Below are 115,343 nucleotides of genomic sequence, written 5' to 3' on the forward strand. Positions count from 1 at the left end.
ATACACCAGCTATCCGCTCCTACAAAACAGCGGTATTTTAGCTGTTTTAGCCATGTTGAAAAACTTTTTATTTATGTGTAAAATTTTGGCGAAAAACTCTTAGCTTTGCAGACCGAAATATAAGCGTTTAAAAACGCCTTTAACATTTTGATTTTTATAATTTTACCAAAAACAATATATGCCTAACATTGGAAAAATAGCGCAGATCATCGGACCGGTAGTTGACGTAAGTTTCGCTAACGATGCCCATTTACCTAAAATTTTCTCTGCATTAGAGATTACTAAAGAAAACGGACAAAAGATCGTTCTCGAAGTGCAACAACACCTTGGCGAAGACCGTGTACGTGCCATCGCAATGGACTCAACCGACGGTTTGGTTCGTGGCATGGAAGCACTAGACACTGGTTCTCCTATCAAAATGCCAGTTGGCGATGAGATCAAAGGCCGTTTGTTCAACGTAGTTGGAGAAGCTATCGACGGTATCAACACAGTTGATAAAACCGGTGGCAGACCAATCCACAACGCTCCTCCTAAATTCGACGAGCTTTCTACCGAAACCGAAGTACTTTATACTGGTATCAAGGTTATCGACTTGTTAGAGCCTTATGCAAAAGGTGGTAAAATTGGTTTGTTCGGTGGTGCCGGTGTAGGTAAAACCGTATTGATCATGGAATTGGTAAACAACATCGCCAAAGCTTATGCAGGTCTTTCTGTATTTGCGGGTGTAGGTGAGCGTACTCGTGAGGGTAACGACTTATTGCGCGAGTTTATCGAATCGGGCGTAATCAACTATGGCGACGAATTCTTGCACTCGATGGAAAAAGGCGGATGGGATTTGAGCAAGGTTGATACCGACAAATTAAAAGAATCAAAAGCAACATTGGTATTCGGTCAGATGAACGAGCCTCCTGGTGCACGTGCTCGTGTAGCCTTGTCGGGTTTAACCGTAGCTGAGTACTTCCGTGATGGCGATGGCGAAGGCGCTGGAAAAGACATCCTTTTCTTCGTTGACAACATCTTCCGTTTTACACAGGCAGGTTCTGAGGTATCGGCACTATTGGGCCGTATGCCATCGGCGGTAGGTTACCAACCAACTTTGGCCACAGAGATGGGTTTGATGCAAGAGCGTATTACTTCAACCAAACGTGGTTCGATCACTTCGGTACAGGCCGTTTACGTACCTGCGGATGACTTGACTGACCCTGCTCCGGCTACAACTTTTGCCCACTTGGATGCCACAACCGTACTTTCACGTAAAATTGCCGAGCTAGGTATCTATCCTGCGGTGGATCCATTGGATTCAACTTCACGTATCCTTTCGCCAGCAGTTTTGGGCGACGAGCACTACAACACCGCTCAACGCGTAAAAGAAACCTTGCAACGTTACAAAGAATTGCAAGACATCATCGCCATCTTAGGTATGGACGAGTTGTCTGAGGAAGATAAATTGGTTGTATCTCGCGCACGTCGTGTTCAACGTTTCTTGTCGCAGCCTTTCCACGTAGCCGAGCAGTTCACAGGCTTAAAAGGTGTATTGGTTGACATTAAAGATACCATCAAAGGTTTCAACATGATCATGGATGGCGAAGTTGACGAATATCCAGAAGCTGCATTTAACTTGGTAGGTAGCATCGAAGACGCTATCGAAAAAGGTAAAAAACTATTAGCAGAAGCAAACTAGAATTGAGATAAGCGTATAGCGTATAGCGATTAGCGCCATACGCCCTACGCATTACGCTATACATCATGAATTTAGAAATATTAACTCCAGACAAGAAAGTTTTCGAAGGCGAAGTAACTGCGGTTACCGTTCCGGGAACTTTGGGTTCTTTTCAAATTTTAAAAGACCACGCGCCGATCATCTCTACTTTAGAAGACGGACCGGTAATTATTAAAGGTGTTTCTGGCAAAGAAGAGAATACTTTTAACATTAAAGGAGGCGTAGTAGAAGTTCTGGATAATAAAATTGTAGTATTGGCCGAAGCTGTAGTGGCTTAGTTCATCATACAAGCCTGTTCGCAGGCACAAAAACCTAAAAGCCCTTTGATTATTTCAAGGGGCTTTTTATTTTTAGCAAAATCCCTAATCAACATGAGTGCGCCCAAGCAAGAAATTACCAAAGAAGAAATCAAGAAAGAATTCCAGCTTGAGAGAATGATCCTTTTTAGCGATGCCGTATTTGCCATCGTCATCACCCTCATGGCCATCGAAATACATCTGCCGGAGCTCAAAGAACACGAACATTACACTACAACCACTTTTTTAACGGCATTAAAACATATTTTGCCTACCGTATTTGCTTATGCACTGAGCTTTTTCTTTATCGGCATGATGTGGTACAAGCATTTAAAAATGTTTAGCCTTTTAAAGGATTACGATCTTGGGCTCATCATCAGAAACCTGGTCTTTCTCTTCTTTATCGGCCTTTTCCCTTTCGGCTCTTCGCTGGTTGTTTTAAAGCAGGAGATTCTTTTGCCTACGCTCATCTATTCGCTCATTATCCTGCTTTGCATGGCGGCCCAACTGGTCTTGCACAGCTATATCCTAAATAGCGGCAAAAATCTTATCGTTAAGGTAGACGTTGCCGAACAGCGTATCGAGCTTAAAAAGCGAATTCAAATCCTTATTACCATGCTGGTTATCGCCACGCTCGCCTATTTCACCTATTTAATGATACCGGCGGAAGCTGACAAATCCTATGCTTCGTTATGGGTATTTGTATTTGCCATTATTGCCCAGCTGATCAACAAAAAGAAAGGCAAAAAAACACCTGTTGCAGCTGCCAAAAAATAGGGCTTGTTTTCTCCATTTTTTTTAATCTTCCATGACAGTTTTTCAATTTCAGGAAGAAAATCGCAAAATTTACAATGCACGCATAACAAGTATACCGAATACCGAAATCATATTTAGTCTACACCACACCAATATTCAACCTTTAAAAAGGTATTTTACAGAAATTATATTCTGATTAATAATAAAAATCAGAATATAATTTTTTTTCATTTATTTTTTATTTGCTATTGATAGTTTCTAGACCAAAAACTAAATTGGTTTTCATAAAACAATGGCAATGAACCGTCTGCAAAACTGGAACTTAACTTCAACAAACCAACTGGCTTTTTTGCCGATGGCTTTGCTGTTGCTTCCTGTTGTGCTGCTCATTCTTAAGCAGCAGGAGACGTCGTGCATGAATTTTTAATTAACCTAAAAATAACTGAAGCGTCTCCACAAAAAGGGACGCTTTTTTAATAGCAAAACAAGATGAACCACCAAGCTTTGCCGACCAAGCAAAGCGACCACAAGAAATAGCAACAGCAACAAAACAATACCTATGAAATATTACAATTCGAGCACACTGATTTATTTGAACGGAAAGTTCGTGAAAGCTGCAGAAGCCAAAACCGATTTGTACGGACAGTCGCTACACTACGGCCTGGCTGCTTTCGAAGGCATCAGGGCCTACAAAACCCACAATGCCACCCGAGTATTCAAAATCAAGGAGCACTACAAACGCCTGCAACGTTCTTGCGAGCTGCTGAACATTCCTTTCCCTTGGGATATTAACGAACTTATTAAACAAACCTATCGCCTGCTTGAGTTGAACAACCTCAAAGACGCCTACATCCGTCCTTTGGTATACAGCGAGCCCAACATGTCGCTGGTTGCCCCGCAAGCCGTATCGATTATGATCTGTGCCTGGGAATGGGCTTCGTACCTTGGCGACAAGCAGCTGAAGGTATGCGTCTCTCCTTTTCAGCGCCCCAATCCAAAATCGACTTTTGTAGAAGCCAAAATCAGTGGTCATTACGTTAATTCAATCCTGGCCTCTACCGATGCCAAGCAAAAAGGTTTTGACGAAGCCCTGTTGCTAGACATGGACGAAAACGTAGCCGAAGCACCTGGCGCCAATATCTTTATCGAGAAAAACGGCAAGCTTTATACGCCATCGTTGGGCAATATCCTAGCCGGCATTACGCGTGCCACCGTTATCGAGCTTTGCCATGTATTGGATATTGAGGTAATCGAAAAACCAATCAGCGTAGCCGAACTTAAGAGTGCCGATGGTGCCTTCTTCTGCGGTACCGCTGCCGAAATTGTAGGCATCCACACCATCGATGATGTCGTTTACCGCCAAAGATGGAGCGACAGCATTGGTGCCACCATGCAACGGGCCTATAAAAACCTCGTGCTCGAAAAAGTAAACTACGAAGTTATTATCTAGACAAATCCTTGTCCTGGGGCGTACAAGGCAAGTAAGAGATGTTAATAAATGGTCTGTGAGCCACAGACCAGGGAAATAGAAATAAAAACCTCTCCTTGTCCTGTGGCGCACAGGATAATTAAGATATACCTAGCAAGGTCTGTGGGCCACAGACCAAGGAAGTTAAAAGTAAATTACGAAGTCATTATCTAAACAAATCCTTGTCCTGTGGCCCACAGGACAATTAAAATATACCTAACAAGGTCTGTGAGCCACAGACCAAGGAAGTAGAAGTAAAAGGAAGTTAAATTAAAAATAATGATTCACACTCCTTGTCCTGTGGCGCACAGGACAAGTAACTGATACCAACAAACGGTCTGTGGCTCACAGACCAAGGAATTAAAAAAATTAAATAGTTCTTTGTTTTTTTCAATTTGTTAGTATGTTTGTGTTCAACGTCCAAAACGACATGAACCAGATCACAAACATTATTAGCAACATTATTATTGTCATTTCTTCAACAAGAGGTGGAATACGTTGCGTATAATCTAAAAATATACATAAACCGAAACCGCCTTCACAAGAGGCGGTTTTTTTTTGCCTCAAAAAACAGAAAACACTAACGATATACTACAAAAATGGAATTAAATAAATACAGCAAGACCTTTACACAAGACCCTACACAACCTGCCGCACAAGCCATGCTTTATGGCATAGGCCTTACAGATGCCGATATGGAAAAAGCACAAGTAGGTATTGCCAGCATGGGCTATGACGGCAATACCTGCAACATGCACCTGAACGACCTTGCCCAAATTGTGAAAAAGGGCGTATGGGAAAACGACTTGGTAGGCTTGATTTTTAACACCATTGGCGTAAGCGATGGCATGAGCAACGGCACCGAAGGCATGCGCTACTCGCTGGTGAGCCGCGACGTGATTGCCGATTCGATCGAAACCGTTTGTGGCGGCCAATACTACGATGGCTTGATCACCATTCCGGGTTGCGACAAAAACATGCCGGGTTCTTTAATGGCAATGGGCCGATTGAACCGTCCATCAATCATGGTTTACGGCGGTACCATTAAACCAGGCCATTACAAAGGCGAAGACTTGAACATTGTTTCGGCATTCGAGGCTTTGGGCAAGAAAATAGCCGGACAAATCAACGATTTTGATTTCAAGGAAGTGATTAAACATGCTTGTCCGGGCGCTGGCGCCTGTGGCGGTATCTACACGGCCAACACCATGGCCGCCGCAGTTGAGGCCTTGGGCATGAGCCTTCCCTACTCGTCGTCCAATCCGGCTTTAAGCGAGGAGAAAAAAGCCGAGTGTATCGCAGCAGGCAAAGCCATCAGAGTTTTGTTGGAAAAAGACATCAAGCCAAGCGACATCATGACCCGCAAGGCTTTTGAGAACGCCATTGTAACCATCATGGTTTTGGGCGGTTCTACCAACGCGGTATTGCACTTGATCGCCATGGCTAAAAGCGTAGATGTGAAATTATCGCAGGACGATTTTCAGGAAATCAGCAACCGCATTCCGGTATTAGCCGATATGAAGCCAAGCGGTCGTTACATGATGGAAGACCTGCACAAAATTGGCGGTGTTCCGGCCGTAATGAAATATTTGTTGAACAAAGGCTGGTTGCACGGCGATTGTTTAACCGTAACCGGAAAAACATTGGCCGAGAATTTAGCAGAAATCCCAGATTTGAATTTCGACGAACAAAAGATCATTTTCCCTGCCCAAAATCCAATCAAAGCTACCGGACACCTCCAGATTTTATACGGCAATTTGGCCGAGGGTGGTAGCGTAGCCAAGATCAGTGGCAAAGAGGGCGAGTTTTTTGAAGGCCCTGCACGTGTATTCAATGGAGAATTTGATTTAATCAACGGCATTTCGAGTGGCCGTGTAAAACCTGGCGATGTCGTCGTTATTCGCGATGTTGGTCCGAAAGGCGCACCGGGCATGCCAGAAATGCTCAAGCCAACATCCGCGATTTATGGCGCCGGACTGGGAAGCAGCGTTGCCTTGATTACCGATGGCCGCTTTAGTGGCGGTACCCACGGTTTTGTGGTGGGCCACATTACACCAGAGTATTTTGATGGAGGCTTGATTGCCTTTGTGGAAGACGACGACAGAATTGAAATCAGTGCCATCAAAAACACCATCACGCTCAAAGTACCTGACGAGGTTATTGCCCAGCGCAAGGCCAACTGGCAGCAACCCGAATTGAAAATCAAAAAAGGCGTATTGTATAAATATGCCCGAACCGTAACTACCGCAGCCGAAGGTTGCGTTACCGATGAAGCTTAAACTTATGGAAACAGCACAAAAAGAACTCACCAGCGAAACATCCACCAAAACCTTTGCAGAGGTAAGTGGCTCTGTTGCCTTGTTAGAAGGATTAATTGCCGAAGGAACCGATGTTATTTTCGGCTATCCGGGTGGCGCTATCATGCCCATCTACGATGCTTTGTACGATTATAAAGAGAAATTACAACATATTTTGGTCCGCCATGAGCAAGGCGGCATCCACATGGGCCAAGGCTATGCCCGCAGCTCGGGCAAGGTTGGTGTGGTATTCGCCACCAGCGGACCAGGCGCCACCAATTTGGTAACGGGTTTGGCCGATGCGCAAATAGACAGCACGCCTTTGGTTTGCATTACCGGACAGGTTTTTGCACATCTTTTGGGCACCGATGCCTTTCAGGAAACAGATGTGATTAACATTACCACCCCTGTAACCAAGTGGAACTATCAGGTAACTGATGCTACCGAAATTCCAAGCGTATTGGCCAAGGCATTTTACATTGCCCGTAGCGGTCGCCCAGGGCCGGTATTGATCGATATTACCAAAAACGCACAATTGCAGCTGTTCAACTACGAGGGCTATATCCCTTGCAACCACATCCGTAGCTACAGACCAAAACCAATCGTGCGTAAAGAATATATTGCGCAAGCTGCTGATCTGATCAACCAGGCTAAAAAACCATTTATCCTATTCGGACAAGGCGTGTTGTTAGGCAAAGCCGAAAAAGAATTCAAGGCTTTTGTAGAAAAGAGTGGTATTCCGGCTGCATGGACCATCATGGGCGCTGGCGCCATCCCAACCGACCACGAGTTGAACGTGGGTATGTTAGGCATGCACGGCAATTACGGTCCAAATGTATTAACCAACGAGGCTGATGTATTGATTGCCATCGGCATGCGTTTCGACGACCGGGTGACTGGCCGCCTAGACAAATACGCCAAGCAGGCCAAGGTTGTCCACCTTGATATCGACCCGGCAGAAATCGATAAAAACGTAAAGGCTACCGTACCGGTTTGGGGCGATTGCAAAGATACTTTACCCCTACTTACCGAATTAATTAACGAACAAAAGCATACCGAATGGTTAGAACGCTTCAAGGCTTATAGCCAAGAAGAAGTGGAGGCCGTTATCCAAAGCGAACTGAACCCAACTACTGCAGAAATGACCATGGGCGAGGTTATCAATCAATTGAATGCCTTAACCAATGGTGATGCCATTATCGTAACCGATGTAGGTCAGCACCAAATGGTAGCCTGCCGTTATGCCAAATTCAACAACACCCGCAGCAACATTACCAGTGGTGGTTTGGGTACCATGGGCTTCGGACTACCGGCCGCGATTGGGGCTAAGTTTGGCGCACAAGACAAAACCGTGGTTGCCGTAATCGGCGATGGAGGTTTCCAAATGACCTTGCAGGAATTGGGCACCATTATGCAAAGTGGCATCGATGTAAAAATCATGATCCTGAACAACCGTTTCTTGGGCATGGTTCGCCAATGGCAAGAATTGTTCAACGATAAACGCTATTCGTCGGTCGACATTACCAGTCCAGATTTTATCAAATTGGCAGATTCTTATTACATCGCAGGCAAACGCATTTCAGACCGCAAAGATTTGGTAAGCTCGTTAGACGAGATGCTGAACCACAAAGGCTCTTACCTTTTAGAGGTGATGGTAACCAAAGAAAACAACGTCTTCCCGATGGTTCCGCAGGGATGCAGTGTAAGTGAAATCAGATTAAAATAACCGATTATGAGCACAGAAAGCAACAAACAAGACTTTACCATCACGGTTTATGCCGAAAATCAAATCGGATTATTGAACCGTATCGCCATCATATTTTCGCGCCGCAAAATCAATATCGAGAGCTTAAACACCTCTCCTTCAGAGATCGAGCACATCCACCGCTTCAACATCCTGATTCAGGAAACCGAGGAAGTGGTCCGCAAATTGGCCAAACAAATCGAAAAACAAATCGAAGTACTTAAGGTTTACTACAACACCAACGAAGACATCATCTGGCAAGAAATGGCGCTTTACAAAGTTCCAACCGATGAAATTGCCGAGAAGGTATTGGTAGAACGCCTCCTGCGCGAGTATGGTGCCCGTGTGGTTGTGATTAGAAAAGACTATACCGTTTTCGAAACCACCGGACACCGCGAAGAAACCGATAAGCTGATCGAGGTTTTGCAACCTCACGGCCTCATCGAATTTGTGCGCAGCGCGCGTGTGGCCATCATCAAGGCCAGCGAAGGCTTCCATAGCAAACTGCGCGAGTTCGAACGCATCGAACCAGGCCAGGATGTGATAGAAAACGAGTATTTGGATAAAGGCGATAAGGTATTTACGATGTAGAACCAGACTTGCGAAGTTTTAAAAACTTCGCAAGTCTTTACAGCATAAAAGGCACAGGGTAAAATAGAAATGACAGTTAACGAATAAGCTAATCCTCCAATCAGCCAGTGACACCAGTGAACTAATGAACCAAAAGATGAAATGCACTAAAGTAGTACCGATTTTAAGGATGTTCGATTACGCAAAAGCGGTCGAGTTTTATGTAGACTGGCTGGGCTTCAAAATAGACTGGGAACACCAGTTTGAAGACAATACGCCTATTTACATGCAAATTTCGCTGGGTGGCATCGAACTGCATTTGAGCGAGCATCATGGCGATTGTTCGCCTGGCGCACACATCCACATCGATTGTACCGGACTAAAGGAGTTTCATCGTTCCCTTATCGATAAAAAATACAAATACAACAGGCCCGGGCTCGAAAAAACTTTTTACGGCACCTGGTGCGTAACGGTAAACGACCCGTTTTTCAACAAGATCTCGTTTAACGAAGAACTGCCTGAAAACGAAAAGACAGACTTATAAAAAACAAAAGAAATCAACCAAAAATCAACAAATAAAACAATGGCTAATTATTTTAACACATTACCACTTAGAGAAAAATTAAACCAGTTGGGCGTATGCGACTTTATGGAGAATTCAGAATTTCTGGATGGCGTAAATGCACTGAAAGGAAAGAAACTGGTTATCGTAGGCTGTGGCGCCCAAGGCTTAAACCAAGGTTTAAACTTAAGAGATAGTGGGTTAGATGTTGCTTATGCCCTACGTGCGGCAGCAATTGAAGGCAAACGCGATTCGTGGAAAAACGCCACCGAAAACAATTTTAAGGTAGGCACTTACGAAGAGTTGATCCCAACTGCCGATGTAGTGATCAACCTTACGCCAGATAAGCAACATACATCGGTTGTAAATGCCGTAATGCCTTTGATGAAAGAAGGTGCAACCTTATCTTATTCGCACGGTTTCAACATCGTTGAAGAAGGCATGCAGATCCGTAAAGACCTCACCGTAATTATGGTAGCTCCAAAATGCCCAGGCAGCGAGGTTAGAGCCGAATTTGTAAGAGGCTTCGGTGTACCAACCCTCATTGCCGTGCATCCAGAAAACGATCCACAAGGCAAGGGTTTGGCACAGGCTAAAGCTTATTGCGTAGGTACTGGCGGACACAAAGCCGGTGTTTTAAAATCTTCTTTCGTGGCCGAAGTAAAATCGGATTTGATGGGCGAGCAAACCATTCTTTGTGGTTTGTTGCAAACTGGCGCTATTCTTTCATTCGATAAAATGGTGGAGAAAGGAATCGACAAAGGTTATGCCTCTAAATTGGTTCAGTATGGTATCGAGGTAGTTACCGAAGCCTTAAAACATGGTGGCATTACAGCCATGATGGACAGGTTAAGCAACCAAGCCAAAATCAAGGCCTTCGAAATTTCGGAAGAATTGAAAACCATCATGCGTCCTTTGTTCCAAAAACATCAAGATGACATCATGAGTGGTGAATTTAGTCGTGTAATGATGGAAGATTGGGCCAATGGCGATAAAAATCTTTTGGCTTGGCGCGCCGCTACCGGCGAAACCGCATTCGAAAAAACTCCAGCTGGCGATGTTAAAATCAGCGAGCAAGAATACTTCGACAATGCCTTGCTTTTGGTAGCTTTTGTAAGAGCCGGTGTAGAATTGGCTTTCGAAACCATGGTTGATGCAGGCATCAAAGCCGAATCGGCTTACTACGAGTCGTTGCACGAAACACCGCTGATTGCCAACACCATTGCCCGTAAAAAATTGTTCGAAATGAACCGCGTAATTTCCGATACGGCAGAATATGGCTGTTACTTGTTCGACCACGCTTGTAAACCTTTATTGGCCGATTTCATGACCAGAGTTGATGCCAGCCTAATCGGCAAGAACTACAACGAGGGCAAAGACGGTGGCGTAGACAACAGAGCATTGATCAGTGTAAACGAAGTAATTCGCACCCACCCGGTTGAAATTGTAGGCGCCAAATTGAGAAAGGCGATGACGGCAATGAAATCGATTAAAACAGCATAAATACTACCCCAACACCTTATAGGTTTCGAAATCTATAAGGTGTTGGGTGAAGAACAACAAAACAAAACAATATGTCTAAAACACTAGTAGAAAAAATTTGGGATGCACACGTCGTAAAGAGCGAAACCGGTTTCCCCGATATTTTATACATCGATACCCATTTTATCCATGAGGTAACCAGTCCGCAGGCTTTCGACGGATTGCGCAAACGTGGCTTGCCTGTATTTAGGCCAAAGCAAACCATTGCTACTGCCGATCATAACGTGCCTACCTTAAACCAGCATTTGCCGATTAAGGAAGAACTTTCGCGTTACCAGGTAGATATGCTGACCAAAAACTGCGCAGAATTTGGCATCGAATTATATGGCTTGGGACATCCTTTCCAAGGCATTGTACACGTCATTGGACCAGAATTGGGCATTACCCAGCCCGGTGCTACCATTGTTTGTGGCGACAGCCATACTTCTACCCACGGTGCATTTGGAAGCATTGCCTTTGGTATCGGCACCTCGCAAGTTGAACAGGTTATGGCTACTCAATGCTTATTGCAACAAAAGCCAAAAACCATGAAGATTGAGGTGAACGGTCAATTAGGCTTGGGCGTAACTTCAAAAGACATCATCTTGTACATTATCTCGCAAATTTCGGCAGCAGGTGGCACTGGCTATTTCATCGAGTATGCGGGCTCGGCCATCACTTCATTGAGCATGGAGGCCCGTATGACCATCTGCAACATGAGTATCGAAATGGGTGCCCGTGGTGGCTTAATTGCGCCAGACCAAATCACGTTCGATTACTTGAAAGGCAGAGAGTTTAGTCCAAAAGGCGAAGACTGGAACAAAGCCGTAGCCAAATGGCAGACCTTGTACAGCGATGCCGATGCCCAATTTGATCGGGTATTGAAATTCAACGCCGAAGATATCGAGCCAATGATTACCTACGGCACCAATCCGGGTATGGGCATGGGCATTTCGGCACACATTCCAGCCACCCAGGCACAGCCAGAAAGCGAACAGTTGTCGTACCAAAAAGCCTTGGATTACATGGGCTTTGAAGATGATGCCTTGCTAATCGGCAAACCTGTTGATTATGTTTTCATCGGTTCTTGCACCAACTCGCGCATCGAAGATTTACGCGAAGTGGCCGAATTTGTAAAAGACAAACGCAAAGCCGAAAACGTTGAAGTTTGGATTGTACCAGGCAGCAAACAGGTAGAAAAACAGGCTAAGGAAGAAGGCTTGGATAAAGTTTTCGAACAAGCTGGCTTCCAACTGCGCGAACCCGGTTGCAGCGCTTGCTTGGGCATGAACGAAGATAAAATTCCGGCAGGAAAGTACTGCGTATCCACTTCGAACCGAAATTTCGAAGGCAGGCAAGGACCAAATGCCAGAACCCTATTGGTAAGCCCCTTAACTGCCGCTGCAGCAGCCGTTACAGGTAAAATTACAGACGTTAGAGAATTACTTGAAAAGATAGAAAGTTAAAAAAACGACAGTAGCAGTCGCCAGTTTTCAGTTCTCAATGAACTAATGACTAATGAACCATGACACTAATGAACTAAAATATGCCAGAAATTACTTGGGATAGTAAATTATACGACAAACAGCATCACTTTGTGTCTGACTATGGTGCAGATGTGTTGCAATGGTTGGCACCAAAACGTGGCGAATCCATTTTAGATGTAGGCTGTGGCACCGGTCAGTTGGCTAACGAGATTGCCAAAAGTGGCGCCAACGTGGTAGGTACCGATGCATCGGCCAGTATGATTGCCACGGCCAAAGAAAATTATCCCGATTTGGCCTTTGATGTAGTCGATGCCACCCAATTACCTTATAATGGGGTATTCGATGCCATCTTCAGCAACGCCACTTTCCACTGGATCGAAAACCAGGAAGGCCTAACCCAAGGCCTTTACCAAAGTTTAAAAAAAGGTGGCCGCTTAGTCGCAGAGTTTGGTGGTCAAGGCAATGTACAAAGCATTACCGAAGCTATTGCTACGGCAGCCAAAAATTTGGGGCTGGCCAATCAGGTGGTTACCAATTTTTGGTACTTCCCTTCTATTGGCACTTATACCAATTTGCTCGAAAAGCATGGTTTTGAGGTAGAGCAAGCTTGGCTGTTTGATCGGCCTACCCGCTTAAATGGCGAGAAAGGTATGCATACCTGGATGCAACAGTTTGCACAGCATGCTTTTAAAAACCTGAGCAGCGAACAAGCCGAAGCCATCAAAGATTTAGCCGTAGAAATTTTAAAGCCAAACTATTTCATTAAAGGCGAATGGTTTACAGACTATAGAAGATTGAGGGTTAAAGCAGTTAAAAAATAGATAGAAGAGATCGCTATACGCGCATCTCTACACGCAATACGAGTAAAATGAAAAAATTTGAAAAATTAACATCGGCAGTAGTTCCCTTAAACATAGAGAACATTGATACCGATCAGATTATACCCGCAAGGTTTTTGAAAGCCACCACCAGAGAGGGCTTTGGCGAAAACCTGTTCTGCGATTGGCGCTACGATGGAAACCGCAACCCAAAACCAGATTTTGTACTAAACGACAAAACCTACAGTGGCAAAATTTTGGTAGCAGGCAAAAACTTCGGCTGTGGCAGCAGTCGCGAACATGCCGCCTGGGCCATTCAGGATGCCGGTTTTGATGCCGTAGTGAGCAGTTTCTTTGCCGATATTTTTAAAGGCAATGCGCTCAACAACGGTTTGTTGCCGGTGCAGGTAAGCGACGGTTTTCTGCATCAGCTATTTACAGCCGTTGCCAAAGATCCGAAAACTGAAATAGAAATCGACTTGGAAAAACAAACCATCACTTTGTTAAGCACTGGTCAACAAGAAAGTTTTGAAATCAACCCTTACAAAAAATCTTGCCTCATTAACGGCTACGATGATATTGATTTCATCTTGAACCAAAAACCCTTAATCGAAGCATTTGAAAGAAAGGTGAAAGCTTAAAGACCAATCTCGCATCTCAATACGCAAATCGCAATACGCTATACCCAAACCACAACATGTTCAAACCCTTCGTCCACATTCAAAACCTTAACCTCAGTTACCACAACAAAGTGGTGCTAAAGGATTTGTATTGGGAAATGCAAGTTGGCGAAAACTTGGTCATTGGTGGCGAAAGTGGCAACGGAAAAACCTCATTAGCCAAGGCCATTGCTGGTTTAACTCCTGCACAGGGAAGCATTGAGATCGATTTTGATGCCTTGAGCAACTTGCCCAAACAGGTACTTTATGTAGAAAGCTGGTATCAGTTCAAAAACTTGGAAGGTGTTGCCAATTTCTACTATCAGCAGCGCTATACCAGTCAGCAGGCGAAGGAAACCTTAACCGTGCATGCCGAACTGCTGGCCTATGGCAAGGAAAACAAGCTTCATTTCGATAAAGTAGAACCGATTTTAGAAGCTTTGGGCTTTGCGACTTTTGCCAGTTCGCAACTCATAGAACTTTCTAGCGGCGAACATAAAAAATTGCAACTGGTTAAAGCTTTATGGCTACAGCCCCAATTGCTCATTATCGACCAGCCCTATACCGGTTTGGATGTAGCCTCGCGCCAAAACCTGAACGTTTTATTAGATCAATTGGCTGAAGCCGGTGCTCAACTCATTTTAATCAGCAACGACACCAAACTGCCTAACTGTATCAATCGCTTTGCTACCCTTCAAGATGGCCAACTGGTACAAGTTGATGCTTTTGAAACCAGCAATTCAGCTCCAACAAAGTATTTGAGAAATATTCCGGATTTCTTGAAAGAATCGCCAGTTTATTCTTCGAGCGACATCGTTAAAATGGTGAATGTCAACATCAGCTATGGCGACAAGCAAGTCTTGAAAAACATCAACTGGGAGGTAAAAGCTGGCGAGAAATGGCTGTTGCAGGGCCATAATGGTTCGGGTAAATCAACCCTGCTCAGCTTGGTTAATGGCGATCACCCCCAATCTTACGCCAACGAACTGTATTTGTTCGGCAACAGGAGAGGCAGTGGCGAAAGCATTTGGGACATCAAGCAACATATTGGCCTGATTTCTCCAGAATTTCATTGGTATTTCGATGCTACAGCGACCGTTTTTGCCAGCATCGCCTCCGGCTTTTACGATAGCGTTGGACTTTTCCAGCAGCTACCCTACTCCAAAACCTGTCAGGTAGACGAATTGATCGAATATTTTGGACTAACTGCATCGCGCAACGAATTGTTCAGCACTTTGCCTTTGGGCAAGCAACGCCTGGTGCTGTTGGCGCGAACCATTATCAAAAATCCCGAATTGCTCATTTTAGATGAGCCTTGCCAAGGTTTAGACCAACAGCAAACACAACATTTTAATCAACTGGTAGACGCACTTTGCGCCAACGGCATGACCCTCATTTATGTAGGCCATTTCGAATCGCAATTGCCCAACTGCCTAACCCATAAGCTTCTGCTCAACAAGGGCGAAGTCGTCAAAAACACAAAAACTTACGAAACACAAAAAGAATTAGCATAATGGAGAAACATATTTTAGTTATTCCGGGTGATGGAATTGGACCAGAAGTAACCCAATGGGGAAAAGCGGTTTTGCAGTATATTGCAAGCACCTACGGCCACAATTTTACCTTCGATGAAGCATTAATGGGCCACGTTGCCATCGAAGCAACAGGAAACCCGCTGCCAGACGAAACCCTCGAAAAAGCTAAAAAGAGCGATGCTATCCTCTTTGGTGCGGTTGGGCATGCCAAGTACGACAACGATCCTTCGTTAAAAGTACGTCCGGAACAAGGATTGCTCAAAATCAGGAAAGAACTCGGCCTGTATGCCAACCTGCGTCCAATTTTATTGTTCGATGAGTTGCTGCACGCCTCGAGCATTAAACCGGCTATCTTAAAAGGAACCGATATTCTGTTCTTCAGAGAACTGACCGGCGATGTGTACTTCGGCGAAAAAACACGCTCTGAAGACAGGCAAACGGCTTCAGACCTGATGATCTACCACAAATACGAGGTAGAGCGCATTGCACACAAAGCCTACGAAGCCGCCCGATTGCGCAACAAGAAACTCTGCTCGGTCGATAAAGCCAACGTGCTCGAAAGCTCACGTTTGTGGCGCGAAACCGTTCAGGAAATAGCCAAACAATACCCTGACGTACAAACCGAGCACATGTTTATCGACAATGCGGCCATGCAGCTGATCAAAGACCCTAAACAGTTTGATGTGGTATTAACCGCGAACTTATTTGGCGATATTTTAACCGACGAGGCTTCGCAAATTGCCGGATCAATGGGCATGCTCGCTTCGGCTTCGGTAGGCGACGGCACCGGTTTCTTCGAACCTATCCACGGCTCGGCACACGACATTACCGGCAAAGATTTGGCCAATCCGTTGGCTTCTATCCTGTCGACGGCCTTGATGCTCGAAATCAGCTTCGGATTAAAGGAAGAAGCCAAAAAGATTGTCGACACGGTTGACAAAGTGCTGAAAGAAGGCTTCAGAACCAACGACATTGCCGATGCCGCCACGAACAGATACAAAGTACTAGGCACCCAGGAAATGGGCAAACTGGTCTTGAAATTTTTATCCAATCATTAACCTAAAACCCTAAGACGATGCTACACGACCCTAACAAAGTTTATATTTTTGACACTACCCTACGCGATGGTGAACAGGTTCCTGGATGCCAGCTAGATACCAACCAGAAGATTGATATCGCCAAATCGCTGGAGCGCTTAGGAGTAGACGTGATTGAAGCCGGCTTCCCCGTGTCAAGCCCCGGCGATTTTAACAGCGTAATCGAATTGTCGAAAGCGGTAAACGATCCTATTATCTGTGCTTTAACCAGAGCCAACAAAAACGATATTGATGTAGCAGCCGATGCTTTGCGCTATGCCAAAAGACCACGTATCCACACGGGTATCGGAGCTTCTGATATGCACATCAAAACCAAGTTTAACAGTACCCGCGAAGAAATTTTGGCCCGTGGTGTTGAAGCCGTAAAATATGCCAAAAAATATGTAGAAGACGTAGAGTTTTATGCAGAAGATGCAGGCAGGGCCGATATCCAGTTCTTGGCCAAGATGGTCGAATCGGTAATTGCTGCTGGTGCAACGGTCGTCAACATTCCAGATACCAACGGCTACTGCTTGCCAGATCAATATGGCTCTAAAATTCTTTACCTCAAAGAAAACGTAAAAAACATCGATAAAGCCATTATTTCGGTTCACTGCCACAACGATTTGGGCCTCGCAACCGCTAACTCCATTGCCGGTTTGCAAAATGGTGCACGTCAGGTAGAATGTACCATAAACGGTATTGGCGAACGTGCTGGAAATACTTCTATGGAAGAAGTGGTGATGATTTTGAAGACCCACAAAAGCCTCAATCTGCATACACAAATCAATACCCAAGGTTTTTACGACATCAGCAGGCACGTGAGCCAGCAAATGCACATGCCGGTACAGCCCAACAAAGCCATTGTGGGTGGCAATGCCTTCTCGCACAGCTCGGGCATCCACCAAGACGGCTTCCTGAAAAACCGCGAAAACTACGAAATCATTAAACCAGAAGATGTAGGTTTCCCTTCGGCAGCTATTGTTTTAACGGCAAGAAGTGGCAGGCATGCCTTGAAGCATCACTTAGACCGCTTAGGCCACAACCTGGAAAAAGCGCATTTAGATATCGTTTACCAACAGTTTTTAATCTTGGCCGACAGCAAACAAGGCATAGACGACCACGATTTGAACCAATTGGTGGCTTTACACTTGGCGTAGGGTATTCTACACTTGCGAAGTTTTAAAAACTTCGCAAGTGTCTTCGCTAATCAGCGAATGGCCAATGAACCAATGACTAATGAACGATTGAACTAATGAACCTAACAACAACACCACATACATTTGATTTTCTAGCGGCAGCCGAAAGGCTCGAAGGCACTGTGTTGCGTACGCCCTTAGAATACAATGCCCGCCTATCGGAAAGATATGGCGCCGAAATCTACCTCAAGCGCGAAGACAAGCAAGTGGTGCGCTCGTACAAATTGCGTGGCGCCTATAACATGATGAGCCAAATCCCGGCCGAGCTGATGCAAAACGGCGTGGTTTGCGCCAGTGCGGGCAACCATGCACAAGGCGTAGCCTATTCCTGCAAGAAACTCAAAATCAAGGGCACTATTTTTATGCCCGAGATTACGCCCAAGCAAAAAGTAAGTCAGACGGAATTGTTTGGCAACGGCTGGATTGATATTGTGCTGGTTGGCGACACTTTCGACGATTGTTTGGCAGAAGCCTTGCGTTTTACCGAAGCCAACCTCATGACTTTCGTACCTCCTTTCGATCACTATCACGTGATTGAAGGACAAGGAACCGTTGGCGTAGAAATATTGGAAGACCTTCCAGGTGCAGAAGTGGTGATTATGCCTATTGGTGGCGGAGGTTTGGCTTCTGGCACGGGCATGTACCTCAAAAATACCAAGCCCAACATTAAACTGATTGGTGTAGAACCCGAAGGTGCACCTTCTATGGATGCTGCTTTTAAAGCCGGTAAGCCGGTAAAGCTGGAACAAATCAACCGTTTTGTTGATGGCGCTGCCGTTAAATCGGTGGGACTACTCACCTACCCAATCTGTAGGGAAGTTTTGGATGAAGTGCTGCTCATTCCCGAAGGAAAAGTTTGTACCAGCATCTTAAAACTGTACAACGAAGATGCTATTGTTGCCGAACCCGCCGGAGCATTGGCCGTGGCCTCACTCGATTACTGCGCTTCAAAAATCAAAGGCAAAAAAGTAGTTTGTGTAGTAAGCGGTGGCAACAACGATATCGAACGCATGCAGGAAATCAAGGAAAAATCTTTGCTTTTTGAAGGCCTCAAACACTATTTTATTGTGCGTTTTCCGCAACGTCCGGGGGCATTGAAATTGTTCGTAACTGAAGTTTTGGGTCCGCATGACGATATTACCCGTTTCGAGTTCATCAAAAAGACCGAACGCGAAAATGGCCCAGCCTTGGTAGGTATCGAACTAAGAGATCGGGAAGATTATTCAAGCCTGCTTGAGCGCATGAAAGCCTTTAAATTCGACATCATCGAGCTGAACCAAGACCAAACCTTATTCGAATATTTGGTTTAACTGTTCTTGTTGGTATAATGGATTAAATCGTTGGTGAAGAACACCAACGATGGCAGCTGGCAAGATAATATTTACAATTCCCCTCCCTTGGAGGGGTGCCCAAAGGGCGGGGTGGTTAAATATAATTGGTCTATTAAACACCCCGGTCTGTGACCCAAAGAGGGGAAGTTTGATTGATCAAAATCTTTGGCTACTTCATCAAATCATTAACGAAGCACCGCTCCTGTTGGCAGAATGGATTAAATCATTGTAAAGAACACCAACGATGGCAACTGGCAAGATAATACTTACAATTCCCCTCCCTTGGAGGGGTGCCCAAAGGGCTGGGTGGCTAGCTATAATTGGTCTATTAAACACCCCGGTCTGCGACCACCCCTCTAAAAGAGGGGAATTTTGATTGATCAAAATCTTTGGCTACTTCATCAAATCATTAACGAAGCACCGCTCCTGTTGGTATAATGGATTAAATCATTGTAAAGAACACCAACGATGGCAACCGGCAAGATAATACTTACAATTCCCCTCCCTTGGAGGGGTGCCCAAAGGGCGGGGTGGTTAAATATAATTGGTCTATTAAACACCCCGGTCTGCGCCCCCTAAAAGAGGGGAAGTTTGATCGATCAAAACCTTTGGCTACGACATCAAATCATCAACAAAGTATCCTGGCTCTTGTTGGTGTTCCTCACCAACAAGATTTCTACATATCTTACCTTTTGCCTTCCACCCTCAACCTTCCTTCCTTGGTCCCACAACCCATTAGGTCCTTGTTGGTATTCTTCACCAACAAGACTGCTACATATTTTTCCTCTTACCTTCCACCCTCAAGCTTCTTTCCTTGGCCAGACAACCATTAGGCACTATTTTTCGTAACTTAAGGTATGCGAAGCCTGATGCTTTTTTTATGTTGGCTCTGTTTGATGCCAAAGACTTATGCTTTAGAATATCCCGACCAGGCTAGTTACCTCCTTGCCAATCCTTTGGGCAAGCATGATGGCAGCGATGGGCATTGGCTCAAAGCAGACCGAAAACATCATAACGCTATTTGGAATATGGCCAACACCGTAAACCTGCTCAAAGCAGATGGCTTTAACCAGTATCGGGATATTGCAGAGCGATCTGATTTTTACAAATGGTTTCAACATCAAACCGATTCGCTGGGCTTCGAAACCAAATGGGCAGGCATCGCCGCCATTACCACCAGCAAGCTTAGCAAACTGCTTAGCGAGGTGCCCAAACTTACCGGCAACTCTAATCAGGAAATCCAGCATTTTGTGCAATATGGCAACCAGCTCATTTTTGAGGATATCTGGCCTGATCTTCAAAGACTGCGTGCAGGCGATTGTTTAAAAGGAACCGTGGCCGAAAAGTGGGATGGCGAACTATTGCTTAGGGAACAGCAACTTATCGACCCTTCGTACCAAAAACTATCAAAGCATTCCTTACGTATTTTAGCAAAATCGTTGCGGAAAGAGAACCTTCTTTCTAAATTTATACCCGGACTAGAATTTGAAGGCAACCTGCTCAACATCCACGACAGATGGATTTATGGCATGAAGATGATGGGATATAAACACCTGAACTAAGCATGAAAAAAGCAAGACTGATAGGCATTGCTCCACAACTGGTGGTCAACGATGTGGTTAAAACAGCAGCATACTATGGCGATGTACTCGGTTTTAACCTGATTGGCTATTTTTTAGATCCGCCAGTGTATGCCATGGTAGAAAGAGATGGCTTTCAGCTGCATTTTGCCAAAGCCGATGACACTAATTTCCCTATCTAGAAAAGCCAGTGCCGGCCTCATCATTTAGGTGCCCAAAATCGACCTGTTTTACGAAGAAGTGAAATCTAAAAAGGCCGACATTGTAGAAGGAATAGTGCAACGGGTGTATGGCAGCCGAGAATTTAGGATTAAGGATTGTGATGGCCATCAAATTTTGGTAGGCGATTAATTTACAGGCAAATCCGTTTTCAAATAAAAGATTAAAGTTTTATGCTTCGCACAAACAAAATATTACAATGTCTGTTTTCTATTCAATAATATTTGGCAGCAGATTTGCATGGCTTCTTGCAAAACACACACAACATGAAAAAGATAACCTTACTCCTACTTTGCATGGCCACACTAGGTCTGGCGTCTTGCAAAAAAGACACTATCATTAACCAAACCACGCCTAACCGTACGATTATTTTCGACAGGTCGCCGAATAGCTGGAAACTGTTGTCGGGAACCACCAATACCTATTATGTAGATTTAGATGCGAGCGAAATAGACAACATCAATGTACGTCAAGAAGGTGTATTGGTTTATATCTCAACCGACGGAACGACAACAACTGGTTACTTCCAAATCCCAAACTCGGCGCAACGCTATGATTACGACATTTATACTGGTTATATCAGGATTTATTCTTACGGATTGCCTCCAACCACAACAACCAGAATAAAAGTAGTGTTGATTGCAGCTGATAATATTACTTAAGAATTAAAGGTTTTAAAACCTCAAAAAAGGCCGATATCTTGATGGATATCGGCCTTTTTTATAAATATAGCAAGTCCATAAAGACAGTTGCAGCGCTATCTCAAATAGGTTGCTTAAAACTCTAAAAACCGGCCAATGTTTGCCTGAATATGATCGTTTTTTTGATGCTCGCCACTGTTCAGTTGCAGGGCTCTGATCTGTACGCCATTCCTTTCGAGCAGCAGTTCGTCGAAAAAGCCCTTGTAGTACACTTCTTTTACTTCAAAGCGTCTGCTGTTCCATGTATTTTTGAGTTCTACCCATTCCGGATAAAAAGCAATTTGCGCCTTATCGGTTTTTAACCCAAGCTGCAGGGCTTCTTCCCTGTTCAAGATTACGGCATTGCCCAATATGCGGGCGGTATACAAGGCTGTAGGGTGCTGGTAAACCTGCTCGGGACTGTCGTTCTGCAAGAGTTCCCCTTGCCTTAAAATCAACAGCCTATCGGCCAGGAACAACCCATCTGTCGGGTCGTGCGAAACCAAAACTACGGTAATGCCCATTTCTTTGGCCAGCCGTTTAATATCCGCACGCAATTGGTTTTTAAGCAAGGAATCGACTTGGCTAAACGGCTCATCCAGCAACAACACTTGGGTATCGCTAACCAAGGCTTTAGCTATGGCCACACGCTGTTGCTCGCCCCCGCTTAGTTCGGTAATCTTTTTGTTTTTAAGGTGACTAATATGCAAATGCTCCATCATTTGAAGCGTTTTGGCTTCTTTAGCGGCCACGTTGGTGTTGGGCAACATAGCGGCAATGTTGTCGTAAACCTTTGCATAGATATTGAGCGAAAAATCCTGGGTCACCATCTTCATCTCGGCATGGCCCGGTATCAGTTGCTCGTCTGGCCCCTTTACCCTTTTGCCATTAAATACCACTTCGCCTGAATCGGGCTTGAGCAAACCATACATACATTTAAGCAAGGTCGATTTTCCGGAACCGCTTTCACCAATAATGGCTACGATTTCGCCTTTGTTGATTGCAAAGCTAATGTTGTTCACACCAGAGGCCTGGCTTTCCTGATATTGTTTATGGAGCTGCTTTACCGCTATGATTTCTTCGTTCACAGCGTAAAGATAGGAAAAAGAGGCAGAAGGTGGAGGGGCTGGAGGCGGAAGACCATAGGTGAAAGACTAAAGCATAAAGACTAAAGACCAAAGCATAAAGACTAAAGTTCAAGAACTATGGACTATTGACCATAAACCATCGACTATAAGCTATCGACTATAAACCACCAGCCACCAACAAAAAACCCTCGCGAAGTTTTAAAAACATCGCGAGGGTAATCAGGGTTTATTTGTGTGTGGTGTGTGTGTCTATTAGTTCAGTCCGAAGGTTAAACCAAAGGCCATGTTTTTAAGTCCTTTTTGTGGCGCACTGTCGAACATATCGTTGGCATAATACTTTACAAAGGCACCTAAACCATTGTAACCGAAGCGCAATGTGCCACCATAACGGAATGGCGCAAAATTGTAATCGTCTTTAAATTTCTCCTTGCCACGCTCGTCGCTGATTTGTTTCACCTTGCCATTAAGCAGGAAGCTGATTTCTGGACCGATAACAAAGTAGAAACGTTTGCCATTATCATTTTCCTTGGTGCGGAACTCGAAGTTTAGCGGAATATGCAGGTAGCTGCTCGAGAAACGGTTCTTGCTAAAGATAATCGGTTCTTCGACATAGGTTAGCTGCGACATGTTCTTTTGCATGGTGATGTTCTTTTTCAATCGGATCAGGGTCCAGTCGAAACCACCGGCCACATAAATTTTAAAGTTGGGGTTAAACCTGTAGCCAAATTGGATTACATCAAATGAAACAGTACTGGTTTTTCCTGCCTTGTAGTCCAAAAAATCGTTGGTTGGCGATAAAGAAAAGCTGCCATTATCAATCAGTTTAGAAAAGCCGATGTCTAAACGGGTAAAGGTAATCCCTCCTACAAAACGACCGTTTTTTGCCATTTTGCCTGTACTGTCTCTTTTGCCAATGGTAATGCCCAGTCCGTAGTTGATATCGAATTTTTTGCGTTTAATGCTATCTTGTTCTCTTCCGTTATCTTCTTGTGCCTTTGCACCTAAGCCTGCCAGCATGGTAAGTCCGCCTACCAAAACTGCTGTTAATACTAAACGTTTCATTGTGTCGGTTTATTTGTGTTCTTTTAATTCCTGTTTTTGTTTTTTGGGTTTAATCTTACAAATCCCAAGTTTATTCCTATAATCGATGAGTTGTCATCATCATCGGTGTTGAACCTGATGAGTTTTTTATCTCTTTTGTCAATTTTCTCTACCACGAAGTTGACCAAGTCTCCCACGTTTCTGATCCCTTTTTTCTCGCTTGCTACCTCTGTTTCGCTGATGGTGTTTACATTTTCCAATCGCTGTGGTACTTCGGCGCTGGCCATCATCGTTTGACTGTTATCTGCGACGGCTACCGTTGCTTCTTTGGGTACTACGTTCATCGGTTCGATTTCGATCTTCTTAATAGGTAGATGTGCAATCGTTGCATTTGGTTGCAAGTCACTCTCTTTTTTCTCCAAATTATTTTCAGGAAGCACATTTTCGGCCGTACGCACTTGCATGTTTTTTACAGGCGCATTGGCGAAGCTTTTGTTGCTGGCTGTATTTGTCATGGTTTCTTCGGCAATTACAGTACCCGAAGTTGTAATCGGCTCTTCTGTTTGGCCAGTTGTGGCTACGGCTGTTGCGCCGTGCAGCCTGATTTTTTCAGTTTTCTGGAAAACCAGCAGTGCGGTAATCGCTACGGCAACGCTGGCAGCGGCCATCCAGTAAATCGGGAAGCTGCGTTTGCGTTTAGGCGTAAGCTGCTGTTCAATATTGGCCCATAAATTGGCCGATGGCGCAATCTCTGCATCCATAAATTTGTCTTTAAACAAATTATCAAATTCTTTATCCGGCATGTGTTGCATAACCAAAGCCCTCCATTTTAATAATTTCTTGTTGCAATATTGCTCTGGCCCTCGACAGCTGCGACTTGCTTGCGCCTTCGGTAATGCCCAACGTTTGGGCAATTTCCTTGTGCGAATAGCCCTCTATGGCGTACATGTTAAATACCACACGGTAGCCGTCGGCCAGTTTTTGTATCACTTTTAATAAATCCTGCATGCCCAAGCTGCTAAAATCAAAGCCTTGCGAAGGCTGTTCATAAGCATCTTCAATAGGCACCACATTCATCATGCGCAGGTTTTTTCTGTAACTTTCAATGGCGGTGTTTACCATAATACGCCTCATCCAGCCTTCAAACGAGCCATCGCCACGGTAATCTGTTACCTTTTGGAAAATCTTTACATAGCCCATCTGCAGTACGTCTTCGGCTTCCATACGATCTTTGGCATAGCGCATGCAAACCGCCAGCATTTTTGATGCAGTTTGCTTATACAGCATTTCCTGCATTTGCCGGTTGCCTGCTTTGCAGCCCTCCATTAAATCATCAATCGTATATGTTTTGGTCACCTTCATGTGTTGTTTGTATAGGGTAGATGAGCCCTAGCGGTAAAAGGTTGCAAGCAACCTCAAAAAAAATATTTTTCTGTTAAATTATTCGGGTAGATACTGTGATTGTTCAATTGTTATATTGTTGGATTGCTTTATGGCTAAATTGTTGGATTGTTACGCCAAACGCTTATCGCCAAACGCCAAACAAAATAACCAAGCTAACAATTTCTATATTTTTTTGAAAACGAATGTCAGTATTTCATCGGTGCTGCAGTCCCGTCATCCGCTTCGCTACTACCGGGTTTAATTAACAAGGGGCTGTTTCCACCCCCCTTACCCTCAACGCCAAACGCTTATCGCCTATCGCTTCACCTTAAACAACCTAAAATCCTCTTTATAGGTTAAAAACAGCGAGTGGTTAAATTGCAACTGCGAATCGGAATGGTCTAAATCCAAGTGGGGTTCGAAACGAACATCGAGGTATAAATGTGGCACCAGCTCTTTTTGATAGGCATACCGCAGGGCAATGATATTCCTGCCACTTTGCTTAAAGCCTTTGTCGTACAAATTATCGGAAACCGATTGGTACAGTGGCATGCCTTTAATGGTAATAAAGTTATTGCCTTTCCAGTAAGAAGCTAACAGGCTGCCCCACTTGGTATCGACGCCTGCATTGAGCCAAAGACCAAAACCGCCTTGGTAGGCACGTACCTTCGTTGGCGAAAAATCCTTATAAACGGCAATATAGTTATCGGTGTAAATCTCTTTTACATTGCCACCTATAGCCTTGTGCAACTTTAAACCAGTTGCACCGTTAAACAAAGTGCTGATAGGAATTTCTTTCAGCAAATCGATCTGTCCGCCCTGGTGATAGGCCAAAAACTGCGCCGGAAAACTGAGTTTCCAGCCACCACCCCATTGCGCCAAAGTAGTTTCGGTATTAAGGCCTCCGATGATTTCCTCTTTTTCTGGCGATCCTTTGTAGATCATTTTTTGCCAGGCAATCCAGCTGTCGAGCTTGAATTTTTCCCTATCGATCAACAATTGCGTACCATATTCGATGGGTGTAGTAATCTTACGTTCAAAATCGTAAATCGGCTCAATGTAGCCATGTTGGATATTGCCCTCCAAACTTCCAAACACCAAGGTCAGGTTGCGCTTGTGGTATTTTACATTGAACAAGGGCTTGGCATCGTAAATACCTTCTCGTCCAAAGTCTTTGCGCAAATAGGCACCTGCGGTAATGGCCAGGTTCGGATTGGCAAAATAAACCAATTGCGGTTCGAGCTGCGTACCGTACAGCGTATAGCCATCGTGAAATTTATTGGAGTATTCGTAATTTCTGACGTAGTTGAAATTGTAGAAATTAAAATGGAGTTCTTTGTCTAAGCTATCAGCCGGACGAATGCGATTAAATATAGCTTCGTTGTTAAATTGGGCTTGTGCTAAAACAGCAGTACAAAGAACAAGGATTAAAAGTAGAGTTTTTTTCATTTCACGATTTTAGGTTTACCACCATTTCTGGGGTACAATACACGTATATTTTGGGTATTTGTTAATCCGGCCCAAACATAGTGTTCTTTATTGTATTGTTCGGTCAGCTTGAGGTCGATTTTACAGCCATCTGCTAAACTATAGACAAAATAAGGCCGATAGCTGCCAATATTTGCATCAAGACTATCTACCACACTTTCCATTTCGCCCCAATTTGTTCCTATAAAATCTACAACTCCATCCTTGTTCAGGTCAAAAATCCTTATCGGAATTTCAACCTCTTTTGGCACATTTACGTTGATGGTATTTTTAGTTATCGAAATGAGTGTTGGACCATCATAACCACCGTCTCTAACAGGGGTAAAAAGCATAACTATACTTTTTTCACCCTTCTTATAAACAAAAACCCGCTTAGATTTAATGCTATTGCTGTTATTTTTCAAAAATATGGTATCAATATCGGCATAGCCATCTTCTTTTTCGAAAGACTTAGTTGCTAAGCCCTCTATTTTAATGTCTACCTTATCAAATCCAGTTGTATCACTAGTCCATACCAAAATCTCATCCATTTTCCCGTCATGGTTAAGGTCGTCGGTGATTGTTTCAACAAGAGTTGTCGGTAGTTTTTTAGAGGTATCGGTAGTTTTTGAGGCTTTATCCGCCTGCGAAAGAGGTGGCAGCACGACCGATTTTTGTCGGCATGAAAGTAAAAAGACCAGGCACAGGAGCAATATTTGGTTCTTTAATTTCATGGCTTGACAAAAGCTTAATGATTGTTTTTCTCTCTAACCTTTTTGTAGAATTTTACGCCCATCATAATCACCGTGGCGAGGCCCATAATACCAACGAGGCCATAAATCCAGTCTACGGCATTTTTCAGGATGACAATAAACACGATAGCCACCATAAAAATAGTAGCCAATTCGCGCCAAAGCCTTAGTCTGAAGCTGTTGAGTGTATAATTGCCAGCACGCAATTGTTTCATCATCCTTTGGCAGATGAAATGATAGACAAGCAGTCCGGCTACAAAACCGAGCTTAACCAGCATCCAACCGAACTGGAACAAGTAAGGATGGGTATACAGCATCAGCGAGCCCGCCAAAACAGAAATGATCATAGCCGGGGTGGCAATAATCTTCCATACCGTGGCTTCCATCTTGGTAAACTGGGCTACCAAAATGCTACGCGCAGGCTCTTCCTTGGTATTGGCTTCGGTATGGTAAATAAACAGGCTTAGGATATAGAAAAGTCCCGCCATCCAACTGATCACGAACACCACATGCACCGCTAAAAAAAAACTGTAATAATCTTCCATATCCGTTGTGCCCTCGCTGTCGAATTTTGTTAATACCTAAACTCCTTTACCACTTCGATGGCATATTTTACATTGTCGAAAGGAATATCCGGCATAATGCCATGGCCCAAGTTAAAGATAAAGCCGTTCTCGCCACGCATGCGCTCAAACAGTTGCAAAATGTGTTTCTTGATGACCGGTTTATCGGCATACAAAATATGCGGATCTAAATTGCCCTGCACCGCGATATTGGCCGGCAGTGCTTTTTTGATGTTCAGCAAATCGGCATTCCAATCGATTGAAACCACATCGGGCTGTGCCGTTGCCATAATTGGGGCAAATACCGAACTGCCTTTGCAGAAAGAAATAACTGGAATATTGGCCCTGTTTAATCCCGCAATAATCTGTTGGTTGTATTGGTGAGAAAACTCCTGATAATCGTTCCACGACAAAGCCAGGGCCCAGCTGTCAAAAAGCTGCAGGGCATTTACGCCAGCCTCAATTTGCAGGTTCAGATAATCGGTGGTTACCTTGGCGATTTTAGCCAATAGCCTATGCGCCAATTCGGGATGGTTGTGAATTAAAAGCTTGGTGGTTTTGAAGTCTTTCGACGAACCGCCCTCTACCAGATAGCTCATTACGGTAAAAGGAGCACCGGCAAAACCAATTAACGGAATACTGCCGTTTAAGCGTTGTTGAATAACCTTAATGGCATCGGCCACATACTGCAAACGATCCAGAACATCGGTTTCTAAACGCTCAATATCTTCGGCGCTACGTACCGGATTGGCAAATTTGGGGCCTACACCTTGGGTAAAGCTCAAATCGCCTCCCATGGCCTCGCCGGTTACCAAAATATCAGAAAACAAAATCGCCGCATCAATACCCAGCAAATCAACCGGCAACATGGTTACATCGGCCGCAATTTCTGGGGTTTTGCACATCTCTAAAAAGGTGTACTTGTTCTTGATTTCCCAATACTGGGGCATAAAACGTCCAGCTTGGCGCATCATCCATACGGGTGGGCGTTCTGTTGGTTTTGAAAAGGCGGCGTCTAAAAACAGGTTATTCTTCATTTGGGGTATTAGGCCAAGTTATTGGCTTCTTTCTCTATAATTTTAATAATTTCTTGTGCTCTTGAGGTAGTAGCCAGTTCTTTGGCTTTGGCGATATAGGCTTTGGCCCTTTCGCCGTCTTTTTTGCGCAAGGCCAAATTGGCCAGGTGGATCAATACAAAGGCCTTGTCGTTTTTACCTCCCAACGGAAATCGGCTGGCAATCTGAAAATGGCGCTCGGCGGTATCGAAATCTTCGCGCTGCAGGGCGATATTGGCCCGCATAAACTCGTAATAGCCACGGCGGTTTTTGGCCAGGCGATCTGGATTGCCAACTTCGTTCAGTATCTCTGCGGCCTTGTCGTAATCGGCATTCTTAAAGTGTTTAGAGGCCAGCAATACCGAACTGTGCTTAAAGTGGGTCCACAGTACAAATAAGCATAAAAAGCCGGCTATGGCAGCCAGCTGGTATTGGTTGTAGTATAAACTTACGAGCGCCGAGACACCAAAAATGGCCATCAGCGCATATCTGCTCTTGGTATTATACATTAATGTGCTACATCTGTGAATTTATAGCCAACTCCCCTGATCGAGTGGAAATACACCGGATTTTTTTGGTCTGGCTCAAAATATTTACGGAACGTCAGGATAAAGTTGTCGATGGTACGGGTTGACGGGTAAACGTCGTAGTTCCAAACGGTTTCCAAAATCTGCTCGCGCGAAACGGCTTCGTTCTTACGTTCGATGAGCAGTTTGAGCAGCATGGTTTCCTTTTTGGTTAAAGGCACCACTACCCCATCGTCTTGCTTCAATTCGAACGAGTTGAAATAGATGGTTTTGTCGCCAATTTTATAAGAGTTCAGTTCTTTCAGGTCGTCCGATTTCAGGCTGCGTTTAACCAAAATGCCCACGCGCAAAATCAGTTCTTCCAAGTTAAACGGTTTCACCAAATAATCGTCGGCACCTTTTTTAAGACCCATTACCCTGTCTTCACTGGTATTTTTGGCGGTTAGGAACAAGATAGGCACTTCGGTATTTTCCAAGCGAATGGTTTCGCAAACCTGGAAGCCGTCCATTTCAGGAAGCATCACGTCCAAGATAATCAGGTTGAAACGTTCTTCCTTAAACACTTTCAATGCGGTTTTGCCGTCTTTTACGGCATGTACTTTATAGCCTTCTAATTCGAGGTTTAATTTAATGGCGTCTAACAAATGGTCTTCGTCTTCTACCAACAGTATTCTTAATTTTTGTGGCATATCAATTAAATGTTACTTCAAAAATTGCGCCTTGTGGCACGTTATCTTTCACGCTGATGTCAGCGTCGTGGTTTTGTAATACTTCTTTAACAATAAACAAGCCAAGTCCGGTACCTTTCGATTTCCGGACATTTTCATCTCCCACACGGTAAAATTTATCAAAAATATGCATTTTTTCGTTGTCTGGAATGCCCGGACCTTTGTCTGAAACGGTTAAAAAGGCCTTTCCGTCATTTTGACAGAGCGCCACTGCAATTTCGGCACAGGGACCCGAATATTTAACCGCATTCTCGACCAGGTTGGTTACCACAGACGAAAGCGCAAACTTGTCGCCAACTACCTTAATGCCAGGTTTTATCTCCGTATTGATCAGTTGCTGGTTGCCACAAGAATGGACCTGCAAACGATCGGTAATTTTATTAACGAGTTCCGAAAAATCGAATTCCTCTTTCGGAAAAGAATAGGTACGGCTCTCGATCTTGGTGGCCAGCAACATGTTCTCTACCAAATCGTCCAAACGCTCAATATCCTTTAACGAGTTGCGCAACAAGGTGGTGCGTTGCTCTTTGTCCAGATCTCTTTTTTTGATGGTTTCTAGCGACAGCTTAATGGCCGCCAAAGGCGATTTGAGTTCGTGCGTTACCGACAGCAGGAAATTCTGTTGCTGCTCATGCAGTTTGTCTTCTTTTTTGATGGAAGCATGGATAAAATAGGCACCCACACACAACAAAAACAAGAAAACCGAGCCTTCGCCCATCACCATGGCCATGCGTTGCGGCTGCAGGCGGATGACCACCGTTCCCCACCAAAACATCTCTAACAAAGCGTAGAGCAACAAAAAGTAGAATATCAGGATCGATTTTTTCATGCTGCTTTTTTACGATTTTCTGAATACTAAATCCAATGCATCAAAAATAGCTCTTTTTGCTTTCTCTAGTTCAATTTTTGTATGTGCGGCCGAAACAAATCCTACTTCATAGCCTGACGGACCCAAGTAAATGCCCCTGTTGAGCAATTCGCGGTGCATCATTTTGAATTTCTCCATGCTGGCCGGATCGATATCCTCGGCAGTTTGGATCTTCTCCGCATCGGTAAAGGCAAACCAGAAAATTGAACCAATGGTAAATACTTTTAATTTATAGTTTCTGGCGGTTGCAAAACGCTGGATGCTTTCGGCAAATTCTTGCGCTTTGGCATTAAGCTCTTTGTAAAATCCAGATTTCAGGAGTTCGGTTAGGGTAGCGATACCTGCGGCCATGGCTACCGGATTGCCCGATAAGGTTCCAGCCTGGTACACGCCGCCATCGGGCGAAATATGGCCCATGATCTCTGCCGAAGCACCATACATGCCTACCGGCAAGCCGCCACCTATAATTTTGCCATAGGTAACAATATCAGGCTTGATGCCATAATGGGCCGCTGCGCCTTCGAAACCTAGCCTGAAACCAGTGATGACCTCGTCGAAAATCAACAAGGCTTGATTGGCCGTACAAGCTTCTCTTAAAAATTCGATGTATTCTTTATCTTGGATCAACAAACCGTTATTGGCCGGAATACCTTCGATAATCACCGCCGCTACCTGATCTTTAAACTGTGTAAAGGCTTCGGTAATGGCATTTTTATCATTGAGCGGAATAACAATGGTTTCGGCCGCGAACGACTGTGGCACACCTGCCGAAGAAGTTTCGCCAAAAGTAACCAAGCCCGAGCCGGCTTTAACCAATAGCGAATCGCTGTGGCCATGGTAGCAACCTTCAAACTTGATGATCTTGTCTTTACCGGTATAGCCCCTGGCCAGCCTAATGGCCGACATTACAGCTTCGGTGCCCGAACTGGTAAAACGGATTTTCTCTACAAAACGATTGTTTTTGATAATCAGTTCGGCCAATTCGTTTTCTAAGGCCGTAGGTGCGCCGAAGCTCATGCCGTTTTGCATTACCTCGATTACCTTTTCCCTGATTTTGGCATTGTTATGGCCTAAAATAAGCGGGCCCCAGCTGGCGCAGAAATCGATAAACTGATTGCCATCGGCATCCCAAATCATGCAGCCATCGCCTTTTTGAATAAACAGCGGTGTTCCATAAACCGATTTGAAAGCCCTTACCGGCGAGTTTACCCCACCTGGGAAATAGGTTTTCGATTTGGCATAAAGCGCTGCCGATTTTTCGCGACTAATGTCTGGTTTGCTGCTCGTGTTTACCGGCATTTCGGCCTCATTGCCCGAGAAGATTTTTTTTAACGATTCTAACATTTCTTTTTAAGGTAAAAGCGAAAAGACCAAAGCCGAAAGCCAACTAAACTACACGAATATAGCCTTAGTCTTTTTGCTTTAAGCTTTCCGCTTTCTTACATCCATTTTTGCTCTACAATATCTCTAATGTGGTAAGTGGTAATTACGCTGGCTCCTGCCCTGGCAAAAGCGTGCATGGTTTCCATTACTACTTTTTGTTCGTCTATCCAACCTCTTTGTGCGGCCGCTTTGATCATCGAGTATTCTCCCGATACATTGTAGCAGGCAATAGGCAAGTCGGTATGCTGTTTCAGTTTGCTGATGATATCCAAATAGGCCAAAGCCGGCTTTACCATCAGGATATCGGCGCCTTCGCCTTCGTCAAGCAGGGCCTCTCTCAAGGCTTCGGTGCCATTTCTGAAGTCCATTTGGTAGGCTTTTCTGTCGCCTTTGTTTGGCGCACAGTCTGCGGCTTCCCTAAACGGGCCATAATAAGAGGAGGCAAATTTGGTGGCATGCGACATGATGGCCACATTTTCGAAACCGTTGCCATCCAGTTTGTGTCTGATGGCAGCTACACGGCCATCCATCATATCAGAGGGGGCCAGCATATCGGCTCCAGCTTCGGCATGGTTAAGCGCCATCTTGGCAATCAGCTCAACCGTAGCATCGTTGTGTACGTAATCGTCTTTTAAAATGCCGCAATGGCCATGCGTGGTATAAGAGCATACGCAAACATCGGTTACCACATATAAATCGTCGCCAAAGTTTTTCTTCAGTTCTTTTACGGCTACCGGCACCAGGGAATGCGGATCGTAGGCCGAATGTGCATCTTCGCTTTTTTCGTCGCCTACCCCAAAAAGCATGATTTTATTCACGCCCAAGGCCAATCCTTTTTCAACATCCTTTAACAAGGTATCGGTAGAGAAATGGTTTACGCCCGGCATGGCATCAATCGCTTTCGTTACGCCGTTGCCCGGCACTACAAAATAAGGATAAATGAACATGTCTTTTGATAGGCGCGTTTCGGCAACCAACTCTCTTACAACAGGATTTTTTCTTAGCCTACGGGGTCTTTGCAACATTTCTTTTGGTTTTGAATATCAAAATATTAGTATCGTTTATCAAGATATTAATATTTCTAAAATTAATTATCGCTTCAAAGGTCGGTATCTGTTTTGATAAGCATTTTAGACTTTTGTCATATCTAAAGACTTTACCTTAATCTAACACTTGCGGAATTTTTCTTGCTAGTTGTACAATTGTTAAATTGCCTAATTGTTAACCATCTCGCCCTTTAGAAACCCTTCCAGCGGTGGGAAATCGAAAGCCTTCAGCCTTCCCTCCTTCAACCTTTTACCTCTCTTTGGTCTTTCAGCTTTGGTCCTAACGCACGTCTATTCCAAAAACGGCTTCGGCCAAGCCAATTTCGTCTGGCGAATAAGGCAAAATATATTTCACGCCCATTTCTTCAAACTTCTTGCCCGTAGAATTGCCAATGGCGATTACCTGCTGTTCTGGCTCTAACAAATTGTCTACAAAATAGGCTTCTACATTAGATGGGCTGGTAAAAATCAGCACTTCGGCTGCTGTACCATCAATATTGTCTTCGGTTACGGTTTCGTAAATCGGCAAATCGACCACCTTGGTATCTTCGCCCAACGATTTCTGGATAGACTGCAGCGAATCCTGAGCCCTCGGAAACATGACGGTTTGGCCATCTACCAGTTTAGCAAACTCTTCGGCTACTTCTGTAATATCGCCACTTTCGCCAACAAAATCAGCCAAATGGCCAAACTTGCGCAGGGTATCTTCCGAACCACGGCCTACCACGCCAAATTTTACCTTTTTAGAAAGCACCGGATTAAGTTTAAAGAAATACTCTACTCCGTTGCGGCTGCTGAAGAAAATCCAATCTACATTTTTCAAAAAGAACGGATCTAAAATATTAACAATCGGAAAAGTACGGATCAACGAACGTCCGTCTATTTCGATCTCATGTTTGGCTAATGCTTTTCTGAAATAGCTGTGCTCGCCAATTTCTCTCGAGATGAAAACCTTGCTCGGAAATTTACGGTCGGCACTGAATTTCGACACGATTTTTTCGGCCAAGCCTTCGGTGCTTGCGGTACGCAAAAACAAACGGTCTGGAAAATCCTCATCGGTTTCGGCTTTCGAAGTCCACACTTCAAAAAGACCGTTCTCTTTTTTGCAGTAGCAACCCAAAGGCATGTGGCAGCCACCTTCAAAGAGATTCAGCACCTTACGTTCCACCGAAATTTCTTCGGCGGTGGCCTGGTCGTTTATCTGTTGTAATGCGCTAAACAATTCGCTGTCGTTTTCGCGGATTTGGATGGCCAAGGCACCTTGTGCAGGTGCTGGCACCAATTCGGTGGTATCAACTACTTCGACATGGAACTCGCTCAAATCGATATTCAGGCGGTTAACGCCCGCTTTGGCCAACAAAATGGCATCGTAATCTTCGTCACGCAGTTTTTGGATGCGCGTTGGCACGTTGCCACGCAAATCTTCTACATTCAAATCGGGGCGCAAGGCCAACAATTGGGCTTTGCGACGATTAGAGGAAGTACCTACCATGGCGCCTTTTTTAAGCGACAGTTTTTGGGTTACATCCACGCAGTCTTTAAGAATGAGCAACAATTCTGAAGGGTCTTCGCGCTCGGTTACCGCAGCGATGGTGAGTCCAGGCGGATTGGTGGTTGGCAAGTCTTTGTGCGAGTGTACCGCAACATCAATGGTGCCGTTTAATAGCTCTTCCTCCAGTTCTTTGGTAAAAAAGCCTTTGCCTTCCAGCTTGTCCAATCGCAGGTTCAGGATTTTATCGCCCTGTGTTTTGATGATTTTCAGTTCTGCATCAATGCCGATGCTGGCCAGCCTATCTTTGGTATAGTTTGCCTGCCATAATGCCAAATCGCTTCCACGCGTACCGATAATAATTGTCTTCACCTTATAATTTTAGTTTTTCGCAAATTTAATTAAAAATTCGAAAGAGGGGGATTCTAAGAAAATGATTAACTCCTAGTTAGAGTTAACTATTTTTAACCAAAATTTCTTTGGCCATAACCATGGGAACGCTGATGCATTTTTTCTCCATGTAATCCATGATGCGTCCTAAAACAGCTTTCGAGTTGTCGTCCATGGTATTGATCTCGTCGGCAAAAATAGCATTCATGGCGGTGTGCTTAATTTCCTTGATTTTTTTAGGCACATCGCTCATGGCGATTTCTATTTTGCGTTGGCGCAATACCGATTCGAACTCTTTGATGTTGTCGTCTATGATATGTTCGGCATGAACCAGTTCGTCATAGCGCTCCTGGATATTTTTGCGGGCAATTTCCTTAAGCGATTCGACTTCGATAAAATGCAAAGGAAAGTTTTGAACCACTTCGGGCGCGGTATCGTTTGGCACAGCCAAATCGACGATTACTTTTTTAGCCGTATCGCCATTCAGCAATTTGGTATAAAGCTCTTGGGTCAAAATAGGCTCTGTAGCACCGGTGCAGGTAATGATCACATCAAAACCTTCTTTGTAGTCGGCCAGTGCCGAAAGCGGATAAGCCGTTCCGTTGAGCGCCTTGGCCAGGTTTTCTGCCTTTGCTATGGTTCTGTTAAAAACAGAGAAATTAGAATATTTATGCTTTTTGAGATATTGCGCAATATTCATATTGGTTTCGCCAGCGCCAATAATGAGCAACCGTACGTTGCCGCACATGTTCAGCTCGCGCAATTTGCGGTAGGCCAAAGAAACCACTGAAACCGGATTTCTCGAAATATTGGTGTGGGTATACACTTCTTTGGCGGTTTTAACCACGCGGTCCATGATCATGCGCATGTAATCGCCGGTAAAGCCAGCCACACGACAAGCTTCATAGGCTTTGCGCACCTGGGCCAGGATTTCTTTTTCGCCCACCACCAAACTCTCTAGCGAACAAGAGGTACGCAACAAATGGTTGAAGGCTTCTACCTGCTCATATACCACAACATTTTTGATGAACTGCTCCATGTACTCTTCGGGAAGCCCCATGTCGAGTACCTGCATAAAACGCGTAATAAAGGCTTTGTCTACTGTAGCCGCGGCAGTAAATACAAATTCGACACGGTTACAGGTGCCAACATAAAATATTTCTTTGATGTCAAGCTCTGATTGGATATTCCTCAACCTATCATCCAGCGTCTGCTCACATATAACTAACTTTCCTAAAGCTTTTAGGTCAATCTGCTGATGTGTAAATGCAATAATCTTTAAATATTCCAAAATGGGTACAGCCTATTAATTTAGCGACAACAAAAGTAATAAACCCAAACCCGCTTATCTGTCATTATGCTGTAATTTAGGCTAATTTAGAAAGGTTTTAAATTAACTTAACGTAAACAAACCGAGTGTTTTTAAATTTGCTATTATTGTTAACTATTAGTTTTTGACCCACCATGATACATCAGGAAGAGTTTTCATTGCTAGGCGCCAACGGAAAAACCATTTTGGGCGACCTTACTTATGACGTTAAACATACAAATGCGCCATTGGTTATTTTTGTACACGGCTTTAAAGGATTTAAAGATTGGGGTGCGCACAACCTGGTGGCTCGCTATTTTGCGCAAAACGGCTATCGCTACCTCAAATTTAACCTCTCGCATAGTGGCGTGAGGCCCGAAAAGCCAACTGATGTAAGCGATTTGGAAACTTTTGCCTCCAATACGGTTTCGAAAGAAATGACGGATGTAGATTTGGTAATCGATTATGCGGCGCAACAGCTAAAGGCTAAGCCGCTTTACCTGATCGGGCATAGCCGTGGTGGCGGACTAAGCATTTTACAGGCCAGCAACAACCCTACGGTAAAAGCCTTGATTACTTGGAGCGCTATTGCCGATTTCAGCAGCCTCTGGGGCAAATCGCGGGAGGAAGAATGGCGCAAAACGGGTAAAATATATGTAATCAATGCCCGAACCAAAGAACAAATGCCTTTAAACGTAAGCCTGCTCGATGATTTTGAAGCCAATCAAGAAAAACTGCATATTTTAGAAGCGGCCAAGAAAATCAACATTCCCTGGCTCATTGTGCAAGGCGATGAAGATGTAAACGTACCTTTCGAAACCGCTCAGCAACTGGCTAGTGCCAACCCGGCCAGCAGACTTGTCAAAATTGAAGGGGCCAATCATGTTTATGGGGCTTCGCATCCTTTTACGGGCCACTCTTTGCCTCCGCAGCTTTTGCAGGTCTGCGAGAAATGTCTTACTTTTTTAAACGGATTAGGTTAAATTGGTGCCTCAACAAAACCTGATAAAGCAACAGATAAATCGTATCTTAGCAAGATGAATATTCGTCGATATCACTTGATGGCATGGCTTGTGCTTTTGCTGCTTGCCTGTAGGGAAACACCCAAAGTAGCAAAGGTGGCCGTGGCCGACACGACCAAAACCCTAGCGAGCATGCCAATCGAAAAAGAAGAATTGACCGATAGCATTGCCGACGATTCGCTCAACTATGCCAACTATTATATCGTTGTGGCCGATACCGGCTTGAGCTATCCGAAACTAAACCTCAAAATGAAGGGATTGGCCAAATCGCTCCATATGCAAATCGACATGTTAGGCCGTTCCTATAACGAAAAAGAAAACCTCATTTCGTTGCCTAAAAACAATGAAGATGAAATTTACGCCGGCGAATATTTCCCCAGAAGGATACCCTCCGAAAGCCTGAGCCTGGAGTACCTGAATTACTACTCGGCTGAGGCCCGACAAAAAACCATCGCACTCGTTACCGGCATGTATGCCGAGCTAAAGCAAGCCGACAGCGCCCTAACTGCCGTGAAGCGCATTAATCCACAAGCATTTAAGTTCTATTCGAAAGTGTACATCGGTTGCATGCATTAATGTTGCAGAATTTGGACATTTTGTATACAGACAGATAGCAAACGATGGAATGCTTCCCAAATGTTTTTTCCTTAACTTTAGGCCATGAATGAAATTTTTCGCGAATTTGCCGATATCGAAGTCAAGGAAATGACCCCAGGTTTCTTTTCCAAACTTATCCATACCGAACACAACACCATCAATTTTATCGACATCAAAGCGGGTAGCGATTCGCCCATACATAGCCATCCGCACCACCAGTGCGCCTTTGTGCTGAAAGGCCAGTTCGAAATGACCGTGGGCAACGAAACCCAAATTTTAGATACGGGCAAATTTGTATTGATTCCGGGTGGTGTACCTCATGGAGGCAAGGCTTTAACCGACTGTACCTTATTGGATATTTTCAGTCCGGTTAGGGAAGATTTCAAATACTAAACCCATGCAGTTGTTTCAATATGTCCTTAGTTTAAGGCCTCGCAAAAGGGGTTTTCACCTCATTACCGACGAGGTTTTACAGGCAATTCCTGAAATCGGGAATTTAAAGGTGGGAATGTTGCAGGTTTTTATACAACACACTTCCGCTTCGTTAACCATTAACGAAAATGCCGATCCAACAGTAAGGGCTGATTTTGAAATGTGGTTTAACAAGGTCGTACCCGAAAACGACCCCGATTACGAACACGACTACGAAGGTGCCGATGATATGCCTGCCCACCTCAAAGCGACTTTATTGGGCGCATCGGTTTTAATTCCAATTAGCAATGGCAAACCAGCGCTTGGCATTTGGCAAGGCATTTACCTTTGCGAGCACCGCAATTATGGAGGGAGCAGAAAAGTAGTGGTTACCGCTTGGGGAAATTAACTATCGGGTGCTTGTTTAGCCCTCAACTTCTATCCAGTTGCCGTCTTCTCTAATAATTTCGATCAATTCGTCGAGTGCCGATGGCGTATTTACGTTTTTCTTAACCACTTCCTTGCCACGGTAAAGCGTAATTTTCCCTGGTCCAGTGCCCACATAACCATAATCGGCATCAGCCATTTCGCCTGGGCCGTTTACAATGCAGCCCATAATGGCAATTTTGATGCCTTTGAGGTGGTCTGTTTTCGAACGGATATATTGAGTGGTTTCCTGCAAGTCGAACAAGGTACGCCCGCAGCTCGGGCAAGAAATATATTCGGTTTTAGAAATACGGGTACGGGTGGCCTGCAAAATGCCAAAACTTACCGAATTGATCAGTTTTAATTCATTTTGAGGTGCATCTATCCAAATGCCATCGCCAAAGCCATCGGTTAGCAAGGCACCCATATCGCTGGCCGCATAAAGCATCAGCTGATCGGCATCTACCTCGGCATAGGTTCTTTTAATGATGACGGGTACTTGGCAGTTTTGGGCTTGCAAAGCCGTAAAAAATGTGCGTTGTTCCTGCATGCCCATCGGTTGCGTAGTTTCGAGCAAAATGATGGTTGCGGGTTGTAAAAGCGACAGATCGGCTGGCGAAAAATTGGCAGCATTGATGCGCACTAAATTAAGGGTTTCGTCTTTGGTTTCGGCCTGCAGGTATTCTTCCCAGCTGAACAGCGGATGGCAATTGTATTTATCTTTTAATTGTAGCCAGGTTTGATAGTTGTATACTTGCTTCAGCCCTCCGGGGAAAGAAAACGAAGGCAATTCGTCGCCCAAGTAAACCAAATCGCAGGCCAGATCAGAAATGTTGTACTTGTCTAAACCTGCGCTGTAATTATAGCCCAATTGGCCCAAGCAATACGGGTCTTTCAGGTTCTGCTGCGTGATATCGACCATCACAACGGGATGAAAATGCCCGCCTATTTGTCCAACCGGAGCAGTTACGCGACGTGCATATTCGAAAGGACTGTAGGTTAAGTGCTGGGTGTTTGGCGTTACGGGATTAGCGTTAAGCGTTTCGCGTTTGGCGTTCAACTCTTCCGACTGCTGACTATCGACTGCTGACTGTTGACTTCTCTTTTCAAAACGATCGGCCAATGCCCTGGCTACAGGCGCTTCAAACTCGGGATCTTCGGTAAGCGAAACCCTGATGGTATCGCCCAAACCATCGGCCAGCAAAGTGCCAATACCCACTGCCGATTTGATGCGCCCATCTTCGCCGTCGCCGGCTTCGGTAACGCCCAGGTGCAAAGGATAGTTCATCCCCTCTTTTACCATCGTTTCGACCAACAAGCGATAGGCCTGCACCATTACCTGCGTATTGCTGGCTTTCATCGAAATGACCAGGTTGTAGTAGTTGAGGTCTTCGCACATGCGGATAAATTCCATCGCTGATTCGACCATTCCCCTCGGGGTATCGCCATAATGGCTCATGATGCGGTCTGACAGCGAACCGTGGTTGGTTCCAATGCGCATAGCCGTGCCATATTCCTTGCAGATTTTAACCAGAGGCGCAAACTTTTTATAAATGCGTTCCAACTCTGCCTGATAGGCATCGGCGGTATATTCTATGTTTTCAAAACGTTTCTTGTCGGCATAGTTACCCGGATTGATCCGTACCTTTTCTACAATCCTAGCGGCCGATTCGGCGGCATTGGGCGTAAAGTGGATATCGGCCACCAAAGGCACGTCATAGCCTCGGGCACGCAACTCTTTCTTGATATTGGCCAGGTTTTCGGCCTCCTTGATACTCGGCGCCGTAATGCGCACATATTCGCAACCCGACTCGACCATGCGAATGGTCTGTTCTACCGTAGCCAAGGTATCCATGGTATCGGTTGTAGTCATGGATTGGATACGGATCGGGTTCAGTCCGCCCATAGGAATATTACCAATAGACACTTCTCGGGTTAAAAAACGAGAATAGCGGGTTAAACTATTGCAATAAACACCGGCTAATTGATCGATAGGAGCTACTTTTTGCATGCGGTACAAAGATAGGCTTTCTGTTGGATTGTTATATTGACCTATTGTTATATTATTGGATTGTTAAATTGTTGCTATTGTTGCATATCGATGCAAACTAAAAACTGCCAACCGTTACTATTGTTCAATTGCTATATGGCCAAATTGTTGCATAGCTTGTAATTGGCTTTAAGCTTTGGTCTTTCTGCTTTAGTCTTAAACGGATTGCTAAATTGCTGTGATTGTTGAATTGTGTGCTTTCTGTCATAGTTGAATTGTTGCCTAGTAGGTAACCAGCTTTAGGCTTTGGTCTTTCTGCTTTAGTCTTAAACGGATTGCTAAATTGTTGAATCACCAATTGCTAACTGAAAACTGAAAACTGCCGCTACAACAACCTTTGCTTAATCACCAATGTATTAGCCATGGTATCGTGCAGACATTGCTGTTTCTTGTTCATAAAGCAATACAGATAGCCTATAAACGCGGGCAATACCGAAAATATTTTAAACAGGTTTCTGGCCAACGAGGTACCGAACGAAATCCGGCTGCCCATCAGGTCGGTTACTTTGATGTCCATTAGGCGTTTGCCAATGGTGGCTTGTTTGGCCGAAGCTTCAGCAATGCTGCTGTAAACGAACTTGGCGATTGGAATAATAGGCACAAACAAAAGCAGGGTACCAATGCGAAAAAACTTGTTTTCGATAAAAAGATAGGCCACAAAAACCACCAGCACATACACGCAGGTAAGCAAAAAATAATCGATTGCCGAGGCCATTAATCGCTGATCGAAAGAGGCAAAGTACTGTGGTGCCGTACGCTGGTAGCTAAAACCTAAAAGCTCACGAAGTTCTGCAAACTCGTGAGCTTCCTTATAATCGTCCATGCCGGGTTTCCTGACGAAAGTGCCTGGCTGGATGGCCAATTCTTTAAGTTGTGCTAAGCTGTAAGGTCCTTCTGGCTTGCCATTGATAACTACGGTATATTGCATTTAACCTCTCTGTAAGTTGCGAACAACAAATATACTCAATCCCTTTGGTAAAGCTACAAGGCTGTTAATACCTGTCTACTTCGAAACTGCTTAAGCCACCATCAAAATTGATGAATATTTTTTTGGTCGACGATTGGTAGTTTGGCGTTTCGTAAACACCGTCGCTGATTTTGGTAAAGCCCGTAAAATCCCTTGACGACAAGCCGGTTTTGGTCCTGATGCGGCAACCCGATCCTTGGGGAATGCGAACCTTTACATCGGCTACGCCGGTTTTCACATTCACATCGGTAATTGGCAGCAAATCGCCTAGCTTGATTTTCAGCTCGGCGGCACCGCCATCAAAGTTCAAGGTGCGCACTTTGTATTTGCTTAAATCAAAATCGATTGCGCCGGCTCCCATGTTCATGTCCATTTGCCAAACTGGAGCCGTATTTAAGTAGACGTTTACGCTGTTGCCTCCATCGCCAATAGACCATCTTTGGTTCTTGTTTTTATCGTGGGTTTTAAAAATCAGGGTATTTACACTGTCTGAAGTCGTTTTGGTTAAAGAAAAGTTGCCGAACCTTCTTTTTACGTCGGCAGCAAACAAGCTGTCTGTTTGCCCTTTAAGTTCGAAAGAAGTACCTCCTCCAGAAATATTCAGGATGGTTTTTTTGGCTGTATCTGCGCTAATCAGCGGTTCTGAAAAATGAAGCTTGCTATAGTCGCCATCGTGGTCGTTGTCGTCGTTGATGTCGATGTCGACACCATTTCTCGAGTGGCTCCACCAAAAGCCGTGGGTTGGCCTCTCCTGCCCTTTTATAAACAAAAAGCACAGTGCAATGATTAAAATACCCAATGAAATGACGCTACCCGTTTGCGAATTGTTGCGGTTAAAGAGAATGTTTACGCCCAATATGATCAAGAATATTGGCCAAAAACTCCAAACGTTGCGCCAGTAGAATTCAATTACATTAAAATTGTCGAGCAACAGCACACCACCAATAAACAATAGCAGCACGCCCCATATTACTTTATCAAATTTCATCTTCTTTAGATTTTAAGTGGTCGACGGTATTTTTTTGCGTTTAAACAAAACCCGCCGTAAATAGTTGATTATTTTATTGGTTTAGACTATGCTCCTGGCTGCTCAGGCTCTTTTTTGTCTGTTGAAGCGACATCATCCTGAACCGGTGGCTTTGCCTCGGCATTGCGTTGGGCTTCTTCGGTGGTCTTTTTAAAATTATCCCACTCGGTTCTTCGCTGGTTCCTAAAAATCAAGCTAATACCCACTGCCACAATTGCCAAAGGCCATAGTTTATAGATTTTAAAGATGTTGAACCACTGCGGAATGACATCAAACTGTCTTAACAGGAAGTACAAACCTAAAATCAGGAGGATCAAACCACCAATGGTACGGCCGGTATCGTTGCTTTTAGCAAACTGCTTGAAATTATTTTGGTCGAAAGGACTGTTAAACTCTGGGCCTGCATTAGGCGTATTCCATTTAGTCTGCTCACCGGCATTTGATGGATTGTTAAAGGCATTTGGCGAATTGAACATAGCATTATCTTGGTTTTTTTGATAAAATTCATTGAATTTATTGTAGCGGGCTACCGGGTCGTTGTTTACCGGAACCACAATCCACATGATGATATAAACCAACAGGCCTGTTCCCGCTAAAAAAATGGTAGAAAGCACAAACAATAACCTAATAATGGTGATGTCTACCTGCATATAATCTGCCAACCCCGACGAAACGCCTGCAATAACCTTGTTATGCTCGTTTCTGTACAATCTCTTTTCCATGATGCTTTTTATTTATGGTTAAAATTCAGTGGCTTCAAAATCAGCTCGTCAACGTTTACTCCGGTGCTCAGCTTTAAAATGCTGCTGATGGAGCTGGCAATATCGTCTGGCTGTACAAAGCTTTCTGGATTGATGGTGGTACCTTCCCAAGAGGCCGTCAATGTAGAGCCTGGCAAAACTGCCGTTACTTTTACATGGTATTGAGCTAATTCTTTCCGCAATACATGATTAAGACTAAGCATCGCCGCTTTTGTTACACTGTAGCTGCCCGCATTTTCTACGGGCTGTGTGCTGGCTACCGAACAGATGTTAAAAATATGTCCGTGCCTTTGCTCGCGCATCATTCTTCCGAAAAACTTAGACAGGTAATAGGCACAGTTGAGGTTGAGCTGCTGCTGCAGTTCGAAGGCCTCGTCCTCTTCATCTAACAAACTACCAGGCCAAAAAGTTCCGGCGTTGTTCACCAGTACATCGATGGTTCCAAAGGCCTTGCCTGCCTGTTGCGCAAAGGCCATCACCTCGGTTTTAAGGCTGCAGTCTGTAGGAATGGCCAGTACTTTGACTCCTTTGGCGCTCAACTGTTCGCGCAATGTTTCCAGATCGCTTGTTGTTCTGGCGCAAACGGCCAAATTATAGCCTTCGTCGGCCAGTTTAAGGGCTATGGCTCTGCCAATTCCTTTGGTAGCCCCCGTCACAATTGCATTCATCTGCTGGGATATGTTTTTAGCACAAAAAAGAGGATTAATATTGATAAACAATAATATTTTTTAATAAATACATAAGTGCAGAACATTTTTTGTTGTTTCTTTGTATAATATTGTATTTACACTAGAGCTACATTTATTAAATGAACTTCACCAATTTTGGCAAGTATATCCTGTTGCTCAAGGCAGCGTTCAGAAGGCCTGAAAAGATGAAAATCTACCTCAAGGCTATTTTTCAGGAAATGGATTTTATTGGCAGGGGCTCTTTGGGGCTAATCAGCATTATTTCTACATTTATTGGTGCGGTAATGACCCTGCAGATTGCCTTCCAGTTGGTAAGCGACCTGATTCCAAAAACCATTATTGGTTCGGTTAACCGCGATTCGAGTATCTTGGAGCTCAGTCCAACCATCAGCGCCATTGTATTGGCCGGTAAAATCGGTTCTGCCATCTCCTCAGAAATAGGCACCATGCGCGTAACCGAGCAGATCGATGCACTCGAAATTATGGGCATCAACGCACCAGGCTACTTGATTTTGCCAAAAATATTGGCGGGCATTACCATGGTACCGGTTTTGGTTATCATTTCTATGTTTTTGAGCATCACCGGCGGTTACATTGGCGGTACGCTTTCTGGAGCGGTTACCGCAGCCGAATACATGCAAGGCATTACCACCGATTTTAATCCTTATACCATTACCGTAGCCTTGGTTAAGGCCTTTGTTTTTGGTTTCATCATTACTTCTGTACCAGCTTACGAAGGTTTTTACGTAAAAGGTGGCGCACTTGAAGTAGCCCAGGCCAGTACAAGAGCAGTTGTAATCAGCTGTATCAGTATTTTGGCTTGTGATTATATTGTAACCCAATTATTATTATGATCGAGATCAAGGACATCCATAAATCTTTTGGCGACAACGAGGTACTCAAAGGAATTTCGGGCAAGTTTCAGGAAGGGGTTACCAATCTGATCATTGGCGGCTCTGGCTCCGGCAAAACCACCCTGCTCAAATGTATGATCGGGTTGCACCAACCAGAACAAGGCACTGTATATTACGACGACCGCGAATTTACTAAGCTTAATTTTGAAGAACGCATCGAAATCAGGAAAGAAATCGGCATGCTGTTTCAGGGTTCGGCCCTATTCGATTCGATGACGGTTGAAGAAAACATCATGTTTCCCTTAAACATGTTTACCGACCAGGACAGAAGCGAAAAATTAGACCGTGTTAACTTTTGTTTGGAAAGGGTAAACCTGGAAGGCAAAAACGCACTTTATCCAGCCGAGCTTTCGGGCGGGATGAAAAAACGCGTGGGTATTGCACGGGCCATTGCCATGAACCCAAAATATCTTTTTTGCGACGAACCCAACTCAGGCCTAGATCCCAAAACTTCGATCGTTATTGATGAGCTGATCAAGGAAATTACCGAAGAATACAATACCACGACTATTGTGGTTACCCATGATATGAACTCGGTAATGGGTATTGGCGATTACATTATCTTTTTGCACGAAGGCAAAAAATTCTGGGAAGGCTCCAACAAGGAGATTGCCAAAACGGATATACAAGAACTTAACGACTTTGTTTTTGCCAGCCGATTTATGAAGGCGGCCAAGGATAAATTATAGTTTTCGGTTGGCGGTTTACAGTTAACCCTTAACCTTACCACATTTCAACTTTACAACATTTCAATATTTCAACACCTATAATGATAAAGCTGCTGACCCCAACCCACTGGAAAGACTACGAGCTGTTAGACTGTGGCGACTTCGAAAAACTGGAACGCTTTGGCAACCTGGTGCTTTCTCGTCCGGAGCCACAAGCGGTTTGGAAAAAAGTTTTATCGCCACAAGAGTGGAAAAAAAAGACGCATATCAATTTTAAAGGACGTTCGGCCACAACCGGCGAATGGCTTAAAAACGACCGCAATATTCCGGACCGCTGGAACGTCAATTACAAAAACGACGAAATCAGCATTAATTTGCGCCTGGGCCTTACCTCTTTTAAACATGTAGGTGTTTTTCCGGAACAGGCCGTAAATTGGGATTACATTTCTTCGTCCATCAAAAAATTCAAAACCCCTACGCCCAAAGTACTGAACTTGTTTGCCTATACCGGTGCAGCCTCATTGGTAGCCAAAGCAGCCGGTGCCGATACCACCCATGTCGATTCGATTAAACAGGTGGTGAACTGGGCCAACGAAAACCAGGAGCTTTCGCAACTTAAAGATATCCGTTGGGTGGTAGAAGATGCCTTGAAATTTGTAAAGCGCGAACTGAAACGTGGCAAAAAATACAACGGCATTATCTTAGACCCACCAGCTTATGGCCACGGCCCCAACGGCGAGAAATGGAAACTGGAAGATCATATCCAGGAAATGATGCAAGATGTAGTACAGCTATTGGATGAAGAAGAACACTTCCTCATCCTGAATACCTACTCTTTGGGATTTTCTTCGGTGATTGTAGAAAACCTTATCAAAACTTCTTTTCCAAAAGTACAAAACCTCGAAACCGGAGAACTTTACCTGCAAGCCACTTCGGGCATTAAGCTGCCATTGGGCGTGTTTGGTAAATTCAACAAGTTCAAATAATTGGTTCATTAGTTTATTGGCTCATTAGTTCATTGGTTCATTAGCTGATTAGGCATTGTTCAATTGCTAGCATGGTTGAATTGTTGTTATTGTTGAATATTAACTGCCAACTGAAAACCGCCAATTGAAAATTGTTATTATTGTTAAATGGTTGAATTGTTGCGTAGCAGGTAATCAGCTTTAAGCTTTGGTCTTTCCGCTTTAGTCCTTACACAGATTGTTCAATTGCTGACCACTCCGCCTTTTGGGCACCCCTCCAGGGGAGGGGAATTGCTATTGATTCGATAATTAACCGTTAACTGAAAATGTAGCCATTGTTAAATTGTTGCCATTGCTGAATAATTAACCGAAAACTGCCAACTATACCTTCGGCATTTTATAGCCATTATGGTATTGTGCGGCCAAATATTTGTTGGCTGTGCCGTCTGTAAATCTGCCTTTTGATGCGTCCCAATATATTTTCTTGCCGGTACGATAGGCGATATTACCCATTTGGCAGATGTTGGCCACGTGCGCGCCTGCCTGTATCGGAGCCTTTAAATCTTCCATTTTTCGGGATTGTATAACATCCAAAAAATTTCGAGTATGCAATTGCAAGCCATTGTCTACCGATTTTTGCAAAGGAACAGCCTCTATTTTGTCTTTACCACCATCTTTCTCCGGAATAACTTCCCAACCCTGGCGATTAAGCACCAAAGTACCGTTGTTGCCAATAAACGCCACGCCATGGGTTCGGCCATAAGGACCATCGTCAATACCCGTTGCATGTTCCCATTGCAAATTGAATCCATTAAATTCGTAAATGGCGGTCAGCGTATCTGGCGTTTCGGAAGCATCGTCGGGATAGGCAAATTTTCCGCCTGATGCCACAATGCTTTTAGGTGTGGTAGCTTTCATGCCCAGCAGTGCATAATCTATCATGTGTACGCCCCAATCGGTCATGAGGCCACCTGCATAATCCCAAAACCACCTGAAATTAAAGTGAAAACGATTGGGGTTAAAAGGCCTCATGGTAGCTGGTCCGAGCCATTTGTTGTAATCAACTCCTGTTGGAACCGCAGTATCGCTGGCCACGGGTATGGCTTTCATCCAGCCTTGATAGGCCCAGGCTTTAACCAAACGGACATTGCCAAGCTTGCCCGAATGCACATAGGCTATGGCATCGGCAAAATGCTTCTGGCTGCGCTGCCATTGTCCAACTTGTACTACTTTATTGTAGCGTTGCTGCGCGGCCACCATTTCGTTGCATTCGGCGATGGAATTGCCCGCGGGCTTTTCTACGTAAACATCTTTACCAGCGGCAAGCGCATCGACCGTTATTTTACAATGCCAGTGGTCTGGCGTACCAATTACCACGGCATCAATATCCTTGTTCTCGAGTATTTTTTGATAATCGTTAGTAGTGCTTACCGTAATATTGCTCTTGGCCAGTTCGGCCACTCTTTTATCGAGCACATTTTGGTCTACATCGCAAAGCGTCACACATTGCGCCCTGGGGTCTTTAAGCAAGGCTGTTAAATTTGACCAGCCCATGCCATTAATGCCAATTACACCGATACGGATTTTGTCGGATTTGTTTTGCCCCATCGAAAAAGAGTTCAATGGCAACAGGTTTGCCAGCCCGGTACTTGCCAAAAACAAGGAGCCAGCATGAATAAATGTTCTGCGTTTCATAAGTAGTTATAGATTATGAAGTTAAGATAATAAATGATTATGGATTTTGGCAAGCCTATGCTGCATTTCTCCAAATTAAATTCATTTTAGGCATAAAAAGAAGAAGGCCTCCGGAAAACCGAAAGCCAACTTCTAAACAAAACAATAAACTATTAACTAATATTTATCGAGAACGAAAATATCTATCCTTTTTTAACCAATTTGTACTCGATAACCGGTTTGCCACGCTCGCCACCATCGTTTGAAATGAAGCTGTTGAACTTCAGTTTGTAAACATTGCCAGCGCTGTCTTTAACTACATAGAAAATATCGGTTTTTACGCCAATAGCTGCTCCAGTTGTATTTCTCCAGGTAGAACCAATAATGTCTCTGGCATTAGAGAAAGTAACGCTGGCTACATCGGCTTCGCCAAAGGCTGCATAGGTTTTGCTGCTGGTAGCAACCGCCGCCGCCGTAACGCCGCCTAGGTTATTGATGAATACCAAATCAGAGAAGGCATAAGGGAAAGTAGCTGTGTAGTACATGCTATAGCCCCAAACAATATCCCAACTTGCTCTTTCTGGTTCAACGCTTACCGCTGCGCCTTTAACCAAGGAAGCGAATTGGAAATTAGCGGCCGTATTTTTAGCGATATCCAAGGTTTTGAAGGTGGCATCGCCAACTTTGGCATATTGTAAGGTATAGCCGGTTCCTTTTCTCAGGATTCTGATTTTGAACAAATCGGTTGTAGCCAATACATTGTTGGCACCGCCTTTTCTGTTTACAATGTAAACCTTGTTCTCGGCATCGGTAGCAGATACTACCCCAATAGCTGTTTTATTGAGGATATTGGCCTCCCTCGGATCATCGATCAAAGCAAAAGTACCACCACCTTGACCAACTTTGAGGTTATTTGGATCGAAATCGGCCGCTGTAACGGCATTCAAGTCGGTTTTTTCAACTTTGATAACCGATGAACCGTTGGTTGCATTTAAAATCACCTTAAAATCTGCGCCCGAATAAAAGCCCAAATCCCAGCTGTCTCTGTCTACGGCAGTCTGTTTGTTGGCACTAAAATCTACATAAACGCTGTTACCGGCACTGCTTCCGGCTTCTGCCCCGATTAAGCCATTCAGGGTTAAAGTGCTTCCATCTGATGGTGGCGGAACTACAATCGGTTGGTCTTTGTCTTTGCTACAAGCGGCCAAAACAGTTACTGCTACACCAAGGGCCAGCATTGATTTAAATCTATTCATCATCTTTTTTATTTAATTTGAGTTTTAGTTTTTATTCCAGTTAAAGGTTAAGCCCAGCACATACGAACGGCCATAGCTGTAAGGCACAGTAGCGCCACCGCTGCTATGTGCGCCTCCGCTTGCCGTTGAGGTATTGGTGAGTTGGGTTACATCAAACAGATTTTTGACACCCACGTTGATGGTAAGGTATTTGTAAATGTTTTTGTTCAGCATCAGGTCTGCCCAGCTAAAATCGCCGATTTTCATCAGCCGGGCTGTTGGTATGCCGTTTACCGTTACAGCTTCGTAACCAGGCCTTTTCCCTGTGTATTTGTAGAAGAAACTTACGCTTCCATTGATTTTCGGGAAATTGTAGGTCGCATTGCCGTTCAGTTCAGGTGCCCACATGAACTCAGGTACGTTCAAAGTCGGCTCTTCAATCAGCCTGTTGTACCTGCCGATGTAGGAGAAACCCAAATTGACCTGCAGGTTATCCCAAATAAAAACGTTGTCTATCGTAGTGCCTATAGTTTTGTACCTCGATACATTAATTAAGGTAGTAACCGACGAATTTGCCGGATCTATGCCATAATCAATCCTATTGGTAAAAAGGTTGTAAAAACCTGTGGCCGTGCTCCTGAACTGCATATTGTCTTTTTGGATACCTGCCCAAACCAGCGAGGCATTGAAACTATGCGATTGTTCTGCCTTCAGGTTTTCGTTGCCGAGTATGGTATGGCTGGCATCGATAAAATTATAGTAGAGTTCCCTTAACGCCGGTGCGCGGAAGCCACGGGCATACGACAGGCGCAGGTCGAAGTTTTTGCTCAATCCGAACTTGGTGTTTAAGGAAGGAATAACTGCAGGCGCATCGTAAACCGAGTTTTTGATAAACCTTAATCCCGGACGGATATTGATGCGCTCGGTTGGCCTTATTTCTGAAGAAGCAAAAAAAGCATAGTCATTAATCACTGGCGAGCCTTTGATCCGTTGGCCACTGGCGGCATCCCTGCTATATTCAAAACCAGGCTGTACCGAAACCATTTTACTAGCAAAGTACTGAGCCGTTACCCTAACGCTGGTGGCCTTAAACTTGGCTACGTCCTGTTCGCCAGCATCACTGGTGAGCTGCTCGGTGTTGTTGGTATAATCGTGGATTACAGAACGGGTGGCCCTTTGCAAATCGGTATACCCTATAATGGCATTCAATTCGAGTTTTGAAGAAACCCTGTATTCCGACTGGATTTGTTGCGTATAGCGTTTGGTGGTATAGGTTTGCAGTTTCCCTTTGTAGTTGTTTGGATTGATGCCCAAGCGGGTATCGATGATTTCCTTTAGGCCATCCAAGCGATACCAAATGTTAAAATCATTGTTTCTATAGCCGATTTTGGTATTTCCCAAAAACTGTTCTTTGGGTTTCCATCTATTGGTTTCGGCATTTACTTCGTCGGTGAATGCCGTTTTTGGCGCCAAATTCCAACCTCCAAATTCGTTATGGCTAAATCCGGCCAAAGCGCTCCAGCCCTTGTTTTGCCAGCTGGCGCTCAGGTTTTGGTTGTGCACGCCACTTCCCTTCAAAGCTTGGTATTCGGTACCAGCAGTTTCTTCCTGCACCCTTGCAGAGATGTTTAGCAACGATTTGCCCGCATTTTTGGTAATGATGTTGATGACACCGGCCAATGCATCCGTGCCATAAACCACAGAAACGGGGCCTTCTACAATTTCTATCCTTTCAACTGTGTTGATATCGATTTGGTTTAGGCTTTCCCTAGCATCCGAACGGTCTACCACGGGCACACCATCCAGCAATATTTTGATGTTACGCCCACTCATCCCCATCAGCTCCACATCGGTAGTACCCAGCGTTAAATCGTTATTGAACCTAAAGCCCAATTCGGTATTCAGCACCTGTTGCACATTGGTGGCCGCCCTGAGCTTAATCCGTTCGGCGCTGATGGTTTTTACATTGTATACGGAGCTTTTCATCGACTGTGGCCCATACTGAGCGGTTACCACAACCTCTTTCAATTCGTAGGCTTTTTCTTTTAAAATAATGGTAGGCACCACCAGCTGACCAGCACTTACGGCTATATTTTGTTCGATGGTTGAAATGCCAGATTTGATAACCAGTTGCTTGTTGCCAACAGGCGATGCGATTTTAAAAGAGCCGTCATTTTGGGTAAAGGCAATATTTTTGGTGTCTTTTAGGGCAACTAGCAGACCCGAAGCAGGCTGGCCATCGGCGGTAACTACCTTACCGTTGATATACACCAACTGCTCTTTTTGTTGTGCAAATAAAGCTGAGGCAGACAGTAGAAAAATAAAGAGTAGGAGTTTTTTCATGCACACTATTTAGAATGATTTCAAATAATGACGCAATATTAAATCTTATTTAGACTAATTACAAATAATTTAAAAAAAGAATTATTAAACCACTAGGAAAGAGCATTTTTATTCTTCTCCAAAGAATGCTATTATTGTAAAGGGTTCGGAAAGCTCAGCCAATTTTAAAATGCAACAATTGTTAATCTGTTGATAATTATCGTGCAATTGCCCGATTAATTGATGTACTTTTGGCAAAACTGGAAAACCCATAACAAAAAGGTTACAGCTAACCCTTAAAAAATAGTCTTATTACGTATGAAACTAACTCACATTGCAGGTGTACTGCTTTTAGGTGCAGCCACAGTAAGTACTTTCGCTTATTGCACTTCTGATGCCAAAAAAACCGATGGCAAAACAGCCAAGTCGGCAAAAGCCGATTCGACCAAAGTTGAAGAAGAAACGCCGCGTACCCCTGTTGATACAGCTAAATACAACGAATTAGTGGCTAAATTGGCCAATGGCGATACAACCGGCAAATGGCCTGTAAAAAATCAGCCTTATCCCCTAGCCGGCGCCATCCTGCCTTTTAAACGTATTGTGGTTTATTATGGCAACCTGCATTCGAAAAAAATGGGCGCCTTGGGCGAATATCCGCCCAAAGAAATGTGGCAACGTTTAAATGCCGAAGTCAAACATTGGCAAAAAGTAGATCCGAGCACACCGGTACAGGTTGGCTTGCACTACATTGCAGCAGTAGCCAGCGGCACCGCAGGCAAAGACGGCAAATACATCAACCGCATGGGCAATAAGCAGATCGATTCGGTATTGAAAATTGCCAAAATGCAACCAAATACCATCGTATTTTTAGATTTGCAGGTGGCATTAAGCAATATCAAATCCGAATTGCCACATATTGAAAAATATTTGGAACTTCCTCAAGTACACTTGGGTATTGATCCTGAGTTTTCGATGAAAGACGGTTCTTTGCCTGGCAAAAAAATCGGCACCTATGATGCCGCCGATATCAACTATGTGAGCCAATACCTGGCCGATATCGTGAAAAAATACAACCTGCCTCCAAAAGTGCTAACCGTACACCGTTTTACCAAAAAGATGGTAACCAACTACCAAAACATCAAATTAAGGCCAGAAGTACAAATTGTGATGCACATGGATGGTTGGGGCGAACCTGATTTGAAACTGGGCACTTACCGCCACTTTATTTATGGCGAACCCGTACAGTTTACAGGCTTTAAATTGTTTTACAAAAACGATCTTAAAAAAGCGCCAAACCGCTTGATGACTCCGGAAGAGCTGATGAAGCTTAAACCAAAACCGATTTACATCCAATATCAATAATATGAAAAAGGCGACCAATTGGTCGCCTTTTTTGTTGCCTATAACTTGATTTAAAACCTGAACGTCAGCAAGGCGTGTTGGCTTGCCGTATGGATATCGCGCCAAACCCTGTTGATCTCGCTGTCTTTTTTGGCCGCCTCCAAGCCACAGTAAGGATAAAGTCCATCTACGTTGATACGAGCTACATGGGCCAGTTCGCGGCTCAACCTGCTCACTTCGTTCAAACTACTTGCGGTTATTTCCCCATTTTGGATCAGCTGGTTCCAGGTTTCGTCGAAAGCTTCATAAAATGCCGTGCGCAAAGTCGCTATTTCTGTCTTGCAACGGGCCAGCTCTGTCTTAAAAAAGGCAACCTGCTCTTCATTAAACCGCTTTAATCCCGAGCGTTGGTAAAAATATTCTTCCACTAGCTCTATAAAATGGTTAGCTATGCCCAAATTATTAACCACGAGCGTTGTTTCGGCCAGTTGCAAAAAAGGATAATCAAAACCCTGATCGGCCACCTTAATATCGTTGTTGATTTTGAAAGACCTGTTGGCAGGAATTTCGACATTAACCACCTCAAAGGCGTGGCTTCCGGTAGCTACCAGTCCGAAATAAGACCAACCGGGCAAAATATTTACTTCTTCTTTCTTCAGGATAAAAGACTTGATGATGGGTTCGTTGTTCTCGTCGAGCTGAGCTGTTCCATCTTCATGTTGCAGTGCACAGTTTGCCGTAAATATGGTGGCATGCAGGGCTCCGCTGGCATATTTCCAGTTGCCATTAATCAAATAACCATTTGGGGTTTTAACGGCTGTACCTCCTACCGCACCACTGCCTGCAAAACAGACTTCGCGATGAGCAAATACTTCGGCGGCCAATGCCGGATCGAGAAAACCTGCAAACCAGGCGGCGCCACTGCAAAGGGTAACCGTCCAGGCCAAGCTGCCATCTGTGCTGGCCAGTTCTTCTTCCAATCTTAAAATTTCCGGCAATTTCTTGCCTGGTCCGCCATAAGCCTCTGGCACAAACAACTTGAACCATTGCTCCCGGTAAATGATCTCCAAAATTTCTGGTTGTAGTTCTCCAGCGGCTTCGGCCAATGGCGCATATTTTTTAATGGTTTCTTTCCAAACCGGGTTGAGTAGGTTTTCCATTAAGAGGCAGGATTGAGTTTGCTTTTGTCGTAGATTTTCTTCCAGTCGAAATAACCAAAGATGGCCACGATAAAAAGGATAAGTGTAAGTACGGCCATCAGGGCCAGTTTTTTATGGATGAGCAGCGGAATGGCCACAATATTCGAAATGTTGAGAAAAACCCAGTTTTCTATCTTGCGACGCGCCAAAAGCCACATGCCAGCCCAAGCCGTTGAAGAAACAAAGGCATCCCAAACCGGTACATCCGAATCGGTAAAGTGCCTCAGCGTAAGGTAAAGGATGATGAAACCGAGTCCCGAAATGAGAAAAGCGATAGACATTTCCCTGTTCGTTGTCCAAGAAACTTGGATTTCTTTGCCGGCATGTCTTTCTTTCCAAACAACCCAGCCATAAACGCTCATGACCAAATAATAGAGGCTAAGCAACGTTTCGGCATATAAATTTGCGTTGAACAATAAAAACATTGACAAGAGGATAGAAATAATCCCCGTTGGATAGAGCCAGATGCTGTTCTTCTTGGCCAATAAAACTTCTGAAACACCAAAGCCAACCGCCAGCCATTCGATAATTGGGGTATGTGCAATTTGGTTTTTGAACAGCACGAACCAGTCTTGAAAATTCATTTACAACACAATGCCTTTTACAGCTTAAAATTAATGGAAAACTGCTTTCAGGGCGAAACAGCATTGTAAATAACCTCTTCCCTACGTCGGCATTACCCGAATCAGGTGCATTTGAAAGGTTGAAGGTGGAGGGTTAAAAGGCAGAGGGAATTTACCTTCCACCTTTCTTTCTTCGGCCTTAGCCTTTCAAAATGGGTATAATCTCAGCCGAGCGGTTGGTAAGGGCTTACACAACCGAACAGCACCCCTTTGAGTAGGCCAAATATAAACAATTAATATCAGTTCGCAGTTTGAGGTCGATACTTTCAAACGGTTCCCGCTTAACCGCAAAGGACGCAGGATTTGTGATGGGCTCTCACCCAACAAACGATTGAGCATGATAAAATATTGAAGATTAAATATTTACAAATTATTGTTATATTTATTACTATCCTATTAATCAAACCTAAAAATATGAAAAAACTAAAAAGCTTAGGGAAAGCCCTAGACAGAAAAGAATTGAAAAAAATCAATGGTGGCTATCACCGTTGCGAAGAAGGCTATGTTTGTGGACCTCCATGTCCCGACCCTTACGGACCAGGTGGCATTGGCGTAGGCTGGGAATGCGACGAACCTAATGGTGCCTGCAAACCTGTTCAATGCTACTACTATTAAATATAATAAAAAAAGGTCGGGCCAATAAACCCGACCTCTTTTGTAAAATCCGCCTTATTCTTCCCTCGGTCTTTACCCTTTCAAAACAATGCAACCTAAACCAAGCGATTGGCTAGCGCTTACACAGCCGAACAGCAACCCTTTGAATTGGCAAAACATAAAGTAAAAGTTCTTATTATTTATTTTAATATCTAATTAATCAATTTTGCCTTATATTTAAATCAGGTACCGAAAACATGAAGAATCTATTTAAATTAATACTCTTGCTTTGCATTGCTATTAATGCTAAAGCCCAACAAATCGACTTTGTCAAAAACATGGACGAGGCCGTTAAAATAGCCACCAAAAAGAAGAAACCGCTTTTTATCCTTATTGAAACGCCAAGCGATGCCCATAACCAGATTGCTGGTTTGGCCGATCCGGAAGTTGTTGAACTTTTCAACAAGAATTTCGTTTCCATAAAACTTCCATTTGCTGATACGGAGGCACAAGCGTTGCGAAAAAAATATTCGACCATCAACAAGTTTCCGGCTTTTATATTCATGCATCCCGACCGGGAACTGTTCTTTACCGATTACGGGTCGGCCCCTGTCAAGTTCAAGTATGTGAACATGGTAAACAATGCGCTAAACGCCTCTACGCAAAAAACCCTTACCGTTTACGAGAAAGAATATTTAGCCAACAAAAAAGACATCAATGCTTTAAAAGCCTACATAGATGCCAGAAAGAAACAAGGCATGAACGACAATGCCGATTTGATTGAGGACTATGTAAACCTCTTAACGATTTCGGATTTCAACAATTACCAAACCGTTCTCTACATATTGGAAGCCGGCCCCTATTTAGACGGAAATGCCTACAAATTTAGCCGAACCAATTACAAAATCGTGGATAGCATTTATAAGCATGAGCCACTGGAGAAAAGACAGGCCATTAATGCCAACCTCAAGGCCAACACTTTAAATGTAGCCATTAAAACCAAAAACATACAAAAGGCACAAGTAGTTGCCAATTTTATGAGAAATACCTGGGGCAAAAACTATGTACAAGGCGCGCAGTCTTATGAATATGAAATCATGAACTTCTACAGGTCTATTAATGATACTGCGCAATACTTCAGAAATGCCAAAAACTATTATGACAGGTTTTATATGACTGTAAGTGCCGATTCGATCAAAAAAATTGAAGAAAGAAACAAAGAAGAAATGTTGGCGCGGGCAAAACGGACCACCCCAGATCCAAAGTATAAATTGACCAGGGAGCAGGTGGACAGCCTTATGAAGCTTCCAAATTCAAAAATCACGAAAAGAACAGAAACCTACGCAACGGTTACCGGTATGGGGTCAACTTATGCAAACCAGCTCAACAATGCGGCTTATAGTTTTTATGAGTTAGGCACCAAAGACCTCAACCACTTATCGAAGGCCCTAATTTGGAGCAAAAGATCAATTACTCTTAGTCCGCAGGCAAACTATTTCGATACCCTGGCACATATTTATTACGCCATGGGCATTTATAACGAAGCTACGGCAACCCAAAAACTGGCCATCACAAAAGCCAGTGAAGAAAACCAGGGCGACATGAAACAAAGATTTGAAAAGGAGTTGCAAAAGATGCTGAACAAAACACTATAAACAAAAAAGCCGATTTAACATCGGCTTTTTTGTTGGTGCTAGAAAAATCCCAGCTGACCTTTATCGTCAATTTTGATATCGTCGGGGTTGGTGATTTCCAGGTCTATCTTTTTGGCCGGTTTGGCTTCTTCTACTGGTTTTTCTTCGGCTGCTGGTGCTGGCTTGGCCTCTTCTTTTTGAACAGGCGCCTTTTCTACAACCGGTTTCTCTTTAGGTGGCTCAGCTTTAAACAGCGGCTTTTTCTTAGGTGTTACCGGCGTTGCTTCAGTGGCTTGAACTTCTTCGGTAGCAGGCGCTTCAACGGCTTCTTCTGCTTCTGGTGCCACTTTTTCAATAGTCGTTTCCGCTGCCGTATCTTCTGTAGCCGCTTCATTCGTTGCAACGTCTGCGTCTGTAGCTGTTTCAATTTCGGTTGTTTCCTGCTCTTCTGCCGGTGTATTTTCTATCAGTTCGGTACCGATTTCTGATTCTGCGTCAACCAGGTTAACGCTTTTCACTTCGTGTTGCGAGAGGCGATTGCCATTGGCTTTCATGCCTTTTACATCAATCAGTCCGGCCAAATCAACCACCAAGGTTTCAGGCGTTTTCGATTTGCCTTTCTCTACATCGATCTGCACCTGCGCATCGGGTTTGCCGGTAATGAAAATCATTTTTGAACCCGGCTCTTCGCTAATAATGGTGACTTCTTTGCCTGCAGGCTGCATTTCAAATACAAATCGCTTTACAAAATAGTTTTTGGCCTTGGTATCGTAATGTACCAAACCATATACCCTTTCTGGATCGTGTTTTTGCATGAGCACAATACCCGGATCGAAGTGATTACTCAAATCGAACGAGGTCAATTCGTACCAACCAGCCGCATTTACCTGAAGGATTTTATCATCGCCATCAAATTCACCCAAATACTTGCCTCGGCCATCAACATTTAGACGCTTCAACAAATCGTCGTACCAAATCTTAAGTCCCGATAAAGTAGAAACCCCTTTGCTTTTGAGCAATACTTTTTTAACTGGATATTTAGACACAATGTTACCCATCGATCCGCGACCTTTAATGGCCAGTTCGGCAAAATCGAGGTCAAATTGCAGTTTTTTGAGTTTAGAATGTGGCTTCAGCTGTACGGTAACAATTTCGGCCTCGCCATTCGGATTGGCTGTAAAATATAAAACCTTTGAGCCCTTGCCTCCTTTGGTCAGGTCGTATTCCTTATCGCGGGTAACGCCCAATACCGCAAAACGCTTCACGTAATTGGTGCCGCTTGCCCCATCTTTATAAATGAGATTGTACACGGTACGTTCGTCGTTCTTTTTGAAAACCTGGGCGTGAATAATGCCTTTGCCCACAAAGGTTTTATCGGCCACCTTGGTTACGGTAAACTTGCCGTCTTCCCTAAAAACGATGATTTCGTCGATATCGGAGCAATCGGCTACAAACTCATCCTTGCGCAAACCTGTTCCAATAAATCCGTCTTCACGGTTCATGTACAACTTGACGTTGGCCAAGGCTACCTTAGAAGCTTCTACCTTATCGAACAGGCGGATTTCGGTTTTACGTTCGCGGCCTTTGCTGTATTTGTCTTTCAGCTTTTGAAACCAGGCTATGGCATAATCGGTTAGGTGACGCAAATGTCCTTTTACCACCTTGATCTCATCTTCCAGCGCTTTCATCGCTTCATCGGCTTTTTTCACGTCGAAGCGGGTAATGCTGCTCATCGGCTTATCAATCAGCTTTTTGAAGTCCTCAGGCAAAATTTCGCGGTACAGCGAAGGCTTAAACGGATCGAACAAAAGGTTCAATACCGTAACTACGACTTCAAAATCGCTGGCATTTTCGTAGTCAGCATTTTTGTACATGCCTTCCTGGATGAAGATTTTGAGCAAGGAGCTGAAGAAAATCTTCTCTTGCAGTTCGTGCAAACGGATTTCGAGTTCGCGCTTTAACAAGGCCTTGGTGTGCATCGTGTTTTGCGCCAAAATATCGTTCACGCTCAAAAACTGAGGTTTCTCATCCTTAATGATACAGGTGTTTGGCGATATGGAAACTTCGCAGGCCGTAAAGGCATACAAGGCATCGATGGTTACATCGGGCGAAATGCCTGGCGCCAATTGCACTACGATTTCTACGTTTTGGGCAGTATTGTCTTCAATCTTTTTGATCTTGATCTTGCCTTTATCATTGGCTGCCAAGATGCTATCAATTACAGAACCTGTTGTGGTACTGTATGGAATTTCTGAAATAACGAGGGTTTTCTTGTCTTTTTCAGTGATTTTGGCGCGCACCCTGATCTTGCCACCGCGCATCCCTTCGTTGTAGTTGGAAAAATCGGCCATACCCCCGGTAAAGAAATCGGGCAGGATATTGGTTTTGTTGCCTTTAAGCACTTCGATAGAAGCATCCAATAGCTCCACAAAGTTGTGGGGCATTACCTTGGTAGCCAAACCTACGGCAATACCTTCGGCGCCTTGAGCCAATAGCAAGGGAAATTTAACCGGCAGGGTAATCGGCTCACTGTTACGGCCATCGTAACTCAGTTGCCAATCGGTGGTATCCGGATTAAAAACTACTTCGTTGGCAAATTTGGAAAGACGGGCTTCGATGTAACGTGGCGCGGCCGCGCTATCGCCGGTTACCGGATCGCCCCAGTTTCCCTGACAATCGATGAGCAAATCTTTTTGTCCGATCTGTACCATGGCATCGCCAATAGAGGCATCGCCATGCGGGTGGTACTTCATGGTATTCCCAATAACGTTGGCCGCTTTGTTGAAGCGTCCATCATCCATCTCCTTGAGCGAGTGCATGATACGGCGCTGCACAGGCTTGAGCCCGTCGTGTATATGCGGCACCGCCCTATCCAAAATTACATAAGAGGCATAGTCCAGGAACCAATTCTCGTAAAGCCCGTTAATAGGCGTTACGGTATGTTTGTTCTCGGTTTCTTCGGGCAGGTTAGCTTCGTTTAGGTTTTCTAATTCGTCACTCATTCGCTATAAAAGTATTTGGGATGCGTAAATATAAGGCTTGTGACGGGATTTTGAGCGATAAGTTTTAAACAAGTCTTGGTGGGAAGGCATGGGTGGTGGTCCATAGTTGATAGTCGATAGTCCATAGTCCATAGTCCATAGATTGGAATGGATTAGCGGCGGATGGTTGATTAAAGACTAAAGCAGAAAGACCAAAGACTAAAGTAGGTTGTGCGTTAGTCGACAATTTGGCAATTAAACAATTTTCAGTGGGCAGTTTTCGGTTGACAGTTTATTATTCAACAATAACAACAATTTAACAATACAAAGACTAAAGCCGAAAGACCAAAGACTAAAGCAGGTTGCGCGTTAATCAACAATTCAACCATTTAACAATGATAGCAATTCAACAATTAAACCAATCAGCCAATGACAAATGAACTAATGATACCAATGAACCAATCAATTACCCCGCCCCTAGCCTGTCTTCTACAAAACCGAAAGGCAACAAGCTTTTCACGCTTTTTACTTTGATGATTTGACCGCCGATGCAATAAAACAATACCTCGATCGGCGAATTTTGGCGTTTTTCGCATTCGGCCATCACTTGTAAACAAGAGCCACAGGAAGTAACGGGATTTTCGATCTTAAAATTATTGGTAAAGGCGGTAATCGCCATGGTTTTGATAACTGCATTGGGATTATTGGCGCCAATGGCAAAAAGGGCTACCCGTTCGGCACAAAGACCTGATGGATAAGCCACGTTTTCTTGGTTGCTGCCCAAAACAACCTGGCCGTCGGCCAATAAAATAGCCGTGCCCACTTTAAATTTAGAATATGGTGAATAGGAAGTAGACAAGGCTTCTTCCGATTTTTTGCATAAGGTTTGGTCGCTTGCATTAAGCTCGTCCAGGCTGTCGAAAGTCTGATAGCTAATGCTAAAACTAAGTGTGTTCATAAACTAAACATACAGATTATTTGCGAAAAACCTAAAATGCTTATATTTAAATAGCATTTTTTGACGCTTTTAGCGAACATTTTAAAAATTTGTTTGTTCTTTTGGGGAGACAGACGGCACGGTTTTGGCTAAGGGTTCGAGGTCGATCATCACAAATTACAGCGCTTGAAGAAGTATTTACGTAAAGGTTTAAAAATTATCCTATGGATTATCGTCAGCTTATTGGCGCTCATCATCCTATTGGCCATTTCGCTTAACATTCCGGCGGTACAGAATTTTGTAAAAGACCAGGCCATTACCTACCTCAAAAAGAAAACCAAAACCGAAGTCAGGCTCGAAAGCATTAAAATTTCCCTGCCCAAAGACGTGGTAATCAACAAATTCTACATCGAAGACCAAAAGAAAGATACGCTTTTATACGCCGAGAAACTCAGTGTTGACATCAGCCTGTTCAAGCTGCTCAAAAACACCATCGAAATCAACAACATCGAGCTCAAAAACATACGCGCCAATGTAAAGCGCATCAATCCCGATACCAGCTTCAACTTTTCTTTTTTGGTGGATGCCTTTATGTCGGAACAGCAAAAGCCGGAAGAGAAAGTAAATAAAGACACCACTTCTACGCTCAAGTTTTCGGTTGACAAGGTGCTGTTTCAAGACATCGGTATTACCTACCACGACGACGTAGCTGGCAACGATGTGAAGTTGCACCTGGGCGAATTCAAGACCAAAATCAAGGATTTCGACCTGAACAACCAACGCTACGTGATCAAGCAATTGAGCCTCAAAAACACCTCGCTCAATTATTTACAGCAAAAACCACTGACCCAACTGGTGCAACATATTGCCAAAAGCGTTGACAGCGCCGAAAAGGAACAAGGCAAACTGCCTTATATCGAGGTGCAGGATTTTACCTTCAGCAAGGTAAAGGTCAATTACGACGACCGGCTATCAACTATGAAAGCGGTGGCGGACATCAATAATTTGGGCCTTGTGAATTTAAAGGTAGACCTGACCAACAGCAAATACGAAATCGACGAAGCCAAGCTGAGCCAATCCAACATTTTGTTTGCCTTTAAGCCCGCTCCGGCCAGCACAGCCAAAACCGCAAAGGTAGATACGCCTACCCAACCATCGCCATTGGCATTGCTCATCAAAAAAATCGACCTGCAGCAAAACAGTTTCCAATTCGATAATTTAGGCGCCAAGCCCGCCGGCAAAGGCATCGATTTTAACCATTTGAACATTACCGGCCTCAATTTGGGCGCAAACAATGTGAGCTACAGCGCGGCAGGCATCAAGGCCAATGTGGTTAACGGCTCGCTGAAAGACAAGAGCGGCTTCATCTTGAACACCTTAAAAGGCGATGCCGTGTATAACGACAGGCAAATCAGGCTGAACAATTTTACCCTGGCTACGCCGAATACCCACATCGAAAACGTTACTTCGCTCGATTATACTTCCCTAGACGACCTGACCAAGCATCCCGAAAAGGTAAAACTGAGCCTATTGTTCAAAAACACGACCATCGGTTTAAAGGATGCGGGCTTTTTTAGCGATGCCATTCCGGCCAATTACCGCAACGAAAAAATAAAGGTAAATGCCAAAATCAATGGCTACCTGAACAACCTCAATATTCCGCAACTACAGGTGAGCGGCTTAAAAAATACGCAGATCGACATCAGTGGCAAGGCTAAGGGATTGCCCGACATTAATAAGACCTGGCTCGACCTGAACATCAAAAAACTGCACCTGACCAAAGCCGACGTGCTGGTGGCTGTGCCCAAAAACACCTTACCCAGCAATTTGGAACTGCCCAACGTAATTGATGCCAAAGGCAATTTTACCGGCTCGATGAGCGATTTCAACACCAAGCTCAACGTACAAACCGACATGGGATCGGCATTGTTAACGGCCAGCATGAAGGGACCAAAAGGCAAGGAAAGCTACAAAGCCGATGTAAGCCTGAACAACTTTAACGTAGGCCGCCTGTTGAAACAGGAACCGACCTTGGGGCGCATTACGGTTAAAGCCGATGTAAGCGGCACCGGATTGGACCCTAAGAAAATCAATGCCAAATTTAACGCCAAGGTACTGAGTGCCTACTACAACAAATACAATTACCGCGATTTGAACATTAGCGGCAATTATGCCAACCAGCACATTGCCATCAAAGGCAGCATGCCCGATAGCAATGCCAATTTTGACCTCGATGCGCAAGTTGATATGACCGGCAAATATCCTGCGGTAAAAACCAATTTGGACCTGAAGCAGCTCGACCTGCAAAAACTCAACTTTATGGGTTCAGAACTTAAATTGGCCGGCAATGTAAAAGCAAACGTAACTACGGCCGATGTAGATTACCTGAATGGCGATATTTTCGTTACCGGCCTGCAAATGGTTAAGGATGGCCAAAGGTTCAATGTAGATACCATCCAGCTCCATGCCGTTTCTACAGCCGATGCCAATAGGCTTACGCTGAAATCGGAATTGCTGAGCGCCAAGGTAGACGGCAAGTACCAGTTGAGCAAAGTGGGCAATGCCATCATCAACCAGGTTAACAAATATTACCAGTTTGGCCAGGTTACGCCAGTTCCCGACCAACGCATCAGGTTCGATGTGCATTTTTACAATCCTAAATTTCTACAGGATTTTGTGCCCGAACTCACCACTTTCGCTCCATCAACGCTTAACGGCTTAATCGATACGCAAAAAGACAGCTTGTTGCTCAACGCCTCTTTTCCACAGGTGGTTTATGGCGATTTCAGGGTAGACACCACACGTCTCACCGTAAGCAACAGCGGTCAGCAGCTCAACTACAAACTATTGATCAACAGCATACAAAGCTCGTCGATTGCCTTGTTCAACACCGAAATTTCTGGAACTGCGGCCAATAACCAGCTTGGCTTAAATGTTTTCCTGCGCGACAGGCAACGCAAAGACAAATATGTAATCGGTGGAATTTTCAGGTCGATGGACAAGGATTTCAGGTTCAACATCGATCCGGCCAAATTGATGCTCGATTATGAAAAATGGACCATTGCGCCAGAAAACTATATCCAGTTTGGCCAGTCGGGTATTTTGGCCAATCAGTTTAACATCAGCAAAAACGAACAGCTGCTGGGTATCAACAGCATCAGCCAAACGCCAAATTCGCCAATAAAGGTCGAGTTTAAGAATTTCCAGATAGAAACCCTCACCAAATTTGCCGAAACGGACACGACTTTGGTGGGCGGTATCATTAATGGCCAGGTAGACGTTAAAGACTTGGCCAACAACCCCAAATTCGAAGCCAACGTTAACATCAGCAAGCTGCGTTACCAAAAAGACCAATTGGGCGACCTGAGCGTTTTGGTAAACAACAATACCACCAATGCCTTCGAAGTTGACGTACGTTTAAAAGGTGTTCACGAATTGAGGGCAAGCGGTTTCTATTACACGGCACCAGAAAGTGCGCTCGACCTTACGCTCAACATTGACAAAATAGACCTCAAAGCCATCCAAAGCTTAAGCATGGGACAAATCAGGTATGGCAGAGGCACGGTAAGTGGCCAGCTTACGGCCAAAGGCACCTTAACCAGTCCGAAAATATTGGGCGCTTTGAAGTTCAACGATGCCGGATTTAACGTGGCTTATATCAATTCGTTTTTTACCATCCCTAACCAGGAGCTTACGTTTAACAACGATGGCATTAAATTCAACAACTTTACTTTGGTCGATTCGTTGGGCAAAAAAGCAACCGTAAACGGGATGATTTATACCACGAATCTGAGCAATGTGGGATTTGGCCTCGATATCAGAACCAACAATTTCAGGGCACTTAACTCTACAGTTGCCGATAACGACATGATTTATGGAACGGTATTCTTAACCAGCAACATCAAGCTGCGAGGAACGATGAGGCGCCCTGATGTGAACATGAACATCAATGTCGACAAAGGCACGCAGTTTTTCTATGCCTTGCCTCCAGATGATCCTTCGGTGATAGAACAGGAAGGAATTGTAGAATTTATAGATGCCGATGCCCCGCCGTTTAACGGAAAGAAAGCATTGACGGTTGATAGCGTAACCAAATCGGATATCCAGGGCATGAACCTCACGGCCAGGATAACTACCGATCCGGAAGCCGACCTTACCGTGGTGGTTGACCCCAGCAATGGCGATGCCTTGCGCGTAAAAGGCGACGCGAATCTGAACGTTACCATCGATCAAAGTGGCAAAATCAGCATGACGGGCAGGTACGAAGTGGTCGATGGCTCTTACAACCTATCGATTGGGCCATTGAGCAAAAAAGAATTTAAGCTGGTTAAAGGCAGCACCATGATCTGGACCGGCGAACCTACCGCTGCCAATGTAGACCTTACGGCGCTTTACGAAGTGAACGCTGCCCCTATTGACCTTTTAAATGGTTCGGAAAAGGCGGAAGCCAAAAACAAATTGCCTTTCCAGGTTTATTTGTACATGAAAAACGAATTGTTGAAACCATCGATTTCGTTCAAGATTGATTTGCCCGAAAACGAAAGGGGTGCTTTAGACGGCGATGTTTACACCAAGTTGCAAAATGTAAACCGCGACGAAAACGAGCTGAACAAACAGGTTTTTGCTTTGCTGGGCTTTGGCAGGTTCTTCGCCAACAATCCGTTCCAAAGCTTGGCCGGTGGCAGCAGCGCTTCATCAATTGCCCGCCAAAGCGTGAGCAAACTCTTAACCGAACAGCTGAACAACCTGGCATCAGACCTAATTAAAGGCGTTGACATTAACCTGGGTCTCAACTCTTCTGAAGACTACAGCAGCGGCGCCATGGAACAACGAACCGATTTGGAAGTGGGCCTTTCTAAAAAACTACTGAACGACAGGCTAACCGTAACCGTGGGTAGCTCTTTTGCCCTCGAAGGCGCCAAAACCCCAGGTCGCGATGCCAACAACATTGCAGGCAACGTTAATATTGAATATGCCCTATCGGCCGATGGCAGGTACCGCTTACGCGCCTACCGACGTAACCAAAACGATGTGATTGTACAAGGCCAGATCATCGAAACCGGCCTCGGCTTTACCTTGGTTATCGATTACAATAAGTTTAGGGAGATTTTCCAGAAACGAAACAAAAGAAACAGAACCAATGTTGAACAGAAACCGAAAAATGAAAAAGTTAATTAAATCCTTTGTTTTGATAGGACTTTGTTTTGTTTTAGGTAGCTGCAGCAACCTGAAATACCTCAAACCTGGAGAAAGCCTTTATGTAGGTGCCGAAGTTAACATCAAAACCGACAGTGCCAAACGCATAGACGACCAAAAAGCGGTAAAACAGAGTTTGGAAGACAAAACCCGGCCCAATCCCAACAAAACCTTTTTGGGGCTCAGGCCGAAGCTCTATATCTACAATTTAGCTGGCGAACCTACCAAGCCTAAAGGCATACGCCATTGGCTACGCACCAAAGTTGGCGAACCGCCCGTATTGCTCAGCCAGGTAAACCTCAAGTACAACAACAGCGTACTGAAAAGCTACCTGATTAGCCAGGGCTACCTACAGGCTGATGTAAGCGGCGAAACCGTGGTGAAAAACAAAAAAGGGAAAGCCATTTATACTGCTGTTCCGGGCAAACGCTATAAAATTAGCGAGGTTACCTTTCCACCCGATACAGGCGTATTGACCAAAATCATTAACCAATACAAAGGCAATACGCTCTTAAAAGTTGGCAATTTTTACGACCTCGACACCTACAAAAACGAACGCATCAGGATAGACAACGATTTAAAGGAAAACGGTTATTTCTATTTCAATCCCGATTACCTGATTATGCGGGTAGACAGCACCATTGGCAAGAATTTGGTAACCGTAAATGTCAGCGTCAAGAAATCGGCCCCCGATGCTGGGCTTAAACCTTATTCCATTAAAAACATCAACATTTACCCGAGCTACAGTCTAAGGCGCGATTCGGCATTGAGGCATTTAAAGCCTTTTGTTTATAAGGATTTTAACATTTACGACGACCGCAATACCTTTAAGCCGGGCGTGTTTGATCGCTTGGTGTTTTTTAAGAAAGACGAATACTATAACCGCAAAGACCATAACCAATCGCTAAACAGGATGGTCAATATTGGGTCTTTTCAGGATGTGAGGGCCGAGTTTTTGCCTGTAGACAGCTTTAAGAACAATCAGCTTGACCTGAATATCTACCTCACACCGTTAAAAAAGAACTCGCTCTCGTTTTCGGTAACCGGCACCAGCAAATCGAACAACTTTGTAGGCTCTGAAATTAAGCTCACCCAAACTACCCGTAATTTGTTTAGGGGTGCCGAGCAATTAGACATTAGCCTGAGCGGTGGCTTCGAAACACAGGTAAAAGGTACGGCGCAGGGCAAAAACTCCTATTCGTTTACTGCCGATGCCAAGCTGACCTGGCCGCGGTTCATCATTCCTTTCTTCAACTTTACCAGTACCACGGCTTTTATTCCCAAAACCATTGTTACCGGATCTTACCAATTGCTGAGCAGGGGCTCTTTGTATAGCCTGCATGCTTTCAAGGGCGAGTTTGGCTATAATTTTAAGGAAAACCTTTACAAAGAACATACTTTCAATCCTATTTCGGTCAGCTACATCAGGCCGGGCTTTCCTTCAACCCGGGTAAAAGACAGTTTATTTAATGCCAATCCGCTTTTGCGTACCTCGCTCGACAGGCAATTTATCATTGGCAGCAACTACAACTTCAGCTACACCAATCAAATGGAAAGCCAAAGGCGCAACAACACGTACTTTAACGGCAGTATTGAAACTGGCGGCAACGTTTGGGGCCTGTTTGTACAAAAGAATACGGCAGGCGAGCGGGCGCTTTTCAATGTACCTATTTCGCAGTTTGTACGTCTGGAGGCCGATTTGAGGGATTATTATAAAGTAACCCGTAACATGACCTGGGCCAACAGGCTAAACGTAGGCTACGGTTATGCTTATGGCAACAGCACTTCGCTTCCTTTTATCCGCCAGTTTTTTGCCGGAGGCAGCAACGACATCAGGGCCTTTCCGGCTCGTACATTGGGTCCGGGCACTTTCAAAGTGCCTGATACGGTTGGCTTTGCCGATCAGGGTGGCGATATCAAGATCATGTTCAATACCGAATTACGGTTTAAACTGATTAGCGTGCTTTACGGCGCCGCTTTTATCGATGCCGGAAACATCTGGCTGAGAAAAGAAGATCCAAACAGGCCTGGTTCTGCCTTTAAGGCTAAAAACATTTTGAGCGAAATGGCCGTAGGTACCGGATTGGGCCTCAGGGTTGACGCTTCTATTTTTGTGATCAGGCTCGATGGCGCCTTCCCGATCCGAAAACCTTACCTGCCAAGCGGACAGCGCTGGGTGCTGAATCAGGTAGATTTTGGCAGCAAGACCTGGAGAAAACAAAATCTAATTTTAAACATCGGCATCGGATATCCGTTTTAATAGCATGACGAAATTAGCAAGCAAGATCAAGAACTTTTTTGTAGATGCCGGTCACCTGTTTATTGCAGCCGGAAAAGGCTTTGTAGAGGATCGGGTAACCAAATTGAGCGCCGCACTGGCTTATTATACCATATTTTCCCTTTCGCCCCTCATCATTATCATTATTTCTTCTGCGAGCTTGATTTATAGTCAGGATGCCATTGAAAACCGGCTTTTTTCGCAGATCAACAAACTGGTAGGCCACGATGCCGCCGTACAGATACAGGGTTTTGTAGCCAATGCGAGCTTATCGGGCAAGAGTTCTTTTGCCCTCGTCATCGGTATTGTGGTGCTGGTGATAGGTGCCACTGCCGTATTTACCGAGATCCAAGACAGCATTAACCTCATCTGGAAGGTAAAGGCCGTACCTAAAAAAGGCTGGAAAAAATTGGTGACCAACCGCCTGCTCTCTTTTTCACTGATTGTATCGTTGGGCTTTTTGCTCTTGGTATCACTCGTGGTAAATAGTTTGGTATTGAGCCTAGGCAACAAGCTTTCGCAGTTTATCCCCGAAATTACAAGCACAACGGCCGTGATTATCCTGGTGCTGAACAACGTACTTACCTTTGCAGTAGTAACGGGCGTATTTGCCGTGATATTCAAAGTACTGCCCGATGTGATTCTGCGTTGGAAATCGGCCTTGGTGGGCGCTGCCTTTACGGCATTGCTTTTCGGCTTGGGCAAATACATGATTGGGCTTTACCTTCAAAAATCCAATCCTGGACTGGTATTTGGTTCGGCAGGCTCCATCATCATTATCTTGCTGTGGATTTACTATACTTCTATTATCCTGTACTTTGGCGCCGAATTTACGCAGGTTTACGCCGAGAAATACGACCTTGGCATTGCTCCTACTAAATATGCAGTGCACCTTAAAACCGTAGTAGTAGAGAAAAAGGTTGATGTATTGCCTCCGCAACATCCGGAAGATACAGTGAATACGCCTTAGTTTTAGGTTGGCAGTTTTCAGTTAACGGTTGATTATCCAATCAATAGCAATTCCCCTCCCATGGAGGGGTGCCCAAAGGGCGGGGTGGTCAGCAATTCAGCAATTGAACAATCCTTATAAAGACTAAAGCGGAAAGACTAAAGACTAAAGCTGGTTGTGCATTATAGTCAACAATTTGGCAATTAAACAATTTTCAGTTGACGATTTTCAGTTGGCAACTGATTATTCTACACCAATTCGGCCATTTCACAATTCTCAGTTAGCAGTGATACTCAACAATAGCAACAATTTAACAATGGTAACAATTTAACAATTCTCAGTACCCCTTTTAAAAATAAGAAGCTATCTTATCGATAAGCTCTTTTTCCGAAAATGGCTTGAGCACCAAATCGTTGATACCCGATTCGATATATTTTTGGCGATCTTCCTGCAATACGTTGGCTGTAACGCCCAAAATAATGATGTTGCGTTTCGCGGAATTCGCGTAGGTCCTGATCCGGCGCGTTAGCTCTACCCCACCCATTTCTGGCATCTGGATATCTGTTAAAATCAGGTCGTACGGGTTTTTCTCGAACAGTTCGTAGGCTTCCTTGCCATCGTAGGCTACATCGGTATGCAGCTTGTATTTTTTGAGCACGGTTTGCGCCAGCAAAATATTCATTTTATTATCATCGGCCAGCAAAATACGTTTGCCTTCCAAATGGCCCACGCCTTGGCCAACCACAAAGCTTTTCACTTCTTCGCTGTTTTCCTTGCATATTTCGTACGGAATTTCAAAACTAAAAGTAGAGCCTTTGCCTACCTCGCTTTTTACGCCTATTCGTCCGCCTTGGAATTCTACTATCTTTTTGCAGATGGCCAAACCTAAACCGGTACCTTTTTGTTTGAGCTTGCTCGACGAGTAATAAACCTGTGCAAACTCATCAAATATCATATCCAGATCCTGAGGCGCAATGCCAATTCCGGTATCGATCACCTGAACCTGCAATACAGCCTGTTTTTTGGTATTGGTAATAATTTCGGCCTTGATGGTTACAGCGCCCTGATCGGTAAACTTGATGGCATTGCTCAACAAATTCATAATCACCTGTTTCAGGCGAAGCGAATCGCCCATAAAGCAGACATTCTTCTTAAACGACAGTTCTTTATTCAGCTTTAGGTTCTTGTTGGTGGCCTGAATGCTGATGCTGTTTACCACTTCGTTAATGGCATCGAGCGGCACAAAGGCAATCTTGTCGAAATTTACCTTTCCAGTTTCGTACTTAGAAAAATCGAGGATATCATTTACCACGTCTAACAGCATAACCGACGAACTTCTGATGGCGCTTACCTGTTCGCTCTGTTGCGGATCGAGCTGACCCTGGCTCAACTGCTCCGAAAACCCGATAACCGAATTGAGCGGCGTTCTGATCTCGTGGCTCATGTTGGCCAAAAACCGGCTTTTAGAAATGGCATATTGAGAAGCCTTTTGGCTGTAGTTGATCAGCTCGCTCTCGTTTTTATAGATTTTCCAAAGGTTATACAAAATGGCCAACACCAATACCAATAGCAATACAATGCTGAGTACAAACATTTTGTCGATACTTTTCACTGTGGTTTCGATATTGCCTTTGATTTCTGTGCGGTTCATCGCTACGAATTTTCGCTCGTAGCTTTTGTAGTCGCGCAACAACGTAACCAGTTCGGTTATGATTTGGTTATTGAGTTCGAGTATTTCGGCTTCATGCTTGTTGAGCGTACGATTGGTGGCATAAAGGTTACGAAAATAATCGTTCATCTTTTGCCATTGTAGCTTGTTAAAATCCTTGCTCTTTGACGAAGTATCGAGCTTTATTTCGGTACGCACCAGTTTTTTGCTGGTATCGGCGGCTTTGTCTTTGTCTTTTTTCCTCGAAAAGGCATCGGCTAAACGGCCAAAAAGATTTTTCTCCGGACCTTTTTGCTGTGCCGTGTGGATGGTATCAACAGAAACCATGGTTTTCAGCTTGCCGTACGTCATCTGCTTGCCAGTGGCAGGCTGAAATTGGTTGCGGGTCGAATCTATGCCCAACGAAACCTTGATCAGGCTATCGGCCAGTACCCTTAACCTTAAATAGAGATCGGTTCTTGCCTTTTTCTGCTCAACCAATCCCTTGAGGCTTTTTGGAGCGGTTCTTTCCTTCTCCTCATCAATATTGCGGATGTTTTCTAAAGTAGTCGAAACAAAATTGATGGATTCCCAATAAGCTTTGATGTATTTTTTTTCGCCGGTTGCGGTATAGAGCCTGCAGTTGTTATCGGCCTTGTACAGCATTACAATGGCAGAATCGATTTGCGTATAATCCTCGTTTAAGGCCGTAAGCTGATTGGTATAATACCTCAAATCGTCGGTCTTACTGTTTCGGATATAGAAAAATATGGCGCACAAGAACAGCGTCAATATGAGAAATACAACAAGGCTATAGCGTGTTGAACGGTTTTTAGCGGATGTAAGAGACATAGGAGCTCGTTATTATAATCTTAAACCCAATGCAGGGATTTTTCAATAACAAATAGGGACATACAAGTATACGCTAAAAAAGCGTTGCCCAATAGTTAAAATTTAAAAAATTTAGAATCTTTCTAAACTCGGCTCCCTAACCAACTAAGCCACTTCCAAATCTTCGGGTGCCGTTTCTTTATTTTCCGCTTCCTTAATTTCGTCTTTTTCTATCCTTAGGTTTTTGATGATATGTTGCTGCCTTTCTGGCGTATTTTTGCCCATGTAATATTCCAGCAAGCTTTTAATGGTCTGCTCTTTTAGGATTACAGGGTCCAGCCTGATGTCTTTGCCGATAAAGAGGCCGAACTCGTCGGGAGAAATCTCGCCCAAACCTTTAAATCGGGTAATTTCTGGTCTGGCGCCCAATTTGGCAATGGCGTCTTTGCGTTCTTCGTCGCTGTAGCAATAAATGGTTTCCTTTTTGTTGCGCACCCTGAACAGCGGCGTTTGCAAAATGTAAACATGTCCAGCTTTGACCAAATCGGGAAAAAACTGCAGAAAGAAAGTCATCATCAGCAAACGGATGTGCATGCCATCCACATCAGCATCGGTAGCAATAACGATATTGTTGTAGTGCAGGCCTTCCAAACCATCTTCAATATTCAGCGCATGCTGCAACAGGTTAAATTCCTCATTCTCGTACACTACTTTTTTGGTGAGCTCGTAACAGTTCAATGGCTTGCCTTTTAAGCTGAATACGGCCTGGCATTCTACATCTCTCGATTTGGTAATCGAACCCGAAGCCGAATCGCCCTCGGTAATGAAAAGCGTGGTTTCGTATCGCCTGTCGTGCGTGCTGTTGAAATGGATTTTGCAATCCCTCAGTTTTTTATTGTGCAAAGAAGCTTTCTTGGCGCGGTCGTTGGCCAGTTTTTTAATGCCGGCAATATCCTTACGCTCGCGCTCCGATTGCAAAATCCTTTTTTGCAGGGCATCGGCTACATCGGCGTGTTTGTGCAGGTAATCATCAAGCTCCTTCTTCACGAAATCGTTGATGAAAGTACGTACCGACGGACCGTCAGGCCCAATATTTTGCGAACCCAATTTGGTTTTGGTCTGCGATTCGAAAACCGGCTCCTGTACCCTGATGGCAATGGCAGCGATAATAGAGGCCCTCACATCGGAAGCATCAAACTCTTTTTTGTAAAACTCGCGGATGGTTTTAACCACAGCTTCCCTAAAAGCGGCCTGGTGCGTACCACCCTGGGTAGTATGTTGCCCATTTACAAACGAGTGGTAATCTTCGCCGTACTGCTGACCGTGGGTCATGGCAATTTCGATATCGTGGCCTTTGAGGTGGATAATCGGATAGCGGATTTCTTCGGGCTTGTTTTCTTTCGAGAGCAGGTCGTAAAGTCCGCGCTCCGAAAAATATTTTTGGTTGTTGAAGTTAATGGTCAGTCCTGTATTCAGAAAAACATAATTCCAGATCATGCTTTCTACAAAATCGGGAATATAGTGGTAGTTCCTGAAAATGGTTTCGTCGGGGTAAAAGGTAATCGCCGTACCGTTGCGTTGCGTGGTTTCGATGATAGGGTTATCGATAACGATTTCTCCTTTAGAAAACTCTACCTTTTTGGTTTTGCCATCGCGGTACGACTGCACGGTAAAGGCGGTCGACAAGGCATTTACCGCCTTGGTACCCACCCCGTTCAAACCTACCGATTTTTGGAAGGCATTGCTGTCATACTTGCCACCAGTGTTGATTTTTGATACACAGTCGATTACTTTGCCCAACGGAATACCCCGGCCATAATCGCGCACGTTTACCTTGTGGTCTGACAGCGTAATTTCGATGGTTTTGCCAGAACCCATTACAAACTCGTCGATAGAGTTGTCTACAATTTCTTTGAGCAATACGTAAATCCCGTCGTCTTGTGCCGAACCGTCGCCCAGCTTGCCAATGTACATGCCTGGGCGCAAGCGGATGTGCTCTTTCCAGTCGAGTGAACGTATACTATCGTCGTTATAGATTGGTTCTGCCATAATTTTTATCAGTTTTGTGCGTCTTTGCAGTCGTGCGAAATGGAGATATGCCGTAATGGAATACCTGATAGGCATCCTAGATTCTCCATTCCTACAAATTTAATCAAATCTGATGGGCTTTTAATCATTAGATTTCAACAATTGCACATTGTGGAAGTTCATTGGTTCACTAGTTCATTGGCTCATTAGTTCATTAGCTGATTGGTTTATTGTTAAATTATTGGCTTGCTATACGGCCAAATTGTTGCATAACTTGTAATTGGCTTTAAGCTTTGGTCTCTCTGCTTTAGTCTTTGTATTGTTAAATTGCTGTTATTGTTGGATAGTCAACTGTCAACTGAAAACCGCCAACTGAAAATTGCTGACTAACGCGCAATCACCTTTAAGCTTTCACACCCAAGAAACCATTCGGCTTTGTACTCCACGTTAAAATCCCTATCTTCCAAACATCAAACCTTAATGCATGCAACCTAAAAAGCAGCTGTCTCTCTTTGACCTTTCGATGATCGTGGTAAGCCTCGTTATCGGGATGGGTATTTTTCGTACCCCTGTAAACGTGGCCAACAAGGCGCAAATTCCGGAACTGTTCTTTGGGGCCTGGGCCGTAGGTGGTTTTGTGGCACTTTGCGGGGCACTGACCTATGCCGAAATCGGTTCGCGTTATCCGGTTACGGGTGGCTATTACAAGATTTTTTCGGTGTGCTACCATCCTTCCATTGCCTTTGCCATCAACTGCATCATCGTGGTTTCTAATGCGGCTTCGGTAGCGGGCGTTTCGCTCATTGGTGCCGAATACATCAGCAAGGTAATCCTCAGTACCGAAATGCAAACCCAAGAGTACCGCATCCTCATTGCCGCCATCAGCATCATTATTTTTTACGCCATTAATCTTTTGGGGCTCAAAACCAGTTCTAAAACGCAGAACATATTGACCATGATTAAAATCGTGATGGTTTTGACTTTAATTGCGGCTGTATTTTTTGGCAACCATGGTGCAAGTGTGCCATCGGTGTTTAAAACCGCCACAGGCGCCACTGCCGGTTGGGCCGATTATGGTAAGGCCTTAGGGCTTTGCCTAATTGCCGTATCGTTCAGCTTTGGAGGCTATCAGCAAACCATCAATTTTGGGGGCGAAGCCAAAGAGGCCAAAACGGTTATTCCGCGTTCCATCATCGTGGGTTTGGGCATCATCATTACGCTTTACCTGGCCATTAACTACGCTTATGTAAAAGTAATCGGCTTTGAGCAGCTGAAAAGTGCCGAGAGCATTGCCGCCATATTGGCCGGTCAGATTTTTGGTCCCGCGGGCTTTGTGCTGCTCTCGGTACTGATTTATTTTTCGGTGCTGGGCTATGTTAACGTAAACCTGCTGAGCAACCCCAGGGCCATGTATGCCATGGGCGAAGAGCGGGCATTGCCAAGTATGTTTGCCAAAAAAACCAAGAAACACGATGTGATGATTGTGAGCCTGACGGTTTTTACCATCATCTCGATCTTTACCATTTTCTACGCCAAAACTTTTGATAAAATACTCAACTATACCATCTTTTTAGACAGCATTGGCATGGCGTTTTCGGCCGCCACCATTTTCTACCTGCGCAAAACCACGGCACATCTCGACAAAAGCACCATCTATACCATGAAGCTTTACCCTGTTTTGCCCATCATCTTTATCGCGGCCTATTTGTTTGTGGCCGTTAGCATTTACAGCGACGATCCGAATGCGGCCCTGAATGGGCTTTACATTTTCAGTGGCTTTGTGCTCATTTATTTTATCAACCGATACCTAAACCGTAAAAAAACAATAGCCTAACCTATGGACCTATCCTATATTTTAAATGAGTTGGGAGAAGAAAGGGCCAATTATTTCAATGCCGTAGCCCCTCCTATTGTACAAACCAGCAATTTTTGCTTCAACACCGTAGCCGATTTCAGAAATGCCTTGGCCAACGAATACCAGGGCAACCTGTACTCGCGTGGCCTTAACCCCACCATTGATATTTTAAGGAAAAAACTGGCTGCTTTAGATGGTGCCGAAGATGCCTTGGTTTTTGCCAGTGGCATAGCCGCGGTCAGCATTCCGGTAATGGCTTTGCTGCAACATGGCGATGAGGTGATTTGCGTAGAAAATCCATACAGCTGGACCATTAAGCTTTTTAAGGATTTGCTGCCTAAATTTGGCATTAGTTGCACTTTTGTTGACGGAACAGACATAAACCAATTCAAGGATGCAATCACGACCAGAACCAGGCTCATTTATCTCGAATCGCCCAACACCTTTAGTTTTGACGTACAAGACTTAACGGCGATTGCCCAACTGGCCAAGGCGCATGGCATTTTAACGATGATAGACAACAGCTACTGTTCGCCAATTTACCAGCAACCCATTGCCCACGGCATCGATTTGGTTGCACAGTCGGCCACCAAATACCTAGGCGGACACAGCGATGTGGTAGCGGGCGTACTTACAGGAAGTAAAGCTTTACTCGAACAGATTTTCAACAACGAATACATGAATATCGGGGCATGCCTGGCTCCACAAAACGCCTGGCTTTTGCTGCGTGGTTTGCGCACCTTGCCCATTAGGCTCGAGAAAACCAGCGCCACAGCCGAACAGGTAATCTACTATTTGGAACAGCACCCCAAAGTGGCCCAAGTGCTTTATCCTTTTAGCAAGGCCAACAAAGACCTGGCCCTCGCCAAAAAACAAATGAAGAAATGTGGCGGTTTATTTAGCATCGTACTCAAAGAGGCTTCGCTAGAAAGCATAGAAAAGTTTTGCAACAGCCTGCAGCATTTTTTAATGGCCGTATCATGGGGCGGTTACGAAAGCCTGGTTTTTCCGGCCTGTGCGGGCATCAACAAAAACGATTTCGACCAAAACAACAAACGCCACATCCTCATCAGGCTGTATATCGGATTAGAGGATGCCAGTTATTTGATCAAAGATTTAGAACAAGCATTAGCCCTCCTGTAAATGCCTTTAAAACAACTGTCTTTTAAAAAGCAACTGGCTTATGCCGCCGGGATGATGGGCTGGAGCATCATGACCAACCTCATTATCGTGATGATGCTGTACTTTTACCTGCCCCCTAACCATTCGGGGCTGGTGCCTTTGGTACCGCAGCTGCTGGTTTTTGGGGCATTCAATATTCTTTCGCTCATTACCGCCTCCGGACGTTTGTTGGATGCCGCTTACGATCCTTTTATTGCTTCGGTAAGCGATGCGAGCAAAAACCCCAAAGGCAGGCGCTTTCCAGTTATGAAATGGGCTATTTTGCCGGCCATTATATTTTGCGGACTGGTTTTTCACCCCTTGGTAAAAGGCGAAAGCCTGACCAATGTCTGGTGGCTGGTTTTTGTGTTGGCCGGTTTCTTTGTTTCGGTTACTACTTATATTATTCCGTATAATGCCTTGCTGGCCGAATTGACGCATACGCCTGAAGAAAAAGTAAAACTTTCTTCCCTTCAGCAGGTGGGTTTTGTGCTGGGCATGATCATTGGCGCGCTATGTAATAATTTCGCCGACCTCATCCAAACCGTTTTTCATGTAACCGAACGTTTTGAGGCCTTGCAATATACAATTTGGGGACTGAGCGCCTTTTCTGGTTTGGTGATGGTATTGCCCATCCTCTTGATCAAAGAAAGGGAATATGTGGCCAGCAAACCTACGCACACGCCCCTGTGGCCAGCCCTTAAAAACACCTTCAGGAATTCGAATTTCAAATATTACCTCATTTCCGATTTTGTGTATTACACAGCTTTGAGCCTCATGTCGAGCGGACTGCTGTATTTTGTAACCGTGCTGTTGGGTCTTCCCGATTCTGACGGAGGCATGTTTATGGGCCTTATGGTAGTGCTTTCGCTGATTTTTTACCCATTCATCAATTACGGCTCGAAAAGGTTTGGCAAAAAGGCACTGGTATTGATTGCCTTTGGCATTTTAAGTCTCATTTTCGTGACTATTTTCTTTTTGGGAAAACTGCCTTTCCAGCCAGCCAACCAGATGTACATCTTAGTTGTTTTCGCTTCTTTCCCTTTAGCGGCACTAGGTATTTTGCCCAACGCCATATTGGCCGATATTGCCCAAAAAGAAGCCCAAGAAACTGGCGAGAACCACGAAGGCATGTATTTTGCCATTAAATACCTGTTTGTAAAACTGGGACAGACCCTGGGCATTACCATTTTTGCCATGCTCACCATTTACGGCAAAGACCCCGGACATGATTATGGTTTGCGCCTGAGTGGCGTGGTGGGTTTTGCACTCTGCGTATTGGCCCTGCTGTTCTTTACCCGTTTTAAAGAGAAAGCCTGAGGCAGTTGGCATTGGCAGTTTGCAGTTGATCCATATTAAAATGTGCTAATTTTGCGTTTATTTTGCAAAAAACACTTGCGAAGTTTAAAAAAAACACTTGCGAAGTTTTTAAAACTTCGCAAGTGTAATCAACAAACAAACCATGAACATACAATTTAAAGCCGCTACTACTACTCAACATTTTGAAGGCATATTGGCATTGCAGCAAAAAAACATTTATACTTCGCTTAGCATGGCCGAACAACAGCAACAAGGCTTTGTATTTGCCGAACACAACCTAGAACTACTCAAAACCTTGGCGGCCGAACTGCCTCAGGTGGTTGCCTTGGCCAACGACCAAGTGGTGGGCTATAATTTAGCCATGACGGCCAGCATGAAATCGATTATACCTAGCATCATCCCGATGTTTGATGCCTTTGAGCGCTGTACTTACAAAGACAAGGCATTAACCAGCTACCCCTACATTGTAGGCGGACAGGTTTGTGTAGACCAGAATTTCAGAGGCAATGGCTTATTGAGCAAACTATACCATGCCACGAAAGATTTGGTGGGCAAAGATTACCAATTGTGCGTAACCGAAATCTCGACACGGAACCTTTTATCGCTAAAAATACACCAACGAATGGGCTTTGAGGTAATCAGCACCTACCAAGACGACAAAGAGCTTTGGAACATTGTGCTTTGGGATTTCAGTAAGTAGTTTTCAGTTCACAGTATTCGGTTCCCAGTTTACAGCTATAGCCTCACCCTCAGGTTAATTTCAAAATCGCCATTGGTGTAATTAGACAGAGATGTGGTTTGCAAGGTATGCGAAAAGCCAATGAGGTACTTTTTCTGGTAATCCATGGCCAGGCCAAAACTTGTACTGCCGCTGCTGTGGTAAATGCCATTCAACATGAGCTGTTTTTTGGCAAAACTCAATTGAGCTCCGGCATCCCAAATGTTATCGAAGCCTTTAATACCCCTAAAAGCTACTTTGGGCTCGAGTTCGGCATCCTGGATAGGTATTTTATAGCTCAAGGTCGAATAAAAGGTAGGCAAATCGGCCACATTGCCGTTATCGTTCCACAGCAGGTTCCGCAAGTTGGGCAAAGCGGCTTCGATGCTGATGCGCTCGGTAGTTAAGGCCACACCAAAATCGCCATCAAAGTGGGTTTGGCGCTGGTTGTAAAGACCGATCAGGTTGTCGTTTGGATTCCCATTGATATCATCGGTTGATAAACGCTGGTTCATCACACCTGCCGAAAGTCCAAAATGCAAGGTCGAATTTTCGTTTAAAGGCAAGTGGTAAGCATAACTGGCCAAGGCACGCACAAAACGCTGCAAGCCTGCCTTATCTAAGGTTACGTTTAAGCCGAGTCCTACCCTATTGTGGCCATAGGCTGCCGTCAGGTTTTGCGATACCGGTGCTCCGGGAATGTCGCTAAACTGAGAGCGATGGTTGAGGCTGAGAGCCAAGCCGCTTTCGGCACCCGCCATGGCAGGATTGCCCAAATACCGATTGGCAAAATACTGGGCTTGAAAAGGATTTAATTGAGCTTTTAGGGTAGTTGAAACGCCTACTAAAACCATAAGCCCAAATAAAATCGAAAGTTTCTTTTTCATATCATGAACAGTTAGTGTATCTCCACTGGTTTATTGTTGCCTAATCAAGGTAATGAAGCCTTTTTGTTTAAGCTTATCGGTTCCGAAATCGATAATGTAATAATAGGTGCCTTCGGCAAGGGGCTGTCCGTTTACGGTTCCGTCCCAAGTGTTGTTATAGCCTTTTTTGGTAAACAATATTCGACCGGCACGGTCAAATACCTGTACCGTATTATTGGGATAGGCATCTATATTGGCAACTACCCAAAGGTCGTTTACCCCATCGCCATTTGGCGTAAGGATATTGGTGGCCTGTACGGCTTGAAAATCGTCGCGCACTTCGATGGTTATACTCGCTGTTTGGCTACAACCGCTGGCATTGGTAACTGTTACGGTATAGGTTGTGGTTTGGCTTGGCCTGATGTTGAGCACGGCAGCTTGTTGACCTGAAATAATGCCATTGGCCATTGTCCAGCTATAACTGCCACCACCAGTTGCCGTTAAGCTCAAGGTTTCGCCTTTGCTGATGCTTAAGCCTTTATTGCTGTTGATGGCCACTATTGGCAAAGCATTAATGGTTAAACTGCCTGTAGCATAGCTGATGTTGTAATTGACGGAAACTGCCCCCGCAGGGCTAAGCACGTAAACACCGGCCGACGAGTTACTATTGGCTGTTGTACCTACGGTTGGTTTGGTGCTGAGGCTATTTTCGGTATCGCCATTTTTAAAGCCCGAATAAACCACACTAAAGTTAGGCAAATTGCTGTTTTGGCACATTACGCTGTTATTAGCCGTAATTAAAAGCGGGGCTTTTGTGATGCTTAGATTGGTCGGAACATAGCTGACGGTATAGTTATTTCCGGCAGTAAGCGTACCCTGACTGATGCCATAAGCGCCTACATTTTCGCCTGTAGCTCTGGTTAACGAACCTGTAATAACATCGGCACCTACCAAGCCCGAACTGGTGTAGGTTAAAGCCGGATCGGCATCGCCGTAAACCTTGGTTTTGGCCTGGGCAACAATACTGAGCGTTTTATTGTTGATGGTTAAATTGGCTGGAACATAGCTGATGGTATAATTATTTCCAGCGGTAAGCGTACCCTGACTGATGGCATAAGTGCCTATATTTTCGCCTGTAGCTCTGGTTAACGAACCTGTAATAACATCGGTACCTACCAAGCCCGAACTGATGTAGGTTAAGGCCGGATCGGCATCGCCATAAATCTTGGTTTTAGCTTGAGCAACAATACTGAGTGTTTTGTTGCTGATGGTTAGGTTGGCCTGAACATAGCTGATGGTATAGTTATTTCCAGCAGTAAGCGTACCCTGATTGATAATGTAAGCACCTACGTTTTCGCCAGTAGCCCTAGCTAATGCACCTGTAAACGCATCGCCATTGATCAAACCTGAACTGGTATAGGTCAATGCCGGATCAGCTGTGCCATAAACCTTGGTTTTCGCATCGGCGGTAAGGCTTAGGGTTGCTTTGGTAATGGTGAGGCTGCCATCTTGGTAAGTGATGGCATAATTGCCAGAAGTATATCCGCCAGGCGTAATGAAATAACTGCCCACGTTTTTGGCGCCGATAGCCGTTCCGGTATAGCTTAAGCTTCCCTGCAGGCTCTGCTCATTCTCTCCATTCACAAAGCCATTGTAAGCAACGCCATTGCCGGTGGCATAAACCTGACCATCGTACACCTTATTAAAGTTGTTAGCGGTTATGGTTAAGGCTTTTTGCTGCACATTGATGGTAAAACTTACCGGAGTTGCCGGCGTATGATTCCCATCGCCGGGCTGACTGGCTGTAATGATGGCCGTTCCAGCTGCCAAAATCTGCACCTGTCCAGAGGCATTTACCGAAGCTACCGCTGGGTTATTGCTGGCATAACTTACCGATAATCCGGAAGAAGCAATGGCCGAGGCATCGATAGCCGCGTTGCCATAGGTTAATTGTTGCGTAGCACCCGCTACCTGGCTATTGAATGTAATGACATTGGCGCCCGATTGGATAATGCTCAACGTACCGTTTTTATAATCGAAATCGTAATTTGTGGAGGTTAATCCACTCGGCGTAATCGAGTAATTTCCGGTATTGAGCGCTCCTTGCGAGGTGCCACCATAAACTAAAGTACCACCTAAAACCGATGAGGTTTCGCCATTGGCAAAGCCATTGTAGCTTACGCCGTTTCCGCCAGTGTAGGCAACACCATCGTAGGTTTTGCTAAAATCGTTTGCCGTAACGGTCAGCAGTTTTTTAGCCACCTGCACCTGAAAGGCAATGGGACTTGCCGCGCCATAATTGGCATCGCCAGCCTGGTTTACGGTGATGGTGGCCGTACCTGTTTGCAGCAGGCTTACCTGTCCGGATGCATTGACCGTGGCCACCGCTGGATTGCTGCTCTGATAGGTTGCCGTTAGGCCCGAACTGGCAATGGCCGAGGCATTGATATCGGCATCGCCATAGGTCTTAGCCAAGGTACTGCCCGTAGTTTGGGCATTAAAAGTTAACACGTTTACGTTATTGAGCGAAATGGTAAGCTGCCCGTTTGCATAGCTGATGGTATAGTTAGGCGAGCTTAATCCGCTTGGCACAATGACATAATTGCCTGTATTGATTGCTCCCTGCGATGTTCCGCCATAAGCCAAGGTTCCGGATAGCACTGTTGGATCTTCGCCAAGCGCAAAAGCACTATAGCTTACGCCGTTGCCACCGCTATAGCCAAAACCATCGTACACCTTACTGAAATTGTTGGCGGTAATGGTCAATGGTTTTGGCGTAATGGCAGCAGTGGCGTTTGAGAGATCGCTAATATTTGCTACTTTATAATTTCCTGCCTGTGCACCGGCTAATACTACACTGGCTATGGGCAAGGTGATTGTTTTTGCAGTTCCTACATCTTTGGTATCGTATTGGGCGGTGGCCGAACTTAGGCTCAACTGTACATCATCGCCGTTGACCACATCGCCATTGGCCAGCATCAGGTCTGTAGCCTGCATGATTCCAGCCGTACCGGCATCGTATACTTTGGTAAAGACAGCACTGGACTTGAGGCTAACCGTAACCGGTTTTTGATTAATGGTTAAGCTGAATATGGCATCAGGGGCAGGGCTAAAAGCACCATTTCCTGCTTGGCTAGCCGTAATGTTTACCGTACCTGCCTTTTTAATTTTCAGTTTCCACTTGTTGGCATCGGCGGCATCCTGAAAAGCTTCGGCTATGCTGTTGTCTGCCGACACATAGGTCACGGTTAGGCCCGAGCTAGCGGTTGCACCAGGTTCAAAAGCCACATCACCATAGGTTTTGGCGATATTGCTTGTCGTAATGGTTTGGTTTTGCACCAATGACTCATAGGCACCAAGGTCTATCTGTGTACCGGTTAAGCGCGGGTTGCCCAAAAGGTCTTTATCGGTATTGAGGTTGCCCGTGTACAAGCTATTATCGCCTGCGCCAATGGCCGGGCTACTAGCCTGCAGACTAAAATTGCCAGTGGCGGCATCAACAAACTGAGGATCGGCTCCAAGACCTGTACCCCCGATTGCTTCTTTTTGTACAAAGCTGTTCTTGATAGTCATATTAGATAAGCTCGGTGCACTGCCAAACACTGTATTTCCCCAAACAATAGAATTGTATAATTCGCCAGCGCCGCTCGAAAGAATGGGAAAAGTACCTTCATTGCCTACAATACTAACATTAATTAGTTTCGGAGAACCAGAGCTTATGGAAAAGGCATTGCTATAGGAGTTATAAATATTTTTGTTCTTGCTGATCAGTGTATTTACCAATACAGGACTGCCATCCTTACTACCAAAACCTGAGGCGAAATAACCCGAATTATTGGTAATTATACAGTTTTTTATAAGTGGCGACGAATTGCTATTATAGATGCCTCCAGCAAATCTCTTCTCTAGAGAAGCGCCATTAACGGTAAGATTTGCCGTGCCATTGTAGGCAGCTCCTTGGGTAACCGTAAATCCATCGAGCGTGGCGCTGCCAACATCACCAGCCGCTATAACCACATGGTAAACATTATTGGTCATGTTGGCATCATCTTGTATTTCGCCACTTAAAACCGTTGGATTAAGCCGCCAGTCGCGTTGGCCTAATTGTGTTTCGGCACCTGCAAAACCACCATATATCTTTACGTCTTTTGCCATCAAGAAAGCATTGTCGCTGCCTTTGTTCGTACCAAAGTTGGCGCCATCTTCCGGACTATATAGTGGCTTGTAGGTGCCACCTGCCACCCAAATTTCTTTAATATTGGTGTTGCGCTTAGCTGCTCTTAGGGCATCGGCCAGTTCAGGCAACGAGCCAGTCCAGCTTTTGCCCCAGCCCGTACCGCCTTTTTTTACGTACACAATTCCATTGGTAGGTACTACAGGTGGCGTGTAGTTCATATCGCCTTCGGTTTTGTTTTTTAGGTGGTACAGGATGTTCTTCATCAGGTTGGCGACAGCGGGATATAGGCCAACATTACCAATCCAGTCCTGATCGGTGATGAGCATCAGCCTACCATAGCTAGCATTAACCGGATTATACATCCAACCCAATGGTTGCGTGCCGTTGTAAACGAAGGGGATCAGGCGGGTTGAGGTTGAAACACCTGTAGCGCCGTACCAGAAATAAGGCAACGAAGTAATACTGTTGTTTAAATAGCTTAGGGAACCAACAATAGTCATGTTAGCACCCCCCAGTTGCCCGTCAACCGTGCCAGTCCAGGTAAAACTATCGCCATAGGAGGCAATGATTTGGCTAAAGAACTGGTTGTTGCTGTAAGTGGTCAGGTATTCGCCCTGCAAATAAACGCTCTTGCCCGATGCCAAAAAATCTTTTACCACATTGAGCTGCGCAACAGTATAAGAATCGGTCCCCCCGCTGATAATCAATATATCGGTGGTGCTAAAAAAAGAATTGTCATCTAAAATGCTTCTCGGAACTGTACTCACATTATAACCTAGTTCCGTTGCAACGTTTTCCCACTGTGTGGCTATGGACGGATTTAAACCATTTTGGGTAATCTTGACATTTTGTGCGGCAGCACTTAGCTGGAAAAACAGGGAGAGCAAAACAAGTTGAAGCGCTTTTTTCATATTTAGATTTTTGTTATACGATAAGAGAAATACAGCCAGATCAACACCATGAGGCCTATAGCCAAAAGAATAATGATAACCGGAATACTTGGTTTGCCCTTGGGTTTTAGCATGTACAAATTTTAGCATCCGGGGCCTAGGATTACAAATTTTAAGGCGGACAAAAAGCGGACAAATGAGGTAGAGGGTGGAAGGTTGAAGGCGGAAGGTGGAAGGTGGAAAGGAGAAAGACCAAAGGGGGATGGTTTTAGTTGGCAGTTGGCAGTTAACAGTTTATTATTTAACAGTAACAACAATTCAACAATAGCAATAGTTCTCAGTTAACGGTTGATTATCCAACAATAATAACAATGGCAACAATTTAGCAATCCGGGCAAAGGCTAAAGCGGAAAGACCAAAGCTTAAAGAGATTACCTGCACTATAACAATTCAACCATTTAACAGTGAACCAGTTTCCAGTTCTCAGTTTTCAGTTTTCAGTTAACAGTTGATCATCCAACAATAATAACAATTTACCAATAAACCAATCAGCCAATGACTAATGACTAATGAACCAGTGAACCAATGAAACTCTCAATCATTCAATGCGCAGATGTAATCTTCAAGCATGGAATCATCTGGTAGGTTGATACGGCCTTTCAAACGTCTTTTGCTTCGCGAAACACTGTCGGCACTAATGCCCAGCATATTGGCAATCTGCCTATTGTTCAGTTGCAGGCAGATTAAACTGGCCAAACGTTCTTCGGCCGGATTAATATGGGTCAGCAATTGTTTAAGCCGAGGAAAAAACAAAGGATAGGCCTTGCTGAAAGCCTCTTTAAACTTGCTCCATTCTTCATCGGTTACCAATACATAATTAAGCAGGCTGTCGTTTAGGTTCTCGGTACCGTTCGCCTTAATTGTTCGCTCCAAATCCTTGATCAGTTTTTCCTTTTCGCCGATGTTTTTGGCAAAGGAACCGAGCCGTTCCCTGGCGTCTTTGATTTCCAGGTCTTTGGCCATCCGGTCGCGATTTAAGATTTCGGTTTGGTGCTTGGTTTTTAGCTTTTGCCTGTTGTACAACAAAAGACTGATTACCGTTAACAAAAAGACACCGGCTAATATGGAGTTCCTCACCAGTTTCTCCTGTTGCAGCTTGGCATTGATATTTTCCAAGCTGTTTTGTATATCGTCAAATTCTATTTTCGTTTTTACGGCCGAGAGCTTTTTAGAACTGATGTCGAGCAGGCGCTTACTGCTCAGTTCATGGTAAATATCACCATATTTATAGGCGCTATCTGGGACGTTCAGTTTCTGATAGCTCTTTTCAATGCCCTGTACAGCCAACAATTGCTGCTCTACTACATAATATTCAGATTTGAATGTCCATTGGTAAGCTTCTTTCCACTTAGCCAAAGCTTCTCGATAGCGTTGCTCTTTAAAATCAATAGCGGCCAAAATGTTCTGTGCCATGGCCATGTTATTGTACGAGCCCAATCTCCGGCTCTCGTTGAGCTGCACTTCCACCAAGGGAATACCTTCCCGTTCATGACCCTGCAAAATAAGCACATGGCCAATGTTCCCTTTGGCAATAGCCAGCCAAAGCCCTTGTATATAGGGTGCTGGATCGGGCTTTTTAACCAACGTATCGATAATTTGCTGGTAATAATACTTGGCACTGTCGTATTGGTTAAGCTTGAGGTACGATGCCCCTACAACGTCTAATTGGAAGAGATATACCCTGGGATCCCAGGTTTTTTGGGCAATATTCTTAAAGGAAAGGCACTGTAATCCGTAATTGACGCTCTGCCTGTAGTCGTTGCTTTGATATAGGCCAAAGCTTACGTTAAAGAAGCGGTTATGTACATATTTAAAATGCGAAAAGCCGATTTTCCTTTGCAGTTCGATGGCTTTCAGGTTATACAGAATATAGCGGTTGGTGCCCCTGCCAATCTCTGCACAAAGCGTATATACCTCTGCCTTTAACTGGTCGTCTTTAAGCTTGTGCGCCAGTTTGATGCAATTGTAGATGTTTACCGAATCCTGCACATCGCGTTTCTGTTCAAATTCGAATTTGCCCAGTATTTCGTACATGGTAAGCCTGATTTTCAACCTGTCGTCGGGGTTTTGATCAAGGTAAGCATGTAACATCCCTAGCAGCTGCTGGTGCTTGGGCAGGTTTAACTGAAGGTTTTCCTTTTGCTTCTTCAATTGTGCATAACCAACTTCGGCGCGATGCGTTTGGCTGGTATCGGCTACCCGCCAGGCATCGATCAGTGGCTTGATTGGCTTTGACTGGGCAAAACCCAAGGCACAACAGCCGCACAAAAGCGCCAAAAGCAACAACAGCTTATTCATTGGAGATGCAGAATTAGGTTAGCTAAGATAGGATTAATGAGCGAAAATAGGCATAACAGGGGCTAGCATTTGAAAACTGCCCGCAACTGATATATTTTTAGTACCTTTGCCCACGAAGCAGAATTTCTTTAATCATTTAAAGCAACTCGCAAGTTAGTCTTTCCCACAATGATTGTTCTAGCTTCTTCAATTTACATTAAACAGACCTACTTTGTTATTTACAGATTTAAGACTCATTCCGCCTATTTTAAAGGCGCTTGAAACCGAGGGTTATACCCAACCAACCCCCATACAGGAAAAAGCCATACCAAGCATCCTCAAAATAAAGGATCTGCTGGGCTGCGCACAAACCGGAACCGGCAAAACTGCCGCCTTCGCCATTCCCATGCTGCAGATTTTGCACATGCGTCACCTCAATACCAACAAAAGGGCTATCAAAGCACTGGTCCTTACCCCCACCCGTGAATTGGCCATCCAGATACAGGAAAGCTTTAACGCCTATGGCAAAAACGTAAACCTCAAAAACCTGGTTATTTTTGGTGGCGTAGGTCAACAGCCACAGGTGGATGCGCTTAAAAAAGGCGTTGATATTTTGGTAGCCACGCCGGGCCGTTTACTCGATTTGATGAACCAAGGCTACATCAGCCTCAAAGAAATCGAAATCTTTGTGCTCGACGAAGCCGACCGCATGCTCGACATGGGCTTCATCCACGATGTGAAAAGAGTGGTAGCCAAGCTTCCGGAGAAAAGACAAACGCTTTTCTTTTCGGCAACCATGCCGGCCGAAATCCAAAAACTGGCCAATACCATTCTCCAAGATCCGGTTACCGTTGAAGTGACCCCGGTTTCTTCAACCGCAGAAACCATTAACCAATCGGTTTACTTTGTAGACAAGCCCGATAAAAAGAAATTGTTGAAGCATTTGCTCGACGAACTGAACATAGACCATGCCCTGGTATTTACGCGGACCAAACATGGTGCCGATCGCATTGCCAAAGATTTGGCCAAGCTGGGCATCAAGGCGGCAGCTATTCACGGCGACAAATCGCAAAATGCCCGACAAAGAGCATTAAACAGCTTTAAAGACAGAGAATTGAGGGTTTTGGTAGCTACCGACATTGCCGCCAGGGGCATCGATATCGACGATTTGCAATACGTATTCAACTACGATTTGCCAAACATTCCGGAAACCTATGTACACCGTATTGGCCGTACAGGCCGGGCAGGTGCCAGTGGTACCGCCATTTCTTTTGTGGATGGCGAGGAGAACGAATACCTGATCGATATCCACAAGCTCATAAAACGGGTTATTCCCATTGTAGAAGAACATCCTTTTCCATTGAGCTGGCAGGGCATGCTGGCCAAAAAAGAGGTGGTACGCCAACCGCAGAAAGACTCGAAAGGTGGCGGTGGCAACAAACCGAACAAGAAAAAATTCCACAAGCGAGGCCCTAGACGGAACTAGCTGATGGCCAATAGTTGATAGTCGATGGTCAATAGTCCATGACTAAAAAAGCTTCTCCCGATAAATACCGAGAGAAGCTTTTTTTATATTGTCTGATGGTTATTTTAGTTGCAACCCATCATTTTTAGATTTTCCTGATCCTGATGATGCGCATCCAGTGCAACACCTTCATTACCGGATAGGTTGGATCGAACTCGAACCACCTGGTGGCAAAGTTGGGGCTGTTAGGCTTTTTATGGTGATTGTTCTGGAACAATTCGCCCATTAACAGGAAATCCCAGGGCAGCGAATTTTTACTGTGATCGTCGTTGTCGTGATTAGAATAGCCGTACTTGTGGCCACACCAGTTAACGATAGCTCCATGCAAAGGCCCCATTAAAAAGTGGATCGGCAACAGCAGGAACATCCACCAATGGGTAGCATAAACTACATAAAACCCAATATAGAACAGGCCACAGCCAATGCGCCAGAACCAAGAATCGCCAATCCGGTCAACCAAAGGCCACTCGGGATAATTGCCCCTAAAAGCAGGCTCTGGTTCTATCTTATAGTGCAGGTAGTTAAGGTACATATTTTTGGTGGCGATCATCATGCCAAATACGTCCTTAAAAAAATGTGGCGAATGCGGATCTTTTTCGGTATCGCTATAGGCATGGTGCATGCGGTGCAATATGGCGTAGGCCCTCGGATTTAAGAAAGAAGAGCCTTGCGAAATGAGCAACACCAGGTAAAAGAATTTTTCCCAAAACGGCTCCATCTTAAACATTTTGTGCGAGGAATAACGGTGCAGAAAAAAGGTCTGACTAAATAACGACAGGAACCAATGGGCTAAAAAGAATATTAAAATAATCATGAAAATACGAGGTACTATATAAACGGCAATTAAAGGAATTTGGTTTTTTAGGCTTTTGTTAAATAGATGAACACCAGGTACACAATTGTGCCACCTGCACTCAATATGCTCATGGCCACCGTCATGATGAGGTAACTGAGCAAAGTGAGCCAAAATACCCTCATTCGCGAAAGCTTATCAAAAAACTGGATGTTGACCCAAACGTTGAGCCCAAAGCCTATAAATGCCACCACAGTACTCATTACTTTGAGCAATGGGCTATCGGCCAGTAAATAATTAAGCGGGAAAAACAGCAGCATCACCACCAATGCCTGCCCCAATAAAAAAGCCGCCAGCACAAAATGTTCGACAAAGTTATACCGCTGACTTCTGAATGCGAGAAAAGCACCCAACGCCGCAAACGGCAAGGCAATCATCATGTAAGCCACATAGTGTTGCGAAGCCCACTCGTTAAGTCGCTGAAAAGCAGCTGCCCCACTCTCACTAAATTCGTATTTGATGCCACCTGCAACATCGGTATGAAAATAGAGGCTTAAAATTCCATACACCGTGGCCAGCAAAATGGCAAACGAAATCGGCCTAAAATGCTTAACCCTTTTCCCTTCGATGTATTCGCGGATGGAATAACCCGGGCGAGTAAAAAGCTCTTTAACGGTGTAAAGCACTCCTTTATCAAAATGCAACAGGTGATGCTGGATATCGTGCCATAAATAATGGGCACTTAATCGATGGGTATCTGTGGCTTGGCCACAATTACTGCAATAGTTGCCCGCCGTTACGGCTTGGCAATTCTTACAACTTGTAGATTCTTGCATGCAGTTTTATTACCTCCCGAAATCGTCTTGTACACGTACGATATCACTCTCGTCTGATGGATTTTGGGCATCGGTATGTTGCCATATTTCGGCCACTACGCCCCAATCTTCCAAACCAATTAAACGGTGGCGCTCGCCTTGCTGCAATTTGATCTGGTCTTTTGGATGGTAGGCTTTTACTTCGCCCTCTTCGTCGGTTGCGCTGGTTTTAATGCCAACGGTACCGCTTACCACTTGCCAAATTTCGGCTCTGCGGTGATGGTATTGCCACGAAAGGCGGGTATTTGGAGCAACGATTAAAATCTTAGGGCTTAATTTTCCGCCTATTTTAAGACTGTTTACATCCAGTCCGTCAAAATAAGTATCGGCAAATTGCTGGGCCTGGTCTTCGTCTATTACAAAAAAACCGCCCCACGGACGGGTCTCATCACGATTTACGACGTTAAAACCTTCTATCTGCAAACGTTGTGCAACGGTATCGAATATTTCTGTTTTTTGAGTTTCCATATCGCCGTAAAAATAAGAAAAAAGCCCTTTCGGGCTTCAATTTTTTTGAATAAACATCTTACTAACTACAGATTGGCAGGCTATTAGCGTGATTTTGCTACTTGATTTCGTGTATCACCAGATCGAGGCCCAAACCGGCAGATTGTAAAATAAGCGGAAAATTGGGATTATTCAAGATCCAAAGCTCTATTTTGCCGTCTTCGCTGGCTACTTGTGTAGCATCGATTTCCTTGCCATCTAATTTCATGGCATTTAAACCGGTTTCCTTAGGCTTGAACTTCAGGCCATTGTAGGTAAACGACTTATTGGTGGTCAAGGCTTTATAGGCTTCTTTCGAAATCAGCCCATAGGTTTCGCTATCGCTGAGCTTAGTGGTTCCCTGTGGCGGCTGTTGCGTATAGATTTCCTTGCCACTTTCGTAGGCTTTTTGGCTCATCTCGAAAGCGCCTTCTCCGTAGCCATCCACAAACCAAGCCAGGGTAATTGGCGCTTCTATGCTTTTAACGCTAAAGGTTACCGGTATCTCCTGACTTTGCACAAACACCGTGGCGTTGAGCGTGGTTCCGGCCTTGATTTCGGGCATGAATTTCTGTGCACAGGCCGTTACCACCAAGCCCAGGCAACATAAGGTAAAAACAATTTTTCTGATCATAGTTTTAGGTTTTAGGTATACCCCATCAATTTATCCAATTTAATTTACACCCAAAACAATGCATTGTTATTTTTTGAATAAATTTTCGGCCCCAAACCAAACCGCTAAATATTGCTATAGGCCGTTTTGGCCAACGAATTGGCTTTGAGGTAAACAAAAGTACGTTGGGCATCGAAAATGATATTGAACCTTTTGAGCACGTCGCCACCAAGGATGCTCATTTTTTGCCTGCCGATAGCACCTTCAAAAAATCCAACCGGCACATCGGCCAATTCTATTTTGCCAATGGCGAAACCCGGCAAGATGGCTTTTTTGGTTTTGATGATATTGCCATAAGAGTCTTTCAGCGATTTTTCGCCAACAATTTTGAGTTTCTTGTCTAACTGATTGGCTGCCACAAAAGCATCGTCGAACAAAATGGCACCGGCATAGCCCGAATGTATCAAAAACTTATTGTCGATACGCTTGCCATCCAATTTACTCGTTCCGGTTATAAACATGTTGCTGTTGGTATAGCTGAGGGGCAGTTTTTCATATTTTTTCACCTTAGCCGGCAATTTTTCGTAAACCAGGATCTGGCTTTTGTCGAAATCAATTTCTACCACTTTGTTCTCGAAAAGATCTGGCCCGAATTTACCTTCGGTTTGCTGGCCAGAATTTTTGTCTTCCCATACCTCCAGGTTTTCCCACACCAAATCGCCTATTTTAAGGCTGTTGCTTTTGCTATACCTCGACTCGCTCTCGCCGCCCCAGCTTTTTACGCTGTCTACCCTGTTAAAAACCAGGCTTTTCATTCTTTTGGTGGCTTCTTCGGTCAGCATTAACGAGCTTGCCGCGGTATGAAACATCAGGCTTACGGTATCTTTATGGTTAACCAGCGCTTTTACCGCCATGTTGTTGTATTTGGTAAGCTGAAAAGGGATGATGGCGGGTTTTGAGCTTTGTGCCCAAACTAGCTGACTACAAAAAGCAAGCAGGACGAATAGCGAAGATTTGAATTTGTTCATGAGATGGGTTTCTTTTGGTGTGTTGAGGATTAAAATAAAGCCTTCAGAATTTTCCGAAGGCTTTACAAATTAGAGATTCAGCGCCTGATTTGGCAATTCTATCTTATATTTTACTTTATTTCTTCGAAACTGATGGCATAGCCGCCCGCAGCTGCGCAGAACTGTGCCAGCTTACTTTTGCTGGTTACCGTTATTTTACGGATGTTATAGGCTTGCGGATTGGTTTTGTAATTGGTTTCCTTGGTATCGGCGTAAATGGTTGCCACGTATTTTTTGCCTTTTTCCAAGAAGTCGAGCGTAATATTAGAGGTACGCACATTATCGCCGTTTACGCTACCCAAGAACCATTTGCCTGTGCCTTTGGCCTTGCGGGCTACGGTAAGGTACTGGCCGGGTTCGGCTTCGAGGTATTTGCTGTCGTCCCAATCAACGGCAACATCTTTGATAAACTGAAAAGCATCCGGAAAGCGCTCATAATGCTCGGGCATATCTGCTGCCATTTGCAAAGGACTGTACAACGTTAAATACAAAGCCAATTGGTTGGCCAGCGTACTGTTTACGTGCGAATTGTTGTTCGGACTGAACTTGCTGATGTCCATTTCGAAAATTCCCGGCGTATAATCCATCGGGCCACCCAACAACCTGGTAAATGGCAAAATCGTCACGTGGTTAGGCTTAGAGCCTCCAAAGGCTTGATATTCGGTACCTCTGGCCGATTCGTTGCCAATCAGGTTGGGATAGGTACGGGCAATGCCGGTTGGGCGTACGGCCTCGTGCGCATTAACCATGATGTGGTAATCGGCAGCCTTTTCGATGGCATATTGGTAATGGTTAATTATCCATTGGCTGTAGTGGTTTTCGCCTACTGGCAGAATGTTACCCACATAACCACTCTTAACCGCATCATAGCCATTGGCTTTCATAAACTTGTAGGCTGTATCGATGTGGCGTTCGTAATTTCGAACCGACGATGAGGTTTCGTGGTGCATAATGAGTTTAATGCCTTTGGCTTTGGCATAGGCATGCAGTTCTTGCACATTAAAATCGGGATAAGGCGTTACGAAATCGAACACATAATCTTTCAAATGGCCAAACCAGTCTTCCCAACCTACATTCCAGCCTTCAACCAGTACGGCATCAAAACCGTTTTTGGCCGCAAAGTCGATGTATTTTTTGACGTTGGCCGTGGTAGCGCCGTGTTTGCCATTGGGTTTGGCCTTGTTGTAGTCGGTTATGCCCAATTCAACTGTCGGGTAATCGTCGGTATAGGCCCAAGTGCTTTTGCCGGTAATCATTTCCCACCAAACGCCCATGTATTTTACGGGTTTGATCCACGAAACATCCTTGATTTTTGAAGGTTCGTTTAGGTTATAGATCATCTTTGAAGCCACAATATCGCGGGCATCATCGCTAACCATTACGGTACGCCAAGGGGTGTTGAACGGCACCTGCACATAGCCCTTATCGCCTTTGGCATCGGGTGTTAGCCACGATTGGAAAGTCATGGTACGGTCGTCGAGGTTAAGGTGCATACATGGGTAGTTGAGCAGCGCGGCTTCGTGAATGTTGAGGTACAAGCCCTCATTGGTTTTCATCATCAGCGAGGTTTGCACACCGGTTGGCGAAAAACCTTGCTGCGATACATTGGCCGTTCTGGCCTTTTCGCCCAAAGCCCTGATTTCGCTCAGCTTGGTGGTATTGTAATCGTATTCCTGGGTATCATAATCGCCCGGAATCCAAAAGGCGGTATGGTCGCCGGCCATGGCAAATTCGGTTTTTTCTTCTTTTACCACAAAGTAAGTGAGGTTCTTTTGCGAAGGGAATTCGTAGCGAAAGCCCAAACCTTCATCAAAAAGACGGAAACGGATCAGTATTTTCCGGTCGATTTCTTTTTGTACAAGCGTTACGGCCAATTCGTTGTAGTGGTTGCGAATGGCATTGACCTCGCCCCAAACCGGCTTCCAGGTTTCGTCGAAAGTAGCGGTTTTGGTATCGGCAATGGTAAAATCGCTTAACAGGGATTTTTTATCGTCTTTCAGCTCAAGGCCCAGCTTACTGGTTTTAACCACGTCTTTTTGCTTGTATTGCAAGCTATAGGTTGGCGTTCCGTTGGCATTGAGCGCAAAGCTCATGGTGATATTTCCATTTGGCGATTTGAGTTGCTGCGCATTAACCGCACAGGTAAAAACGAATACCCAAACCAGTAACAGTTGTAGTTTCTTCATATTGCTGAATTAGGCAATAAAATTAGCCTAATATTTCTAGAAAATATAAATCTTGTGACAAAGACGGTGATTTTTAAGGTTAGAAAGCTATTTTATGACCACCTAAGACGCCTTAGAGAGGCTAAGCAACGGAAAATGCTTCCGTTATCCATCTTTGTTACCTAAATAATCTTAACTTTAACTTCCACATGAAAATCGAAAGCCACGAAGTAAACGGCACCAAAATAGCCGAAATCATAGCCGATACCACGATCATTAAAACCGCCGAAGATGGCCTCGATTTACTGGGAAACCTGTACTATCAGGGCTTCGACAAAATCATTGTTCGCGAAAGCCACCTTACGCCGGCATTTTTCGACCTGAAGAACGGCATGGCCGGAGAAATCCTGCAAAAATTTTCGAACTACCGGGTTCAACTGGCCATCGTTGGCGATTTTTCGCCCTATACCAGCAAAAGCATCAGGGATTTTATGTTTGAAAGCAATAAAAGAAAGCAGATTAATTTTGTGGATTCGTTGGCTACTGCCATTCTGGCACTTTCGGAAAAATAATCACACTTCGTGATCTATTTGCTTAATTTCCTGGCAAACTAACCGATTTTTCGACTGGGGTTTCGTTGAAATAGGATATCCTGCCCTCGCCTTCCCTTTCGGTACGTCCGTTGCGTTGCAAAACCAATGTGGTACGGTTGCCGTTGGGGCCGTTGCTAAAAGTGTAGGTGTATTTTTCCAGTTTCCGTGAACTGGTTTTTAGCTTCTTGCCCCAGGTTTCGTTAATGGCACGATTGGTTACGTCGCTGTTTCCGTTGGAGGTTTTTCCTATTTTGCTCCACTCCTCGTTTTGTCCGTTGGCAGGACTGATGGTCAATTGGTTACCATTTACCGACCATGTACCGGTTTCGTGCTGATAGCTTTTGATAGCAGTATAATGCGATGCCATCACATTAACAAAGCGATAGGTACCGTCGGCATCGAATTGGTATTGGCCGGTAGCAAATCCTCCGGTGTTATAGCCGGTCATGGTTCCAGCACCTGTAAATTTTTCAGTCGAAGTTCCCTCCCATAATCTTCCTGCCAAGGGTGAGTTACTCTCCTTGGCAACTGTACTGGCTTGTACCAGCGAAACCGAATTGTTTCTTTCGCCTTGCGTTACTTTCGAAAGTTCTAAGGAGTTCAGAACAGCAGCCAAATCTTTTTCATATTGATTGCCGTTGGCCATTACCACCACGCTCACGGTTTGTCCATAGCCCGTGGCCGAAAGCAAGGCCACCTTGCCTTTAATGCCCTTATCGATATAGGTGCTCCCTCCGGTTACAATTCCCCAACCGTTTGCCTGGGTTGCGGGTTGCATTACAGGCTCTCCATCAACCTGGATCTGGCCTTTGATGGCTGCCGTCCATTTGCTGTTAAAATTTTCATCGGCCGAAGCGGCAGAGGGTTTTGCCTTGGTGATGATAACCATGGCATACGCTCCGGTCTTTTGATCGGCAACCGTCAACTGAACAGCCACCTCGTTTTGTTGCTGCTGCCAACCTTTGGGCTGGGTAAAGGAGATCACATCAAAGGTTTGCTTTTGGGCAAAGCCGGTACAGCTCAGCAACAAAAACGAGTGAAGGAAAAGGATATTTTTGATCAGTTTCATATTTGAAAAATGCTGTCTTCTTCATCAGGATTTTACTGTGGCAACTGTTTATTTTCGAAGCCGGTTTTAAATCCGGGCGGATTATCGATGATGGATTTGTTACCTTCCATAAGCTTGTAGCTAACTTCATATTGATGGCTAATAGAGTTGCCCTCTCTTTCGGTTGGCCCGCCCATTTTCAGGATCAAACAGTAGTCCTTGCTTCCGGAAAAATATTTGATCTCAAAAACATAGGTTGCCTTTTCCAATTTATAATCAGCTGTTTTTACAGGGTTGCCCCAAACCTTGGTACTTTGTCCTTTAGCCCACCAACCGCCCTTGCCCTGTTTGGGAGTGAGGGTGAGCTGATTGCCGCTAACCGAATAAGTTCCGGTTTCATAAACGAATAAAATATCCTTCATGAGCGTTTGCCATTGCTTGTTGCGGAACAGATAGGTACCATCGGGATAAAAAGCATATTCTTTTCTCATGTACCCGGCGGTATATTGTGGAAAGCCATTGACATAGCTCCCTGTTGTTTCCAAGGTATTATCGCACCATAAGCCCACTATAGCAGTTTTCCCGGTTCCGCCTTTAGCTACAGGCGTTGCTGCAGCAGTGCTGGTTTGAGGCGCTTTTGCCAATTCGAGCGAGTTGAGCAATGCCAATAGCTCTTTTTCATAGGCCTTGGTATTGGTCATTAAAACCACGCTTACCGCTTGTCCACCACCTGTGGCGGTTAGCAAGGTAGCTGTTCCCTTATTGGCACCGTCGGTGTAATTGGCGCTGCCCGAAATTACGGTCCAGCCGTTTTGTTTGCTGGGTTGCTGCAGACTTGGCTCATCATTGACCTGTATCGAGCCCTTGACCAACCTAAGCCAATCATTGCTGAAGTTTTCATTGGCCGATGCACCTGATACATTGGCCTTGGTCATTACGGCAATGGCATAGAAACCTGTTTTGTTATCCATAACCGAAAGCTGGAGCCCACCCTCGCCCTGCTGTTGCTGCCAGCCTTTGGGCATTGTAAAAAAGACGGCATCAAAGTTTTGCTTTTGGGCAAAACCTGCATAGCTCATTAGTAAAAATGAATGCAGCAGCAGTATTTTTTTAATCAGTTTCATAGCAACGTTTTTAAACATAAACCATAGGATAAAAGTAGATTGGATAACCAGGGTAAACAATCATCAAAAAAGATGATTTATCATTTCGAACCATACCCACTATTGGTTTCCCAGGCCTATACAATTGTCTATTACCATTGCAAGAGGTTAAAACAGCTGTTTTTTTTACAGAAGACGTAAAAAATCATTAAAAAAGATGATGAAAAATACGGCGCCACAATATTTTATTTGCAGGATAGAAAAGCGTAAATTAACGTATGAAAAAATCATTGCTCTTCTTATTAATAGCTTGCATCAGTTTTGCTGCTCAGGCGCAGACGGCCATGAATAAAGACAGCTTACTGAGATTACTGCCCAAAGCGAAAGAAGATACCAATAAAGTGCAGCTGTATTTGGATATAGGCAACATATACGAGCTTGACGATACAAAAACCGCCGAAAAATACTACAAAATGGCCGGCGACCTGAGCAAGCGGCTAAATTATAAGAAGGGCATGATCAAATTCATCTCTAATTATACGGGTATTTTAAATGCAAAAGGGTCATTTGACAGCTCCCTGCTGCTTAACAAACAGGCCGTTCAATTTGCCAAAGAACTTAACGATGCCGTAATTATTGCCAAAACAACGGCTAATGTGGGCAACAGCTTCAATTTTTTAAACCAATATGAAAACGCCCTATATTATTACGAAATAGCCAAAAAGGATTTTGATAAGATTAACGACCCGTATTTAGCCGCACGGATGAACGACCTGATCCAAAATGTATATTTCCATTTATCCCAATATGAAAATGGGGTGCAGTATGGCAAAGAAGCCGTTAGTTATTTCAAGACGGCCGGAAAAGACATGGAACTGGGTCAGGCCTCGCTCAATTTGGCCAATAATTACCAATCGCTCAACAACAATGCCTCTGCCTTGGTTTGTTATCAAGATGGGCTTGCCATGGCCAAAAAAACAGGCTACAAGGCATTGGAACTTGCCTCGCTGATCGGTATTGGCGATATCTATTTTCATCGCTATGATACCGAGAGCACGCGCAAATACTATGAAGCAGCGTTAACGCTCAGCAAGCAGCTCAACAATCCCGAAGGCGAAGCGATAGCAGGAAGGGGCATGGCCTTGCACTTTCTCCTCAAAAAGGACTTCAAAACGGCAAAAAACTATATTTCCGCTTCGCTTAAACTAGCCGATAGCTTGGATCTGAAACAGGAAAAATTTGAGGGTTTAAAGGTCATGTCGGGCATTTTGTTTGGCCTGCACGACGTGGTTGCCGCAGAGCGATATTTAGACAGTGCAACCCTTATCGAAAACAAGCTGCGCGGAGAGGAAATCCAGAACAAGACATTGCTACTGGAGAAGAAATTTGAAACAGCAAAAAAAGAAACACAAATCAAACTCCAACAGGCCCAACTCAGACAAAAAAGCAACCTGATTTATTTCCTGATTGCAGGCGCCATTGCCTTGCTGGTGATTTCGCTGCTGAGCTATCGCAATTACAGGCACCGCCGCAAACTACAACAGGCAAAAATTGACGAATTGGAAACCGAAAAACAGCTCACTGCTACAGAAGCCGTGCTCAAAGGCGAAGAACAGGAACGCACCCGTTTGGCCAAAGACCTGCACGATGGCTTGGGAGGCATGCTGAGCGGCATAAAATATTCATTAAGTAACATGAAAGGCAACCTTATTTTAACCCCCGACAATGCCCTGGCTTTTGAACGCAGCATGGATATGTTAGACAGCTCTATACGCGAAATGCGCCGCGTGGCCCACAATATGATGCCCGAAATACTGGTAAGGTATGGACTAGACACTGCACTAAAAGAGTTTTGCAACGAAATTAATCAAAGTGGCGTGCTGGCTATCAACTACCAATCGGTTGGCATGAACAAAGTCGCCATGGAACAAACTACCGCCGTAGCAGTTTACCGTATTGTGCAGGAATTGGTCAACAATTCCATTAAGCATGCCTACGCCAAAAACGTACTGGTGCAGTTGCACCTGTCGGAACAGGAAAGGTTATTGGCCATTACGGTAGAAGACGATGGCAATGGTTTCGACACCGCAGCGTTAAATGAGGCTACGGGTATGGGCTGGCAGAACATCCAAAACCGGGTCGAGTTTTTAAAAGGCAAGCTCGATGTACAATCGGCCCCGAACAAAGGCACTTCGGTAATGATAGAAATTACGATCTGATGAAAGCTGGCATTTTTATAGTTGACGATCACTACATGGTGATAGAGGGCATCCGCTCTTTGTTGCAAAACGAAAAAACCATCGATTGGATGGGCCATGCCACCAACGCGGCCTCCTGTTTGGCGTTTCTAAAGCAGCACCAGCCTGATGTGATTCTCATGGATGTAAACCTACCCGACAAGAGCGGTACCGACCTGTGCAAAGAAGTTCATCAGCTGTATCCTTCGGTATTGGTTTTGGGCTTGAGCACCTTTAACCAGCAAACCATTATTCAAAACATGATCGCCAACGGCGCTTCCGGCTACCTCTTGAAAAATGCCACCAAAGAAGAACTGCTCGAAGCCATTAGCGAGGTGCTGAAAGGCAAAAACTATTTCAGCTTTGAAGCTGCCGTGGCCTTGAGAGAACCCCAAGAGAAGCATCCGCTCATTACCCGGCGCGAAAAGGAAGTACTGCAACTTATTGCCGAAGGATTTACCAACGCCGAAATATCGGAAAAGCTTTTCATCAGCATGCCTACGGTAAATACCCACCGAAAAAGCCTGCTCGAGAAATTCGAAGTCAAGAATACGGCTACGCTGATTGGCAAGGCCATCAAAAGTGGTCTGTTATAATATTTGGGCTTAACTCGTTCGCCAAGCTTATTTTTCGGCGATGGAAACCGCTTTTTCCAACACTTCGTCCTTTCCCTTTTTAATGCCATCTACGCTTGGCTTTACCACGAGGTTAGGCACAATGCCAACTCTTTGCGTTTCTTTGCCGTTAGGATAATAAACACCGATTTGGGTAAAATTGGTAGCCAAGCCACCCGGAAAAGCAATAGCCATGCCCACACTTCCATCAGCACCAGCGGTTTGACTGCCCATAATGGTAGTATTTGGCCGAGTACTTAAAGCCATAGCCGATAGTTCGGCCAGACTTTGCGTTTCTTCGTTCACCAAAACAATGAGTTTTCCTTTATAATAATCGGCTCTTTCCTCGCCTATCCGCAGGTTTTTCATGTATTCGTCGGGCATGTAGGTAAAAAGCCCCGGCGTTTCTGTACTGCCTCCGGTATACCTGGCAATGTCCATCGGTTTAGCGAACAGGTATTTGCCAATTTCCCATACAAAGGCCGATTCTTTCGGATAGGTACGCAAGTCGATGATCATGGTTTTGGTTTTCATGGCCAACGGCATTACCTGGGCCAACTGTTTAAGACCTAGCCTTTCGGGATTGAAATAAGCAATATTGGTATTGATGATTTTAAAGCCGGTATCGGCAGGCAACGGTTTTTTGTAATTGGTTTTATTCACCGAAAAACATTTGAGGCTGGTATTTTCAATTTTGCCATCGCGCAGATAGGTTACCCGCATCAACGTATCATTGGTTCTCATCAGCTGACTGGTCAGTTTCCTAAGCTGGGTGGGGTAATTGGAGGCGATTGCATACGGCAACTTATCTTTTAAAAGCTGTGCTGCCGGAACACCGTTAATGCTTTCGATCACATCTCCCCTTTTTAGCGTATGGAGGCCCACTACTTCGTCGTTACTGTAGCTTACCACGGGCTTATTGTCGACAAAAACAATTTCGATGTTGGGCTTCAAAGCACCATAAAACATCCTGAGCGCACTGTCATAAGGCGAAACATCGGTATGCGAATCCTTAATCTCGCCTACAAATTGTACTACGGTGAGCTTGTAGCTCAATTCATCTTTCGCCGCGATGATTTTTGGAATGTATTCGTTTAAAATATTGCCCCAAGGCTTGTCGGTTAAGTTTTTATAAGGCGCAAAATATTCGAAAATACTCCAGAACCTGAATAGGCCCAGCAACCTATAACCAGCATCCGGATATTTAAAACTGGCATACGGGGCTTCGTTCTTAAAAATGGCCACCGGTGTTTCGGCATCGTACAATCTCACGTAGTAGCTTTCTTCGGTCCTATCGGCGTTTTTAATTGCATTTAATTGCTCAATTATGGGCTTGCTTAAACCCGAAGTGTTAAACCAGTCGAAATTAGGCCTATATTTGATTTGCTTCGCATCGATCACTTTGGGCGTAGCCGTTTTAAAAGGCCCCAAATTGGCTATCCATTGATGCAGTATATCGTTTCTTTCGGCATTCGTTTGAACCGCCAATATTTTGGGCATGATCCTGAAAAGCTCGAAATCCCAATTGTAATTGCCTTGGGCAATGGCCGGATGATGGTACTTTAAAAAGCCCCATAACTTGCCCAGCACTGCCAAGTTGTTGGTCTGAAGTGGGGTTAAGGTATTGATGGCAATGGCAGAACCTGCTACAAACTCCTTATCCAAAGCCGCCTTTTTGGTCTTATCGTTGGCAGCCGGCTGTTGGGCATCTATCTTCAATACAATTAAAAAAGCGAAGAGAGCTAAAAAAATCTTTTTCATCCTAAAATTTATCTTCCGTTAAAAAACTTGCCTAAAAGTAAGGGGCTTATCTTAAAATAAACTTTACAGTTGATATCCGTACCATTTGGATTAATATTCGTAGCAAGGAATAGCATTTGCCACAGGCCAGAGGCAAACTAAGAAGCCTAAGATTTTGGATAGGCCTTCAGCAATTCGCGTATGTCTTTGATCTTTCTAACAGATACGGGAATTTTGATACCATTGGACAAAGTAATCGTATTGCCTTTGGTTAAGCTGAGGATATGTTGCAGGTTGATGATATAGGATTGATGGCAACGCACAAAAAGGGAACTTGGCAATATGGCATCGTAATGTTTTAGGATTTTAGACACGACGATTTCCTTGCCGTCTTTCAAGAAAAAAGTGGTATAGCCTCCATCAGATTTGCAATAAATTAAGTCCTTATAATCGACCAAATGGATGTTGTTTAAGGTATTGAGGGTAATCTTGCTAAAATCTCCGGTAAAGTTATTGACGGCTCCCTTTATTTGTAAGGCATGGAGGGCATTTCTCTTGAGCGCCTTTTCGATGGCTACCTCAAACTCCTCATCAATGATTGGCTTTAGCAGGTAATCGATGGCTCCGGCTTTTAGCGCCCTAATGGCATACTCGTCAAAACTGGTAATAATGATAACGGCGAAATCAGGATTTTCAAATTTCTCCAACAAATCGAAGCCCGTGCCGTCGGTTAATTGGATATCGAGCAAAATTACATCGGGTTTGTGCTTAACAATAGCCTCATAAGCAGTGCTGATGTCGTGGCATTCGGCTACGATGCTAACGTCTTTCCGCTTTTCGAGCAAAATGCGGCAGACAGCACATACATGGGGTTCGTCGTCAATCAGTACAATCTTAATCATAGGCTGTTATAAACGGGATGATCAATTTTACGGTCAGACCAGGCTGGCCATCGCTATGCGGTATCATTTCAAAAGATGATTTGACCTGCTGCTGCCTATTCAACAAAGCTAAACGTTCTTTGATAATTTGAATAGAAAATGATTTTTTGGCTGCTTGCTGTGCCTTATGTTGCAGACCAATGCCATTGTCTATGATTTCGCAGCTTAGGCATCGCTGTTCCAATGTCATTTTAAGGATTAGCAAGCCCTTATAAGCTATGGGTTTAAAAGCATGTTCAATAGCGTTTTCAATCAGAGGTTGCAGCAACATATTGGGTATTTTGATCTCCTCGGCCATGGCCTTTACTTCATCAGATAGGTTAAATTGATAGTCGAATTTATCGGCTACCCTCAACTGTTGCAGTTCGATATATTTTTGCAGGATATCCAGCTCGTCGCTCAAATCAATAAACTTGTTTCTTGAATTTTCAAGGATCAGCCTGTTCAGCACGGCATATTTGTTAAGGTAAGCAACGGCTAGCTTGGTTTCGCCATCGTAAATCTGTCGCTGTATGGCACTTAGCGAGTTCGAAATAAAATGAGGGCTCATTTGCGCCAGCCTTAAACGTTCTTCTAGATCGATGGCCACATATTTTTCCTTAAGCCTTAATTGATAATAGTAAAAAAAGATACCGGCTATCACAAAAAGAAACACCGCCGAAAGCACTAGGGTTCTTTGTTTAATGAGGTTTGATTTCAGTTTGTTTGCCAAAGCCAGTTTTTCAATCTTATCATCTTGCGCTTTTACTTGGTACCTGATTTCGGCATTTTTAATGGCAATGGCTTTTTGCTTGTTGTAGTTTTCTTTAAGGAACTGCTGATAAGCCGTAGCCAATGGGGCGATGTCTTTATCTTTTTTGGCCCGCACGGCAAAATCAAGCAAATCTGTAATTACCTTTTCCTTATTCTCGTAGTTGGTGGCCGTTTCTATAAAAAAGTAACGCTTGGCGTGCTGATAATATTGGTTGGCTTTTTCCAGATTGCCTTGTTGCGCATAATCAAGGGCCAATTGCGTGGCTATATCATTGTTTTCGATTAGCCAACCCTCGTGTTTTAACCGGGCAAAACTCTTTTCGGCAAAAAAGATGGCGCTATCTAATTGATGTTGCCGCCTACTGATTTTGCTTTGCAACCGGAGATAGGCCATTTCCAGGTTGTCGTTCATCATTTGCTTTACGCCATCGTCCATTTTTTCATTGGCCAAACTATAGTTTTTGGATTTGGCAATATAAAACAGCGCGCTATCTACCTGACCAGTTTTTTCGTAAAGATCGGCGATTTTGTAACTGGTACTCTTAAAAATGGCATTTCTGTTTTGCTGGACCGGAATAGGCAACTGCAATATTTTAAACAAAAAGTACCTGCTCTTTTGGTATTCCTTGTCGAGCGACAGGATATAGGCGTAATTGTAATAGACTTTATTGGCCAACAAGAACAAATTGCTATCAATTTGCTGGCCTGCAGGCAACTTGGCAACTACATATTCAGCCTCCTTAATGTAATTGATGGCCTTTTGGTTATCGCCAAGAACGGCATAGAGGTAAGAAAGATCGGTAAGCACCGTAATGTATTCATCCTTGGCATATTGACGATGCTCCTTAAAAAAAGCATAGGCGATATTGCTACAGTGCAAAGCTTTATCCAGCTGTTCGAGCGATAGGTAATAATTGTGCCTGTAAAGATTGATATAGGCAATAGCCAGCGAGTCTTTGGCGTATTTTTTTTCGGCACTATCCAATAACCGAATTCCTTTTTTGCAGTTGGCGATGTTGATTTCGGCCTGGGCGGTTTTTTCGAGAAGCAAACCGAGCTCCTTTGGCAGCTGATCTCTGAGTGGCTTGTGATCAATCGCCTTATTTTTGCTATGGCAAGAAAACAGCCCTATAACTAGCACTAAAATAATGAAGGCGCTGTATATCTTTCTTCGCATAGGCAAATGGACCATCCCGCTGTCTGTTTATTGCAATAATACATTTTTTGGATTTAAAGTTTTCCAGCCTTGGCATTAAATATCGGTTTAGGGCACATCCAAATTCGGAATGGTGGACGAATATTGATTGGATCAATGCGGATATCAATTCTATCCATTTATTTTGAGAAGGAATGCTCAATTTTAATAGCAAGCTTAACAAGCGTTAATTTGATTAGACCATCTACCTATAAATAACTAAAAAATGAAAAAACTACTGCAATACGGATTAGCCTTAACGGCGATGGCCATCTTGTTTTTAGGGCAAACTGGATGTCAATCTTTTTCAGGCTCTGGCGAAAAAGGGGAAGTTGTGAGCAACAGCCAGTTTCAAGAACTCAAAAAGCAAAAAACAAGCGATGGGAAACGTGTAGCCGTGATGGGCAGGGTAACGGTAGCCAATTCAAACCTTACGCTAAAGATGGGAAGCCCAACCAGCATGACGGTTGACGATCAAGAGGGCAAACTGATCGATTTCTTTGATTTGTACCATGGAAAAGGCAAGAACGAGTTTTTTCTGCCTGCAGATTTTACGCCGAAAGACCTCAAACTATATGATAACGATGGGAAACCCCACAATTATGACGAAATTGTTCAGCTATCGTTTACCATGAAAAGAGTAACGGAGGTTCGGCCTGAGCAAGATCCCCTTACCGGCGCCTATGTTTGGAAATACGAACAACTTAGGATAGATCCGGTGAAGTAGGATTTATTTCCTGTTTCAGGCACTCCAAATGAGCCTTTAGGCTTTCTTCGCCAATCGCATCCAACAATTCGGTTATGCCATAATAGTCGATGGCGGCAATAATATCGACGCGGGCAAGCAACTGATCGGTGGCTGTTACAAAAGCATTTAATTGATGTATCTGTGAAGTGAGGTCAACACGGTTTGGCGCTGCACTTTTTAGCGTAAATCTCATACTCGTTTCTCCAATTAACTCTAAAGTTTGTTTAAATGGCCATGCAGACAAACACAAAGATACATCCCTTATTTTAATTCGTTGCATTTTGCCTAACATGGCCAATTTCTTGTTGTTTTGGTTCTTTTCGATGCAACCATCCAGCACTGCCTTTGCCATGCTTGTTGCTAATCGGCTAAAATTAACATCGCCAGCCTTAAGCAAGCCAACCCTTTGAGTATTATAACAAAATCATGCGATGGCATTTAATCATATAGCAATAAATTGTTGCCTATGGGTAAAAAATAACAACATGAGTTGATACGAGATGCCAAAACCTTTCTTAAAAGGCATCAAAACAAGGTTTACCAGGCTATTTTATTGGCCACGTTAAAGCAAGAAGCGATGATTTATAGCGCAAAAACGGTTCATAATTAACCACCTGATAGCTAAAATTTGCTATTGAATAATTTCCATATAGCATGAATTAGCTATTATTGCTGTTATACAACGACTAGTCACCAATCTAACCCTGTACTTTTGCTATATTCATCCCGTTTATGAAAAAAAGTGGCGCTATCGCAATAGTCTTCGACGACCATCTCTTGTTTGCGGATTCCTTTTCGGCACTTATTGAACGGCTTGAGCTTTTTCGTGCCGTACATACCATTAGCGAGGAACGCGAATTGATCAATTTCCTCATCCGGCATTCGCAATCGCCCATTTACCTCTTTTTAGACTACTACCTCAAAAACAAAAACGGCCTTCCGCTCATTAACGAAGCCCGGCGACTAAACAAGCAAATTACCATCATCGTGGTGAGTTCTGTAGCCAGTCCGGTTGCCATTACAAATATCTTGAGCTACAATCCGCAAGGTTTAGTCAGCAAATCATCGGGTTTTAATGCCATACTGGAATGTTTAACCGTAATTGATGAGGGCGGTCAATACATCTCTCCTGTTTTGAGCGACATCATTTCAAATGTAAACCTATCCAAAAAAATACTGTTTACGGGGCGCGAGCTCGAAGTGCTGCAGTATTTTGCACATGGATTGTCAATTGCCCAAACCGCAGAAAAAACACACCTGAGCAAACACACGATTGTAGCCCACCGGCGGAAGATGATGGCAAAGGCAAATGTCAATTCCATTACAGAGCTGTTGTCTTATGCGCGCGAACAAGAACTCATCTGATGCCGCCATTATTAAATCTCCCCTATTCAATGAATCCCTGCCCCCGCCTTTTTACAAGCTTCTTTTATTGTCTAACCCTGTTTTGTTTGCTCTTGGGCAATCAAACAGCCCTTGGCCAAGTTAAAACCGATGCCACCAAAGAATTCGCCAAGCTAAACCAAGCCTACCATTCGGGGCACTTGTTGGCTGGCCAATATTTTCTCAAGGCCGATTCGCTAACCCATCAATTATTATCCGAAGGCAAGCATTTTGAAACCAAGGAGCTGGTCAGCCTGCTCGAGCTATACGAAGAACTCGCCTGGAGCAAGGACGAATACCGCCGGGCGCGCATCAGTTATTATTTCCTCTTTTTCAACAATGCGCGCATCTTTAAAAAGAAAGGTGCTTCCATGTATTACGCAGAAAAAATCACGGCAGAATACAAAAAGAACGGCGAAGAACATCCTTTGGTTGAACAGTTGCAAAAATGTAAAATATACCAGGAGCAAAGGCTTTACAACAAGGTGATCGAGCTATACAAAAACGAGAAAAATTACCTGGAAACCCTGCCTTTGTTGTTGCAGCGACGCGTTGTAGACGAAGCGGTTGGATTAAACGCCATGTATATTTTGTCGCCTACCCTGATGGGCTACATCAAGATGAACGATACGGCAGCCGTACGCCAAACCGCACAGTTGGCCCTACAAATCGGCACTGCCATTCAGCACAAATACCCGATCAAAAGAAGCCAGATGCTTTACAACGATTTGTTGCTCATCGACATCGAACATTCGGTAGCCAATTTTGAACACCGCTACAATGATGCAAAAGACTTGCTCAACCGCATGCAAAACCTGAAAGTTACCTATAAAGACCAGGCCACAAACTTTATCGACATTAACGTGGCGCGGCTGCGGATAGAAAACTACCTTAACCTCAAAAACCCAGACAGCCTTAGCGCTTATATTGCGAAATACGAATCCTCACCTAATTTTGGCCAAAGCCAAAGTGCAGACCTCGACGAATACAAAGCCAAACTGCAGCACCTAAAAGGCGATGACAAAGGCGCCTATGCTTACCTTACCGATGCACTGAAGCATGAAAGAGATTTACAGGCGAGCCTCATGACAGAATCAAGCGACCTGCTTTACGCCTATACCCAGGCCGAGCATAGCCACATTGCCTTACAAAAGGCCGAGCAAATTAAACAGCAACGCACTTTTTGGCTAGTGCTTATTTCTATCGGCGCATCGGTGCTGATCCTGACCATTTACCTGATTATGGTTTACAGAAGCAGAAAAGCTAGGGCCCAGGTAGAAGCCCTTAACCATGCGGCCAACATGCAGGTTATTGCTATGGAAGAAGTGAAATACCAAGCTGTAAGGGAAGAGCAGCAACGGCTGGGACAAGACCTGCATGATGGCCTTTCTTCTTCCATTGCCGCTTTTAGGAACCAGCTCGAAGTACTGTCGATGGATATTGAAGATATTCCTCTGAGGAATAAATTTATGGCGCTTCATGTCACGATGGCCCAAACCTATGAAACCGTAAGGAACAAGAGCCATGAATGGTTCAGCGCTGATACCCAACGGGAACTCTCTTTCGAAAAGCAGATCAAAATGCTAACCGATGGCTCCCTGCCCGATAACCGCTATCAAAAAACCATCCACATTGACGATAGCTCGTTAACCGGCATTAGCACGGATACCCGGATTAGTTTGTTGCGCATTATTCAAGAGGCCGTGACCAATATCATCAAGCATGCCAAAGCCAAAAGCGTAGAAATCCTGATCTACGAAGAAGCCGAGCACTTGATACTTACCGTGAACGACGACGGCATTGGCTTGGCAGAAAAAAAATCCGGCAAGTCGAACATGGGCCTGGAATCTATCCGTAGGCGCGCCAAATACCTAAATGGAGAACTCAAAATCAATTCCGGTACGAAAGGAACCGAAATCACGATATCGATTCCAATCGTATTGGCTTAAGCTATTGCTGCATAATTAGTGCACCGGAGCAATCTTGGCCGTTTTGGCGGCAGCCGGGGCAACCTTCGATACAGGCGCATATTTAATGGCAGGCGCAATTTTGGCATCCTTTTTAGCCGGTGCATTATTCGATTGCTTGTCAATGCTTTTAACCAGCGTATCGGCCTTTGGCTTTACTGTTTCTTTTTGCACATTTGCTTTTTGCGCCTTAACGCCAGTTACAATTAACAGGGCGCTTAAAAGGGTGAAGATCTTTTTCATGATTTCCTGTTTTTGATAGGCTTATTGTTCCTTATTGCCAGTTTTGGTTGCGGTTTTGTTCGTATCGGGAACTACTGGCGGAATAGAATCGGCGACCTTCTTGTTTTTCTTTTTGAAGAGATTGTTCAATTTTTCGTCGGCTTTGTCTAATGCCTTGTCAGTAGTTTTGTCGGCCGTTTTATTTATCGCCTTATCAACTACCTTGTCGGTCGATCGGTCAACTGAATTGCCTAAAGCAGTTTTTGCTTTGGCTTTGAGTTTGCTCAAAAATTGTGCTTGTGCTACCCCTCCTACACCTAGGGTGAGGAAAAAGATAAAAATTACTTTTTTCATCTGTTTAATTTTTTGATAAGTGATGAAACCTCTTGATTTATTCGTTCCGCTAACGATCCGAAAATCTTTGGTCTTAATTTTTGTTAAGTAAAAGTAGTCCGGATAGGCATGCGGGTCAATCGTTAAAAAAGATGATTTTTTGATCAAAGTGGCACGATGTTCCTGTCTATAAACCACTTACTGTAATCTATACCATATTCGCCACCATAGTTAATACATATTTCGGTATGTGCCTTGATGTTCTCGTGGGCGGTAAATACCATCTGCCTTGCTTCCCTGTTAAGCAGATACACCGCATTGGGGTATTGCCTATGGTTGTACATGGAGCCAAAGCCCATGGTGAGCGACAACGTATTTTCTTCCTTATTGAAATAAAAGCTGTAATCCATGATGGCGGTGGCGCTCAGCGCAGCAAATTCTTCGGCAGGGATAATCATAACCGGACAAACTTCTATGATTTCTCCTTCGGCAAGGTTTGTAGTACAAAAAACACCCCTGCCCTTGCCCTTTATGGTTTTTAAGTACAACTGTTTTTCCATCGGTATCTATAAGTTGTTTTATAATGACTTCTTATTCATTGGCATTGGGAAAATAGACCTCCCGCTGATCGCCTGGCTTGCCATTATAGTTGATGGTAATTTCGCAACCCTGCTCAATGGTTTGATAGGCGTAGATATTAAGCGTGTTCCTCCGTCGCGAAAAGGTGTAAAAGGCATTAGCCATGGCCGAATGATTGTAAAAAGAAGCATAACCAAAACCAAACGCGGCTGGCCTATCAGACTTGTCAAACAAAAAATAGTAATGAAAGAGCTTGGTAAGCCGCAGGGTTTCTTTTTCATCGGCAGACAAGAAAACAACGGGGGCCTGTTCTATCAGGCTCCCTTTCCTTATTTTGCTTTTGGCAAATACACCACGACCATGAAGCGGACTTTCCTTGACTTCAATATGCTGTGGCTGCTCAATCCTACTCGTGAAGAACATCAGTTTCCTTTATGTTGGGTATTGGCATTTTTAGCCTCCCTTTCTTTGGCCGCTTTAGCTTCCGCTTCCCGTTTGGGGTCGGTAGCCGCTGCTTTGGGATCTTTTGCAGGGCTTGCCTTCGGATCATCATGCTGGGCTAGTTTGGCATCTTTGGCTGCCCTTGCTGCAGCTGCCTTTGCGGCCTCCTCTGCTTTGGGGTCGATGCGTTCGGCCTTCGGGTCTTTTGCAGGGATTGCCTTTAGATCGTCATGCTGGGCTAGTTTGGCATCTTTGGCTGCCCTTGCTGCAGCTGCCTTTGCGGCTTCTTCTGCTTTGGGATCGCTTCGTTCGGCTTTCGGGTCTTTTGACGAAGTTGCAGGAACAGCAGTTTGGTTGCTGCCCGGATTTACCGTTTCTTTTTTTACCACAGTGGTTTGTGCTTTCACTGCCGTTACAAACAGCAAGGAGCCTAAGATGGAAAAGATTTTTTTCATGATATTTTAATTAATACTGTATATGCTAAACAACAAGCCTCTATTTTGCAGGCCTATTCCAATAAATTCCGCACGGCATCGAAGTCGAAGTTTTTGGTAAAATTCTCGACCAGACTTTGTCCAATAGGAGTTTTGACGTACCTGTAGGTCAATTCGATGAAGTAAGGTTTTGCCGGATTTTTTTCTGAACCCTTAAAATAATCGGGGTTATATTTATAGAGCGTCATGCCATTTTTATTGTCCCAAAAACCACTAAAAGTGAACGAACCGGTTTTTTGGGCATCTTCTTTGGTATCGGCATTGTAGGTATCGACGGATACATTATCGTTAGGCCCAGCGCCATAGCTGTTTTTCCAAGTAAAAGTTTCTGGCTTGGGCTTTACCACTGCTGGCTGCGCCAACCAGGTTGCTGTATTTTCTTTCAGGGCCTGTTGTACAAGCGCTTTTTTAGCCTCTATTTTTTGTTGCCAATCGGGGTATTTGGCCTTTTTGACCACAAGGTTTCTTTTGCCGTTTTCATACAACTGAGGGTATTTCTGGGGATCTTTCATCATCCCTGCAGATTCGGCGTCAATCTCCTTGATCTTATCGGCAATCAGCAACCCTTCCCTTTGGTAATACACCAGTAAGGCTTCGAGATATTCTTTGCGCGTAACCGGAATAAACAACAAAGCGCCAGGTTTTGTATAATACCAATGGCGGGTCATATACACGCTGCGATTGCCTTGTTTCACCGTGCTTTCGGGTACATCTTGATAAAAGCCTTTGCCATTATTGATATTTTTGGAAGCATCCATTTTGATGAAATCGTGTAGCGCGATAAACTTTCCGTTGTATTTTTTGGGCGTTTCATAATAATAAGCTTCATCCCCAAAAGAAAAGGCATTTTCTATCCCTGTATAACGGTTCACGTAGGCGCGAAAAACATTTTCGTACTCGCTGTTGACCAGCAGTTTATTTTTGACACAGATATATTCGTGGTAGCCCATATTGAGATCATAGCTTGCCAATGGATAGTTGCCCGCCAAGGTGGCTGGGGCATTGCCCGAAAAAGTGGTTTTGAGTACACAACCTGCCAGGTTATAATTGGCACGGCTTTGTTTTTCGAGTGTTTCAATTTTGGTGAGTATGGCATTCGCCGTTGTTTTATTGGCCGTTGTACCCAATTCATCGAACCAATGCGCCTTTTGTTGGGGCCATTCGCAGTGGGCTGCGTCGATGTGTTTTCCCGGCAGGGCCTCCAGGTCTTTTGACGATTGGCAATTCTGAGCATTTACCCGCTGGATTGAAGCCAAGAATACTACTGCTACAAAGAATAAGTACTTCATAAACTACCGGATTAAAATTGTTTTCTTCCCGATAAAATTAGGTTGCCCGAGCAAGCTTGGCAATCATTAAAAAAGATGGTTTTTTATTTTCCCAATCGCAACGCGTTGGCGAACCCCGGCTCAGAAAACAATGGGCCGGATGCACCGAGCTATGGCGGAGCGCAACAGCACAAAAACCAGCTATGATGACCGACTATATTCTTTCCGATGGGATGCTCCCTGCCGAAGAAGATGCCATTGTAAGCGCAACTATGGCCTCCTGCAAACCATGGTTATTTTGGCGCACTGCCCTGAACAGGACTATTGCTTTTGATATAAATATTCCCCAACAATATATTGGCATTGCTACAATACCAGCCAATACGTTTGTACGCTTGCCCAACAGGCATGGCGTTGTCGTTTTTGATGATTTCCTTACCGTTTACCGAAATGGAAACGGAAGTGCCATTTACCGATACGCTTACATGTGCCACATCTTTTTCTTTAAATGCCGGAAGCTTTACCTCCTGATACATTTCCTTGTATTGGCCATTCCTGAATTTACATTCCGTGATGGTTTCGCCAGACATGGCCATGCCGAAGTCCATTCCTTTGTCAATCGCGCTGCTCATGTTCATCGGCTGCGGATATTTGGCTTTCGGATCGTAGGCATCCAGCCTGAAATAATGCGATACTCTTTTATTCGAAATACCTGAGCCAAAATACACGTCATAATTTACGGTATAGCTGGAGGTGAGCGGGATATCCAAATCCGGATAAAAAGTGAACTTTTCAGGAATAACAATCCATTTGCCGTTTTGCCCACCAGCATTGGTTAAAGAAGCGTTGGCAAAACCATTTCCTGCCGTATGCCATTTTTTGGCGGCTATTTGGCCAATGGGATAGCCTTCAAAATCTTCGTACAAAATGGTATAAGGATCTTTGTTTTTGGTCGTTGCCGTTGCCGAAATCGTTACTGGCGCCGAAGGCACATTGCCCGAAGATTTTGCGGGGGCTTTTAGGGGCTTATAAACCATATTTTTCCTTGCCTCGGGCTGTGAAAGCCATTTGGCCACCTCATCAAAATTGAGATTGTTCAATAAGCTATACGCCATATGCGATAGGCCCGTGCCGAACTTTGTATCAAATTTGGCCAAATTTTCTTCTACCGTAACAGTTGTTGGCGTTAAATTGAAATAGGTCCAAAGTGGGTTATCCGTTTTGGTCTGGTCGACGGTTTGCTGCGTAGTAGTGACCAGTATAAAATATTCAGGAAAGCTTTTACTGATAGGACTGCCGTTGATGATGGTAGCAGCATCAAGTACGGCATGGCCATTATCGTCGTGTATTTGGTCGCTAAAGTTCGCATTGCCCCGCAATTTTACCACTTCATTGTAATAAGGTTTCAATCTCTCCAAAGCTTTTTTGATGGGCTCAGCCGAGTAGGGATTTTTTTGCAAAATAGAGGGATAAGCGGCCAATTGCTGCTGAATATAGGCCACCGCATCTTTTACCAGCACAGGTTTAAAAGGCCATTCGCCGTTTTTAGCAACCACCACGCCCATCCTGAAAACTTGGTTGCCGTTGTTGTGGTAATGATCAAGATAAGTACGGTAGCCATACAAATTGGGCTGGATTCTTTTGTCGATGTTTTCTTTAGACAATTGGGCATCATCGTCGCCACTTGTAAACTGCGCCTGCTCTGCAAAGAAATATAAACCACCGGGATTAAAACCTTTGATATATGTACCGGGGAAATCGTTAAACCCGGCAACCAGACGCTGCCCCTGCTCGCAACACCTCAGGTCTATTTTTCCATGGGCAAAATGTGTGTCATATCCCAAAAAATTTACGCCATAACTATGCAAGGGGCCATTGCCATCCACATACCAGCGGTCGTCATTTTTTGCAATGGTCCGCATAACTACGCCACGTGGCAAATAAGATTGCTGGATCCAGCTGATGAGTAAATCCGATGCCTGCTGTTGCCATATAGAATAGGTAGCACCACCGCCATACTGACTTTTAATGGGTTTGTAAACCGCTTTGGGGTTGGGCGGATTGGAAACATATTGCCAGCCTATGATAGAATCGCGGTTGAGTTCCTGATCGCTTTTTTGAGCTTTTGCCACAAAGGCAAGCAACAACACACATAAGGTAAGATATATTTTCATGACGATGTTTTTAGGGTTTGATTTCCAATCTTATTTCTCCATTTACCGTTCCAGGCATATAAGCCGTCGGCTGATTGGCAATAGGCAA

96 protein-coding genes (1 of these 96 only partly in view) are annotated in these 115,343 nt (G+C 44.4%); 44 read left to right on the forward strand and 52 right to left on the reverse strand.

Going from position 1 to position 115,343, the window contains the following annotated elements; translation table 11 throughout:
* Positions 1–178: 178 nt before the first annotated feature.
* The 20 genes from atpD (at position 179) to VRU48_RS08700 (ending at position 21,500) form a co-directional block, all read left to right on the forward strand.
* Positions 179–1,681, forward strand: a complete 1,503-nt coding sequence (gene atpD / locus VRU48_RS08605; protein WP_330107514.1) for a F0F1 ATP synthase subunit beta — start codon at positions 179–181, stop codon at positions 1,679–1,681.
* A gap of 65 nt (positions 1,682–1,746) precedes the next feature.
* Positions 1,747–1,998 carry an ATP synthase F1 subunit epsilon gene (gene atpC / locus VRU48_RS08610; protein WP_330107515.1) on the forward strand — a complete coding sequence of 84 codons (252 nt, stop codon included), beginning with the start codon at positions 1,747–1,749 and terminating at the stop codon, positions 1,996–1,998.
* 93 nt (positions 1,999–2,091) lie between these two features.
* Positions 2,092–2,793, forward strand: coding sequence for a TMEM175 family protein (locus VRU48_RS08615; RefSeq protein ID WP_330107516.1), 702 nt, complete (start codon positions 2,092–2,094; stop codon positions 2,791–2,793).
* Between the two features lie 277 nt (positions 2,794–3,070).
* Positions 3,071–3,199: a hypothetical protein gene (locus VRU48_RS08620; RefSeq protein WP_330107517.1), complete on the forward strand. Its 129-nt coding sequence runs from the start codon at positions 3,071–3,073 to the stop codon at positions 3,197–3,199.
* Positions 3,200–3,331: 132 nt separating this feature from the next.
* Entirely contained in the window at positions 3,332–4,222 is an 891-nt protein-coding gene (locus VRU48_RS08625) for a branched-chain amino acid transaminase (protein ID WP_330107518.1), read from the forward strand.
* Positions 4,223–4,839: 617 nt separating this feature from the next.
* Positions 4,840–6,519 (forward strand): dihydroxy-acid dehydratase, encoded by a 1,680-nt coding sequence (gene ilvD, locus VRU48_RS08630; RefSeq protein ID WP_330107519.1) that lies wholly within the window; start codon positions 4,840–4,842, stop codon positions 6,517–6,519.
* A 4-nt stretch (positions 6,520–6,523) separates the two neighbouring features.
* The gene (ilvB, locus tag VRU48_RS08635) at positions 6,524–8,263 is read left to right on the forward strand and encodes a biosynthetic-type acetolactate synthase large subunit (RefSeq protein ID WP_330107520.1); all 1,740 of its coding nucleotides are present in this window, start codon (positions 6,524–6,526) and stop codon (positions 8,261–8,263) included.
* Between the two features lie 6 nt (positions 8,264–8,269).
* Positions 8,270–8,872: an acetolactate synthase small subunit gene (gene ilvN, locus VRU48_RS08640; protein ID WP_330107521.1), complete on the forward strand. Its 603-nt coding sequence runs from the start codon at positions 8,270–8,272 to the stop codon at positions 8,870–8,872.
* A gap of 136 nt (positions 8,873–9,008) precedes the next feature.
* Positions 9,009–9,395 carry a glyoxalase superfamily protein gene (locus tag VRU48_RS08645; protein WP_330107522.1) on the forward strand — a complete coding sequence of 129 codons (387 nt, stop codon included), beginning with the start codon at positions 9,009–9,011 and terminating at the stop codon, positions 9,393–9,395.
* Between the two features lie 39 nt (positions 9,396–9,434).
* Entirely contained in the window at positions 9,435–10,916 is a 1,482-nt protein-coding gene (gene ilvC, locus VRU48_RS08650; protein WP_330107523.1) for a ketol-acid reductoisomerase, read from the forward strand.
* A 71-nt stretch (positions 10,917–10,987) separates the two neighbouring features.
* Positions 10,988–12,400, forward strand: coding sequence for a 3-isopropylmalate dehydratase large subunit (gene leuC, locus VRU48_RS08655; RefSeq protein WP_330107524.1), 1,413 nt, complete (start codon positions 10,988–10,990; stop codon positions 12,398–12,400).
* Positions 12,401–12,480: 80 nt separating this feature from the next.
* Positions 12,481–13,242, forward strand: a complete 762-nt coding sequence (locus tag VRU48_RS08660; RefSeq protein ID WP_330107525.1) for a class I SAM-dependent methyltransferase — start codon at positions 12,481–12,483, stop codon at positions 13,240–13,242.
* 47 nt (positions 13,243–13,289) lie between these two features.
* Positions 13,290–13,880, forward strand: coding sequence for a 3-isopropylmalate dehydratase small subunit (leuD, locus tag VRU48_RS08665; protein ID WP_330107526.1), 591 nt, complete (start codon positions 13,290–13,292; stop codon positions 13,878–13,880).
* Between the two features lie 56 nt (positions 13,881–13,936).
* Positions 13,937–15,412: an ATP-binding cassette domain-containing protein gene (locus VRU48_RS08670; protein WP_330107527.1), complete on the forward strand. Its 1,476-nt coding sequence runs from the start codon at positions 13,937–13,939 to the stop codon at positions 15,410–15,412.
* Positions 15,412–16,491: a 3-isopropylmalate dehydrogenase gene (leuB, locus tag VRU48_RS08675; RefSeq protein WP_330107528.1), complete on the forward strand. Its 1,080-nt coding sequence runs from the start codon at positions 15,412–15,414 to the stop codon at positions 16,489–16,491. Before VRU48_RS08670 ends, leuB begins: the two co-directional genes overlap by 1 nt.
* 17 nt (positions 16,492–16,508) lie before the next feature.
* Entirely contained in the window at positions 16,509–17,669 is a 1,161-nt protein-coding gene (locus VRU48_RS08680) for a 2-isopropylmalate synthase (protein ID WP_330107529.1), read from the forward strand.
* Positions 17,670–17,764: 95 nt separating this feature from the next.
* Complete coding sequence (ilvA, locus tag VRU48_RS08685; protein ID WP_330107530.1) at positions 17,765–19,018, forward strand: threonine ammonia-lyase IlvA; 1,254 nt, start codon at positions 17,765–17,767, stop codon at positions 19,016–19,018.
* A 917-nt stretch (positions 19,019–19,935) separates the two neighbouring features.
* Complete coding sequence (locus VRU48_RS08690; RefSeq protein ID WP_330107531.1) at positions 19,936–20,601, forward strand: hypothetical protein; 666 nt, start codon at positions 19,936–19,938, stop codon at positions 20,599–20,601.
* 2 nt (positions 20,602–20,603) lie between these two features.
* Entirely contained in the window at positions 20,604–20,801 is a 198-nt protein-coding gene (locus tag VRU48_RS08695; protein ID WP_330107532.1) for a VOC family protein, read from the forward strand.
* Between the two features lie 303 nt (positions 20,802–21,104).
* Positions 21,105–21,500, forward strand: coding sequence for a hypothetical protein (locus tag VRU48_RS08700; RefSeq protein ID WP_330107533.1), 396 nt, complete (start codon positions 21,105–21,107; stop codon positions 21,498–21,500).
* 113 nt (positions 21,501–21,613) lie between these two features.
* Here VRU48_RS08700 and VRU48_RS08705 read toward each other — a convergent pair whose 3' ends face one another.
* From VRU48_RS08705 to hemA, 15 genes are all read right to left on the reverse strand, one after another.
* Positions 21,614–22,606 carry an ABC transporter ATP-binding protein gene (locus VRU48_RS08705; protein WP_330107534.1) on the reverse strand — a complete coding sequence of 331 codons (993 nt, stop codon included), beginning with the start codon at positions 22,604–22,606 and terminating at the stop codon, positions 21,614–21,616.
* Positions 22,607–22,858: 252 nt separating this feature from the next.
* Positions 22,859–23,668, reverse strand: coding sequence for an outer membrane beta-barrel protein (locus tag VRU48_RS08710; RefSeq protein ID WP_330107535.1), 810 nt, complete (start codon positions 23,666–23,668; stop codon positions 22,859–22,861).
* A 23-nt stretch (positions 23,669–23,691) separates the two neighbouring features.
* A complete protein-coding gene (locus tag VRU48_RS08715; RefSeq protein WP_330107536.1) occupies positions 23,692–24,450 on the reverse strand; it encodes a hypothetical protein in 759 nt (252 codons plus the stop codon).
* Positions 24,440–25,009: an RNA polymerase sigma factor gene (locus tag VRU48_RS08720; RefSeq protein WP_330107537.1), complete on the reverse strand. Its 570-nt coding sequence runs from the start codon at positions 25,007–25,009 to the stop codon at positions 24,440–24,442. The genes VRU48_RS08715 and VRU48_RS08720 overlap by 11 nt, the downstream gene beginning before the upstream one ends.
* Positions 25,010–25,345: 336 nt before the next feature.
* Positions 25,346–26,479, reverse strand: coding sequence for a hypothetical protein (locus VRU48_RS08725; protein ID WP_330107538.1), 1,134 nt, complete (start codon positions 26,477–26,479; stop codon positions 25,346–25,348).
* Entirely contained in the window at positions 26,476–27,231 is a 756-nt protein-coding gene (locus VRU48_RS08730; protein ID WP_330107539.1) for a hypothetical protein, read from the reverse strand. Before VRU48_RS08730 ends, VRU48_RS08725 begins: the two co-directional genes overlap by 4 nt.
* A 14-nt stretch (positions 27,232–27,245) precedes the next feature.
* Positions 27,246–27,794: a CopD family protein gene (locus tag VRU48_RS08735; RefSeq protein WP_330107540.1), complete on the reverse strand. Its 549-nt coding sequence runs from the start codon at positions 27,792–27,794 to the stop codon at positions 27,246–27,248.
* A 29-nt stretch (positions 27,795–27,823) separates the two neighbouring features.
* A complete protein-coding gene (gene hemE, locus VRU48_RS08740; protein ID WP_330107541.1) occupies positions 27,824–28,849 on the reverse strand; it encodes a uroporphyrinogen decarboxylase in 1,026 nt (341 codons plus the stop codon).
* Positions 28,850–28,857: 8 nt separating this feature from the next.
* Positions 28,858–29,376 carry a hypothetical protein gene (locus tag VRU48_RS08745; RefSeq protein WP_330107542.1) on the reverse strand — a complete coding sequence of 173 codons (519 nt, stop codon included), beginning with the start codon at positions 29,374–29,376 and terminating at the stop codon, positions 28,858–28,860.
* Complete coding sequence (locus tag VRU48_RS08750; RefSeq protein WP_199141719.1) at positions 29,376–30,083, reverse strand: response regulator transcription factor; 708 nt, start codon at positions 30,081–30,083, stop codon at positions 29,376–29,378. The genes VRU48_RS08745 and VRU48_RS08750 overlap by 1 nt, the downstream gene beginning before the upstream one ends.
* A gap of 1 nt (position 30,084) precedes the next feature.
* A complete protein-coding gene (locus VRU48_RS08755; RefSeq protein WP_330107543.1) occupies positions 30,085–30,951 on the reverse strand; it encodes a sensor histidine kinase in 867 nt (288 codons plus the stop codon).
* Between the two features lie 9 nt (positions 30,952–30,960).
* Positions 30,961–32,334 (reverse strand): glutamate-1-semialdehyde 2,1-aminomutase, encoded by a 1,374-nt coding sequence (gene hemL, locus VRU48_RS08760; RefSeq protein WP_330107544.1) that lies wholly within the window; start codon positions 32,332–32,334, stop codon positions 30,961–30,963.
* 95 nt (positions 32,335–32,429) lie between these two features.
* On the reverse strand, positions 32,430–33,398 hold the full coding sequence (hemB, locus tag VRU48_RS08765; protein ID WP_330107545.1) for a porphobilinogen synthase: 969 nt from the start codon (positions 33,396–33,398) through the stop codon (positions 32,430–32,432).
* A 301-nt stretch (positions 33,399–33,699) separates the two neighbouring features.
* Entirely contained in the window at positions 33,700–35,280 is a 1,581-nt protein-coding gene (hemC, locus tag VRU48_RS08770) for a hydroxymethylbilane synthase (RefSeq protein ID WP_330107546.1), read from the reverse strand.
* Positions 35,281–35,362: 82 nt separating this feature from the next.
* Entirely contained in the window at positions 35,363–36,589 is a 1,227-nt protein-coding gene (gene hemA, locus VRU48_RS08775) for a glutamyl-tRNA reductase (protein WP_330107547.1), read from the reverse strand.
* A 173-nt stretch (positions 36,590–36,762) separates the two neighbouring features.
* On the opposite strand from hemA, the gene VRU48_RS08780 reads away from it, so the two are divergent.
* From VRU48_RS08780 to VRU48_RS08795, 4 genes are all read left to right on the forward strand, one after another.
* Complete coding sequence (locus tag VRU48_RS08780) at positions 36,763–37,590, forward strand: alpha/beta hydrolase family protein (RefSeq protein ID WP_330107548.1); 828 nt, start codon at positions 36,763–36,765, stop codon at positions 37,588–37,590.
* 54 nt (positions 37,591–37,644) lie between these two features.
* Positions 37,645–38,205, forward strand: coding sequence for a hypothetical protein (locus tag VRU48_RS08785; protein WP_330107549.1), 561 nt, complete (start codon positions 37,645–37,647; stop codon positions 38,203–38,205).
* 84 nt (positions 38,206–38,289) lie between these two features.
* On the forward strand, positions 38,290–38,619 hold the full coding sequence (locus VRU48_RS08790) for a cupin domain-containing protein (protein WP_330107550.1): 330 nt from the start codon (positions 38,290–38,292) through the stop codon (positions 38,617–38,619).
* Positions 38,620–38,623: 4 nt separating this feature from the next.
* Entirely contained in the window at positions 38,624–39,046 is a 423-nt protein-coding gene (locus VRU48_RS08795; RefSeq protein WP_330107551.1) for a secondary thiamine-phosphate synthase enzyme YjbQ, read from the forward strand.
* Positions 39,047–39,061: 15 nt separating this feature from the next.
* Here the strand turns inward: VRU48_RS08795 and ispG are convergent, their stop codons facing one another.
* The 5 genes from ispG to VRU48_RS08820 form a co-directional block, all read right to left on the reverse strand.
* On the reverse strand, positions 39,062–41,074 hold the full coding sequence (gene ispG, locus VRU48_RS08800; RefSeq protein ID WP_330107552.1) for a (E)-4-hydroxy-3-methylbut-2-enyl-diphosphate synthase: 2,013 nt from the start codon (positions 41,072–41,074) through the stop codon (positions 39,062–39,064).
* 364 nt (positions 41,075–41,438) lie between these two features.
* Positions 41,439–42,041 (reverse strand): RDD family protein, encoded by a 603-nt coding sequence (locus VRU48_RS08805; RefSeq protein WP_330107553.1) that lies wholly within the window; start codon positions 42,039–42,041, stop codon positions 41,439–41,441.
* Between the two features lie 64 nt (positions 42,042–42,105).
* Entirely contained in the window at positions 42,106–43,068 is a 963-nt protein-coding gene (locus VRU48_RS08810; protein WP_330107554.1) for a toast rack family protein, read from the reverse strand.
* 86 nt (positions 43,069–43,154) lie between these two features.
* On the reverse strand, positions 43,155–43,829 hold the full coding sequence (locus VRU48_RS08815; protein WP_330107555.1) for a PspC domain-containing protein: 675 nt from the start codon (positions 43,827–43,829) through the stop codon (positions 43,155–43,157).
* An 8-nt stretch (positions 43,830–43,837) separates the two neighbouring features.
* Complete coding sequence (locus VRU48_RS08820) at positions 43,838–44,536, reverse strand: SDR family NAD(P)-dependent oxidoreductase (RefSeq protein WP_330107556.1); 699 nt, start codon at positions 44,534–44,536, stop codon at positions 43,838–43,840.
* Positions 44,537–44,676: 140 nt separating this feature from the next.
* Here VRU48_RS08820 and VRU48_RS08825 point away from each other — a divergent pair, with 140 nt between their 5' ends.
* The 3 genes from VRU48_RS08825 (at position 44,677) to VRU48_RS08835 (ending at position 47,125) form a co-directional block, all read left to right on the forward strand.
* On the forward strand, positions 44,677–45,411 hold the full coding sequence (locus tag VRU48_RS08825; protein ID WP_199140594.1) for an MlaE family ABC transporter permease: 735 nt from the start codon (positions 44,677–44,679) through the stop codon (positions 45,409–45,411).
* Positions 45,408–46,160 carry an ABC transporter ATP-binding protein gene (locus VRU48_RS08830; protein WP_330107557.1) on the forward strand — a complete coding sequence of 251 codons (753 nt, stop codon included), beginning with the start codon at positions 45,408–45,410 and terminating at the stop codon, positions 46,158–46,160. The genes VRU48_RS08825 and VRU48_RS08830 overlap by 4 nt, the downstream gene beginning before the upstream one ends.
* A gap of 80 nt (positions 46,161–46,240) precedes the next feature.
* Positions 46,241–47,125, forward strand: coding sequence for an RsmD family RNA methyltransferase (locus tag VRU48_RS08835; protein ID WP_330107558.1), 885 nt, complete (start codon positions 46,241–46,243; stop codon positions 47,123–47,125).
* 360 nt (positions 47,126–47,485) lie between these two features.
* Here VRU48_RS08835 and VRU48_RS08840 read toward each other — a convergent pair whose 3' ends face one another.
* From VRU48_RS08840 to VRU48_RS08850, 3 genes are all read right to left on the reverse strand, one after another.
* The gene (locus VRU48_RS08840) at positions 47,486–48,799 is read right to left on the reverse strand and encodes a Gfo/Idh/MocA family protein (RefSeq protein ID WP_330107559.1); all 1,314 of its coding nucleotides are present in this window, start codon (positions 48,797–48,799) and stop codon (positions 47,486–47,488) included.
* 182 nt (positions 48,800–48,981) lie between these two features.
* Positions 48,982–50,037 carry an HmuY family protein gene (locus VRU48_RS08845; protein ID WP_330107560.1) on the reverse strand — a complete coding sequence of 352 codons (1,056 nt, stop codon included), beginning with the start codon at positions 50,035–50,037 and terminating at the stop codon, positions 48,982–48,984.
* Positions 50,038–50,058: 21 nt separating this feature from the next.
* On the reverse strand, positions 50,059–52,356 hold the full coding sequence (locus tag VRU48_RS08850) for a TonB-dependent receptor (protein ID WP_330107561.1): 2,298 nt from the start codon (positions 52,354–52,356) through the stop codon (positions 50,059–50,061).
* 297 nt (positions 52,357–52,653) lie between these two features.
* On the opposite strand from VRU48_RS08850, the gene VRU48_RS08855 reads away from it, so the two are divergent.
* A complete protein-coding gene (locus tag VRU48_RS08855; RefSeq protein ID WP_330107562.1) occupies positions 52,654–53,697 on the forward strand; it encodes a hypothetical protein in 1,044 nt (347 codons plus the stop codon).
* Between the two features lie 50 nt (positions 53,698–53,747).
* Here VRU48_RS08855 and VRU48_RS08860 read toward each other — a convergent pair whose 3' ends face one another.
* Both VRU48_RS08860 and pnuC read right to left on the reverse strand, forming a co-directional pair.
* Positions 53,748–54,836 (reverse strand): acyl-CoA dehydrogenase family protein, encoded by a 1,089-nt coding sequence (locus VRU48_RS08860; protein ID WP_330107563.1) that lies wholly within the window; start codon positions 54,834–54,836, stop codon positions 53,748–53,750.
* Positions 54,836–55,459, reverse strand: coding sequence for a nicotinamide riboside transporter PnuC (gene pnuC / locus VRU48_RS08865; RefSeq protein ID WP_330107564.1), 624 nt, complete (start codon positions 55,457–55,459; stop codon positions 54,836–54,838). The genes VRU48_RS08860 and pnuC overlap by 1 nt, the downstream gene beginning before the upstream one ends.
* Before the next feature lie 453 nt (positions 55,460–55,912).
* Between pnuC and VRU48_RS08870 the strand changes: the two genes are divergently transcribed.
* Positions 55,913–56,113: a hypothetical protein gene (locus tag VRU48_RS08870; RefSeq protein ID WP_330107565.1), complete on the forward strand. Its 201-nt coding sequence runs from the start codon at positions 55,913–55,915 to the stop codon at positions 56,111–56,113.
* Positions 56,114–56,349: 236 nt separating this feature from the next.
* On the forward strand, positions 56,350–57,747 hold the full coding sequence (locus VRU48_RS08875) for a hypothetical protein (protein ID WP_330107566.1): 1,398 nt from the start codon (positions 56,350–56,352) through the stop codon (positions 57,745–57,747).
* Positions 57,748–57,785: 38 nt separating this feature from the next.
* On the opposite strand, the gene VRU48_RS08880 is transcribed toward VRU48_RS08875, so the two are convergent.
* A complete protein-coding gene (locus tag VRU48_RS08880; protein WP_330107567.1) occupies positions 57,786–60,728 on the reverse strand; it encodes a DNA gyrase/topoisomerase IV subunit A in 2,943 nt (980 codons plus the stop codon).
* Positions 60,729–61,173: 445 nt separating this feature from the next.
* Positions 61,174–61,665: a cytidine deaminase gene (locus tag VRU48_RS08885; protein WP_330107568.1), complete on the reverse strand. Its 492-nt coding sequence runs from the start codon at positions 61,663–61,665 to the stop codon at positions 61,174–61,176.
* Between the two features lie 165 nt (positions 61,666–61,830).
* Between VRU48_RS08885 and VRU48_RS08890 the strand changes: the two genes are divergently transcribed.
* The 3 genes from VRU48_RS08890 to VRU48_RS08900 are packed head-to-tail and all read left to right on the forward strand — an operon-like array spanning position 61,831 to position 70,088.
* Positions 61,831–66,822: a translocation/assembly module TamB domain-containing protein gene (locus VRU48_RS08890; RefSeq protein ID WP_330107569.1), complete on the forward strand. Its 4,992-nt coding sequence runs from the start codon at positions 61,831–61,833 to the stop codon at positions 66,820–66,822.
* On the forward strand, positions 66,806–69,100 hold the full coding sequence (gene tamL / locus VRU48_RS08895; RefSeq protein WP_330107570.1) for a translocation and assembly module lipoprotein TamL: 2,295 nt from the start codon (positions 66,806–66,808) through the stop codon (positions 69,098–69,100). Before VRU48_RS08890 ends, tamL begins: the two co-directional genes overlap by 17 nt.
* Before the next feature lie 4 nt (positions 69,101–69,104).
* The gene (locus VRU48_RS08900; protein WP_330107571.1) at positions 69,105–70,088 is read left to right on the forward strand and encodes a YihY/virulence factor BrkB family protein; all 984 of its coding nucleotides are present in this window, start codon (positions 69,105–69,107) and stop codon (positions 70,086–70,088) included.
* Positions 70,089–70,416: 328 nt separating this feature from the next.
* Here the strand turns inward: VRU48_RS08900 and VRU48_RS08905 are convergent, their stop codons facing one another.
* Both VRU48_RS08905 and VRU48_RS08910 read right to left on the reverse strand, forming a co-directional pair.
* Entirely contained in the window at positions 70,417–72,567 is a 2,151-nt protein-coding gene (locus VRU48_RS08905; protein ID WP_330107572.1) for an ATP-binding protein, read from the reverse strand.
* A 144-nt stretch (positions 72,568–72,711) separates the two neighbouring features.
* Positions 72,712–74,595 (reverse strand): DNA topoisomerase IV subunit B, encoded by a 1,884-nt coding sequence (locus VRU48_RS08910; protein WP_330107573.1) that lies wholly within the window; start codon positions 74,593–74,595, stop codon positions 72,712–72,714.
* A 463-nt stretch (positions 74,596–75,058) separates the two neighbouring features.
* Here VRU48_RS08910 and VRU48_RS08915 point away from each other — a divergent pair, with 463 nt between their 5' ends.
* The 4 genes from VRU48_RS08915 to VRU48_RS08930 all read left to right on the forward strand — a co-directional run bounded on the left by VRU48_RS08915 (position 75,059) and on the right by VRU48_RS08930 (position 79,610).
* Complete coding sequence (locus VRU48_RS08915) at positions 75,059–76,408, forward strand: APC family permease (RefSeq protein WP_330107574.1); 1,350 nt, start codon at positions 75,059–75,061, stop codon at positions 76,406–76,408.
* 3 nt (positions 76,409–76,411) lie between these two features.
* On the forward strand, positions 76,412–77,572 hold the full coding sequence (locus VRU48_RS08920; protein ID WP_330107575.1) for a trans-sulfuration enzyme family protein: 1,161 nt from the start codon (positions 76,412–76,414) through the stop codon (positions 77,570–77,572).
* Positions 77,573–78,910, forward strand: coding sequence for an MFS transporter (locus VRU48_RS08925; RefSeq protein ID WP_330107576.1), 1,338 nt, complete (start codon positions 77,573–77,575; stop codon positions 78,908–78,910). It begins immediately after the preceding gene.
* 142 nt (positions 78,911–79,052) lie between these two features.
* Positions 79,053–79,610, forward strand: a complete 558-nt coding sequence (locus VRU48_RS08930; RefSeq protein WP_330107577.1) for a GNAT family N-acetyltransferase — start codon at positions 79,053–79,055, stop codon at positions 79,608–79,610.
* A 35-nt stretch (positions 79,611–79,645) separates the two neighbouring features.
* On the opposite strand, the gene VRU48_RS08935 is transcribed toward VRU48_RS08930, so the two are convergent.
* From VRU48_RS08935 to VRU48_RS08945, 3 genes are all read right to left on the reverse strand, one after another.
* A complete protein-coding gene (locus VRU48_RS08935) occupies positions 79,646–80,515 on the reverse strand; it encodes a PorP/SprF family type IX secretion system membrane protein (protein WP_330107578.1) in 870 nt (289 codons plus the stop codon).
* Between the two features lie 30 nt (positions 80,516–80,545).
* Positions 80,546–85,582 (reverse strand): MBG domain-containing protein, encoded by a 5,037-nt coding sequence (locus tag VRU48_RS08940; RefSeq protein WP_330107579.1) that lies wholly within the window; start codon positions 85,580–85,582, stop codon positions 80,546–80,548.
* A 573-nt stretch (positions 85,583–86,155) separates the two neighbouring features.
* Entirely contained in the window at positions 86,156–87,919 is a 1,764-nt protein-coding gene (locus tag VRU48_RS08945) for a hypothetical protein (RefSeq protein ID WP_330107580.1), read from the reverse strand.
* A 211-nt stretch (positions 87,920–88,130) separates the two neighbouring features.
* On the opposite strand from VRU48_RS08945, the gene VRU48_RS08950 reads away from it, so the two are divergent.
* Positions 88,131–89,384, forward strand: coding sequence for a DEAD/DEAH box helicase (locus VRU48_RS08950; RefSeq protein WP_330107581.1), 1,254 nt, complete (start codon positions 88,131–88,133; stop codon positions 89,382–89,384).
* A gap of 124 nt (positions 89,385–89,508) precedes the next feature.
* Here VRU48_RS08950 and VRU48_RS08955 read toward each other — a convergent pair whose 3' ends face one another.
* The 6 genes from VRU48_RS08955 to VRU48_RS08980 all read right to left on the reverse strand — a co-directional run bounded on the left by VRU48_RS08955 (position 89,509) and on the right by VRU48_RS08980 (position 95,443).
* Positions 89,509–90,237, reverse strand: a complete 729-nt coding sequence (locus VRU48_RS08955; RefSeq protein ID WP_330107582.1) for an acyl-CoA desaturase — start codon at positions 90,235–90,237, stop codon at positions 89,509–89,511.
* 47 nt (positions 90,238–90,284) lie between these two features.
* A complete protein-coding gene (locus VRU48_RS08960; RefSeq protein WP_330107583.1) occupies positions 90,285–91,052 on the reverse strand; it encodes a DUF3667 domain-containing protein in 768 nt (255 codons plus the stop codon).
* A 9-nt stretch (positions 91,053–91,061) separates the two neighbouring features.
* Entirely contained in the window at positions 91,062–91,559 is a 498-nt protein-coding gene (locus VRU48_RS08965) for a cupin domain-containing protein (RefSeq protein ID WP_330107584.1), read from the reverse strand.
* 97 nt (positions 91,560–91,656) lie between these two features.
* Positions 91,657–92,211, reverse strand: a complete 555-nt coding sequence (locus VRU48_RS08970) for a hypothetical protein (protein WP_330107585.1) — start codon at positions 92,209–92,211, stop codon at positions 91,657–91,659.
* Positions 92,212–92,315: 104 nt separating this feature from the next.
* Positions 92,316–93,218: a retropepsin-like aspartic protease gene (locus VRU48_RS08975; RefSeq protein WP_330107586.1), complete on the reverse strand. Its 903-nt coding sequence runs from the start codon at positions 93,216–93,218 to the stop codon at positions 92,316–92,318.
* A 110-nt stretch (positions 93,219–93,328) separates the two neighbouring features.
* Positions 93,329–95,443 carry a glycoside hydrolase family 97 protein gene (locus VRU48_RS08980; protein ID WP_330107587.1) on the reverse strand — a complete coding sequence of 705 codons (2,115 nt, stop codon included), beginning with the start codon at positions 95,441–95,443 and terminating at the stop codon, positions 93,329–93,331.
* Positions 95,444–95,631: 188 nt separating this feature from the next.
* On the opposite strand from VRU48_RS08980, the gene VRU48_RS08985 reads away from it, so the two are divergent.
* Positions 95,632–95,994 (forward strand): DUF4180 domain-containing protein, encoded by a 363-nt coding sequence (locus VRU48_RS08985; protein ID WP_330107588.1) that lies wholly within the window; start codon positions 95,632–95,634, stop codon positions 95,992–95,994.
* Positions 95,995–96,016: 22 nt separating this feature from the next.
* Here VRU48_RS08985 and VRU48_RS08990 read toward each other — a convergent pair whose 3' ends face one another.
* The gene (locus VRU48_RS08990; RefSeq protein WP_330107589.1) at positions 96,017–97,084 is read right to left on the reverse strand and encodes a lipocalin-like domain-containing protein; all 1,068 of its coding nucleotides are present in this window, start codon (positions 97,082–97,084) and stop codon (positions 96,017–96,019) included.
* Positions 97,085–97,116: 32 nt separating this feature from the next.
* Positions 97,117–98,187 carry a hypothetical protein gene (locus VRU48_RS08995; protein ID WP_330107590.1) on the reverse strand — a complete coding sequence of 357 codons (1,071 nt, stop codon included), beginning with the start codon at positions 98,185–98,187 and terminating at the stop codon, positions 97,117–97,119.
* Between the two features lie 257 nt (positions 98,188–98,444).
* On the opposite strand from VRU48_RS08995, the gene VRU48_RS09000 reads away from it, so the two are divergent.
* Together VRU48_RS09000 and VRU48_RS09005 are read left to right on the forward strand one after the other, a co-directional pair.
* Positions 98,445–100,385, forward strand: coding sequence for a sensor histidine kinase (locus VRU48_RS09000; protein ID WP_330107591.1), 1,941 nt, complete (start codon positions 98,445–98,447; stop codon positions 100,383–100,385).
* A complete protein-coding gene (locus VRU48_RS09005; RefSeq protein WP_330107592.1) occupies positions 100,385–100,999 on the forward strand; it encodes a response regulator transcription factor in 615 nt (204 codons plus the stop codon). The genes VRU48_RS09000 and VRU48_RS09005 overlap by 1 nt, the downstream gene beginning before the upstream one ends.
* Before the next feature lie 27 nt (positions 101,000–101,026).
* Here VRU48_RS09005 and VRU48_RS09010 read toward each other — a convergent pair whose 3' ends face one another.
* The 3 genes from VRU48_RS09010 to VRU48_RS09020 all read right to left on the reverse strand — a co-directional run bounded on the left by VRU48_RS09010 (position 101,027) and on the right by VRU48_RS09020 (position 105,502).
* Positions 101,027–102,778: a S41 family peptidase gene (locus VRU48_RS09010; RefSeq protein ID WP_330107593.1), complete on the reverse strand. Its 1,752-nt coding sequence runs from the start codon at positions 102,776–102,778 to the stop codon at positions 101,027–101,029.
* A gap of 146 nt (positions 102,779–102,924) precedes the next feature.
* Complete coding sequence (locus VRU48_RS09015) at positions 102,925–103,659, reverse strand: LytR/AlgR family response regulator transcription factor (RefSeq protein ID WP_330107594.1); 735 nt, start codon at positions 103,657–103,659, stop codon at positions 102,925–102,927.
* Positions 103,652–105,502, reverse strand: coding sequence for a sensor histidine kinase (locus tag VRU48_RS09020; RefSeq protein ID WP_330107595.1), 1,851 nt, complete (start codon positions 105,500–105,502; stop codon positions 103,652–103,654). The genes VRU48_RS09015 and VRU48_RS09020 overlap by 8 nt, the downstream gene beginning before the upstream one ends.
* 370 nt (positions 105,503–105,872) lie before the next feature.
* Between VRU48_RS09020 and VRU48_RS09025 the strand changes: the two genes are divergently transcribed.
* Positions 105,873–106,373 carry a hypothetical protein gene (locus tag VRU48_RS09025; protein WP_330107596.1) on the forward strand — a complete coding sequence of 167 codons (501 nt, stop codon included), beginning with the start codon at positions 105,873–105,875 and terminating at the stop codon, positions 106,371–106,373.
* On the opposite strand, the gene VRU48_RS09030 is transcribed toward VRU48_RS09025, so the two are convergent.
* Complete coding sequence (locus tag VRU48_RS09030) at positions 106,351–106,791, reverse strand: hypothetical protein (RefSeq protein ID WP_330107597.1); 441 nt, start codon at positions 106,789–106,791, stop codon at positions 106,351–106,353. The genes VRU48_RS09025 and VRU48_RS09030 overlap by 23 nt on opposite strands.
* A 335-nt stretch (positions 106,792–107,126) precedes the next feature.
* Here VRU48_RS09030 and VRU48_RS09035 point away from each other — a divergent pair, with 335 nt between their 5' ends.
* Together VRU48_RS09035 and VRU48_RS09040 are read left to right on the forward strand one after the other, a co-directional pair.
* Complete coding sequence (locus tag VRU48_RS09035) at positions 107,127–107,759, forward strand: response regulator transcription factor (protein ID WP_330107598.1); 633 nt, start codon at positions 107,127–107,129, stop codon at positions 107,757–107,759.
* 86 nt (positions 107,760–107,845) lie between these two features.
* Complete coding sequence (locus tag VRU48_RS09040; RefSeq protein ID WP_330107599.1) at positions 107,846–109,726, forward strand: sensor histidine kinase; 1,881 nt, start codon at positions 107,846–107,848, stop codon at positions 109,724–109,726.
* Positions 109,727–109,741: 15 nt separating this feature from the next.
* On the opposite strand, the gene VRU48_RS09045 is transcribed toward VRU48_RS09040, so the two are convergent.
* From VRU48_RS09045 to VRU48_RS09080, 8 genes are all read right to left on the reverse strand, one after another.
* Positions 109,742–109,987, reverse strand: coding sequence for a hypothetical protein (locus VRU48_RS09045; RefSeq protein WP_330107600.1), 246 nt, complete (start codon positions 109,985–109,987; stop codon positions 109,742–109,744).
* Positions 109,988–110,008: 21 nt separating this feature from the next.
* Positions 110,009–110,320 (reverse strand): hypothetical protein, encoded by a 312-nt coding sequence (locus VRU48_RS09050; protein ID WP_330107601.1) that lies wholly within the window; start codon positions 110,318–110,320, stop codon positions 110,009–110,011.
* A gap of 143 nt (positions 110,321–110,463) precedes the next feature.
* Positions 110,464–110,859: an SET domain-containing protein-lysine N-methyltransferase gene (locus VRU48_RS09055; RefSeq protein ID WP_330107602.1), complete on the reverse strand. Its 396-nt coding sequence runs from the start codon at positions 110,857–110,859 to the stop codon at positions 110,464–110,466.
* 31 nt (positions 110,860–110,890) lie between these two features.
* Positions 110,891–111,301: an SET domain-containing protein-lysine N-methyltransferase gene (locus VRU48_RS09060; protein ID WP_330107603.1), complete on the reverse strand. Its 411-nt coding sequence runs from the start codon at positions 111,299–111,301 to the stop codon at positions 110,891–110,893.
* Positions 111,301–111,774 carry a hypothetical protein gene (locus tag VRU48_RS09065; RefSeq protein ID WP_330107604.1) on the reverse strand — a complete coding sequence of 158 codons (474 nt, stop codon included), beginning with the start codon at positions 111,772–111,774 and terminating at the stop codon, positions 111,301–111,303. The genes VRU48_RS09060 and VRU48_RS09065 overlap by 1 nt, the downstream gene beginning before the upstream one ends.
* 53 nt (positions 111,775–111,827) lie before the next feature.
* Positions 111,828–113,102, reverse strand: a complete 1,275-nt coding sequence (locus VRU48_RS09070) for a hypothetical protein (protein WP_330107605.1) — start codon at positions 113,100–113,102, stop codon at positions 111,828–111,830.
* Between the two features lie 272 nt (positions 113,103–113,374).
* On the reverse strand, positions 113,375–115,255 hold the full coding sequence (locus VRU48_RS09075; protein WP_330107606.1) for a hypothetical protein: 1,881 nt from the start codon (positions 115,253–115,255) through the stop codon (positions 113,375–113,377).
* A 10-nt stretch (positions 115,256–115,265) separates the two neighbouring features.
* Positions 115,266–115,343 carry the 3' portion of a hypothetical protein gene (locus VRU48_RS09080; protein WP_330107607.1) on the reverse strand. 462 nt of this gene lie beyond the right edge of the window, so 78 of the gene's 540 nt are visible here — the last part of the coding sequence; its start codon lies beyond the right edge, outside the window; the stop codon is at positions 115,266–115,268.

The organism is Pedobacter albus, from assembly GCF_036324255.1.
Taxonomy (GTDB): domain Bacteria; phylum Bacteroidota; class Bacteroidia; order Sphingobacteriales; family Sphingobacteriaceae; genus Pedobacter; species Pedobacter albus.

Excerpts from the sequence above, each read along its gene's own strand:
- VRU48_RS08965 (WP_330107584.1), bottom strand. The coding sequence starts at position 91,559 with ATGGAAACTCAAAAAACAGAAATATTCGATACCGTTGCACAACGTTTG.
- VRU48_RS08855 (WP_330107562.1), top strand. The coding sequence starts at position 52,654 with ATGAAACTAACTCACATTGCAGGTGTACTGCTTTTAGGTGCAGCCACA.
- VRU48_RS08870 (WP_330107565.1), top strand. The coding sequence starts at position 55,913 with ATGAAAAAACTAAAAAGCTTAGGGAAAGCCCTAGACAGAAAAGAATTG.
- VRU48_RS08645 (WP_330107522.1), top strand. The coding sequence starts at position 9,009 with ATGAAATGCACTAAAGTAGTACCGATTTTAAGGATGTTCGATTACGCA.
- ilvN (WP_330107521.1), top strand. The coding sequence starts at position 8,270 with ATGAGCACAGAAAGCAACAAACAAGACTTTACCATCACGGTTTATGCC.
- leuD (WP_330107526.1), top strand. The coding sequence starts at position 13,290 with ATGAAAAAATTTGAAAAATTAACATCGGCAGTAGTTCCCTTAAACATA.
- VRU48_RS08960 (WP_330107583.1), bottom strand. The coding sequence starts at position 91,052 with ATGCAAGAATCTACAAGTTGTAAGAATTGCCAAGCCGTAACGGCGGGC.
- VRU48_RS08745 (WP_330107542.1), bottom strand. The coding sequence starts at position 29,376 with ATGTATAATACCAAGAGCAGATATGCGCTGATGGCCATTTTTGGTGTC.
- VRU48_RS08820 (WP_330107556.1), bottom strand. The coding sequence starts at position 44,536 with ATGAATGCAATTGTGACGGGGGCTACCAAAGGAATTGGCAGAGCCATA.
- VRU48_RS08755 (WP_330107543.1), bottom strand. The coding sequence starts at position 30,951 with ATGAAAAAATCGATCCTGATATTCTACTTTTTGTTGCTCTACGCTTTG.
- VRU48_RS08885 (WP_330107568.1), bottom strand. The coding sequence starts at position 61,665 with ATGAACACACTTAGTTTTAGCATTAGCTATCAGACTTTCGACAGCCTG.
- VRU48_RS08845 (WP_330107560.1), bottom strand. The coding sequence starts at position 50,037 with ATGATGAATAGATTTAAATCAATGCTGGCCCTTGGTGTAGCAGTAACT.
- VRU48_RS08830 (WP_330107557.1), top strand. The coding sequence starts at position 45,408 with ATGATCGAGATCAAGGACATCCATAAATCTTTTGGCGACAACGAGGTA.
- VRU48_RS08790 (WP_330107550.1), top strand. The coding sequence starts at position 38,290 with ATGAATGAAATTTTTCGCGAATTTGCCGATATCGAAGTCAAGGAAATG.
- VRU48_RS08815 (WP_330107555.1), bottom strand. The coding sequence starts at position 43,829 with ATGGAAAAGAGATTGTACAGAAACGAGCATAACAAGGTTATTGCAGGC.
- VRU48_RS08680 (WP_330107529.1), top strand. The coding sequence starts at position 16,509 with ATGCTACACGACCCTAACAAAGTTTATATTTTTGACACTACCCTACGC.
- leuB (WP_330107528.1), top strand. The coding sequence starts at position 15,412 with ATGGAGAAACATATTTTAGTTATTCCGGGTGATGGAATTGGACCAGAA.
- VRU48_RS08955 (WP_330107582.1), bottom strand. The coding sequence starts at position 90,237 with ATGATTATTTTAATATTCTTTTTAGCCCATTGGTTCCTGTCGTTATTT.
- VRU48_RS09050 (WP_330107601.1), bottom strand. The coding sequence starts at position 110,320 with ATGAAAAAAGTAATTTTTATCTTTTTCCTCACCCTAGGTGTAGGAGGG.
- VRU48_RS08700 (WP_330107533.1), top strand. The coding sequence starts at position 21,105 with ATGAAAAAGATAACCTTACTCCTACTTTGCATGGCCACACTAGGTCTG.
- VRU48_RS09045 (WP_330107600.1), bottom strand. The coding sequence starts at position 109,987 with ATGAAAAAGATCTTCACCCTTTTAAGCGCCCTGTTAATTGTAACTGGC.
- VRU48_RS08780 (WP_330107548.1), top strand. The coding sequence starts at position 36,763 with ATGATACATCAGGAAGAGTTTTCATTGCTAGGCGCCAACGGAAAAACC.
- VRU48_RS08880 (WP_330107567.1), bottom strand. The coding sequence starts at position 60,728 with ATGAGTGACGAATTAGAAAACCTAAACGAAGCTAACCTGCCCGAAGAA.
- VRU48_RS08710 (WP_330107535.1), bottom strand. The coding sequence starts at position 23,668 with ATGAAACGTTTAGTATTAACAGCAGTTTTGGTAGGCGGACTTACCATG.
- VRU48_RS08805 (WP_330107553.1), bottom strand. The coding sequence starts at position 42,041 with ATGCAATATACCGTAGTTATCAATGGCAAGCCAGAAGGACCTTACAGC.
- VRU48_RS08615 (WP_330107516.1), top strand. The coding sequence starts at position 2,092 with ATGAGTGCGCCCAAGCAAGAAATTACCAAAGAAGAAATCAAGAAAGAA.
- VRU48_RS08925 (WP_330107576.1), top strand. The coding sequence starts at position 77,573 with ATGCCTTTAAAACAACTGTCTTTTAAAAAGCAACTGGCTTATGCCGCC.
- VRU48_RS08715 (WP_330107536.1), bottom strand. The coding sequence starts at position 24,450 with ATGCCGGATAAAGAATTTGATAATTTGTTTAAAGACAAATTTATGGAT.
- ilvB (WP_330107520.1), top strand. The coding sequence starts at position 6,524 with ATGGAAACAGCACAAAAAGAACTCACCAGCGAAACATCCACCAAAACC.
- VRU48_RS08975 (WP_330107586.1), bottom strand. The coding sequence starts at position 93,218 with ATGAACAAATTCAAATCTTCGCTATTCGTCCTGCTTGCTTTTTGTAGT.
- VRU48_RS08785 (WP_330107549.1), top strand. The coding sequence starts at position 37,645 with ATGAATATTCGTCGATATCACTTGATGGCATGGCTTGTGCTTTTGCTG.
- VRU48_RS08840 (WP_330107559.1), bottom strand. The coding sequence starts at position 48,799 with ATGAAACGCAGAACATTTATTCATGCTGGCTCCTTGTTTTTGGCAAGT.
- ilvA (WP_330107530.1), top strand. The coding sequence starts at position 17,765 with ATGAACCTAACAACAACACCACATACATTTGATTTTCTAGCGGCAGCC.
- ispG (WP_330107552.1), bottom strand. The coding sequence starts at position 41,074 with ATGCAAAAAGTAGCTCCTATCGATCAATTAGCCGGTGTTTATTGCAAT.
- VRU48_RS09005 (WP_330107592.1), top strand. The coding sequence starts at position 100,385 with ATGAAAGCTGGCATTTTTATAGTTGACGATCACTACATGGTGATAGAG.
- VRU48_RS09010 (WP_330107593.1), bottom strand. The coding sequence starts at position 102,778 with ATGAAAAAGATTTTTTTAGCTCTCTTCGCTTTTTTAATTGTATTGAAG.
- VRU48_RS08905 (WP_330107572.1), bottom strand. The coding sequence starts at position 72,567 with ATGTCTCTTACATCCGCTAAAAACCGTTCAACACGCTATAGCCTTGTT.
- VRU48_RS08825 (WP_199140594.1), top strand. The coding sequence starts at position 44,677 with ATGAACTTCACCAATTTTGGCAAGTATATCCTGTTGCTCAAGGCAGCG.
- VRU48_RS08940 (WP_330107579.1), bottom strand. The coding sequence starts at position 85,582 with ATGAAAAAAGCGCTTCAACTTGTTTTGCTCTCCCTGTTTTTCCAGCTA.
- ilvC (WP_330107523.1), top strand. The coding sequence starts at position 9,435 with ATGGCTAATTATTTTAACACATTACCACTTAGAGAAAAATTAAACCAG.
- VRU48_RS09035 (WP_330107598.1), top strand. The coding sequence starts at position 107,127 with ATGAAAAAAAGTGGCGCTATCGCAATAGTCTTCGACGACCATCTCTTG.
- atpC (WP_330107515.1), top strand. The coding sequence starts at position 1,747 with ATGAATTTAGAAATATTAACTCCAGACAAGAAAGTTTTCGAAGGCGAA.
- VRU48_RS09025 (WP_330107596.1), top strand. The coding sequence starts at position 105,873 with ATGAAAAAACTACTGCAATACGGATTAGCCTTAACGGCGATGGCCATC.
- VRU48_RS08980 (WP_330107587.1), bottom strand. The coding sequence starts at position 95,443 with ATGAAGAAACTACAACTGTTACTGGTTTGGGTATTCGTTTTTACCTGT.
- VRU48_RS08920 (WP_330107575.1), top strand. The coding sequence starts at position 76,412 with ATGGACCTATCCTATATTTTAAATGAGTTGGGAGAAGAAAGGGCCAAT.
- VRU48_RS08910 (WP_330107573.1), bottom strand. The coding sequence starts at position 74,595 with ATGGCAGAACCAATCTATAACGACGATAGTATACGTTCACTCGACTGG.
- VRU48_RS08995 (WP_330107590.1), bottom strand. The coding sequence starts at position 98,187 with ATGAAACTGATTAAAAAAATACTGCTGCTGCATTCATTTTTACTAATG.
- VRU48_RS08900 (WP_330107571.1), top strand. The coding sequence starts at position 69,105 with ATGACGAAATTAGCAAGCAAGATCAAGAACTTTTTTGTAGATGCCGGT.
- VRU48_RS08720 (WP_330107537.1), bottom strand. The coding sequence starts at position 25,009 with ATGAAGGTGACCAAAACATATACGATTGATGATTTAATGGAGGGCTGC.
- VRU48_RS09070 (WP_330107605.1), bottom strand. The coding sequence starts at position 113,102 with ATGAAGTACTTATTCTTTGTAGCAGTAGTATTCTTGGCTTCAATCCAG.
- VRU48_RS09000 (WP_330107591.1), top strand. The coding sequence starts at position 98,445 with ATGAAAAAATCATTGCTCTTCTTATTAATAGCTTGCATCAGTTTTGCT.
- VRU48_RS08930 (WP_330107577.1), top strand. The coding sequence starts at position 79,053 with ATGAACATACAATTTAAAGCCGCTACTACTACTCAACATTTTGAAGGC.
- atpD (WP_330107514.1), top strand. The coding sequence starts at position 179 with ATGCCTAACATTGGAAAAATAGCGCAGATCATCGGACCGGTAGTTGAC.
- VRU48_RS08735 (WP_330107540.1), bottom strand. The coding sequence starts at position 27,794 with ATGGAAGATTATTACAGTTTTTTTTTAGCGGTGCATGTGGTGTTCGTG.
- VRU48_RS08990 (WP_330107589.1), bottom strand. The coding sequence starts at position 97,084 with ATGAAACTGATCAAAAATATCCTTTTCCTTCACTCGTTTTTGTTGCTG.
- VRU48_RS08730 (WP_330107539.1), bottom strand. The coding sequence starts at position 27,231 with ATGAAATTAAAGAACCAAATATTGCTCCTGTGCCTGGTCTTTTTACTT.
- VRU48_RS09075 (WP_330107606.1), bottom strand. The coding sequence starts at position 115,255 with ATGAAAATATATCTTACCTTATGTGTGTTGTTGCTTGCCTTTGTGGCA.
- VRU48_RS09065 (WP_330107604.1), bottom strand. The coding sequence starts at position 111,774 with ATGAAAAAAATCTTTTCCATCTTAGGCTCCTTGCTGTTTGTAACGGCA.
- VRU48_RS08725 (WP_330107538.1), bottom strand. The coding sequence starts at position 26,479 with ATGAAAAAAACTCTACTTTTAATCCTTGTTCTTTGTACTGCTGTTTTA.
- hemB (WP_330107545.1), bottom strand. The coding sequence starts at position 33,398 with ATGTTGCAAAGACCCCGTAGGCTAAGAAAAAATCCTGTTGTAAGAGAG.
- VRU48_RS08695 (WP_330107532.1), top strand. The coding sequence starts at position 20,604 with ATGAAAAAAGCAAGACTGATAGGCATTGCTCCACAACTGGTGGTCAAC.
- VRU48_RS09015 (WP_330107594.1), bottom strand. The coding sequence starts at position 103,659 with ATGATTAAGATTGTACTGATTGACGACGAACCCCATGTATGTGCTGTC.
- VRU48_RS08625 (WP_330107518.1), top strand. The coding sequence starts at position 3,332 with ATGAAATATTACAATTCGAGCACACTGATTTATTTGAACGGAAAGTTC.
- VRU48_RS08915 (WP_330107574.1), top strand. The coding sequence starts at position 75,059 with ATGCAACCTAAAAAGCAGCTGTCTCTCTTTGACCTTTCGATGATCGTG.
- VRU48_RS08810 (WP_330107554.1), bottom strand. The coding sequence starts at position 43,068 with ATGAAATTTGATAAAGTAATATGGGGCGTGCTGCTATTGTTTATTGGT.
- VRU48_RS08935 (WP_330107578.1), bottom strand. The coding sequence starts at position 80,515 with ATGAAAAAGAAACTTTCGATTTTATTTGGGCTTATGGTTTTAGTAGGC.
- VRU48_RS08620 (WP_330107517.1), top strand. The coding sequence starts at position 3,071 with ATGAACCGTCTGCAAAACTGGAACTTAACTTCAACAAACCAACTGGCT.
- VRU48_RS08750 (WP_199141719.1), bottom strand. The coding sequence starts at position 30,083 with ATGCCACAAAAATTAAGAATACTGTTGGTAGAAGACGAAGACCATTTG.
- VRU48_RS08860 (WP_330107563.1), bottom strand. The coding sequence starts at position 54,836 with ATGGAAAACCTACTCAACCCGGTTTGGAAAGAAACCATTAAAAAATAT.
- VRU48_RS08670 (WP_330107527.1), top strand. The coding sequence starts at position 13,937 with ATGTTCAAACCCTTCGTCCACATTCAAAACCTTAACCTCAGTTACCAC.
- VRU48_RS08850 (WP_330107561.1), bottom strand. The coding sequence starts at position 52,356 with ATGAAAAAACTCCTACTCTTTATTTTTCTACTGTCTGCCTCAGCTTTA.
- VRU48_RS08985 (WP_330107588.1), top strand. The coding sequence starts at position 95,632 with ATGAAAATCGAAAGCCACGAAGTAAACGGCACCAAAATAGCCGAAATC.
- leuC (WP_330107524.1), top strand. The coding sequence starts at position 10,988 with ATGTCTAAAACACTAGTAGAAAAAATTTGGGATGCACACGTCGTAAAG.
- VRU48_RS08795 (WP_330107551.1), top strand. The coding sequence starts at position 38,624 with ATGCAGTTGTTTCAATATGTCCTTAGTTTAAGGCCTCGCAAAAGGGGT.
- VRU48_RS08970 (WP_330107585.1), bottom strand. The coding sequence starts at position 92,211 with ATGATCAGAAAAATTGTTTTTACCTTATGTTGCCTGGGCTTGGTGGTA.
- ilvD (WP_330107519.1), top strand. The coding sequence starts at position 4,840 with ATGGAATTAAATAAATACAGCAAGACCTTTACACAAGACCCTACACAA.
- hemL (WP_330107544.1), bottom strand. The coding sequence starts at position 32,334 with ATGTTAGAATCGTTAAAAAAAATCTTCTCGGGCAATGAGGCCGAAATG.
- VRU48_RS08660 (WP_330107525.1), top strand. The coding sequence starts at position 12,481 with ATGCCAGAAATTACTTGGGATAGTAAATTATACGACAAACAGCATCAC.
- hemE (WP_330107541.1), bottom strand. The coding sequence starts at position 28,849 with ATGAAGAATAACCTGTTTTTAGACGCCGCCTTTTCAAAACCAACAGAA.
- VRU48_RS08945 (WP_330107580.1), bottom strand. The coding sequence starts at position 87,919 with ATGAATAAGCTGTTGTTGCTTTTGGCGCTTTTGTGCGGCTGTTGTGCC.
- VRU48_RS08690 (WP_330107531.1), top strand. The coding sequence starts at position 19,936 with ATGCCAAAGACTTATGCTTTAGAATATCCCGACCAGGCTAGTTACCTC.
- VRU48_RS09055 (WP_330107602.1), bottom strand. The coding sequence starts at position 110,859 with ATGGAAAAACAGTTGTACTTAAAAACCATAAAGGGCAAGGGCAGGGGT.
- pnuC (WP_330107564.1), bottom strand. The coding sequence starts at position 55,459 with ATGAATTTTCAAGACTGGTTCGTGCTGTTCAAAAACCAAATTGCACAT.
- VRU48_RS08835 (WP_330107558.1), top strand. The coding sequence starts at position 46,241 with ATGATAAAGCTGCTGACCCCAACCCACTGGAAAGACTACGAGCTGTTA.
- tamL (WP_330107570.1), top strand. The coding sequence starts at position 66,806 with ATGAAAAAGTTAATTAAATCCTTTGTTTTGATAGGACTTTGTTTTGTT.
- VRU48_RS08875 (WP_330107566.1), top strand. The coding sequence starts at position 56,350 with ATGAAGAATCTATTTAAATTAATACTCTTGCTTTGCATTGCTATTAAT.
- VRU48_RS09060 (WP_330107603.1), bottom strand. The coding sequence starts at position 111,301 with ATGTTCTTCACGAGTAGGATTGAGCAGCCACAGCATATTGAAGTCAAG.